We start from the raw sequence: 115,343 nt of genomic DNA on the forward strand, positions 1-115,343 counted from the left end.
TTATCAAGAGAGAGGGAATATTAAAAATACAGCACATTATTTTTTGAAAAAGAGGTGATGGAAGAGAATGGGGAAATTTCCCACATTCCTCTTAAGAGTATAGGTATTTAAATATACTAAATATCATTCTTATAGAGCGGTGTGGAAATGTTTATAACCCCTGTTTTTTCATAGGAAAAGCGGTGTGTTCATAACACTGTTCACACTCTGTTCATCTTGTTGATAAAACCCGTTATGATCAAATTGTCACCCATCTATCAAGAGGTTATGATCAAGATAAAACAGCCTATTATTTTTTGAAAAACCGGAATAAGCAACTTTCATTCAAGAAAAGTCTTTTTTTGTTAAGGGGTTATATTTCGAATTTTCCACACCCCTCTTAAAGTATATGTATTTAAGTATATTAAATATCATCCTTATAGAGCAGTGTGGAAATGTTCATAACTCGGGGGTTTCCATAGAGAAAAAAAGTTGTTCATAACTTTGTTCACAGTCCGTTCACACTGTTCATAAAGAGAGTTATGATCAATTTATCATGAACGTATGAAAGAGTTATGACCAACGAATCGGAGTTTTACCCACAGACTCAAGGAACGTGTTTGTTTTAGAAAAATGTTTGCATCCTAAGAACTGGGTGGCGGAATAAGGCGAGGGGTGAGCTGATTCAAAAACAGCGTGATGCAATCCTTTAGCTCTTTGCCCTTTTTCTTTGGCAGAAGCTCCCCACAGGATAAATACGAGGGGATCTTTTCTTTGAACAAGAACATCCACAACGGCATCGGTGAACTGTTCCCACCCTTTTCCATAATGCGATTTAGGCTCTCCCTCTCTGACAGTAAGTGTTGCATTAAGGAGTAAAACGCCTTGTTTAGCCAGATAGTCTAAGCAGCCGTTTGTTGGCGGTACAATGCCTAAATCTGACTCCATTTCCTTATAGATATTTTTAAGCGAGGGAGGTATTTTAACATCTGGCAAGACGCTAAAAGAAAGACCATGAGCTTGCCCCCTACCGTGGTAGGGATCTTGTCCAATGATCACCACTTTCACCTCAGAAAAAGGGGTTTGTAAAAAGGCGTTAAAGATCAGTTCTTGAGGCGGGTAAATGGTTTTTCCTTGATTAAATTCTTCTTGTAAAAAGGCTTTCAGCTGCTGGATATACGGCTTTTCAATTTCGTGTTGAAGCTGGGTAAACCAGCTTTTTTCAAGTTTCATCTGCATAAAAAAATCCTTTGTTTGCGCCATAAGAGTCATCGTTTGTTTCCTTAAGCATAAAAAAGTGAGATTTCTTAGCCTATATTTTTTTAAATGAAGGGTCTTTGGGATAGCGATCTTACCCTTTGTAAAAAACGGAAGGAAAAAGGGTTTTTTTCTATTAGACGTTAAATTACCCTTTCCTCATTACGGAGCTAAATTGCATGCAAGAATTATCTGCAAAATATTTCTTTAATCTTGATGGATTTGATCATCAAGATTTGATTGATCTTGAAAAGGTTGCATGGGATCCGCTTCTTCATCTGAAAGACTACTTTCAAACGCAGACACTTGGGAATATTGAAATAGATATCCCTTTAGGGGTGCATTTAGTTAACCCCTCTAAAATCTCTATTGCTAAAGGGTGCGTGATTGAGCCAGGCGCTTACATCGAAGGGCCTGTCATTTTAGGAGAAGGTACGACTATTCGGCACGGGGCTTACATTAGAGGGTACGTACTTACAGGAAAGGGGTGCGTAATTGGTCATGCAACAGAAGTTAAACACTCCATACTTCTTAATCATGCCCGTGCAGCTCATTTTAACTACGTTGGAGACTCTATTTTAGGGAACGACGTGAATTTAGGTGCCGGGGTTAAAATCGCCAATTCTAGGCTTGATAAAGAGGCTATCACCTTTTTGTATGAACAGAAAAAAATATCAACGCATTTACGTAAGTTTGGGGCCATCATTGGAGATCACACCCAAATTGGGTGTAATGCGGTGACAACTCCTGGAACATTGATTGGAAAACACTCCTTTTGTTACCCCTGTGAGGTGATCCAAGGCGTACTTAAAGAGAAAACGCGTTATCAAACACGTCAACCAAAAGACTAAGATATGCCCCTTCAAGACGATTTTGATACTTATACGCTCTTCATTGAATCAGCTATTGATGCAGCTATTTTAAAGATGGGCCCTAAAACACTCCTCCGGGATGCCTGTGAATACAGCTTAAAAAGCGGGGGTAAGCGGTTCCGGCCTCTTTTAGTCTGTTTAATTGCAGAGGCTTTAGGACAGAGCTTCTCCGTTCTTGAGGCAGCTCTTTCTGTAGAGTTTTTTCATACAGCCTCTCTCATTGTAGATGATCTTCCTTGCATGGATAATGATGATGAGAGAAGAGGTCAGCTCACATGTCATAAGATGTATAACGAATCAATTGCTCTTTTAGCCTCTTACTCTTTAATCACGTTAGCTTTTGAGAAAATTCATACAAGTAGTGTGATGATGAAAAAAGAGGGAGCTTTAGATGCAGAGGTAAGAGGGATGAGGGCGCTTCAAGAAGCCTCTTTGTGCGCGGGGATTTTAGGGGCGACAACAGGGCAATTTTATGATCTTTATCCTCCCGAGGTTTCTCTAGAAACCCTTTATTTAACTGCCTATCAAAAGACGGGAACGCTTTTTGATATTACCTTTGTTTTGGGGTGGATTTTTGGAGGGGGGGATTTAGCAAGGCTCTCTGAAGTTAAAGCGTGCGCGTACCATCTAGGGATCGCCTTTCAAATGGCAGATGATTTAACAGATCTCTCTACAGATAAGAAAAATTTACACGGTATGAATTTTGCAGTGATCTTAGGAAAAGATGCCTGCGTGAGCGCTTTTAAGGAAGAGCTTAGCAAAGCAAAAACTTATCTCATAGAGCTTAATCTAAACACCCCTTGCATGCAAAAGATGTATCATAAGCTCTATGATTTAGGATTAAAATAGAGGGAATTAACTCTCGAGATCAGGGCCCATCTCTTCAGCAACTGCAGTTGTCGGCTTTTTTTGCTCTACAGCTGCTAACACAGCTTTTTCAATTTCATTAGTGAGTTGAGGGTTTTTCTTCAGCTCTTCTCTCACAGCTTCTCTTCCTTGACCCAGTTTATTGCCCGCGTAGCTAAACCAAGACCCTTTCTTATCAATGATACCATACGCTGTTGCAGAATCGATGATACATCCAATGCGAGATATCCCTTCGTTAAAGAGAATATCAAACTCGGCAACTTGAAAAGGCGGTGCTAGTTTGTTTTTTACAACTTTCACTTTCACACGGTTTCCAATCTCTGCATTTTCTGCTCCTTTAATCGATCCTGTCCGTCTAATATCCATCCGGATGGAAGAGTAAAATTTGAGCGCTCTTCCCCCTGTTGTGGTCTCTGGATTGCCAAACATCACCCCGATTTTTTCACGGATTTGGTTGATGAAGATCGCGCAGGTGTTACTTTTGGAAAGAGTAGCTGTTAGTTTACGAAGTGCTTGTGACATCATTCTAGCTTGAAGTCCCATGAATTGATCTCCAATTTCTCCGTCTAGTTCGCTTTTAGGAACAAGGGCTGCAACAGAGTCGATCACAATCACATCCACAGCGTTAGATCTTGCAAGTGTTTCTGCGATGTTTAACGCCTCTTCTCCAGAACTTGGCTGAGATATGAGAAGTTCATCGATATTTACTCCAATTTTTGCTGCATAAGAAGGGTCAAGAGCGTGCTCTGCGTCAATGTAAGCAGCAAGTCCCCCGTTTCTTTGCGCGTTAGCCACAATATGGGTTGCAAGTGTGGATTTTCCTGACGATTCAGGTCCGTAGATTTCTACAATTCTTCCTCTTGGAACGCCGCCAATTCCAAGCGCAATATCAAGAGCTAAGGCATCTGTTTTAATGACACTAAATTCACGGGTAGCCGAGTGCTTACCCAGAGTCATCACAGACCCTTCTCCAAATTGTTTTTCAATTAAAGAAATTGCAGCTTCTAAAGCTTTTTTCTTTCCGGTATCGGGATTTTGAGACATAAACACGCTCCTTTTTACTAATAAGATTGAAATGAACGAGGTCTTCTCGTCAAGATAAGAAATCAGGATGCCATCTCCTGATGAAAAAAGGTATTTTTTTTTGCTGTAAATGGGTTCTAATTTCAAAAAGGCGCTCTTCTAAAGGTGAAATGACAACGCCCCTCCCTTCTCTACTTTCAATCAATTCATACGGGTTTAAAGCGATGAGAACATGTCCATTCCACACAATGAGATCAAGAGGCTTTAAGGCTCTTTGCACCTCTAATAAAGAAGAGGGGTCTTGAAGTATTTGAGCTCCGTAGTGAATTAAATCCCGTGTGTTACGAGGCGTTAGCCCTTGAGCGGCTTCATAAAGGAGCCCTGAGCAATCCACCCCTTTACATAAGAGATCATGTTCATGAACAGGGGATTCTGGGTAAAGCGCTATCATCTCAGGAATCCCTTGAGACACATTTCCTCCCCAAAAATACCTTGTCCCTTGCCTCTTTAACACCTGAGTGAGGAGTTCTTGAGAAGAGGGAAGCTGCGGAGAGGAAATTACATACGGCGCTCTTACTTCACGCACAAATCTTTTATCGATGTAAAGGGGGGCGGCACTTAAGTAGCTGGTTGTTGTGACCTCCATTAAATGAGAAGAGAGGTCTTTTACTTTTTCAAATACAGTTCCTGGAAATGCAATTGTTTCAATTTGTCTTAATAAATTGCATTTATCGTAATAGTTGTTTAATTCATTTTGGATAAATGGAATTAAATGAGTATTAAAAATGGGAGTGGGTAAAATAGATTGATAAGCAATTGACATTTTTATAACTCCTCTCTAAATTTGGATAAATAAAGGAGATCATCATGCGAATTTTAACGAAATTATGCAATATGATATTAATTGCAATTGCTTTCTCTTCTTGCTCTTCCCCAAATAATGAGTGCATACGGATTAACATCGGAGGGGATCCAGCCACTCTTGACCCCCGGATGGCAAGAGATTTACAGTCCATGACACTTGTAAAGTTTTTTTTCGATGGTCTCACACGGATTAATAAAGAAGGAAAGCCAGAACTTTCTCTTGCTGAGAAAGTAGATATCTCCTTAGACGGCCTCACCTATACATTTCATTTAAGAGACGCTTTATGGAACACAGGGGAAAAAGTGACAGCTCACCATTTTGCTTATGCTTGGTCAACTGTTCTAGGATCCCATTTTCCCTCTGATCAAGCGTTTCAACTCTATCCCATTAAAAATGCAAAAGAGTGTAAAGAAGGAAAGGTGTCTTTTGAAGAGGTGGGTGTTAAAGTGATCGATGATCAAACTTTGGAAGTGAGACTTATCCACCCCACTCCCTATTTTCTTGAACTCACAGCACTTCCTGTCTATTTTCCTCTCCTTAAAACAGTGGATGAAAAGCATCCCCATTGGTCAGTAGATACGCAATTTTTTATGTATAATGGCCCTTTTTTGATGAAAGAGTGGAAACATCACGACTGCTTATCTGTCGTTGCAAATCCTGAATATTGGGATGCAAAAAATGTGCATTTGAAAAAAATTGATCTTGTGATGGTGAGTGAAGAAGCTGAGCTTAGTCTTTATGAGAGAAAAGAGCTTGACTGGGCAGGATCTCCTCTTTCAACCCTTCCTGTAGGGTCCCTTGAAATGTTAAAAAAACAAGGGAAGATTCATGTGAAACCGATGCTTGGCACCTATTTTTTCCGAATCAATACAGAAGATCCCTTTCTTCAAAATCCTTTGGTTAGAAGAGCTCTTGCTCTTTGTGTCAAACGAGAAGAGATCATTGAGCATGTAACACAAGGGTATCAACTGCCAGCTTTTAGCCTCATTCCCCCTTCTTTGAAAGTGAGTGAAATGACACATAATGAAGAAGAAGATATTACCGAGGCTCAAGCCCTTTTTGAAAAGGCTTTACAGCAAGAGGGGCTCTCTCTCAAAGCGCTTCCCACCCTTTCTTTAATGTACATTGCAGGAGAAAGAAACCACCTGATATCCCAAGCTGTTCAATCTCAATGGAAAAAGCTCTTAGGCATTGATGTGCAGCTCCATGCTGTGGAGAGAAAAGTGTTTTATGACCGGACGTCTAAAAAACATTTCCAAATCGCTGCAAGTTCATGGGTTGCAGATTATAGTGATCCGCTTAACTTTTTAGAGATCTTCAAATTTAAAAATGGAGGCTCAAATAACACGGGATGGGAAAATAAGCGTTATAAAACACTTCTTGATCAAGCGCTCCATGCTGTGGATCTTAAACAAAGGCAGCACATTTTTCAAGAGTGTGAATCGATCCTAAGAGAAGAGATGCCTATCATTCCCATCTTTCACTACACCCTTATTTATCTTTGCAACCCCAAAATCCATCAAGTTGTTGTCTCTAACTTAGGAGGTATCGACTTTAAATGGGCATTTATGGAAGGATCAGAAGAAAAGAGTCCGTAGAGGTTTTACACCCTCTCCAGATTCATCAATAATCAGGAGAGGGTGCATGAATGCTTTTTGGATCCGTATGATCGGGATCACCTTTTGTTTAACATCATCTGCATTTGCCGGGTCCATTAGGCTCATTAATGATAGTAGTTATCCTTTGACTGCTCAAATTTATGCAGCAGATGGAACGTCTATTGGAAGTCAACCCGTTTTACAAAAGCAAGGGATTCAATGGATAAGTCAGAGCTTACCTGGGCATAATTTTACAGACTCTCAAACGCCCTACACAGTGATGTGGATATGTGCTGAAGGAAAAGAATTTTCTGTTTGCCGCCAGGTTTCTACAGGCTCTACCATTACAGCGATGGGAGGCTCAGGGGATTACAGATGTACAGCTGCTTTACAAGATGAAACACCGCCACCTGATCAAAAAAATGCATCCAAAGCTATTGGCCCTCCTGTAGGGATTTTAGACTAGAAAAAGATCAAGGATTTTAGCAACCGACTCTCTTGCTCATAGATTGACGAGGATAAGGATCGCATTTACTTATCTAGGGATGAGCAAACTATCTAATACAGCTATGTGATGCAGTGTCATATACAATACATGTTACAGTAATAAAATGTTATAATTGATGTTTATGTATTCTTAGGTAAGAATGATAGTTATCTATAAATGTATTATAAAATAAGGTAATTATGAAAATTATAAATTATTTGCAATTCATAGGGAAAAGCCAATCTAGAGGATTTTCACAAGCTCAAAATTTTTCTCAAAAACTCTTTTTTTGTCATAGTACAAGGGGTAAGATTCAAGCTCTTCAATCAACCTATTTAAGTGAGCCATCAGCTAGTCAAATTGCCTCCTCTCTTCTAAAGCAAGACCATTCACTCATCTCTCCAAAACAAAATTTATTCAAATCAAGAGAGGCTATTCAAGAGGCAGAAAGATTGATCAATCATCCAGATTATATTGTTAAAGCTGAAGAAATGATGCGGATGTATAAATTGATGCATTCTGATGAAATTGATCAGTTATTAAAAGAAAAATTGGAAGAACGATTTAATGAAAACGCAAAAAGAATAGATGCTAAATTTTATGCTGATCCCGAGCTTGATGCGTATATTGAAGCTCACCAAGGGAAAGTTGAAAATATTGAAGATTTTGATATTTGTAATCTTGCTCATAGGGCAAGATCAGGGCAATTGGATATTGAAACCTCAAAGAAAATTTTTCAGATACTCGATGATGAAATTGATGCACTCAACCAGCTCGTATTAGAAGAAAATAAGAGCGATTTAACAGGCTATGAAGGGGTCAGAAATTTTGTTAAAAAGACCGATATTTTAGATGATAATATACTCAAATAAGCCTAACATGAAGATTATACAGAGATAACAACTATAATTTATTTATAAAAATAGACGGGAAAGAAAGGCTCACGAGAGTGTTAGGCTGAGTAACACCATCGTTTACTACATCTTTTTTTAGAAAAATAATTATATTAAAAACAAGTTTTACTTAAGAACACATGGGGTTATCCTTAAGAGGATAGCCCCCCATTGTTCTTTAGTTACATCTTCTATACATTCTTAAAAAAATCAAATTAATAATATTTTTCACTCTTTTAATGTATCCATTACCACTGTTTGAACTTGCATAGATGATTTATCATCAGCCTTTCCTACAAGGCTCATTGTTTCTTGGGAATAAGAATTAATATCTCTAATATCTAGGGGGTGAGATTTTTTATATCCTGCTTGGTTATACCATTCTATAGAAAGAATATATGGTTTATTGGGATCTTCTATAGACAAGGTATCTGTTATTTTGACCCCTATATGAACTGGAGCGTTAGGCCCATAGTTTGAGATGACAAATATGTTGAAGCATTCATTTGTTGTTTTAACTTCATACATTAATCCTTGCAGCGAAGAATTTTTTTGAGATTTTTCTATTTGTTGAGTGGCTTTTGTAATAATTTTTGTGTGAATAAGAGGATTATCATTAAATCCCCATTTTTCTAATAGTTGTGTATTTGGATCAATGCTTATCCATTGATTAAATATAGGCTGAGAGTTCGAGATAAGGCCATTATTTTCATTTGGCGTAAGTTGAAGGCTATTTTTATCAATATTTTGAGATGTAAGAAATACGCCAATAAGCCTACCAAATAACTCTCCAATAATACAGATGGGTCTACCTTTACTATGAGTGAGATTCTCTCCATTAATAGGATTTCCTTTAGATAAGATTACAATATCCCCTTTCTTGAAAGAGGAGCTTTGATTGAGATTTTTTTGAAAATTTGATCCTGAGGGGATCTATAAGTTAAGGGGCTCTTTAAGATGCTCATTGAAGGACCCATGAAATGGGAAGTTATTCTAATAATATTCATAAAACACTCTCCTTACATCTTAATTATATATAATTTTAATTTGATATTTAATTATGAATAAATATTTTTATAATTTGATGATAGAGAAATATTATAATTACTTTAAAAGACAGAAATTATGACTAAAATACCACGCCTAAAGAAGGCTAATACGATAGAGCTTTATTGAGCAAGAAAGCGCTTAAGAGTAGGCAGGCAATAAAAGTTAAGGGTAGATCTTTTACCGGATGAGGAGCTACTTTTTACTAACACGTAAGCATTATGAAAATATTTGGTTCAACCTCATAGAATCCATCCAAGGGAAGTATTATCATCCAGAAGATTCTCCTAAACTTATCATCAAAACTATAAGTATGGATATGTTATTTTCTAATCCCCCTTTTCTGATCAATGGGCTTTTACAAATGTACAGCTGCTTTACAAAATGCAATGGGATCACCTTATCTTGTTTCAAAAAGCGCCCTTAGTAAAAACGAAATACTTTCTTCAATTCTTATAGCCATAAGCACTCACGTAGAAGTGTTTAAGCCTCTCTTTTCCTCCCCTGTTGTCATATTTTAAGCTAGCTGTTAACGTAGAGAGGTTAAGTGAATATAAAGACAAACGATTTTCTCTCCCTCTTTGAGAAGAAGGAGAGTAACTTGTATACCTCAACATCCATCTTAAGGTTGAAGAGGGGCTAAAAAAATCCATTTTTTTTAAAGCTCTTTCATCCTGAAAAATGAATACCTACTTGTCCAATGAACTAAAGAAGGAATAGACCTTTGTATGCGAGATGAAATCGAAGATTTAAATGACGAAGATGAAGATATCATCACCGAAACTGTTAGAGAAGCTCTTCACGCTAAACAAGAAGAGATTCTTCTCACGCCAGGACCGGATGAAGTGTTTATTATTCCTTTAACGAAAAGACCCTTTTTCCCGGGTATGGCAGCCCCTGTTGTGATTGAGCCAGGCCCTCTTTATGAAGTGCTTAAGCTTGTGGCTAAAACTAAACATAAATGCATGGGTCTTTTTCTCACCAAGCAAGAAGATGTTGAAATCACGGCTGTGGGGTTTAAAAATCTCTACCGTGTAGGGATTTTAGCTAGGATACTCCGCATTATCCCCATGGAGCAAGGGGGAGCGCAGGTTGTGCTGAATATGGAAAAGCGCATATCCATGAAAAGGCAGATACGAGGTAAGCATTTAAGAGCTTATGTCACCTACCATGAGGACCGGCAAGGTAAACTTACAAGAGAGCTTAAAGCGTATTCGATTAGCATCATTACAACCATTAAAGAGCTTTTAAAACTAAATCCCTTATTTAAAGAAGAGCTCCAGATTTTTCTTTCCCACTCTGACTTTACAGAGCCAGGAAAACTGGCTGACTTTGCCGTCGCTTTGACGACAGCTGGAAGAGAAGAGCTTCAAGAGGTGCTAGAGGCGTTTGATCTTAATGAAAGGATTGATAAGGCGCTTTTACTTCTTAAAAAAGAGCTGGATTTAAGCCGGTTACAAAGCTCCATCACCCAAAAGATGGAACAAACCATTAGTAAAGCGCAGCGTGACTTCTTCTTAAGAGAGCAGCTTAAAACGATCCGTAAAGAGCTGGGCATTGAAAGAGAAGACAGATCGATGGATACTGAAAAGTTTGAAGGGCGTCTTAAAAAACGAGTCGTTCCTTCTGATGTGATGAGTGTCATTAAAGAGGAGATGGAAAAGCTCTCTGTGCTTGATATGCAATCTGCTGAATACGGCGTTTGTAGAAACTACATCGATTGGCTTACAACCGTGCCTTGGGGTATTTATAGCGAAGAGATGCACCAGGTGAAAAAAGCAAAATCGATCTTAGAAGAAGATCACTACGGTTTAGAAGACATCAAAGAGAGAATATTAGAGTTTATTAGCGTAGGAAAGCTCTCTGGCGGTGTGAAGGGAAGTATTATCTGTTTAGTAGGCCCTCCAGGAGTGGGTAAGACAAGCATTGGAAAAAGTATTGCAAGAGCACTGAACCGTCAATTTTATAGATTTTCTGTCGGAGGGATGCGGGATGAGGCAGAAATTAAAGGGCATAGACGCACCTACATTGGATCGATGCCAGGAAAGCTGATCCAAGCGCTTAAGTTCACCCAAACGATGAACCCTGTCATCATGCTAGATGAAGTGGATAAGCTGGGTAACAGCTATCAAGGAGACCCTGCTTCTGCGCTTTTAGAGGTGTTAGATCCTGAGCAAAATAAAGACTTTTTAGATCACTACTTAGATGTGCGGTGTGATTTATCTAATATTTTATTCATTGTGACAGCTAACACGTTAGATACGATTCCAGAGCCTTTAAAAGATAGGATGGATATTTTAAGACTCTCTGGCTATGTGATGGAAGAAAAGGTCAAAATTGCAGAGCAATTTTTACTTCCCCGTAATCAAAAAGAAATGGGCCTTACCCAAAACCATGTGGACTTTACCCCAGAGGCTCTTCAGCAAATCATCAATGGATATGCAAGAGAATCAGGAGTGAGGAATTTTGAAAATAGCCTGAAAAAAATTTTACGAAAAATAGCTGTTGAAGTTGTTAAAGAGCAGGAAAAACAAGAGAAGAAAGGAGAAGATACACCATCTTCCACCCATCATATTACAGAAAGTAATATTGAGAAGTACCTAGGTAAACCCATCTTTACAACAGACAGGTTTTATCCTAAAACTCCCCCTGGCGTCTGCATGGGGCTTGCTTGGACCTCTATGGGAGGAGCGACTCTTTATGTGGAATCGATTCAGTTTTCTTCTGATAAAACCGAGATGAAGCTGACCGGGCAAGCAGGGGATGTGATGAAAGAGTCGTCTCAAATTGCATGGAGCGTATTACAGCAGTCTCATGCGAAGTATGCACCAGGTCAGGCTTTCTTTGAGAAAAAGCAAGTGCACATGCATATCCCAGAAGGCGCCACTCCTAAAGATGGCCCCTCTGCAGGAGTGACCATGCTCACCTCGCTCATTTCTCTATTAAGAGATGAGCCTATTTTACAAGATTTAGGGATGACAGGAGAGCTAACACTCACGGGTAAAGTACTCCCCATCGGCGGAGTAAAAGAGAAATTCATTGCAGCTAGAAGATCAGGTGTGAAAACACTCATATTCCCTAAAGAGAATAAACGGGATGTTGATGAACTAGCTCCTTATATTAAAAAGGGGATGAAGGTGCATTTTGCAGATCATTACGATGATGTGTTTAAGGTTGCCTTTCCAAAAAGCTCCTAGAAAAATAAAATAGGCCTATCTGAGATAGGCCTCTTAGTTGAGTGAGTTAACGTGTCTAATCTATCTTAACTCATAAAATAGAGGGGGTTTATTCGATTAATCCTGATAAGAAAAACGCTCCCCACTGTTCTATGTTATCACGGTTATTTCTCATTCCCATGAGTATAGCCTCTCTTAGAGCCTGTGCTTTATTGAGCTTAGGAACATCTATTCCGAGTAAATGTTTATAAAATGTCTCTACCATTTGTACTGTGACTCCTGAATCCGGAAGTGGCCAGTAACTCGCAATTGTGGATTTTGCACCTGCTCCTAAAAAAGACCAAATAGGCCCAATACTTCCTTCTCGTTTTAGGTTTCCTCTTCCTAGATGACAGGCACTCATGAAAACAAGGTCTGCTTTAAGTGACATAGATGCAATCTTTTCGGAGTGAAGAAGTCCAAAGGGGTGAGTTTCATCTGGAGCTAATTTAAAAAATCCTTTAAAAACTGAGTGAGGATCAAACTTGGAATCAAGTTTATCTTTGTATTGTTCTTCAATGACACCATGACATGCAATATGAATCCACTGAGCAAAGGGAGCTTCTTTCAACATATTTTCTACCGTTGCATTTTCTTGAATGAAAACTTGTTTGGAGGGAACCTTCATAAGAGGAACCAAAGTTTCTCTGATTTCTATCTCAGTGAACTTCAAATTATTGTCCTTTTCACAAGAGGTTGTCGGATTTCCTATTAAAAGTACTTTTTCAGAATATAAACTAGGTAATTTTTCAAGAAGATATAAAATTTTGATAGAAGGGGCAAATGAAATAGGATGTTTTTCAATAAGATATTTTTGATCGGATGCGCTATAAAAAGCTCCAAAGGGGAGGTGGGCTAAAAAACCATCAGAAATAAAGGTGAGGCCTTGGTCTGAATCTAATCCTAGAAGATATGGTTCTAAAGGAGCAATCAGGAGCTCATACCACTGAGAGAGATGCTTCTTAAAGGTATCAGTAGCTTTTTCGCCCTTTTTTACTCGAGGCCTTTTTCCATAGGGGAATGTTTTTAAAATAGCATCAATATCTTTAAATTCATCAAGGTTAGAAGACAAAGGGATTGAGATGGGATTTTTATGATTTTGCTGAGAGGTTATAATCCAAGCTTGAATGCTATTATTTTGATTTAAATTCACAAGGGAATAAATGACAAATGTTGTATTAAGTTTTTCAGATAACTCTTGCATTTCTTTAATGATTAAAGATGTTAGAGAATCAACATCAGAGCTTTCTAAAGGGTATTTTTCGGATATGAGTGAAGCTAGTGCCCGGGATTTTCTTGTATCGGAGATTTCTAAAGCTTTTGTGGCTTTACCCTGAAGAAGGAGTGTCTTTTCAAGTCCAATATAAGGTGTAGATAACTTTTCAAATAGAGTGATTTTCCATTGAGAGTGCTTGACGTTTTGTTGAAGGATTGCAGCAATCTCAATGCTTTTATCAAAACACTTTTCTGCTTCAGTGTAATCACCAAAATTACAGTAAGCATTTCCTAAATTACAATAAGCCCTATTTTCCCCTACTTGATCTTGAAGATGAGAAGCAATTACTAAATCTTTCTTGTGGTAATTGATTGCCTCCTGATACTCCATTAAATCATGGTAAGCGATTCCCAAACTGCAGTAAATATTGCTTTCAGTTATCTTATTTTGAAATTCAATAGCAATCGTTAAGCTCTTTTCATAATATTTGATTGCCTTAAAAGGATTTCTTAAAGCCTGGTAAGCGATTCCCAAATTAGTATAAGCACTCCCTTCTACTAATTTATCTTTAAGCTTAAGAGCAATTTTTAAATGCTTCTTATGGTATTCAATAGCCTTATAGTACTCTTCCAAGGCATCGTAATTATTTCCCAAATTACCATAAAATTTCCCTTCTTTTACGTGATCTTGAAGCTTAAGAGCAATTATTAGACCCTTCTGATGGTGCTCGATAGCCTTAAGGTGCTCTCCTAAATGATAGAAAGCAATTCCTAAGCCATTATAAGCATCCATTTCTCGTACACAATTTTGAAATTCAAGAGCTATTGTTAATCCTTTTTCATAGTGTTCTATTGCGTTTTGGTACTTTCCTAAAGAAGTGTAATCGTTTCCTAAATTGATATAACACCCTTGTTCCTCTAATGTATCTTGGAATTCAAGGGCAATTATTAAAGCCTTCTTATGAAATTCAAGAGCTTGCAGGTAATTTCCCGCAGAGTGAGAAACACTTCCTAAACTATCATAAGCTACTCTTTCTCCTGTGCGATCTTGAAGATCTAGAGTAATTTTTAAATATCTATTATGGTATTCTATCGACTCATGGTAATCGCCTAAGAAATTATAATTATATCCCAAATTGAGATAAGCTATTCCTTCTCGAGAAAGATCTTTAACCCTCCTAAAAATTTTTAAAGATTTTTCATGGTATTTGATAGCTTTATGGTAATACCCTAAAGAACGATAGGCAATTCCTAAATTGCAATAAGCCCTACCTTCACCTATACAGTCTTGAAGATCTAGAGCAATCTTTAAATGCTTTTCATGGTATTTAATTGCTTCGCGGTAATTTCCTAAAGAATCATAGACATTTCCCAAATTGAGATAAGCTATTCCTTCTCCTATGCGATTTTTAAGTGTAAGATTAATTTTCAAGTCTTGCTGGTGGTAATCGATCGCTGTATAATAATCTCCTAAAGACTCAGATTTCATTCCTAGTTTGTGATAAGTTTTTACTTCTTCTAACTGAAAAGCATCCTCTTTTGAAAGAAATTTAAAATCCTTTCCTTTTTTTAAAAGGAGTGGTTTATCTTGAATTTCTTGAAATATTTTGTTGGTATGCCCATTATATTTCTTTCCTTGAATTTCTAGCTCAAATACTGTTTGGACCTTTGCCACATCTTCTGGCGTCTGATCAGAAAAAAAATAGAGTCGAATTTTATGGCTTGATGAATGAGAGGGTGCTAAAGAAATTTTAGTCAATCCCAATTCAGTTAAGATTTTTGGAGAAATACTCAGTTATAATTCCTTTATTCCATAAATAAAAAAATAATATGAATTAAAAAACGATATTTAATCAATGTTTTTTTAAATTTTTTAATAAAATAGTTTGTAACTATTCAGATACCCCCCCTATACACATATTTGTGTATAGGGGGTATGATTTAGCTCTTAAAAATCTAAAGAGCTAACTGAGGAGGACCTGTTAGGTGATACGGATTTCCTTGGATAGCATCTGTAATTGCATCCAACATATTCCAGTTTTGCTTACGGGCTGTGGAAAGATAACTTCTAATTCGGCAAAAAATTTGCCCTCCAAGAAGTGTTCGGAAGCACCCTCCAATTTTTTGTTTGAGTTTAACCATCCGAATATCTTGTTCCCCTTGATTGTTACTAAAAGGGATTTTAGAGTCCCTGGTAAATGCTAGAACAGAAGAGACGTTTTGCTCTAGCCTATCTAAGAGGTTTTTTCCGGGCCTTTGCTTAGTTCTTCCTCTTTTTCCAGGAGTTAAGGATTCAAGTTTTGCGTGATGAGAGTATCCTTCTTGGATAGCCTTATTATAAGAGTGATGGATTTCTTTGATAATTTCTTCTGCTAGAGGCCCTTTTTTGAGAGCTTGATAAGCAAAAAGAAGAGTCTTTTTCATAGCTAAGGCACGTTCCTCTTTCTCTTCTTCATAGATAAAATTGAGCTCTCTTAAATGATGGACATTACACAGCACATGACTTGAGCCCGGATAATTAAAATAAGACTTCCAATGATCGTGAACAGCATAGTTTTTAAAAAGAGGTAAGATTCCGATTGTATCCATAGCTTCTTTTCCTCTCTTATGATGTATCATATAAAGAGTTGCCATCTGGAGATGCTGCACCATGGATCCACTTCAGCTTTTTCTCACATCTCATTCCTGTCTCATCAAAATGTAAGACTTTTGAACTTAAAAGATCCTTTTTTAATCCCTCTTCAAACGAGTGAAGTTCTGTAAAAAGCTGTGTATTGATGTTCATACAGCTCCCTGGAGATAGGGATATTCCAAGAAGATCTTTAAAAATTTGGTAGACTCTATTTATGGGGATAAAATGTAGAGAGCTCAGGTAGCTAGCTAAAGCTTTAACCCTGCTTCCAAATTGCACAGGACCCTTCACATGCTCTGGAAAAGAAGCCCTTGTTAATCGTCCACAGCGCAAACATGTTTTTTCTATAGCTTGATATTCAGTCGTTTCTATCTTAGGTTGAGGGAGCTCAAAAACTTGCCTTTTTTCTACGCATCTTCCTGTAATATTATGGAGATGGGCATGACAATGTTGACAGCGATCAGGGCTTAATAAAAACGTATGATCAGGATGACTCACTTGCGATCTTCCGGCACCTTTATGTCCCTCTTGTCCTCCAACTTTTTTACCTGAAGACTCTCTTAAGCTTTTAGGGATTTTCCTAAAACCATCACTACTTGGAGGCTTATGACTATTAGAGCTATTTTTAGATAGCTGAGCTTTTAGATCTTGAACCTCGGCTTTTAATTGTTGAATAGCAACCTCTGATTGTTGATTTACAATCAGTAAATGTCGTATCAAATGGCGAACATATAGTGGTGTCCGTTTAGGGAGCGTCTTTAAAAGTTCTTCATTAAAATCTGGTGTAAAATTTTCTGGCTTTATCGACATATTCCCAGGTTACTAACTATATTTGTAAAAAGGAATAAAAAATTTATCAGGAGGGGGTATCTGAATAGTTATAATAGTTTTTTATAAGAAACTAGCTTTATCCTAATCAATCTTAAAAATTATCAAAATTTCTCTAGAAAATAAATTACGCAATCAACCCAGATAAAAAAAATGATCCCCACTGCTCTATATTGTCGCGGTTTTTTTGCATTCCTAGGAGTATGGCCTTTTGCAGAGCCTCTGCTTTATTTAGTTTAGGAGCTCCTATCCCTAGTAAATACCTATAAAATACCTCTACCATTTGCACTGTGACGGCGGAATCAGGAAGGGGCCAGTAGCTTGCAATTGTGGATTTGGCTCCAGATCCTAGAAAAGACCATATGGGGCCAATACTCCCCTCTCGTTTTAGATTTCCTCTTCCAAGATGACAGGCGCTCATGAAGACAAGATCTGCTTTAAGGGACATAGATGCAATCTCTTCAGAACGGAAAATTCCAGAGGGGTGAGCCTCATCTGGCGTGAGTTTAAAGAGCCCTTTAAACACAGAGTGAGGATCAAAGTTAGAATCAGGATGATCCTGTGCATTTTCTTCTATCATGCCATGACAGGCAATATGAATGATCCTAGCTTGAGGGGCTTGTTTAAGGAAATTTTCTGTTGTGGCGTTTTCCTGTGTTAATACTTGAGTTAAAGGAACGTTCATAAGAGGAGCTAATATTTCCCTGACTTCTACTTCAGTAAATTTCAAATGATTATCTTGGGTATGAGGTGTTAAGGGATTTCCCATCAAGAGAATACCCTGAGATAACGAGGGAGAAAGCTCATCAAGAAGATGTAAAACTTGGATAGAAGGGGCGAGTGAAATAGGGTACTTTTCAATCAGATATTGATCTGTTGCTGCATGATAAAAAGCTCCAAAGGGAAGGTGCGCTAAAAACTTATCGGGAATAAAGGTGAGGCTTTGATTTTCCTTTACCTCAGATAAGTAAGGCTCTAAAGGAGTAATGAGGAGTTCATACCACCTGGAGAGGTGTTTTTGAAAGGCATCTGTTGCTTTTTCACCTCGTTTAACGCGGGGCCTTAGTCCATAGGGAAATGTTTTTAAAAGAGTGGAGATATTCTTAAATGTATTGGAGTCAAAAGAGAGAGAAAGAGAAATAGGTTCTCTAGAGTTTTGATGGGGGGAGATAATCCAAACCTTGATATAAGGCCCTTCTTGAGGGTATATAAAAGAATAGGTAATAAAAGCAGTATTGAATTTTTTAGAAAGCTTTTGCATGGTAGTAAATGAGACCTGTTCTAGAAAAGGAGCTTCCCTTTTTTGAGAAGATAATTTGTCCCTGATCAAGGAAGAAAGAGCTCTTGCTCTTCTCATATCCGTGATTTCTAAAGCGTCTAGAGTTTTATTTTGACGAAGAAGTGTTTCCTCTAAAATGAGATAAAGGTTTGACCACTCTTCAAATAAGGTCACCTGCCACTGAGCTCTTTTGACATCTTGCTGAAGAGGGCTCGTAATGTGAATACCTTTACGAAAATATTCTTCTGCTTGGGCATAGTTTCCTAAAAGGTAATCCATTCTTCCCAAATTGCAATACGCTCTCCACTCTCCTAACACATCTTTGAGCTCAAGGGCAATAGCTAACGCTTTTTCATGGAACTCTATAGCTTTATCATACGCTCCCAAAGAGTCATAAACCGTCCCTAAATTGATATAAGCCTTACCTACTTCTACAGTATTGTTTAGATTAAGAGCGATTGTTAAAGCTCTATGATAGCAGCTAGCTGCTTGATGAATATTTCCTAAAGAAGCATAGGTGCTTCCTAAACTGAGATGAATCATCCCTTCTCTTGCAGAGTCCTTAAGTTCTAGAGCGATATTTAGGGATTTTGTTTGGCAGTTAAAGGCTTGAGGGTAGTCTTTTAAAGAGAGGTAAGCCGCCCCTAAATTGCCATAAGCGTTACACTCTCCAATGCGGTCACTTAGCTCTAAAGCAATCAATAAATGCTTGTTATGAAACTCTATAGCTTTTAGATACTCTTTTAAACTATAGTAATCTAACCCCAAATTCGTATAAACCGTTCCCTCTCCAACGCGGTCTTTAAGCTCTAGAGCAATCTCTAAAGCCTTTTCATGCACTTCAACTGCCGCGTGGTACTTTCCTAAAAAACTATAGGCATTTCCTAAGTTTGTATAAGCCCCCCTCTCTCCTACACGGTCTTTAAGCTCTAAAGCGAGTTGTAAATTTTTATGATGCCACTCTAGGGCTTGATGAGCTTCTCCTAAAAAATGGTGAGCATTTCCTAAATTGGCATAAGCTGCCTTTTCTCCCACCTTATCCTTAAGTTCAAGAGCAATTCTTAAATGTTGATGATGAAACTCTAGGGCTTTTGCATGATTTCCTAAAGCATAGTAGTCCGTTCCTAAGTTTCCATAAACCATACCTTCTTCTACTTTGTTTTGTAGCTTGAGAGTAATGTTTAATTCTTTCTCATGAAATTCTATGGCTTTAAGATAGTTTCCTGAAGATCGGTAAGCATTTCCTAAATTGCAATACGCTCTTGCCTCTCCAACCAAATCTTTAAGATAAAGGGCAATTAATACATCCTTTTCATGAAATGTAATGGCTTTTGAGTAGTCTCCTAAAGAAGCGTAGTCAATTCCTAAATTTGCATAAGCTATACCTTCTCCAGTACGGTCATGAAGATCTCTTGCAATAGCTAAATGGTGATGATGAAATGTAAGAGCTTTGGTATAGTTTCCTAAAGCTTGATAAGCATTTCCCAACTGGCAATAAGCAGATCCCTCTTCTGATCTATTTTGAAGTTCTAACGCAATAGCTAAATGCTTCTCGTATAATTCAACAGCTCTATGGTGATGTCCTAAAGAGGCGTATGCCATTCCTAAGTTGGAATAAGCTCCTGCTTCTCCTAATTTGTCTTTAAGTTCTAGGGCGCTATTTAAATGTTTTTCATGTAACTTGAGTGCTTGATGATGATCTCCTAAAGAGCGGTAAGTAATACCTAAATTCGCATAAGCTTTACCTTCTCCTTGAGGGTCTTTTAACTCAAGAGCGCAACTTAAATGCTTATCATGTAATTTGCGTGCTAGATGGTGATCTCCTAACGCGCTATAAGTGATTCCTAAATAGCTGTAGGCATTTGCTTTCATTCTAAGGTTTTTCAAGAGAAGTGCAATTTTTAAAAATTTCTTGTGGTACTCTAAGGCTTGATGATGCTCTCCTAAAGAGTGATAGAGGTCTCCTAACTTCATGTAAACCCACCCTTCCATGAGGGAATTTTTTCTCTCTAATAAGCCTTTTAAAAAAACCAGGTAGAACTTGATTTGTTGATGAGCTTCTATAGAGTCAAAATGAGGATTTACTGAGTTGGATGTCTGGAGTGAGCTGGCTTCATTAAGAAGGCATTGATGGGTAAAGTCTTTTTTGCTTGTTTCTTGGAGGAGAGTTGCCCCTAGAAAAGCTAGATCATCGCAGTTTTTTTGGAGTTCATCAGCATGCTTTTCTGAGATGAGTTTTAAGACATGTCCTTCTCTAAGAAGATACGGTTTTGATTGAATATCTTCATGAAGTTGAGAAAGATTGCCTTCATAGCTTCTTCCCTGATGAAGGAGATCTTGAAGGGCAGATTTGATTTTACTGATATCACCCTTTGTTTGGTGCGAAAACGAGTAGAGCCGGATTTTATGAGAGTTAGCATCAGAGGGGGTAACTTGGATTTTAGTCAATCCTGCTTGAGTCAAGATATTTGAGGAAATACTCATAGGGTACTCACCATGATTTTCATGGAATAATCAGTGTAAAATAGGATGTTTTATCTGCGTGCCCTACACTTACATAGTGGACCTTGGACTAAAAATAACGTCTATTTTTAGTTCAAAAATTCCATTTTTTTAGAGGGTTTTTTTAAGGCAGCTTTATTCTTCCATACTGACTCAAATTGATCAATCCATTCTGCAATTTCTCTAGCATGAAGATGCCCAAGGATGTATTTTTCTTTAGGAGCTAGATAAAAGAATCTGTTAAAAATAGATTGAGAGTCAGGATTGTCAAGCAGCTTTACATCTACACTTCCATGAGATGCGATATGAATGACTCTAGCCTGAGAGGCTTCTTTGAAGAAGTTTTCTATTAGCGTCTTTCTGAAGGAATGGGACTTATTCAGTCGGATTGCCTAGAGGTACAGCTAGTTTGATAACTTTTTCTATTCTTAAAATTTTTTGCTTTGAATAAGGGATGTCACCTTTATTAGATGATATTATCACTATTTTTTTATGAAACTCCTCTTTAGAGCTTCTTAAAGGAGATGGATGGCCGCTTCTTTATCCATAAAAAACCATGGATTAGCTTGATGAAGCTTGAGCTCTTAAGAAAAATGGAATCAGAGTAGTGACTAGAAAAATAAGATAGAGGGTACATTTGTACCCTCTATCTTTGTTTGATAGGCATGCCTATAAAAAAATTGCCAGCACTGATCGGGGGAATTTCAGCAGGCAAAGAATCTGTCTCCTATGACTGTTTTTTACTCCCTCTAGGTTTTTCATTAAAGTCACAAGAAATTTTCTTTATGCAATTGTTGTATCTTGTTCAAAGAGAGGATCATGTTAAATAACTCTTTATCAAATGAAAAAAGATCCTCTAAGAGATCTGAGTAGCTATAGTTTCTTTGCTCTTTAAATTGTGAGTTTGATGTCATTTTACTCAGGAGTTTTTCAGGTAAATACCGATGACCCATATTCTCTAAGGGGAATTCAATGAGTTCTTTTAAAAGTTCAAAAAAACCGTAGGAAATCACCTTTCCGTCTTCTTGGATATGACTCATAATTTCTGGGAGACGCGGATGATCCATTAATGCCTCTGCTAGTTCTTTATTTTGCTTTGAAATGGTATAGAAGAGGAGGTGTCCAAGTCCGTGCTTCTGGTTAACTTTCATCAAATGAGGAATTTTCGAAAAGAGCAAGAGAAGAAATTCATTGAGATGGTTTCCTGAGTCATTGATATAAGGAATGCGATTTTCTAACTTCTCAAGATGCTCAAGCTTTTCAGAAGATGAAGTTGATATTGCAGCAGCAAAATCCGGAAACAAACAGATGAACTGGTTGAATAATTTATCTATTTTTTGATTAATAGCATTTTCATTGGCACCTTCTTGTTCACTAGCATCTTCTATACGGTCTAAAGCCTGAGGGAAATTAGAAAATATTTTCACTTGTTTGATTAACTGGAAACTTAAGGCCCCCAAGGTTTCTTGATCATTTGGAGTGAAGCTGATCCTTTCCACATCAAAAATTCGAACCATGGTCTCTATACTGTTTAAGCTAAATAACAAAGAACGCTCTTGGCTTGCATGAGTCATCAGTTGTTTAAAAAGAGATGTCACACGCTCTGCATTCTGATTGAGTGCATTTCTATGGATATTCATGAGTGATGTGACAGCAGGGTTATCTTGATTAATAAGAAGGGTAATTCCACTTTCGATTAGAGAAGGGGGAAATGCTTCAGTCTGATCTAAAATGGATTTAACTTGATCAGCATCTCCTCTTCTAATAGCTTGGTCCAGCTGTATACTCAAGTTTGAATACAAGTAATTATTGTTTATTGGCATAAACCTCTTGTTTAATTATTAATTACATGTATTACTTTATCATTACTATTATTATAAAAGCAATATTAGTAATTATCTAAAATGTTATATTTTTAAACAAAACTAATAAACAACGTTAATTTCATAGAGTGTTTTTCATTTATTAAAAACAGTATTGTTTTTTATTTTCTTGAGTGATGTAAAAACTCTTAAGAGCGTAAGGGGCAGAATACAACAGATATTTGGGGAAATACTTCTGCATGTTGATCTTGATCTAGGAAATGTCATCTATTTCCATGAAACCAAGCCTTGTGGTATCTTAAGAGAGATTTCCTATCATCTTTATCCATCCACGTGTGATCAGGAAATGTAATTGAACCGGAATCTATAAAACTACAAATGAAGAGAGGGTGCGCAGTGTACTTCTCCTTCTTGTTGGATATCCACCCTTCATCAAAAAGATTGTCATATGCGTTTACTCGGAGAATTTCAGCAAGAAAAAGAGGCTCTTCACTTCCAACTCTTTTTACAAAAAGAACAAATTGAAAGTGTGATTGATTCTGATGGAGTCTCTAACACGAGATTATGGGTGATTGAAGAAGAGAGTTTTGTAAAAGCTCTTTCCTATTATGAAAGGTGGCTAGCTGGGGATCTTACATTTACAGTGACACTTAAAAAAAGAGCTTCCTCACCTAGAAAAAATAGTAAAGGGGCTTTTAAAGCTCAGCTGCAAGAAGAGAACACACGCTTCAAGAACCCGGGCAATCAAATCGGAGCGCTCTCTTTTTTCAGCTTAAATCAATTCTCTTTAACAAAATTCTTCATTGCTCTTTGCGTAGCGCTTTTTGTGATCACTACCTTTCAAATGCGAGTGGTTGAAAAGGACATCGGCCCGATTGGATCGAAATATCCGTTTCTTCCCGTCCACAAAAAGCTCTTATTTGACTATCCTAAATATTTAGAAAATTTAGAGAGCTTTTTTAAAAAATATGAAATACGGGAGTCTACCGATTTAAATCACCTCTCTCATAAAGAAAAAACAGAGCTTCACCGCATTGAAGAGCAGCCTACATGGCAAGGTATTTTAAGCTTTCTTCCAGAAGGGAGCATTAAAGATGTCCTTCAATTCCCCAGAAGCGCTCTCATGACGCAAATCCAAGAAGGAGAGCTATGGCGTCTTATTACCCCTGTTTTTCTTCACGGAAGCTTTTTGCATATTTTCTTTAATATGACATGGCTTTTTATGTTAGGGACGCAAATTGAGATCAGAATTGGAGCTGCTAAATATCTCTTTCTCTCCTTCCTCTTAGCTGTTTTTTCTAATATTGCTCAATACGGAGTGAGCGGCCCTATTTTTATCGGGTATTCTGGCATCATTACCGGGATATTTGGGTTCATTTGGTCTCGTCAGAAAATCGCTCCTAAAGAGGGGTATCCCCTGCAGAAGAGAGTGATTAAAGTGATGGCAGGATTTGTGATGGTGATGTTTGCGCTTGAAGTAATTGCTCTTCTTTTACAGCTTGTCCTAGCAGATCCTATTGATATCTCTATTGCCAATACAGCTCATATGACAGGAGGGCTTTTTGGTATTGTCTTAGGAAGATGCTCTTTTTTTGCCAAAAAAACAGCGTAGTCCGTTTAAAAAAATAACAATCTAATTTTTAAGATAAAGGCCGTTAAAGAGTATGAGTTTAAGAGATGTCGTCATTTTAGGATGCTCAAGTCAGCAGCCCACGCGGCACCGTAACCACGGCGCTTATTTAGTGAGATGGAATGAAGAGGGACTTCTCTTTGATCCAGGAGAAGGAACGCAGCGGCAGTTTATCTTTGCAAATATTGCCCCCCCTTGTGTAACCAGAATCTTTGTGAGCCACTTTCATGGGGATCACTGCTTAGGGCTTGGCTCTATGCTCATGAGGCTCAACCTTGATAAAGTGAAACACCCTATTCATTGCTACTATCCAGCTAGCGGTAAAGTGTATTTTGATAGGCTGCGGTATGGAACAGCCTATCATGAAAATATCCATGTGATTGAGCATCCTGTTGAACATGATGGCATCATTCATGAAGATGACACATTTTGTATCGAGGCGTACAGATTAGAGCATGGCATTGAAAACTTTGCCTACCGCGTGATTGAAAAGGATGTCAGGCGGTTTGATCAAACACTTCTTAATCAAAAAGATATTAAAGGCCCTTTAGTCAAAGAACTGATCGCTAAAGGATCTCTTGATAGACACGGCCATAGGGTTTCTTTAGATGATGTGAGCTTTATGCAAAAAGGAGAGATCTTTGCCTCCGTGTTAGATACACTTCCCTGTGAAGGGGCTCTAAAAGCTGCTAACGGGGCTACAGTTCTTCTTTGTGAGAGCACCTACTTAAAAGAGCATGAGCATTTAGCTAAAGCGTATCTTCATATGACAGCTGAACAAGCAGCTTTGATTGCCAAACAAAGCGGTGTGAAGCTTTTAATCTTAACCCATTTTTCTGCGAGGTATCAAGAAGAGAGCGCCTTTGCTAAAGAAGCTAGGCAGATCTTTTCTGATGTCATTGCAGCAGAAGATTTAAAAGTGATCCCTTTTCCTAAGAAAATGGGATGAACCTGGTGTAATCTAGCTCGTTATAGAGTTATAACGAGCTAGATTCTTGTCTTTTTAAAAAATCAATAAGAGGTGTATTTTTTTGATTTTAAAGGGTTTCACCCGCTACGAAGCGCACTTCTTTTCTTTTATATTTTGAAAATAGAGTGCAATGTGCTTTAAGTAGTAAGACGATGTTTCATTCATGGAAAAGGCTCTAAAAAGAAGATCAATCTTCGATAAATAAGTAAAGTCATCAAAGAGAATAACCCCCTGATTTTTTTTCATGATTTTGGCTGCTTGAAAGTAAGCGTCAGGATCTTGGACTCCGAGTTGAATAGATCTTGTATACAGTTGCTCACACTTTAGTCTTGTTCCATCTAATAACGTAACATCTTCTTCTGAAGATACTGCGTTACCTAGCTGATGGTAACTCTCTGCATGATAGGGATCGATATCAAGAGCTGTTAAAAAAAGTTCTTTAGCTGAGTTAAACCGTTTTCCTTCAACCTCTATAGGCTTTTTAAATGCTTTTCCTAGATAAAAATAGGGCCAGGCAGAGTAATGGCCAACGGATAAAGCTTTTAAAAAAATATTTTTCTTTGTAAGGGGAGGGATATCTTCAAGGGAGAAAGATTTGTAGTTGTAGTGATCTTGTTTTTCTTTGCTATTTTCGTCTTCTAAAGTCATCGCATAGTGGCCTAAGATCTTAGCAGCTGTATCAAATGAATATTGATTATTACTTGTACAGGACACGTCATGATATACCCCATATGCAGCTTCTTTGTAGAGCTCTTCCTGAGTGAATTTTTTTCCCTGAATTTCAACCGTTTCATTGGGGGATATCAATGTTGCTAAAAAGTAATATATAATCTTGAAATTAGAATTTTGTGAACAGATTGCTTTTATACACAAAGGAATCAGTTCTTTTAAACGTTCTTGATCATAAGGAAAATGCGTTTTAAGAAAATCTATCCTTATGAAAAGCATTGCAATGGCAGTTTCCTCATCATCATAAGGGGGGGCAAAGTAATATTCAATTAATTTTTGATCTTTATCAGGATTTGCTAAAGGTGTTTTACTTAAAAAAAATAAAATATTTGCAAATTCATCTTCAAACTCTAGTCCATAACTATGGTCATAGAAATCCATGAGAGATTGTAACATGTTTCGTTTAATTTGTTTTTCAACAGAAGAGGAGGCGATAAATTTTCTAAAAATTACGGATGAGCAATCTTCCTCCAAATCTGTGGAGAGAAAGTCTCTCATACCATGCCAGTAAGGGACCCCGGCTAATTGGTGCGGAGCATATTCAAAGGCATTTTCTATCAGTGTGCGAATATTGATGATCTTACCATCTGCAAAAGTGACTGTTCTGGCCTCATCTAATACTACCTCTGATAACAAGATTGCAGCTTCTAGATTATGTGGATTGAGCTGAAGGGCTTTGAGGTAGAATTCTCTTGCTTTTTCTTTGCTTTTTTCGTGATTAAAAAGTCCAAGCCCTACATAAGCTTCATCGTTAAGAGGGTTAATTTCTAGCGCTTTAAGGCAAAGATCTTCTGCAGTGTTCATAGAGGGAGGAAATACGATCTCTTTATGCAGCGCTCTTCTGTTACAGTGATCCATTCTTTCAGAGATCATCAAAATATGATTGATGAGCTTTCCAAGTAAGGCATAATTTCTATCATCGTTAGGATAGAGTTCGATGAGCTTAAGAAAATTCTTTCTTGCAAAACTAGTATTCAGGGTTCCAGGATACCCGCCAGCTAGATATTCATATTTTCCAAGCGTTGTGTAGTCGGTGTATTGATATTCTTTAGCTAAACGTTGATAGATACACTTCCCTTGAAAATCTCTTTTTGCTGCCTCATGAAAAAGCTCCTCTTGATCCATACAGACATATTGATGGGAAAGATCAATATCTTCTAATAATTCACGAATACAGCCTCTTCCATTAAGTCCTTTCCCTCGAGCGTGATCTTCAGTTAAAAGAGGGTGCATTCTGCCGTAGTTAAAGAGCAATACCCCGTTATTAGGCTCCTGAGTTATGGCTTTGATCCACCGCTCTGTGATGATATGCCTAATTTTTCTTAAGGGGATATCTGGATTATTCATCAAAACATAATCACGGTCTTTTTTTAAAGACTCTTCTACATGAGGATCTTTTTGCAAGGCATGAAGTTCAATTGTCTCAAGAGCTTCTGTAGATGCAGTTTTAATTTTTTTTAAAAGTACTCTGTCTTGAGAAGCATCTAAGGGTTTCTCTAAGAAATCTTTTTCTTGTGCCATTTCTGGAGTGGATAAGTATGCATCACTTGGAGAGCGGGGACGAATCGTCATGATATTTTCCTTAAAATAAGGTTAATTATTGTTATCCATCAATTCCTCTGATAGCAGGATCATTAAGAGAGTAGGGGTATTTTGATCAACCCAGCTATTCTTAAGAGAGTGGATGTATGAGAGTATATAGTTAAAACAACCATAAAATTTAACTCGGTTTAATTCAAGTATTTAATGAATAAATATTTTTTTTATTCATCAAAAATAGACTTCTTTCAAGACTTTTTAAGAGGCTTTGATTTGTAAAAAAATTAATAAGATTAAATCATCATCTACGTTTTTAAATTTTTTTCATCTACTAAGAAATCCACCTTTCTCATTTTGTATTTTGAAAATAGAGAGCAATCTGTTTTAAGTAGTAAAACGATGTTTCATTCATGGAAAAGGCTCTAAAAAGCAGATCAATCTTAGATAAATAAGTAAAGTCATCAAAGAGAATAACTCCCTGATTTTTTTTCATGATTTTGGCTGCCTGAAAGTAAGCGTCAGGATCTTGGACTCCTAGTTGGATGGATCTTGTATACATTTGCTGACAGCTCAGTACTGTTCCATCTAATAAAGTGATATCTTCTTCTAAAGATAATAGATTACCTAGCTGATGGTAACTCTCTGCATGATAGGGATCGATATCAAGAGCTGTTAAAAAGAGTTCTTGGGAGGAGTTAAACCATTTTCCTTCAACCTCTAGAGGTTTTTTTAATGTTTTTCCTAAATAAAAATAAGGCCAGGCAGAGTAATGGCCAACAGATAGAGCTTTTAAGTAGACGTTTTGCTTTGTAAAAGAGGGGTTATCTTCAAGGGTAAAAGATTTGTAATTGTAGTGATCTTGTTTTTCTTCGCTATTTTCGTCTTCTAAAGTCATTGCATAGTGGCCTAAGATCTTAGCTGCTGTATCAAATGTATAGTGATCATTACTTGTATAGGACACGTCATGATATACCCCATATGCAGCTTCTTTGTAGAGCTCTTCCTGAGTGAATTTTTTTCCCTGAATTTCAACCGTTTCATTGGGGGATATCAATGTGGCTAAAAAGTAATATATAATCTTGAAATTAGAATTTTGTGAACAGATTGCTTTTATACACAAGGGAATTAGTTTTTTTAAACGTTCTTGATCATAAGGAAAATGCGTTTTAAGAGAATCTATCCTCATGAAAAGCATCTCAATGGCAGGTTCCCCATCATCAAAGGGGGGTGCAAAATAATATTCAATTAATTTTTGATCTTTATCACGATCTGCTAAAGGTGTTTTACTTAAAAAAAATAAAATATTTGCAAATGCATCTTCAAACTCTAGTCCATAACTATGGTCATAGGAATTCATAAGAGATTGTAATGTATTTCTTTTAATATGTTTTTCAACAGAAGAGGAGGCGATAAATTTTCTAAAAATTACGGGGGAGCAATCTTCATTGAGATCTGTGTAGAGAAAGTCTCTCATATCATACCAGTAAGGGACCCCGGCTAATTGGTGCGGAGCATATTCAAAGGCATTTTCTATCAGTGTACGAATCTTGATGCTCTTACCATCTGCAAAAGTGACTGTTCTTGCCTCATCTAATACTACTTCTGATAACAAGATTGCAGCTTCTAGATTATGTGGATTGAGCTGAAGGGCTTTGAGGTAGAACTCTTTTGCTTTTTCTTTGCTTTGTTCATGATTCAAAAGACCAAGTCCTAAATAAGCTTCATCATTAAGAGGATTAATTCCTACCGCTTTAAGGTAAAGATCTTCTACACGGTTCATATGAAGAGGAAATACGATCTCATTATACACCTCTCTTCTGTTACGATGATCCATTCTTTCAGAGATCATCAAAATATGATTGATGAGCTTTCCAAGTAAGGCATAATTTCTATCATCGTTAGGATAGAGTTCGATGAGCTTAAGAAAATTCTTTCTTGCAAAACTAGTATTCAGGGTTCCAGGATACCCGCCAGCTAGATATTCATATTTCCCCAGCGTTGTGTAGTTGGTGTATTGATATTCTTTAGCTAAACGTTGATAGATGCACTTTCCTTGAAAATCTCTTTTTGCTGCCTCATGAAAAAGATCTTCTTGATGCATACAGACATATTGTTGGGAAAGATCAATATCTTCTAATAATTCGTTAATACAGCCTCTTCCATTAAGACCTCTCCCTTTAGCGTGATCTTCAGTTAAAAGAGGGTGCATTCTGCCGTAGTTAAAGAGTAAAACGCCGTTATTAGGCTCTTGGTAAATGGATTTGATCCACCGCTCTGTGATGATGTGTCTAATCTTTCTTAAGGAAATATCAGAATTATTCATCAAGGTGTGATCCCGGTCTTTTTTTAGAGACTCTTCAATATGAGGACCGTGTTGCAAGGCGTTAAGCTCCCTTGTCTCAAGAGCCTCTGTAGATACAGATTTAATTTTTTTTAAAAGTGTACTGTCTTGAGAGGCATCTAGGCCTCTCTCTAAAGAATCTTTTCCTTGTGCGATTTCTGAGGGTGAGATGGATGCATCACTTGGAGAGCGGGGCCGAATTGTCATGATATTTTCCTTAAAATAAGGTTCATTGTTTTGTCAGCCCTTAATTCCTCTGATGGCAGGATCATTAAGGGAGTAGAGGATCAATCCGGCTATTCTTAAGAAACTCTATGTAATAGAGTATGGATTTGGAATAACCATAGAATTTAAATTTGTTTAATGCAAGCATTGAATGAATATTTTTTTTATTCATCAAAAATAAACTTCTTTCAAAACGTTTTAAACGGTTTTTATTTACGAATATTTTTTATTTATTCAGAAATACACCTCTCTCCTTTTGTATTTTGAAAATGGAGTGCAATCTGCTTTAAGTAGTAAGAAGATGTTTCATTCATAGAAAAGGCTCTAAAAAGCAGATCAATCTTAGATAAATAAGTAAAATCATCAAAAAGAATCACCCCCTGATTTTTTTTCATGATTTTGGCTGCTTGAAAGTAAGCATCAGGATCTTGGACTCCTAGTTGAATGGATCTTGTATACAGTTGCTGACACTTTAGTACCGTTCCATCTAATAACGTAACATCTTCTTCTGAAGATAATTGATTACCTAGTTGATAGTAACTCTCTGCATGATAGGGATCAATATCAAGAGCTGTTAGAAAAAGTTCTTTAGATGAGTTAAATGCCTTACCTTCAATCTCTAAAGGGTTTTTAAATGCTTTTCCTAGATAAAAATAGGGCCAGGCAGAGTAATGGCCAACGGATAAAGCTTTTAAAAAGATATTTTTCTTTGTAAGGGGAGGGTTATCTTCAAGGGTAAAAGATTTGTAATGGTATTGATCTTGGTTTTCTTCGTTATTTTCGTCTTCTAAAGTCATCGCATAGTGGCCTAAGATCTTAGCTGCTGTATCAAACGTATATTGCTCGTTATTTGTATCGTAAAATTGGTTGTATACACTGTATGCCGCCTCTTTATAGAGCTCTTGCTGAGCCAATGTTTTTTCCTGAATTTCAACCGTTTTATTAGGGGGTATCAACGTAGCTAAAGAGTAATATAAAATCTCACAATGTTCATTCCCCTCATCGATGACGTTTATACACAAGGGAATCAGTTGTTTTAGCCGTTTTTGATCATGAGGAAAATGGGCTTTAAGAAACTCTACCTTGAGAGAGAGCATATGAGCAGCAGTTATATCCTCATCAAAAGGAGGGCTAAAATAATATTCGATCAATTCTTGATCTTTATCAGGATCTGCTAAAGGTGTTTGACTTAAAAGAAATAAAATATTTGCAAATGCATCTCCAAACTCCAGTCCATAACTATGGTCATAGGAATTCATGATAGATTGTAACATATTTCGTTTGATTTGTTTTTCAATAGAGGGAGAAGCGATCAATTTTCTAAAAATTACGGATGAGCGATTTTGATTCAGGTCTGTGTAAAGAAGGTCTTCCATATGATACCAGTGAGGGATCCCGGCTAATTGGTGCGGAGCATATTCAAAGGCATTTTCTATCAGTGTGCGAATATTGATGATCTTACCATCTGCAAAAGTCACTGTTTTTGCGTCATCTAATACCGCCCCTGATAACAAGATTGCAGCTTCTAGATTATAGGGATTGAGATGTAGCGCTTTCATGTAGCACTCTTGATCGGATCTTGTGTCTCTTTTGCGAGTAGAGAGTCCAAGCCCTACATAAGCTTCATCATTAAGGGGGTTAATTTCTAGCGCTTTAAGGCAAAGATCTTCTGCAGTGTTCATAGAGGGAGGAAATACGATCTCTTTATGCAGCGCTTCTCTGTTACAACTATCCATTTTTTGAGAAATCATCAAAATATGATTGATGAGCTTTGCAAGTAGGGCATAATTCCTATCGTCGTTAGGATAGAGTTCGATAAGTTTGAGAAAATTCTTTATTGCAAAATCGGTATTAAGTGTTCCCAAATACCCCCCAGCTAAGTACTCATATTTCCCAAGCGTTGTGTAGTTAGTGTATTGATATTCTTTAGCTAAACGTTGATAGATGCATTTTCCTTGAAAATCTCTTTTTGCTGCCTCATGAAAAAGCTCTTCTTGATTCATGTAGGTATATTGATGAGAAGGGTCCATCTCGTTTAATAGCGTGCTAATAGAAGTTTTGCCATTTAGTCCTTTCCCTTTAGCGTGATCCTCAGTTAAAAGAGGATGCATTCTGCCGTAGTTAAAGAGTAAAACCCCGTTATTAGGCTCTTGATAGATTACGCGTAACCATCTTTCTGTGATGATGTGTCTTATCTTTCTTAAGGAAATATCCGGATTATTCATCAAGATATAATCTCTATCTTTTTTTAGAGGCTTTTCTAAGAGAGGATCTTGTTGCAAGGCGTTAAGCTCTCTTGTCTCAAGAGATTCTGTAAATACAGATTTAATTTTTTTTAACGGTACCGGATCTTGAGAAGTATTAAAGCCTCCTTGTAAGGAATCTTTTTCTTGTGCCATTTCCGAGGGTGATAAAAATGCATCACTTGGAGAACGAGGACGGATTGTCATGATATTTTCCTCAACATAAGGTTCATTGTTTTGTCATCCATCCATTCCTCTCAGGAAATAATAGTTAAGGAGATAGAACCTCTTTTGACCGATTAAGCTATTTTTAAGAGAGTGAATGTACGAGAGTACTTAGTTGAAAAAACCATAAAATTTAACTTGGTTTAATGCAACTATTGCATGGATAAAATATTTTTTTATTCATGAGAAAGGGATGGTTTTTTACATTCAATAAGAGCTAGTTAAGCGCTATGAATAGAGTGAGAGAGCAAAGAGAGCTCTTCACAGAAAAGCTTAAGTGCAAGTTGATGAGAAGAGATCTCTTGAATTAAAGCAGTCAGTTCTCCTTTTTCAGGATCTTTTAAATGGTTTTCTGCAGCTGTTAGAAGAGATAGAGGGATTTGTTCACGGCTAAGCGAAAGAGGGGCTTTTAATAGGCCTTCTAGATCGTTTGCTGTTTTTTTAAGAGTTAAGGAAGACTCTTCCATCAAAAGCTTAGCAAAATGACTAAGTTCTACAGCTGTTTTTGCAATCGCTGTAATGTTATTAGGGTCTAGCACATCAGGCTCTAAAAAGAGCCTGATGTAGGTATTTAGCGCATTTTCTAAAGGAAAGGAAGGGAATGATGAACCTTGTGAAAATGCCTCAATATGATTCATTACTTTCCTTTAAACGTGGGATAAGAACCTAGTTCTTGATTAAAAACTCTTTTCTTTACCATATCATTTTGCTAAGTATTCTTCTAGTGTTCCTTCAAATAAATGAATGCCATCTTCTTCAAAAGCGATGATTTTTGTGGCCACTTCTTTCAAAAGTTCCCTATCGTGAGATGACATAATCACTGTCCCTTTAAAGTCTTGTAATGCCCATCCTAAGGCAGAGACTGCTTCAAGATCAAGGTGGTTGTTCGGCTCATCCAAAATCAAAAAGTTAAAGTTCAGCATCATCATTTTAGCTAAAATCAGTCTTGCCGTCTCTCCTCCAGAGAGAATAGAGACAGATTTAAACGCATCATCTCCTGCAAAAAGAAGCTTTCCTAAGACACTTCGTACATCTTGATCATACACCCCATCTTTTTGATTTTTTAACCAGTCAAAGAGGTTCATGCCTTGTTTTTTATCAATGATATCTGAGTGATTTTGAGGGAAGTAGCCCATTTGCACTTGGTGACCATGTTCAATTTTTCCCTGATCTTGAGGCAAAACGCCAGCTAACATCTTAAGAAGGGTTGTTTTTCCCCGTCCGTTATTTCCAATCACGCCAATTTTATCACCGCGTAAGATTTCAAAAGAGGTGTTATTGATCACACGCTGGCTTCCAAACGCTTTAGAGATGTGCTCAGCTTTTAAAACAATCTCCCCAGAGGTTTTTTCAGGAGGGTAAAAACGGATATAGGGGCGCTGAATATTAGATTTTTTAAGATCCATCGGCTGAAGCCGGTTGATCTCTCGCTCTCTAGATTTCACCTGACTAGCCCTTGTTCCAGCTCCAAACCTTGAGACAAAATCTTGCAGCTGAGAAATTTTCTTCTCTTTAGATTTATTCTCCTCTTCAGTTCTTGCTCTTACAGCTGTTTTCATCTCAATCATCACATCGTAATTTCCTGGGTAGATGATCACGGTGTCATAGTCGATATCGGCAATATCTGTTGTCACGGTGTTAAGAAAGTGGCGGTCGTGGCTGATGACAATGAGAGTGCCGCGGTATTGCAAGAGAAATTGCTCTAGCCACTGAATGGAGCTTAAGTCAAGGTGGTTAGTAGGTTCATCTAAAAGAAGCGCTTCAGGCTCTCCAAAAAGAGCTTGGCAAAGGAGCGCTCTAAATTGGATATCTAAAGGGATTTGATCCATGGTTTTTAAATGGAAAGAAGCGTGTATTCCCATGCCTGAGAGAAGATCTTCTGCCTCAGATTCTGCGCTATAGCCATCTTCTTCTGCAATCACTTCTTCAAGTTCTCCTAGCCGGATGCCCACGCTATCTGTCATGTCTTGATCGTAAAGAGCATCTCTTTCTTGAAGTGCTGCCCATAAACGGCGGTTTCCCATGATAACCACGTCAAGCGCTCTAAAGTGTTTGAAGTCTTCGATATTTTGCTTAAGAAAGCCCACTTTTTTAGGGAGAACAACAGTTCCACTTCCAGGCTCTTCAAGCCCCATCATAATTTTCATTAAAGTGGATTTTCCCGAACCATTAGGGCCTGTTAATCCGTACCGATGTCCCACGTTAAAAGAGACATTCACTTGATCAAATAAAAGACGAGTGCCAACTTTTTTGGCAATATTTGCTAAAGTAATCATAAGAATGATAGTTTATCAAAAGAGCGAGTTTATGCAAGAGTGGAAAGAAAAGTTTTTAACCTATTTATATGCGATCAAGAATGCCTCCCCGCACACGATCCGCAATTACCAAATGGATCTTGAAGAATTTATCGCCTTTACCCCGGATATCCCTCCTAGGGAAGTGACGCAGTGGAGTATTAGGCATTACTTAGCACATCTTCATAAAAAAACGCTTGCAAAACGGTCGGTACTCCGTAAACTCTCATCCCTCAGGTCTTTTTTCCTGTTTCTTGTAAAAAATAAAGTCATTACAGTAACTCCTCTGGAAGAGATTGAGGGGCCTAAACGGGATAAAACACTGCCTCATCCGTTATCAGAAGAAGAGTTTGAAAGGCTGTTATCGCAGCCAGATATTTACTCCCTATTAGGGTTAAGAGACCGGGTGATTTTGGAGCTCTTTTACAGTTCAGGACTTAGAATTAGTGAGCTTGCAGGGCTTAACCGTTTGGATATTGATAGTAAAAATTTAACATTAAGAATTCGGGGTAAAGGGAAAAAAGAGCGCCTCATTCCCATGACAGAAAGAGCCTCTCAATGGATTCAAAGGTACCTGAGCTCTCCTGATCGGTACATGGACGGAGAAAAGCATCAACAAGAGCGTGATAAGCAAGCTGTTTTCTTAAATAAATGGGGAGAAAGAATCTCTGTACGCTCGGTTGATAGGGGCTTTAAAGACTACCTTTTGCAATCAGGGCTTGCTGCAAAAGCCACTCCTCATACGATACGGCACACGATTGCAACTCACTGGCTAGAAAAAGGGATGGATCTTAAAACCATTCAAACGCTTTTAGGGCATAGCTCTCTTGCAACGACAACGATTTATACCCATGTATCAAAGCGGATTAAAAAGGAAGTGTATGATAAAGCGCATCCGCTAGCAAAACAAGAAGAGAGTTAAATAGATTAGAGAGTTTTCTTCAACTTACCTACAACTCTTTAAAGGATTTACAAGAGTTGCAAGGATGAAGAGTAGTGTTTATTCAGTGAGTCCTGATAGGAAAAAAGCCCCCCACTGACGAGGAAAGTCTCTAATTTTTGATTTTCCCGGGGAGGCTTCTATGTCCATTACCATCAAGATGGCTTGCTGCAGTGCCCGAGCTTTATCGAGTTTAGAAGTGCCGATTCCAAATAAATGCTTGTAAAAAATTTCCACTATTTTCACTGTAACCTCTGAATCAGGAAGCGGCCAGTAGCTGGCAATTGTTGATCTTGCTCCAGCTCCTAAAAATGACCAAATAGGACCAATACTTCCCTCCTGTTTAAGGTTCCCTCTTCCTAAGTGACAGGCGCTCATAAAGACAAGGTCTGCTTTAAGTGTCATTGAGGCAACTTCTTCGGCATGAAGTTGATGAGGTGTGTTTTGATCAACAAAAGCTAATTTGAAGAATCCTTCAAAAATAGAATCAGGACTATTCGTAGGTTTTTCTCCTGCTATTCCGTGGCAGGCAATATGGATTAATCTAGCATCAGGAGCACGTTCTACAATTTTACTTACAGTTGCTTCTGTACCTATCATAGGTGCAAGGGGGCGGATTAAGGTTTGTTCTTTTAAAAGAGCACTGAGTTGCTTAATTTCTTCCTCAGCTTTTGGCAGTGAAGATACTTGATCATCTGGATGGGTTAGAGGATTGGCGACTAAAAGAGATTGATCAGGAAATTCTTTAGGATATTGATTAAGAAGAGAGAGAACTTGAATGGAAGGTGAAATTGAAATGGGATAGTGCTCAATTAAATGAGTTTTGTCTTTTTTATTATAAAAAGCTCCAAAGGGAAGATGAGCCAAAAATCCATCAGGAATAAAGGTGAGGGTATCACCAAACGTTTTAGGAGGAAGATATTCTTTTATAGGCGTAATAAAAATGTCGTACCATGCAGAAAGCCTTTCATTAAAGAACTGACTGGGTTGTTTTTGATTTTTTTGCGGACGTTGTATTTTAGCTTGATAGGGGAATTTTTTAAAAATGTTACTTTTCTTTAAAAATTCCTCATTAGGAAGAATAATGCCAAATTTGCAAGGTTCACCGGGAGCTGAATTTATGAGGTTAATGGATTGAAGCTTCTCTTCATGGGAAGAAACAACCCAAATTGTAAGTTTAATATTATCAGGGTTAGAATTCAAAAGAGAATATACGATAAAAGTGGTTTTCAGTGTTTGTGCAAGCGCTCGCATCTGTGGATAGGTTAAGGGCTGATTTTTTTCTAAAGATAACTTTTGAGAAATAAGAGAGGAAAGTGCACGACTTCGCCTTGCATCTGAAATTTCTAACGCTTCGATATCTCTTGCCTTATGGATAAGTAGGTCCTCTAGATTTAAGTAAGATCTTGACCAATCCTCAAAAAGAGAAACTTGCCATTGAGATTTTTTTGTACTACGCTCAAGAGAGGAAAAAATTTCAATTGCTTGTCGGTAATTGGTTTCAGCTTGAAAGGTGTCGCTTAAGCGTTGGTAGGTAATCCCTAAATTGTGATGAACTAGCCCCAGAGACATAGGATCTTGAACATTTTTAGCAATTGTTAAATAATTTTTAGTGTTCTCTAGCTGTTTATCCAAATAATTCAAAGCCCCGTACAGATTTCCTAAATTAACTCGTATTTTTCCTTCAACTAACCTATCTTTAAGATCCTTTGAAATTTCTAAAGCCGCCTCATATTGAGTTAACGCTTTTTGATAGTGATCTTCAGCGGTAGTATTAAAGGGTAGATTTTGTTCTTTAAGCTCTTGAGAAGAAAGTTGCTGATTTTTAGTTGTTGTTTTTAATGTCTTATTATTATTTTCTAACAGTTGCTGAATCTTCCGACCTAAGTTTTGATGTATAATCCCTAAGCTATTACGAGCGTACATTTCCCCTTGTCGATCATTACAAGCCTGAGCTTTTTCTAAAGCTTGCTGATTATAAGTTAAGGCCTTTGCAGAATCTCCTTGGGCCTGATATATAGTCCCCATATCATGAAAAAAAGTTCCTTCGTATTGTTTTTTTTGCTGAGGAGTTTGATGCATATCGAAAGCTTTTACAAAATATTTCGATGCTGTTTGATACTCACCTAAAGCATAATGTAAATGTCCTAAATTACCATAAATTGTGCTTTCTAGTTTTCTATTGTTAAGCTCTTGGGCAATCATTAGAGATTTGTTTTGATATTTTATAGCTTCATAAAACTCGTATGAATTTTTATAAATGATCGCTAAATTATGATAAATGAATCCTTCTCTAAAGCGATCTCCTAACTGTTTAGCTAGAGATAAAGCTTTTTCTTGTGACTCTAATCCACGCTGATCATGGAGGGGAATATAGGCAGCTCCCAAATTCATATAAGCGCTTAATTGCATTTTAAGATCTTGAGTATCCTGAGCCATTTTTAGATATTTTTCATAGTAATGAAGAGATGTGTTATAATTCCCCACATCAAAATAAGCAAGGGCTAGATTATCGTAGGCGGTGGCTTCTTCGCTTAAATTTTGAAGTTGTTTAGAAATGTTGAGATGCCTGTGATAAAACTCAATTGCATGAGGGTACTTATTTAAAGCTTGATAGGCCTTGCCTTGGTAAAGATAAGCTTTACCTTCTTGAGCGAGGTTTCCTAATCTTATAGCCATCATAGCATGTTTTTCATGAAATTCGATTGCTTGATCGTATTTTTCTAGAGCATGATAATTCTTCCCTAGATTACTGTAAGCTTTTCCTTCCCCTACGTAATTGTTAAGTTCCTGAGCAATGATTAAAGCTTGGTGATAAGAGTTGATCGCTTCCTCATGATTTTCTGAATCTTGATAGACCTTTCCCAAATGACGATAAGCGAGTCCTTCAGTAGCACGATCTCTATTTTCTTTAGCATATATTAAGCTATCTTGATAATACTTGATCAATTCAGGGTATTTACCTAAAGATCTATATAAATTATTTAAACTAAGCTGAGCCTTTATTCGCATTTGATTATCTGAAATGTCTTTGGCAATCTTTAAGCAGCTTTCATAGCAGTCTAAGGCAGTATTATGCTGCTTTAAATCTATGTAAAGTTTCCCTAGGCGGCCATAAGTCTTGCCTACAAGGGAATGATCCTTATACTCTATCGCAATATTAAGGCATTTTTTATAACATTCGATTGCTTGAGTGTGCTTTTTTAACCTCATATAAAGATCTCCCAAATACGCATGGGCACGTCCTTGAGAACAACGGTCTCCTCTCTTTTGAGCAAGAAGTAAATATTGTTTCAAACCGTCTTCTGTTTGAGAAAGTTCATCTAAAGGCTGATGTAGACCTTCCAACTTGCTTAACGCCATCTTTTCTAATGTCTTATTTTGAATAGTGTGACTAAGAGCTAAGCATCGATTGTAGCAGATAGCAGCTTGTTTGGGATTGTGCAAAGCTTGATAGGTTTTTCCTAAATTGAAATAAGCGGCTCCTTCTATTGAGTATTCTTGAATATCTTGAGCTAATTTTAGACAGATTTCATAGTGCATGAGGGCTTGATCAAACTCTTTTAAGTCAAAATAAGCACTTCCTAGGTTACCTGAACCCATGATTTTAGCACTTTGATCTCCTATATCTTCGGCAATATCTAACTGCTTTAAGTGATGAGTGATAGCTTGCTCCTGATCTCCTAGTTCATCATAAACACTTCCTAAAACACCATAGGCAATTCCTTCTTCTTTGCGATCTTTCGCTCCTCGGGCCTTCATTAATTTCTCTTCATGATATTGAATTGCAGAGTGTGAAGTTATTAAAACCTGAGTGGCTTGAGAAATCATAGTTTGAGAAAAGGGCTGTTCATGAAGCAAAGAATCATGAGATTGCATTATAGAGTGCGAAGCTATTAAAATGTGGATGGCTTGAGAGATAATATTTTGAGAAAAAGGTTGCTCATGAAGCAAAGAATCAGGCTGAGCGGGAATTTGAGTTACGGACTCTAGGTTGAGTAGTTGCTTAAACAGGGGGCTCCTCAAGAGTAAGATTGCATGATTAAGGTAGAGCTCCAATTTTTCTTGATGAGTTTTTTTATTTTGTTTGAGCTGATGGATTTGCTGTTGAATGCCTTTCCATGTGATCAAATAGCTCTTTTGTTGTTTCTCAGAAGAAAATTTTTGAAGAAAATCTTTTTGCAGAGAGGTTTGCATTTGATAACATCTTAGATGAGGAAAAGAAGAAATATTTTTTAATAATTGGAGATCAACCATCAGATCTAAAGCTTCAAGAAGCATGATTAGAGGGAGATTAGAGTATGAGAAGTGGAATAAATTTTTGAGCAATTCTTCAGGAATCACTTCTTCTCCTAAGACACAGATCCACTGTGTGAGATTTTCAATTAAGAATGAACTATCGATAAGGTCTAAAGGAAGACGTTGAGATAAATGTAAACCTAGTTGAGGTTCAATTAAAGGATTGATTAAAGACATAAGCTCAATTTTTTGAAGTGAAGTGAGCGCTTTTTGAAAAGATTCATGCTTTAAAAGAGAAAGTATGTAGGTGATATAGGATTTAATTTTTCTTTGATGCACGTTTTCATGTTGCTTTAGATGATTCAGCTGTAAGAAGATGCCTTTCCATATTATTTCGCAGATTTTTTTTTGTTCTTCATCACATAAATCTCTTATAAAATATTCTTGATGAGAAGGGTTGATTCGGTAGCATTTAAGACCTAATAACCAAGTTTGATCACAGATTAAAAGGGAGCTTTCAATAAAAGAGTCCAAAGCTTCAGCAAGATGAGCAAGAGATTCATGAGGATAGGTATCTTGAAAGAGGGTTTTGAGGATTTCTTCAGGAATCACCTCTTTTCTTAAAACTTCTACCCACTGAGTAAGATGATCATGGAATTGAGGAAGATTATTTTTTTGATCAGGACTTAAGGGAGAATAAATCCTTTGCATCTGAAGGGCCTCTGCTTTTGAAATTAATTTAAAAGTAGAGCCCTCTTTTAAAAGATAAGGTTTTATTTGAATATCTTGACCGAGGTTATCAAGGTCACCAGCATAGATTCTTCCTTGCTGAATTTGTTGTTGTAAAGCTTCATAAAATTTACAGAGGTCTGCTGAAATATGAGATGGGAAAGAGTAGAGCCGAATTTTTTGAGACAAGCTTTGAGAAGAAAGGGAAGCTATTTTCGTTAATCCTGCTTCCGTTAAAGTACGGTTAGAGATGACCATATTGAATCTCCTATGATGGCTTAATCATGTAAGATTATTCAATTGATCTATTTTATCAATAATTTTTATGTGAAAAGGATATTTTTTTGTGAATAGATATTTATTTTTTAAGCGAAAGAAGAGACAAATACATCCCTAAAAATCACGAAGAAGAAAAGAGATGTGAAAAAAAAGAGGGGGAAGCGATAAGCCGGATTCTGTCTTGGGCAATCATTCCTCTAGGGGCTTTGTCGCCAAAGCCCTCAAGCGATTTGTAAGCTTTTATGTGCGGAGAACACAAGAGTCTAAAAGCTTAATTTCTTGCTTCAGATAGGGTTTATCGCACCGGATTTTTCAATCCGTGTGAAAGGCTCTTAAAGCCTTTATTTTCAGCCTGTCAGTAGTTAAAGTCCCTACTGCGGAATGTTTTCTGTGATACTTTCCGTAGCCTTACGGCCCCCAGTCTTTCACTGGTATCTTCTCCTATGAAGTCCAGACTTTCCTCCAGTAGATTTCTCTACCAGCGATTGCCTACTTTCCCCTCAAAGTGCTTCTAGTTAAGACGCTTGCGTCTTCGTTTTGCAGTAGACCCTTCGTGTGTTTCTTCTTCAGATTTGAAGTAGTGAATACGTGAGCAGTGTTCACAAAACACAAGGTTATTGCCTTTACGCACCACATTTTCATGTTGAGCAGTGAGCGCAATATGGCACCCGCTACAGGTTCTATTTTCTAAAGGCACAACAACGCGGTCTTTTTTATTGGTAAAGAGCCTTTGATAGATTTTTAACACTTCAACATCTGCTGTTTTGGCTAAATCGTCACGCTCGGCTTTAAGATCGCGCCCTTCTTGATTAATCAATTGAATGGTTTCTTTAATCTCTTTTTCAAGAGCTAAGCTATTTTCTTCTGAAGCTAAGAGCCCTTCTTTAATTTTGCCAAGGATCTCTTCTTCACTCACTTTTTTATCTACAAGATCTGAAACTTTAAGCTCTGTTGAGGCACGCTCTTTTTCTAAAGCAGCCATCTCTTGCGTTACAGAGTTAAACTCTTCAACTTTTTTAACCGTTCCTTGATGAGCTTCAAGTTTTTTAATTTTATCAACAATTTCTTGAATTTTTTGCTCAAGCATTAAAATTTCTTGAGAGAGCTGAGCAATCTCTTTTTCTTTTTCCACAACTTGTTGGTGAAGGTCTTGGCGAAGAGCTTCGATTTGCTCGATTTCTTGGAGCCTTTCTTTTTTAACTCGAATCAGACGTAGCATCTTCATATCGAGTTCTTGGATGTCTAAAATCGTCTTTAGAGCTTCTTTCATCGCTTAAGTATCCTTATCTTTTCAATCTATTAGATTATAGCCAGATTTTGTTTCTCCTCAAGTAGAAATTCATAGAAGGGGGTATCTTTAAAATGAAAAGGGGGGTATAGCAGATATAAAGTCGCATAAAATAGCCCTTTTCTGTCAGAATCAACCTAACCTATTCAAGCGATTTGCTTGCAAAATCTTGTAAAAAGAGGTTTTATGACACCTTACCTTCAAAACTATTTCTCCAAAGTCCCTGAGTCCAAGAGGACATCAGAGGGCATTTCGTATGCAGCAGCCCTCGACACCATTCAAAAAACCTCGCCTGAAATTGCACAGCTGATTGTTCAAGAGCTAAAAGATCAAAGATCGCATCTTAAACTGATCGCCTCTGAAAACTTTTGTTCTCTTCCTGTTCAAATGGCCATGGGCAATCTTTTAACCGATAAATATGCCGAAGGGTTTCCTTTTCATAGGTTTTATGCAGGGTGTGATAATGTCGATTCGATTGAACAGATTGCAACCGATGAACTGAAAAAACTCTTTGGATGTGATCACGCCTATGTTCAGCCCCATTCAGGAGCAGATGCCAATCTTGTCGCTTTTTGGTCTATCCTTGTGCACCGTATTCAAACTCCTGAAATTGCAAGACTGGGGAAAAAAACAGTAGATGAAATGACCCCTGATGAGTATGAAAAGATGCGGCAGATCATGATGAGTCAAAAGGTGATGGGGATGTCGTTAAGATCAGGTGGACACCTAACCCACGGATTTCGGCACAATCTCTCTTCAAAAATGATGCAGTCTGTTTCTTACGATGTAGATCCTGTAACTGGCCTCATCGATTATAAAGCGCTTCAAAAGCTTGTGAAAGAGGAAAAGCCAGCGATTTTAATTGGAGGGTATTCTGCCTATCCAAGACTCATTGACTTTGCGATTTTAAGAGAAATTGCAGATTCTGTAGGATCAACTCTCATGGTCGATATGGCTCATTTTGCAGGGCTTGTTGCAGGTCATGTGTGCACAGGAAACTACAACCCCATCCCTTTTGCCCATGTGGTGACATCAACAACGCATAAAACGCTTAGAGGTCCAAGAGGCGGTTTGATCTTGTGTCAAAAAACCTATAAAGAAGTGATTGATAAAGGATGCCCTCTTGTTTTAGGAGGCCCTCTTCCTCATGTGATGGCAGCGAAAGCGCTTGCTTTCAAAGAGGCAAGTACTCCTGAATTTTCTCTCTATGCCAATCAAATTGTGAAGAATGCTAAAACCCTTGCCGAAGAGCTACTTAAAGAAAATATTACCGTAACAACGGGGGGAACCGATAATCACCTCCTCATTTTTGATGTGAAAAAAAGCTTTGGGCTGACAGGGAGACAAGCAGAGACCGCTTTAAGAGAGGGGCATGTGACCGTGAATAGGAACATGGTTCCCTTTGATGAAGCGGGGCCGTGGTACACTTCAGGGATCCGGATAGGGCCAGCTGCAATGACAACCCTTGGCATGAAAGAGCCTGAAATGAAGCAAATCGCTTCATGGATCGTGAAGATTTTAAAGCATGCCACCCCTGATAGGGATCCAAAAACAGGCTCTATGAGTCTTGCAAAAGTGACTGTGATGCCGCATGTGCTTCACACGGTTCAAAAAGAAATGCAGGAACTTTTAAAAAGTTTTCCTCTCTATCCTGAAGTGATCGTTGATTGAAAATTTAATCCACTTGATAATAAGAAAAAAAACGAGGCGATATGTACATATTAGAAGAAGATGATGATGAAACACCCCAAAAGCCTCTTGCTCCATCAGGGAGTATAGATGCAAAAATTGATGCAGCTCTTTTAAAAGAGAGAAGAATTTTTTTCTGTGATGCCGTAGACGGGGCAACTTCCAAAGATGTGATTCGTAAGCTGTGGTATTTAGAGATTTCTGATCCAGGTAAACCCATCCTTCTTGTGATCAACTCTCCCGGCGGATCGGTGGATTCTGGGTTTGCGATATGGGACCAGGTTCAAATGATCACATCTCCTGTCACAACGCTTATCACCGGGCTTGCAGCTTCGATGGGCTCTATTTTAAGCTTATGCGCAGCTCCTGGAAGACGGTTTGCAACACAGCATGCAAGGATTATGATTCACCAACCCAGAATCATGGGAGTGATCCAAGGGCAAGCAAGTGATCTTTCCATTCAAGCAGAAGAGATCTTAAAAACACGCAAGCAAATCATTGACATCTATGTAAAAGCCACAGGAAAAACGGTCGAAGAGGTGAGTCAAGCCATTGATAGAGACCGGTGGTTTTCTTCAGAAGATGCTCTCCAGTTTGGTTTAATTGATGGGATTATCACGTCGTTTAATGAGCTGTAATTAATGCTGCTCCCTTTTGATAAATATCACGCTTCTGGCAACGATTTTATCGTAATGGATGACCGAGAAGAGCGTATCGCTCTTCTTGGTCCCTCCTTTATTTTGCATCTTTGTGATCGAAGAGAAGGGATTGGAGCAGATGGTGTTCTCCTGCTTCAAAACTCCTCAAGAGCCAATTTCCGTATGCGTATTTTTAATGCGGATGGAAAAGAGGCCTCTATGTGCGGAAATGGACTCCGGTCGCTCACCCATTTTGCCTCACGGCATAAACTCATGAGCACGTCTTTATCCATTGAGATTGGAGACCATATTGCATATGGATCAATTCATGAATCCCTCCAGAAATCCCCTGATGGATCAATTAAGGAAGAGTCTTTAACGGTTGAGTGGGGCCCTTACCATTTGATCCATGAGGAGCCAGTGAGGATTGAAGGGTATGATTTTTATGGAATTAATACCGGCGTTCCTCATAGCGTGACATTTACCGATCATCATGACGATTTTTTACGCTTAGCTCCAAGAGTAAGACGCCACTTTTTCATGGGGGAAGAGGGATCAAATGTTTCATTTGTAGTGTTAAAAGAAGAGGGGCTTTATATCAGAACCTTTGAGAGAGGGGTTGAACAAGAGACACTCTCTTGCGGATCAGCAGCAGCAGCTGCTGCTGTTTTAGCAAGGAAGAAATACGACCTTAAAGGGAGCGTACAGGTGGTGCCTTTTTCAGGGGAAAAAATCGTTGTAGAGTGTGATGAAGACCATATGAAATTGCATGGCAAAGCAACATTTGTTTTTCATGGATCAATCATGTACAATGAGCTGTCTAAAAAAATGAGGAGCATCCCATGACAAAACATCAGATGACAATTGGCATTCCTAAAGAGATTAAAGATAAAGAGTACCGAGTAGGGGCCACCCCTGAGATGGTGCACGCTTTAGTGCAAGCTGGCCACCATTTGATGGTTGAGACAAAAGCTGGGGAAGCAATTGGTTTTTCTGATGAGATGTACATCACATCAGGCGCTCGGATTGTAAGTAGTAGAGAAGAAGTTTACTCTGCTGAAATGGTGATTAAAGTGAAAGAGCCTCAAGAAAGTGAATTTCCTCTTCTTAAAGAAGGACAAATTCTCTTTTGTTATTTCCACTTAGCTCCCGATCCTATTCAAACAAAAAATCTTATTGATAAAAAAGTGATCGCCATTGCTTATGAGACCGTGACAGACCGTCAAGGAAGACTTCCTCTTCTCATTCCTATGAGTGAAATTGCCGGAAGAATTGCCGTTCAAGCAGGGGCTAATGCCCTTCACATGATTAACGGAGGAAGAGGCACTCTTTTAGGCGGCGTTCCAGGTGTGCTTCCGGCTCAAGTGACTGTTTTAGGAGGCGGAGTGGTGGGAACACAAGCTGCTAGAATGGCGCTTGGGTTAGGAGCGGATGTGACGATTCTAGACAACAATTTATCAAGATTAAGAGAGCTAGATAATCTCTATGGCCCCAGGTTAAAGACGGTCTTTGCCTCCCCCTCTTCCATTGAACAACATGTCACAACATCCGATCTTGTGATTGGAGCTGTCCTCATCCCGGGAAAACTCGCTCCTCAGCTCATCACCCATGCGATGGTGAAAAAGATGCTAAAAGGGTCTGTCATTGTCGATGTGGCAATTGATCAAGGAGGGTGCTGTGAAACATCTAGGGCCACTACGCACTCCCATCCGATTTACCATGTAGAGGGTGTTGTTCACTACTGCGTTGCGAATATGCCAGGAGCGTGCGCTAGAACTTCAACGATTGCGTTAACTAATGCCACGATGCCGTACGCGCTCAAAATTGCTAATAAAGGGTATAAAGAGGCGCTTCAAGAAGACCCAGGACTTATGGCAGGGCTTAACCTCTTTAAAGGGCATGTGACAAATGAGCCTGTGGCAACTGACTTAGGCTATAGGTATGTCACCCCTGAAAGTGTGATTTAAGGAAGAGAGCTCTAGCTATTTTTTTATGATAAAAAATGCTGTATTACCTTATCGTATAAATCTAGAGAGCTTTTAATAGGCTGTGATCTTTGAAGATCTGATTGAAGGATAATAGCTTAAGGGTCCTTAAAGCCCCTATTGGATAGGGGCTTTTGAAGTTTTTTAAGTCTATGAATGAGCATCTACTTGAGTGCTTAACGAAGTGAGAGAGGAATGCCACACCGTTTTTTCTTAGAAGAGAATTTAAAAAAAGGGCAACAGCTTCTTGATGAGGGATGTGCCGGGGAAATTGTATTTTCTGGGGGCACTTATCAAGTAGAGGTGAAAGTGGGTAAAGACACCTTCTGGCCTTTTCTTCAAGTGTCAGATAGCTGTGAACTCAAGGACCACTTTTGCACCTGTGATCACACAGAAGATCAAACAGGCTGTATCCATGAGGCAGCAGCATGGATCCGGATTTTTAATCATCAGACTGAGCCTTTACATATCCGTTTTCAACACTCTTTATGGAGCGCGCTTTGCCGTCTTGCGATGAGGCGGCATGGAGAAGATCCTGAAGGGTTACAAAGGGTGTCAGATCACACCTTTTATGCGAATTCTCCAATAGGAAAAAAGCTTTTTTCAGTTGAGGCTAAAACCCCTACAGGAAAAAAACAATTAAAAACCCTCATTGCGGAAAGAAAGAAAGAAACAGAAGAAACCTCTCTGAAGTTTTCTAATTTAGACCCCGAAGAGCTCTCCCTTTGGAAGGCAGGGATGCCAACTCCTGAGCTCTCCTTTGAGCTCTCTTTTTGGTCAGATATTGCCAAGGGGTGCTTTCAAGAGCAAGAAGAAAATCAGCCGTATCAGATCCGTTTTGGAGGGGATTTAACGACACTTCCCAAAGAGATGGTGATTGAATTTACCCATCTCAAGTTTTTCTTCTATATCGCAGAGGCCAACTGGCCAGGCCTGATCCCCGCTCTTTTAACCGTTAACTCTCCTTTAGAGGTGCAAAAAACATCTGATCAACAAATTAAAAAAATTAATTACGATGAAAAAGAGCAAGCGTTTCATCTTGATCTTTGTCTAGATTCTGCAAGAAGAGATCAGAAGAGTTGTCAACTCATAGGAGAGTGGATTTACATTCCAGGACAAGGGTTTATCCCCTCTTATGTCGATCCTCTTTTGAAAGAAAAGGTGATTTCTTCAAATCATATCGGAGAGTTTTTACATAAGCACCATTTTTTACTGAAAAATCATCTGGAAGGGGCTCTGATTCATGAAGAGATGATACCTGTAAAATACCACCTTGCCTTTAATGAAGAAAATGCGCTTGTGATCACAGGATATCTCTTTGAAAAAGGGGATTTAGAAGAAGAGAGAGCTGGGCAATTTGGCTCTTGGGCCTATCTTCCAGAAAAAGGTTTTTTTCAGCTAGATCAGGTGCTTTTTCCTAAAGCACAAACCGTTATTTCTGCTGAAGAAGTGTCTTCTTTTGTTTCTCGCCATCGCCACTGGCTTCATGGATATGAAGGGTTTGAAACGCATATCACCTGCATTGATTCAGCTCTTGGGTATGAGCTGACTCAAGAGGGGCTTAAATTTCAATCCAAGCTTGATTTCATTGATCAAGGAGAGGCAGTCATTGATTTTCCTGAGTGGATTTACATTAAAGGAAGAGGGTTTTATGCCAAAGATCAGATGCGCGTATCTCCTTTTTTAAAACCGAATTTAATGATTAAAAAAGAATGCATCAATCAGTTCATCAAAGATCATAAAGAAGAACTTGAATCGGTTAACGGCTTTTTTACAGAGCACTCTCCTGTCCATTCGTCAGGACTTAAAATCGCATTAAATCAAAATAATAAGATTGAAGTGTCTCCTTTTTACCATTTTTATCCGGGCGTGAAAAGTGAAGAGGTGAGTTTATTTGCAGACTACTCATTTGTTAAAGGGCAAGGGTTTGCTCCTATACCTCCGCAGATGAAGCTCCCCTCTCCTTATTTTCAACCTCTTGAGATTGATGATCAAACAGAGCCGTATTTTGTCGCCTATGAAATCGATGCTTTAAGACCGTATATCATGGATTTTGATGTGAGGCTTCAAAAACCAGATACGCTTGAGCTTAAACTTGAGCTGCTCTCTCAAGAAAAAGAGGGGTATTGGTCAGTTAAGCTTCTTTATCAAACAGCTATTGGAGAGTTACTCCCTTATGATATTTGGAAAGCGTTAGGAGAAGGAAAACGGTATCTTTTCTCATCAGCTGGGCTCATTATTTTAAAATCTTCTCGGTTTAATTGGCTGAAAAATTTACCTAAAAAAAGGTGGCTAAAAAAAGGAGAGCTCATCTCACTAACTACCTTAGAGCTTTTGCATCTTTTAGCTTTAGATCCAACGCTACCTCCAGAAGATGAGGCAAGTTTGATATTGTGGAAAAGATTGCAGTTGATGGAGCCGTCAACACCTCCTTGTATCAACGGGCTTAAAAGTACCCTTCGTCCTTATCAGTTAGCAGGTCTCAAGTGGTTATGGTTTCTTCACTCCTACGGCCTCTCTGGCCTTCTCTGTGATGAAATGGGTCTTGGGAAAACGCACCAAGCGATGGCGCTTTTAGTGGCAGCTCTTCATGAAGATAAAGAGGGTAAATTTCTTGTCGTCTGTCCCACATCGGTGATTTTTCACTGGCAAGATCTTTTGGAGAGGTTTTTACCGCATTTAAGAATTTGTATTTATTACGGCGCTCAAAGAACATTAGAAGATTTTCAGGAAAAATTTGATCTTCTCCTCACATCTTATGGAACGCTTCGGTCTCAAAAAGAAGGACTTGGGGATCTTCCTTTTTCCATTGCGATCTTTGATGAAATTCAAACCGCTAAAAATCACCACTCTCAAACCCATAAAGCGCTAAAAAACATCCAAGTCAAAACCCGGATTGGGTTAACAGGAACTCCGATTGAAAACCATCTTCTTGAGCTTAAAGCGCTCTTTGATGTCGTGCTTCCAGGTTATATGCCTACAGAAACGGTCTATAAAGAACTGTTTGTCCATCCAATTGAAAAGCAGCAAGATCCTGAGAAAAAACAGATGCTGGCAAGACTCATCCAGCCGTTTGTTTTAAGACGAAAAAAAACAGAGGTGCTCTTAGAGCTTCCAGAAAAAGTGGAATCCATTGCTTACGCGCCGCTTTCAGAAGAGCAAAAAAAACTGTATCAAGAGGTGTATCTAGCTTCTAAAGATCAGCTTCTTCCTATGCTACATGATGTGAGTAAGCCAGCTCCTTATCTGCATGTATTTGCGCTTTTAACCAAGCTGAAACAGATTTGTAACCACCCAGCGCTCTATTTAAATCAAGAAAGTAGTTATCAAAAGCACGCTTCTGGAAAGTGGGATTTATTTGTAGATCTTTTACAACAAACGAGGATGAGCGGTCAAAAGCTTGTTGTGTTTTCTCAATATTTAGGAATGATTGATATCATTGAACACTATCTTAAACAAGAAAACATTCAATACGCCTCCATTAGGGGCTCTACACGGGACCGTAAAGAGCAAGTGGAGCGGTTTAAAAACGATCCTCAGTGTGAAATTTTTGTAGGGTCTTTACAAGCTGCAGGGGTGGGTATTGATCTCATTTCTGCCTCAGTGCTGATTCATTACGACAGATGGTGGAATCCTGCAAAAGAAAATCAAGCGACAGACCGTATTCACCGCATGGGGCAGTGTAGGGGCGTTCAGGTGTTTAAAATGATTACCCGGTCTACCTTAGAAGAAAAAATACACCACCTCATTGAAAGAAAGCTCACTCTTGTAGAAGATATTTTAGGGTATGATGATCAAGCGGTCATTAAAACCCTTAGCCGCGATGAGCTGATTCGTCTTTTACAACTGATTGAAACCCATCATGAAGAATAACACCGCTTTCTTTTGAAACAAATCAAGAGGGTTACTGACTGAATAAAAAACCTTACATTTATAACAAAATTTTTGTTTTTATTTTAAATTATCTGAAAAAGAGATACACTCTCTTTCCTTAAGAATGGATAAGATGTGAGACATAAAATTAAGTTAGCTTTGGTCGGTAGACCAAATGTGGGAAAGTCAGCGCTTTTTAATAGGCTTTGCCGCAAAAGAATCTCCATTGTGGATGATGAAGAAGGGACAACAAGAGATCGAATCTATGGAGAGACAGAGGTTTTTGGACATCTTATCGACGTGATTGATACGGGAGGGATTGCTTTAGACCCTAACCTACCTTTCCAAGAGGGAATTCAAAAACAAGTAGCCCTTGCTTTAGAAGAAGCAGACACTGTTGTAATGGTTGTAGATGGAAAAGCAGGCGTCACTCCTGCTGATGAATTTGTCGCAAGACTTCTCATGAAAAAAGGGAAAACACTCACTCTTGCGGTCAATAAAGTAGATGACTACTCCATGATGCAAGAAGCTTATGAGTTTTACGCTCTAGGGATTGAAAATGTGATCGGGGTATCTGCTCTTCACGGCCTGCATTTAGCAGAACTTTTAGAAACAGCGCTTCAAGGACTTGAGTTAGAAGAACTAGAAGAAATAGAGTCTTCCCGGATTAAAGTGGCAATTGTTGGAAGACCAAATGTTGGGAAATCCACCATCATTAACCATCTTCTTGCAGAAGAGAGATCGGTCGTCAGTCCTGTTGCAGGAACGACAAGAGATGCCATTGATGCAGATATTACCTTAAATGGCGTTGAGATGACGCTCATTGATACAGCAGGGATTCGGCGCAAAAAATCTGAACATGAAGTGGTGGATAAATTTGCAGCGATTCGCACAGCACAAGCGATTGAAAGAGCAGACATCTGTGTGCTTGTGATTGAAGGACCAGAAGGGCTCACTGCGCAAGATAAAAAGATTGCAAGTCTTATTGAAGAGAGCGGGAAAGGGTGCATTTTGATTTTCAATAAGTGGGATCTCATTCAAGGGTTTCGGATGGAGCACTGCTTAAAATCAGTGCAATATGAAGCTAGCTTCCTCATTCACTGCCCCATCATTTTTGCCTCAGCGCATACAGGAAGAAATTTAGATAAGCTTCCGCATCTCATTCAAGAGGTGAGAAAATATCAGACTGAGCGCATCACAACAGGTCAGCTGAATAAATTCATTGAAAGAACCATTCAGCTCTATCACCCTCCGATGATTCAAGGAAAGCGGCTCCGTATTTACTACATGACGCATGTGGAGACGCAGCCTCCGACATTTGTATTATTTGTAAACTATCCAACGCTGATGTTAGAGACGTATAAACGGTATTTAATTCGGTGCTTTAGAAAGCAGTATAAGTTTACAGGAAACCCGATTCTCTTTGTGTTAAAACATAGGTCAAGAGCGGGAAGTCAAACGATTAAAGATTCAGCTATAGAAGTGCCTCACTTGCAAGAAACAGAAACCTTTGAAGAAAGTGAAGAGTTTGAAGAGCCTTTAGAACACGGCGATTTCGAGTAACTCTTTTTCTCTATGAACCCCTTCCCTTACCGGGGAGGGTCTATTTTCCATATTTTTCTATGAATATATCTTGTTCTATAGACCCACGGGTCGCTATTTTCTCGTAATAACCTGTCACATCCCATAATATACCCTTTAAAAAAGCCATGTTTTTGAATGGCTTGGAGCATATAGGTGGAGCTTGACGGTCTAAAATGGCTTCTTGGACCATCAACAGGAGATATCACCTGTTGATGAAATACAATCACCCTTTTCATGCCATAAGCTAGGGGAGAAAGAGAACTAGCTGTCTGCTGAGAGGACTTTTTCCTAGGAAAGAAAGAGAGATCGCTATCTTTTCCCCAAGGCTCTTCATACCCAGGAAGCGAAAACAAAGAGAGCGGTAAGAAAAATAAAAACAGTTTAAAAACCATAGCTTAACATAAAAATAGGGAAATATTTGTATTCATTCATCATAGGGATGGCATACGCTTCATAAACCCTTTCATTATACAGCTTCACTTCATCTTTAACACCGTGAATACCTCCAAAGTACCATCCTGCTTCAAATCCGGCTAAGATGAGGCCAAGGGCTGTGTTATGGTGCTGAAAGCTATAGACTGAGCCCCAGGTAAATAAGGTATTGAGTAAGAAAGCGGTGATGGCAGATTGCTTTTGATTCAGATAAAGATAGCCAGATCCGGGAAGTATAGCGTTTAGAAGCTGCGCTTTTGAAGACGATTTTTTATGCTGAAAAAAACCTGTTAGCACCGTTTTGATTTCTGGATGATCTTCTTGAGTCTCTAATAAAAAGGGAAAGTCAGCTGTTCTTAGCGCCTCTATGATGAGGAGTTTATCAGCAACTAAAGGGCAGTAAGACTCCATGTATTTAATCAAGGTTTCTTTTTTTTCTTCTTTACCTAGCTGTAAGCTAGAGTCATACAGCATCACCAAAAGATCTTGATACGGCTTAAAAAGAGGGGTGGTAGTTTTTAGAGGAGATAGTTCAAATTGATTTAAGACACTTTGATATTTACCTCCTAGATAATAGCTAAGACACACCATGTAATTCAGTTCTAAAAGCCTTGTCGTCTCTTGAGAAGGGAGTAAAAATGCAGCTCTTTTAAAGGCTGTCATCGCTTGGTAAAGATCTAGCTCTTTGGCAAACCCTTTTCCGATCTTACATTCATTTGCCCACTCTTCTTTTTGCTCCATAGGAGATAGAGGCGTTAATGAAGAGGGAAGAGATTTAAGGTAGGTGTCTTGCACATGGATTTGAATCTGCGGCTCAAGTCTCTCTTCAGGGTGAAAACATCCGCTTAATATGAGAGAGGTAGCAGTAAGAGGCGTAAAAAGAGAGGAGAGTATAGTTTTACGGAGAAAAGAAAATAGCATCATCATACCCTCTAAAAAAGTTCTTAAGGAGTGTAGCATACAATATTTAGAAGAATTCGTCTAACTTCCATTGAAAACACAACAATTTGAGGGGTATTTTTGAGATAACCGTCATAAAATTTAAGCCTATTTTTCTTGATTTTTAAGAGAAGAGCTTACTAGGAAAATTTCAATGCCTAAAATTTGGACTTTTTCGTTCAATGAGGAGATGGAAAATAACTCACCCCCTGTTTTATGCTGATAAAATTAAAAGTCGTTAACCCATTTTATTCAAGGAGCTTTTTATGTTAGCTATTGCAAAGTACTTGATTCCAGCGGAGTTTCCAGCAGGGATTTCAGTGATAAAATATTGTTTAGGAAAAAGTTCTCACCTCTCTTTCATGGATAAAAAGATTGCAGCTGCTGCTTTTACCGCTTTTATTGGGATTCATGTATTAGACTATTTGGATGCAAAGCAAGATGAAAAAGGGGGAAAAGAAGGTATGTTTCTTGTGAGTGCAGCACTTGCTGCATTTCCTCTGACAGCTGCCTACAGCATTTCTTATATTTTGATCTCTTCTGAAATCCCTCACTTAACAAAAGAGCCTCTATTTTCACGTCAGTGGATGTTATCGATGGCTAAAGTGCTCATGATTGTCAGCTTACTTAGCGCTCCTATGGTTCAGCGAAGAGAAAATTTTATAGAGCAGATGGGCAAGATGCTTGGGTAAATGTCTCTTTGATCTAGAGAAGAGATCAAAGCACTTTCCCCACGAGTTACTTGTCATTTTTGATATCCATGGAGGCGTATTTCCCTTTTTTTTTGAAAAAAGTCCTTTTATTAAAAAAAATTAGCAGGTGTTTTTCAGGGCATTTCTGAAAGGTTCCCTGAATTTTATATGTATTGTATAATGGATACCGCTATATTTTTACATTTACTGTATGAAAAGGAGTTTTTCATGTTAGCTATTGCAAAATACTTGATCCCAGCTGAAATTCCAGCAGGGATTGCTGTAATAAAATATTGTTTAGGAAAAAGTGCTTACCTTTCTTCTACGGATAAAAAATTAGCAACAGTGGCTTTGATAGCTTTAGGAAGTTTTTCTTTATTTACCTATTTAGAAAAGCGGTATAAGGAAAAAGATAAAGATTGGCCAACAGAATGGATGAATTTTTCGGTTGTTACGGGATTTGCGATGTTTCCTGTTGTGGGATCTTACTTTGTCATTTACTCCATGCTGGCTTCTTATATTTCTAATATCACACAAGAGTCTCTATTTTCCCGTGAATGGACTTTTTCAGTAGCTAAAGTCATCACTTTAATGAGCCTCCTTAGCGCTCCTTCTATTCAACTAAGAAATCAAATTATAAATAAATATTTGCAATCGTGATGGATCTCTTTTTAGATCTCACGCATTTTGCACTGAGATTGAGTGATGAAGAAGGTTTTGTTCTCTTAAGGTTCATTATCAATATCTTTAATCATATCAATTCCTGAATCAAAATCTTCTTTTAGAAAGGTTTGAGAGGCAGCTTCTTTATACTTATTTTCTTGATTTTGTGTAATCAGTTTGTACTCTTCATAGGTATTAACAATATGCGGTCTCATAAAAATAATCACATTGTGCTTACTCATGATACGGTCATTTTCAGAGAAAAAGGCTCCAATCATAGGAAGACCGCCAAGGCAGGGAATCCCGGATTTAAATCTCGCTTTTGAGTCTCTAACCATTCCGCTTAACACAACAAAGTGTTTATCAGGAACATGCACCTTCGTATTCATTGTGGTATGACTTGTGGTAATCCCTGTGATTTGACTTGTAGAAGATCCTGTTGCATTCACCTGCCCAATGCTTGGCTGACTAATCACTTCGCTAATATCATTAGAGATATCAAGAGTGACGATGTCATTACTCCCAATGGTGGGTGTCACCGTGAGATTAAATCCAATATCGCGGTATTCGATATTAGAAGAAGAGGATAAGATATTAGAATCTGTTGTCACAAGCGATCCAATGAAGGGGATATTAGAGCCTACAAAAATGGAAGAGGTTTGGTTATCTTGTGTAATGATTTGAGGGTTAAGGACCACTGTGCTATCGGTATCTGTTTGAAGAGCGTTCACTAAGCTTCCTAAAGAGAGAAACGACTTTCCTTTATGAAAAATCAAATCTCCAATCACACCTAAATCAAACCCGTTGACAAACGGGATATTGGTAGGAGAGGGGGGCATCGCTTGCAGAGCTGTTTGTAAACTGGGTATTATTCCTGAAGAGGGCCCTTTGGTAAAAGAGTTAGGAGAAGAGAGGGGGAAATTTCCACTTGCTACAGAAAATTTGTTCAGGTATTGCAAGTTACCGCCCCACTGCAGCCCAAAATTTTGGGTGTTTGTGAGATCGGTTTCAATCACAAGCACTTCAATAAACACCTGTCTTAAAGGGACATCTAAACTTTGCATGAGCTCTTGAAGTTTATTTAAAGAGTTATCTTGACCTGAGGCAAGAAGAGAGTTTGTGACCTTAATCCACTGAAGAGAGTTAATGGCACTTAAAAGATTTTGCCCTCCAACTGAACTATTTTGAGCTAGATCTAACCCGATTTGTTTAAGCGCTGTTAAGATTTCACTGCCTTGATGATATTGCAGCTTATAGATGAGAAAAGAGCTATTATCAATGGTTTCAATGACTCCAGAAGACTCTTCAGGAAGTGAGGGAACATCAAATCTCCCGAGGAGCTCTTCGACACTTTTAATCGAGGTTAAACTCCCTGAAATGATGAGCGATCTTGTTCTTGGAATCCACTTTAAATGAGATATTGTGTCAAATAACTCCTTATTCACAATCCCTGTAGAGATAAGGCTTGTTTGAAACTCATCTAGCATTTGGATGAGATCAGAGCCGCTATGATGAAGCGGGGTATACACCACAAAATGGTTTTGTCTATCTGTTTCAGGGGCTTCAATGAGTATAGAGGTATCTAGGTCTTTAACCATGCTCTCTACTTTCTTTAAAATTTCAGGATCTCCTGTAAAAAGAAGGGAGTTAGTGGATTTAATGTATTTAAGATCGGTAATGACCTCAAGCTCTTCAGGAGCTAGTACGCCTTCTTGCCCAAGCTGACTTCCTAAATCTTTGAGCGCTGCAATGAGCTCTAAGGCAGGAGCGTTTTGAATCTTATAAATCAAAAAGGTGTCTTGTCCTAAATTTTGCACCACATTATTGGTAGGGACAGGAACATCAATTTGAGCAATCACTTCCTTAATTTTTTGCAAGGTCTCTTCATGACCTGTAAAGACGACCGTTTGAGTGGATTCAATGTATTGCGCTTTATCAATCGCGATAAGTAATGAAGACTCTATAAACTCTGAAGACCGAAGTGTTGTGCCAATGTCTTTGAGGGTCATTAAAAAGACAGGCGGCGTTAAAAAGAGCGGCTTATAAATAAAAAATGTATTTTTACGTAGAGCTGCAGGATCAGAACAGGGAAAATCAAATTCAGAGATTAATACTTTAGCTTGCTCAATGCTAGACGCTTTTCCTTTAAGTAAAATCGAATTATTCTCTGGAATCCATGTGGCTTCTTCTAACGTTTGAATCAGTTTGAGATGCGTCTGTCCTGAACTCTCTAGATTTTTGGCCACTTTCTTTAAGTTATTAAGAATAGAGCTGCCCTCTGCCTCTTTTAGCTTATAAATAAAAAAAGTGGTGGCTTCTTGTTCAGAAAAAGAGGCTTTTGCATGATCCAAAGAGGTGACAATCGCTTCTAACCGGCCAAGCGTTGAGGGCGCCCCTGAAAAGACCATGGCGTTAGCAAGGGGCATCCACTGCATGGTTTTCACAGCCTCTGCCATGAGAGGATCGCTATAGCCACTTGTGCTTAAGTGCCCCATCAGTTCATTAAACGCTTGATAGAGTTCCTCTCCGTTATGGTAGTTAGGGTGATAGATGAAAATTTGCTGAGCTCCATCAGACGTATCAAGAGAATCAAAAATTTTGAGAAATTCGGCAATTTTGGCTAAAGAGCCGTCCGTTCCTGTAAATATTAACGAGTTAGATTCTTTAATCAGTTGTAAAGAGCTGATCGCCTCAATTAACTTCTCATCAGGGAGGTGAGATTTTTTCAAATCCATCATCACCTGATGAAAAGAGTTTTTCAGCTGAAGAGGATCTGCAAATTTAATTTTATAAATGAATGCATGCGTTTGTAAAGAAACCGTGTCTGTTGGAGCCCCCCTGGTATCGATAAGAGGCATCATTTTTTTGAGCTTATCTAAGGTGTCTTCATCTCCTAAGAATAAAATCGAATTTGAGTCTTTAATCCATTTGGCTGTTGCAAGAGAATCGGTGAGCTTACGTGATCCTCCTTGCTTCTCAATTTGCGCTTCAAGGTCTTTCAAAGAAATGAGAAAGTCGTTTCCTTTTTTGTGTTGAAGGGTATAGAGAAAAACCGATAAATGGTGCTGGAGGCGGCTCTCTTCTTGTGACGCTTTAGAATCGAGATTTTTCAAAAGAAGAAGCGATTTTTCAATGAGGTGAGGAGCTGAGACAATGAAAATGGTTCCTGTATCTTCTCTTGGGATAAAAAGGAGCGTAGTGCCTTCTGCTAAGGGAGATAAAATTTGCGTAGCTGTTTTAATGATCTCGTCAATATCCCCATAGTGAATTTGATAAGAACTCACCTCATAAGGTGTATAGGGCGTATCAATGGAGCTTAAAAGAGAGGCAATTTTATCAAGATTTGTCACAATGTCTGTCACGATGATTTGTCTTGTCTCAGGAGATATTTCTAAAAGAGCTGAATCTGAAAGCATGGGCTTAATGACAGAGGCAATGGTATTTACACTAGCATTTTTAACCGGAAATATTTTTGTTGCAAGCGGGGAGGCGCAGTGATGTGGCGGCGTATCTTCGTTAATGACTGTCGCTAACTGAGAAACATTTCTCACAGATGTGATGAGTAAATTCCCCTCTTGTTCTAAGACGACAAGGTTATGAACTCTTAAGATTTGAATGAGTGTCGAGGTGATATTACGAGGAGATAGAGGCTCTTCAGAGACAATGGTCACATTAAAATTGAGCTCATCTTCATTAAAAATAAAATTCAAATGGGTAATTTTACTCACAAACCGAACATAAGCTGCTGCAGAAATGCTGTTAAAATTAATCGTATAAGTGTCTTCTCGGTGATCTAACTGCCCAAGAGGAGAAGAGGCTTTAGAGGTCAAAGAAACGAGAGTTGGATAATACTCCTCTTTTACAAATGAAGCGTCATGAGAGAGCAAGCTGTGGTGTAGCAGCAGCAGCCCAAAGGCAGCTGTTAGCTTCTGACTAAGTTTTGAAGACACCTGAAAAATGAGTTTGTCTAAGGAAAATTTTTTCTGCATAGGTATTAAAATGCCATCCTAAAAGAGATGGTTTTTATTGTAAAAGCAAACTTTAATTAAGATGTTAAGTCGTTATGAATGAGGTGCTTATATGATCATAAAATGGGTATTATTTCTAGAAATTTTTTAATCTAGAGAATCAAGATCCCCTTTTAGAGGAAGTTTTTCTTCACAGTCTTACTAGAGACGCATGCTCTTTATGAAATTTAAGTGTTGACTCATGCCCTTAAGTAGGTCATCCACGATGAACTTCCTTTTTTTACACCCTTTCTAGGGTCCATGAAGTTATTCTCTTTCTCAAAAATTCCATCTACTTAATTGTTAAATCAGAGCTGGCTATACATTTTGAGGAGAGGATATTTCAAAAGAAGTTTACTTTTGGCATTTATTGAAAAGAATATTATCATAAATTTTATTCACACTGCCATGCATTCCATAGGAGGCTATGATGACCATTCGATCCCGTTCTTCAAGTCATGAAAATTTACTTCTTTCAGAGGTTTCAAAAGAAAACCCTTCTTTAGAAAATGCTTTACATGCTTCATCTGTGAAGAAAATTAAAAGCGCTTCTATAGAGGCTTTTCAGACAGGAGAGGAGAATATTTCTCAAGGATCAGCTTTAGTCCAAAAAGACCGTGATTATGCTCTCATGAATGATCCTGATACCTTGATAATAAAGATCCGGCACATTACTACAGAAAGATGGATCAAGGCCATAGATGATGAGCCTAATAATGGGATTTTAGTCTTTAACTACGGAAGAATGCACCCTTTTTTAACTCGGGATTATGGTAAAGAAAGAGATCTGAATTACCAAGACTGTATTTATGAGCTATTGAATAGAAGTGATACTTTACATAGATACGTCTGCATGGAGCAAGAGGAAATTTTCAAGGAAGCAGCAAAGAGAGATTTTCAAGGGAAATGCATCTATAAACAGTTGGCTAAAGAATATCAGTTCATCAACTACACAGTTCTTGAAGAATTTACTTATCCTAATGGATATCAAGGAACACTTAGTGTCACTAAGGAAGTAGATAATTTCCTTAAATTGATTGAACTCTATCCAAATGATGACATGAACTACGCTTTATTAGGGAAAGTAGTAAGGTATTATTTGATGCTTAATGAGCGTCTAGAAGACCCGGGGGAAAAGGATTGGGTAGAAAAAAAAGTCTTCTCTCTCCCCGGTATTAACAAAGAAGAAGATCTTTATCTTAAAGCGCTTGAGCTCAATCCTTATAATGATGAAGCTTATGTAGGACTTGGACTTATTAAAATAGCAAGACATCATCGTGAGGTGACAGATCTTTTTCTCAAAGCGTTTCAAATGAATCCTAGTAACTTAGAAGCTGCGATATTACATTTAGATGAAGTGGAAAAATTTTCAATTCATAGAGATGAAAGGAATAGATTTTTAAGCCGTAGAGGAGGAGAGCAGAGCGTTCAAGATGAGACCATACAATTTTCAGACGACACTATTACAACGACTTGTATAGCGATTGAAAAAGCCATTTCCTCTGCTGCTCACTATTTAGTCACAGCTCCTCATTGGGATAGCTGGTACCGGCTTGAAACTATAGATAAATCCAAAAAATATCTTTCAATTATTTTAAAAAAGTTTATAGTTTCTTCTCTTGAAAAGCATATTAAACGGCAGGCTTTACAATGCTTTATGTATGCACAAGAGTGTAGCTATGATAGTCAAAATATAAAGAAAATTGCAAATATTTTACTATTGATAAGTAGAACGCATTTGGTTGATCCTGATGAGGATCTAAGGTGGATAAGATATTTTTGTTACGATTTTGCTGAATGCTATCCAGTTTCTATTCATATGGCTTCCGCATTTGCGGAGTTTCTTAAAGCACATTTCCCTCATGATGAAATCCATGTAAAAAAACTTATTTCCTCTTTTACCGAGATAATTAATGATAACAACAAACATTCCCCTTTTGCCTATTATCATTTAGCAACATTGATATCTTCTCATGAAACTCTTGAGATTAAGGGGCAAAAATTCACTCAGTTAGAGCTTTATAAGAAGGCAGCATGGGGTGTATACGACAAGATATATAATGCGCAGGGTAAACAATGGACTCTTGATACAGCTATTCAGGTATTAGGACACTACGCGCAAACTTTAGAAGAAGATGAGGCAGAGAGAGATCAACAAGATTTCTTGTCTTTGAAGGGGGAAAAGGCCTCTCCTATGACCAAGAAAAACATCTATTTAAAAATTTTATCCCTGGGACATCAATCAGCTTGGACCTATTTTTACTTAGGTACAATATTTAAAAATCCTCTAGAGATTGGAGGGAAGAGATTCAACTCACCAAAAGAGCTATTTTTAATGGCTCTTGATCTCGATGCCTATCATAAAGAGACCTACTACCATCTAGGTCATCTCGTATCTTTAGAAAAAAGTATCACTTTATTAAATGGGGCTACATTTACTCCTCAACAACTTTATACAAGAGCGATTCAACTAGGTATTCAAAAAGCTGATGCTTATTTCAAAGCAGCGAATTTGATGAAAGAAGGTCAGGCGATTCTTCTATTTGATAGAGTGACTTACTTATCCAAGATTGATTTACTTTTTAAAGCATTTTCTATTGATATGGAATCTTCTTACTACTTAAACCAAATCGCATTGCATCTTAAAAAACAAAAATCTGTTAGAAGTATGACGATTGAGTGAAAGGTGTGTATACGCTTGATCAGGTAAATTGCAAAATAATTAACCCTGCTCTCATTGAACCATTTAAGGGCTAAAATGCCGTTGTTGATTGTTTAGGCATCTCTTTGACTAGTTCTAAAGTGTAGGTAGTCATTGAATAAAAGCTTAAGGGCCTTAAGGTTAAAAATACCCCCTTTAATTAAAAGAGATATTTTTAACCTTCTACAAGAATATAGATTTCACTCAAAAATTTCCTATCGACAAGGTTGGCTCTTCTCATTTCCATGGGATAAGAGAGACTTATGAGTGAATAGAAAATAGGTCGTTACTTCTGTACTTAGAAGATGAGTTAAACTTTTTTTCTACCATCTCCACGTTAGGCCTACCTCTACATCATACGCATGACTTAAGCTAAAATCTGTGGTATATCCTGTACTTCCATAAAGAGATAGCGCCTCTCTTAAAACCGCATCTACCCCTACATTAAACTCTCCCCACGATTTAGGTTGTTTTAAGGAAAAGGGAGTAGAGCTTCCTTGAGGATCAAAAATAGCTTCTGAACCTCCAAGCCATTCATGATAGCTGCTTCCTCTTGCCCAAATCGAGATAGGTTTTTCTGATAGGGGCCAATCTTTACCAACTCTTACGCCTAGCCGTGTGACAAAGGAAGATATGTTTTTGAGTTTAACACGGCTATTCCCTTCAGAAAAGGAGTGTAAATGCATGAGCTGTGAAATCATTTGCACTTCTGGCTCAATGAAAAATCCTAGATTCATTTGAAAAGGAATGCCCCCTTCTAAAGACCCTGTCATGCTAAAGCCCGTTGTTTTAGCTTGGCTTTTTAAAGCAGCTGACTGAGTACGGTAATAGCTTCCTTGAATCACAGCATCTAGATACTCTCTTGAAGGGCCAAAGTGGGTCCAATAGGTAGCAGCTGACTGGATAACCATTTTATTTTTACCAGATGGAGCTCCTTCTGGTAAAATGTGACTTGCTGCTTCTCCTAAAGCTCCGTACACACCGACATCATCTTGATGTCCATTTTGATGCCTTTTAGATAAGAGAGTAGCTCCTACTTGAAAGGTTTGATTGGTATAGGAAGACCTGCCTTTTTGGATAGCAGTCCCGTGATACGTTTGATGCGCATCTCCTTTTTGATAGCTATACCGACTCCATAATGTAGAACTCTCTTCTCTTGGTAAAGCCCCCATTCTTTCATGAAATGTATCAATGAGTGATAAATTGTAGCTAAGTGCGTTAGAGGGAAGCGCTGCATAAAGAGATGTGTGATCGGTGTTTTCCTCTAGCTGAAGGCTCCAAATATGCCAAAAGGGGTCGTGAGGATCGTACTGAAAGGTGTAGTTATACCCCTCTGCGTTCATGAACTCATCCAAAACAAACGCTCCCTCATCTAAGGACTCAGATTTTGCTACTTTTATAAGAGGAATGGTGTGGCTTAAAACCATCCCTTGAGGAGCGCCTTGATTACGAAGGGTAAGCGTTGTAGGATTGGTTGCTGTATAGTGATTTACTGTCATTAAGTCAGAAGCGGAGTTGTTAAATCCAAGCGCTGTATTTAAAATGACATTCCCTCCCATTCCTTGATATTCCTCAATTTCAAGAAGAGTAGCTCCGGCATCTGTGATAGGAGCCATTTCAATCGTACCTCTTTGATGATTCACAAGATCTATGGAAGAGCTCCCTGTTACCTCCCATAAACTGTTTTGATGAATTTCTAATTGAACAATAGGTTTTAGTTCCTCTGATCTTTTTCCCTTCCAAGAGGTGTCATTTAAAAGAGAGATATGGATATTTCCTTCCCCTTCTAAATCTCCTGTTAAAGAAGCGTTATCAGATGCGTAGATATTCACTAAGCTATCTTTTGTTGCGTGACATAAAGGGGTTTTTAGATGGGGACTGATCACTGAACTTCTCTCAAAAGATGCCTCTAGCTGGGAATGATCGGCATAAATGAGATGGGTAAAATCCCCTTCGACTAAACCATCTGTCATCTTAAAAGAGTTACGTTCATTCTCTAATGTAGTGCCTGAGTAAATGGCCGGATAAATAGCTTCTTCAGAGAGTCTTAAGGCTCTTTGTTCATGCCCTCTTTTGCTTAAAGTTTGTGGGCCTTTTATCGTTGATGCATTCAGGTTAATGGAGGAGCTATGGCTTAGTCTCACACCTGTAGCATTAGGCTGTGAAAAATGCATATTCACGCTATTTAAGGTAATGGATGAGCCCCTATCTATTGCCTCCATTCCTAGTGAAAGAGGGGCACCAATGATCATATCCATATTACTCATCTCAATGCTTCCTTTAGAATCTGCATAAAGACCATAAGAAGAATCAGATGGCTCAAGACCATTAACCATCATGTTGAATACACTCTTAGGAGAAGAGCTTTCTATTTCCCCCATGAGGTTAACAACTCCTCCGTGACTTGCACAAACTCCTGTCCCGGCTCCCCCATTTAGTGAAATAGAAGTTCCCTGAAAATTAATGATGGAGGGTGTAGAGTCATTATCCATTCCCTTTGCATATAATCCATAAAAGTAATGACCACTTAGATCAATAGAAGCTGTGCTTAATTGAATATTTCCTCCATCTTCTGCAAAAGCTCCATGGGCTGTATTAGAGCTTTGATCTTTTATGGCAACATGGATATCTGTACATGTCATTGTTGATGGCTTATTATCCTCTACCCCGCTTGCAACGAGTCCATAACAATTATCTGTCTGCCCGCTCATCCAAATGCTAGAACTTGTTAAGTTAAGATTTCCTCCGCTTTTTGCAGCAGCTCCCGCGCCCCCGCCTGAAGAGTTTACCTGAATATCAGATTGACCCAATTGAATCTTCCCTCCATTTCCAGCAAAAGCTCCTATTCCTGCATTTCCATTTAGCGTAATAGAATCTGCCTGGAAGTCAATTGTGGATGGGGTAGAAGCATTTCCCTTCCCTCTCGCATATAATCCATAAAAGTTATTACCTTGTAGATCGATAGATGTTGTGCTTAATTGAACACATCCTCCAATTTCTGCAGCAGCTCCATATACCGTATTGATAGGATCTTCTGATGATTGGATATGAGTCCCTTGGCATATAATGGTTGAGGGATTTCCGTTATTATCTATTCCTCTTGCAGATAATCCATAGGATTGATTGAAACTGTCTTTTGCTACGAGATTGATCGTAGAGTTATTTAAACTCACATATGCTCCACTTGCTGAAGTAGCTCCTATTCCTATGGTTGAACTCTCTACATGAATATCAGCTGATTCATATGTAATTGCTGATGGAGTAGCATTTGTATATAGGCCTCTTGCATTTAATCCGTAGACATTTACTCCCTTTAAACTCATCGGGCAATTCAGGAGCCTAATGATCCCTCCACTAGCTGCAGCGACTCCTTGACTACTTATCGCTTTATCTTCTATATTGATTTTTGTTTTTTCAATGTCAATGCTAGCTCCGTTAGTGGCCTGAATAACTCCCCCGTCTGAGGAAGCATACCCTCCCTCAATGTTAGAAAAGATAGGGGCATTATTTTTAATAACCGTCATGCCCTTATTTGTTCCAACTATGGCAGATGAACGAAAATTACGCATTTTTAAAGAACCATCAGGGGGATTAATAGAGATGGTTAATTCGCCTCCATTATTATCAATACATGTATTACTTAATAAAATAGGCTGAATCTGTACTGGTCCCTCAACAAGTTTATCTATAGGGTCTCCTTGAAAAACCCATATTGTTCCCCAGATTTCTTCAGAGGGAGAAGCTGTCTCTATATCTCCCCAAAGAGAGTGAGGAGCGATTAAACAGATTCCAAATGCAAGGGATAGGACTGAATATTTTCTCTCTTTTGTCATGGGAGGCCTTTTTTAAGTTTAACCTTTATTCCATAACCTCTTTATGTAATAAAATAAATATTTTTTTATTTTTAATATATGTTTGAGTGATCACTTCCTCTTCTTTTCTATGAAGAAGAAGGCTTATGGAAGCCCTTTAGATCAAAAATCTAGGTTGCGATATTGGATGAATTTTTTGTGCTCTATCCAAAAAGCTGCGGTGAAGGGAATTAGAAAGGAGACTTAAGTGAGGATGTGATGGGCCCTATACCTCCCAGACAGGAGGAAATTGCTATTAATGCAGCTAAAAAGGGGGAGAGTTTTAAGAAAAAAGAAACAGTTTAAAGGGCTCAATAGAGTCTTCTTCATGCATCTCTAAACATTTTCCTAACAAATAATTTTTATTGTTGGATAAGAGATCAAGCATGAGTTTATCTTTTATGCTTTCTAAGGAAGAAGAGCATTCTCTTTCAAAAATTCCTTTTAACCAATCAAAAAGCTCCTCTTGCGAAGAACTCTTTTGAATCACGTTTCTTAAGACATTCAAGAATACAATTTTTTCTAAAATGGAATGAGAAAGTTCTGGCCAAGAAATTTGAATGGGAGAGGGGCTAAGTCTATTACTCAGCATCATCTTTGGAGTTAAAGTGTCTATTTGGTTTTGAATCGTAGCCACAGGGAGTTGATGAGGCGCAAAAGCTATCTGTTCATCCCACTCTGATTCAAATAGATGATGAAACGATTGATCAGAAGCTCTTTCTAGATACGGTAGAAGATACTCTTTGACTTTGTTTAAGAATAAAGCAATATCGTCTTCTTGAAGAGAGATTGAATCAGACTCAATAGGAGGCTGTTGATAGAGGGATGTGCTTGAAGAAGATGACCTATACCCTTGCATCGGAGGGGATTGAACAAAATTTTGGAAGTGAGGGAGGTCTTCCACGATGACAAGAGGCTCTTCAGGAGGCAGGTTTTTTTGAGTCTCTCCTAGATCAGAAGGGAAGAGAAATCCTACGATGAGGGCTCCTAAAAAAAGAAGAGCGCAATCTGTTACTTTTTGGATCAGAGTATTTAATCTAGGGTACGAGGGATTGGTGTAGATAAAGATATTTCCTAGTAAAAGTAGTCCTAGTAAAGGAAGAGGATTTTCAATAAGACCTTTAAAATTTTTCCATATCACATGAGTTTTATGTGTAGAAGAATCTGAATGCTCAGGCCTTATAGAAAAAGAGGGGGAAAGATTTTCAGAAGGAGAGGAAGAAAAAGATCTACTGTCTGATATAGATTCATAGTGATTATTTAAACAAGAGGGATTTTGCCCCTTGTTTTGAGATGCATGGATCTCTTTAACAGGGGGTTGAGGAGAATAAATACAGTAAGAAAAAAAATTATAAATTGCATTTGATGATAACATTTTTCATCCCTCGCTCTTTGTTACGCAAGTTTAATCTAATTTGGATTAAAATAAAATGAATAAAAATGAACTGTATTGTAGTCATTAACACTCTTTATTGATAAACAATAAGAAAAAAGAGAGTAAAAAAGATACGGCTTATTATTTATCCAATACGGTGGATAGAAATGGCTACATGAGGTTTTTTTTCCCCAAGAGAAGGCGTTATTTTTTTCATGAAATGATCCACTTGACTTTGAGGGGCGTGATAAGAGAGGTTTTGTAACGTGTTTTGGACTAAAGAATCTAGAGAAGAAGGAAAGGTGTGAAAAAGAAGCGTGTCCCCAACTTCCCACTTAACCCGTGTAATGTGCCACTCATTTTGATGATAAGCGCCAAGCGGTCCATTTTTGTTAGAAAGTTTACAAAGAGAATTTCTTCCACGGGTTAAATGCATAAGAGTTGCAAACTCATCACAGCAAACTAGCTTAAGCTCATCTTGCAAAGAATCTAAAAGTAAAAAAGAAAAGGCGTAGTGTTGATGCAAGAAGTCTGATTGGATGAGCTTTTGCAGCTCAAAGAGAAAAGAAGAGAGCTCAAACTTTTCTGAAGTAAGAAGTAACGCTCTAATACTTCCTCTTAGTGAACTTAAGTAAACAGCTGTTTCAAGACCTGCTACTTTAGGCTCTGCTAAGATAAAAGCATGCGTGTCATTCGAAAGCCGAATGACATCAAAATAAGGAGTTGTTTGTCCAAGAACCGTGAGCTTTGCAATCGCTCCTTCATAACATGAAGTAGGAGTTAGAAGCCGAGGAGAGAGTAAGAGGTTAGCGTGTTGAAGAGATTCCTGTATTTCTTTTACCTGATCTAGGCTAGGTTTATCTTTTTCAAGACCTCCTGATTTAAGATAATAAGACACATCAGAGAGTAATTCAAGCACAGTTGCATATCTTCCTTTCAGAGAAATAGCCAAAGCTTTTTCTAAAATGGGACGGAGGCCGCCGGGAATTTGAGAGAGATGGATCACTCCAAAACTGAGCTTCCCCATGAAAAGTTCATACCCAATGATTCCAAGCGCATAAATGTCAGAGGCAAAACTCATGGACAGGGGATTTTCTTTTTGCTCAGGACTCATATAGGTAGGGGTCCCCATTCGGTAAGATTGTTTTCCCTCTTTTTGAATCTCTTCCTGAAGTTTTGCAATGCCAAAATCAATGACTTTGACCTCTCCAGTTTCTGTTATTAAAATGTTTTCAGGTTTTAAATCGCCATGAATCACCCCGTGAGCATGGAAGTGCGCAAGAGCGTGAGCTGTCTGCATGAAAATATCTAGCGATTTTTTCATAGATAAGGAGTGTTGTGTAATGAACTGCCGAAGAGATATCCCCCGAATAAATTCCATGGCAATATAAACGCCCCCTTCCCACTTTCCTTCACCATAGAGTTTGACAATATTTGGATGATTGGTGAGTCCAATCATTTTGGCTTCATGGAGAAACTGATTGATGATTTCAGGGCTTTTGACATACTCTAAAGAGAGCACTTTAATCGCGATGACAGCTTTTGTTTCAGGGTGAGTGCCCAAATAAAGAAGACTCATCCCTCCTTTACTTAAGAAAGAGTCGATTTTATAAGGGCCAATTTGAGAAGGGATAGAAAGAGGGATTTTAGTGAATTTATACTCAACTAAAGTGGGTTGTTTATAAAACCTCTCCTCTTCCATACATTAGATAGAGAAGCGTTCTAAAATACGGACTCCTACCATCTCCCCAAGCTTTATGAGCTCTCCTTGAGCAATCTGTTTACCTTCATGAACTAACGTGACAACATCGCTCTTTGTAGGGCTCTCATCTAGGGTTTTTTCATGATGTAAATGTAAAAGAGTTTGCAGGGAGAGTGTAAGAGGGCTTATGTGACACTCTAAAGAGAGTAGCACCTCGGGAATGGGTAAGGAAGCTGGCACAGATTCTTCTAGCGGCTCTTCTTGAGAGGGCGCATCTTCTATATCTAAATCTAGTTCTAAATCTACTGCGTCAATATCAATGACATCTTCAGAGCTCACCTTTTCCTCAAAGAAGACCTGAGAGTCTATAAGGGGCTGATTGAGGGGGACAGCAGGTTCTAAAGTGGTGAAGATACACTTTGTTAAAGTGGACTGCTCCGTATTAACACCCCCTTCAAAAAGAGGGTGTTTTCCTAAACTTGCCACAAAGATCCCTTGCTTTTTTAGAGGATCAAAGGAGCACTCATCTAAAATCACAAAATCTCCCACTTCTAAAGTGTCTAGAGCTGAAGAGGTAAGTGCTGTTTTTCCAATGCTTCTAGAAAGAGAGAGCTCAAGAGGGGCCATTTTTTCTGAAAGAAGAAAATGCTCTTGTAAAGGAGCGTACTCTTTCGCAGCATTAACAAGCGGTCTAGAACAGATGACTCTTGCCTCTAAAACAGTTTCATTCACTTCAGAGAGGACATTGATACAAAGGCCCTCATCTTGTGGAAGAGATTCCGGTTGCAACATACGAAGAGAAGTTTTTGCTAAACAGGAGAGCTGATCAAGAGCGTGTAAAACCTTTAAGAGAAGAAATTGATAAAATCCTTGCCGAAGCTCAGGACTAGATAGTGTAATAGGAGAGTTTTCAGCAAAAAACGCTGTCGAGGTGAGTTTAAGAACATCTTCTTGAGAGAGCACAATAAAAATTTTTTCTTGAAGGGGGTACACTTCAAAGGTGTAGATGACAGGATTCTCTCCCATGCCCTTTAAAAAAGAGGAAGCCTTTTTCCACTTTTGTTTAGTAGGCTTAAGTTTTAAAGAAGAGAGCTGGAGGGCATCTTGAATACTTTCTGCAGCTTGATTCCAAGGAAATGAAAAGTAATTATCCTCTTCAGGAAGAAGAGAAGCGTCTTTAAGAGAGAGTTCAACTCTCTGAGTCCAGTTATAAGGAATTTGATTCATAAGCGCCTGTGAGCATATATAAAATTCAAAGATTTGTAAAGAGAGGACTCTAAGAATTGCAGATTAAAATGCACTTCATCCTAAATGTCCTTCTGAAGTTTAAGGGAAAATAGATACTCCTCTCTTAACATCTCACTCTACTTTCTATAGGGTAAAAAATGGAGAGAGCTTCAAGCTGGCGTGGGAGGGCAATCGTCTAAAATTTTAAAAAGAGGGGTGACACAAATCCCTCTAGGGATCAATGATCATGGGATAAGAATTAAGAAGAGCCTAAATGGCTTGAAAAAACTCTTTTTTGTAAAAAAGAATAGTTAGTTTTTTTGTGCAAGAGGAAGAAGAGACACTTCTAGACGGTTGATTTTATATTTCCGTTTGCCCTCTTTAAAACTGTTTTCCAGGGAAGATAGGTTTTTTTTGAAAAGCGTCACAGCTGCAGCGTTTCCTAAAAGCTCGATATTATACATCAAAGGAGCTGAGCTATATTCCCGGATGACAATTTGCGTCCCTTGAAAAGAGGAGTAAGAAAACTCTTCAGGATTGAGGTGAATGGTTGTTTCTGTAATCCCTGATGTATGCATCACAGTCATCACAGAGACCATCTTCTCAAAGAGAGCAAGCGCTTCAGGGCTTAAGAGGGTATAAGTGGGAGCTTTAACAGCCGGAGGAGAGAGGAAAAAAAGGAGAGGCTCTTGAGAAGGTGGGGGATTAAGAGCTGCGGGTGTTACAGGTTTTTTTCGCTCTTTTTGAAGAGGTGTTTCAGAATAAGCCTGCAAGGGGAGGGGTTGAGATAAGGGAGGAGTTTCTTGCATGACAACCGCTTCTTCTTGACGAAGAGATACCGTTTCAGAAAGAGTGACTTTTTCTTCTAAAATATTAGCTTGTGAGAGTTCTTTTTCTTGAGATTGAGAGAGTTCTCTTAACGCTCTCTCTTTTGCAGCAGCTTCTAAAAATGTGCTTTTTAACACTCTTTTATAACCCCTATTCTCTAGCGTGCTATCGCTTTGAGTTTTAAGGGATTTCACTTTTTTATTTTCAGCTGCTAGGCGCGTACGGGATGCGCTTTTTTGCTCTTCTTCAAACTCTTGAGGCCGCTTTTTTTTCTTTTTTTGTTTTTCTTCAGACTCTTTCACTTTCATGAGGTCTTGAAACTGGGTGGAATCAGGTTTCACAAATTCTTCTGCAGCTTGAGGATTTTGAGAAATCGTGGTTGTTGAAGGGTGTGTGATGTTACTCATGCGTTTGACTCTCTTGATGTTTTAAGTAGTGCATGGTGCTTCCCATTTCATCCTCTTCAAGAGTTTCAACTCTCATTTCCTCTTCAAGAGTCTTCTTATTCCATTCTTTCTGATGAAGGTTTAATTTTTCCACATCTTTTTGCTTTTTAAAAAGATCAAGTTTTGCGGTCTCTACAGCCTGCGCAGCTTTTTCAACCACTTTAATTTGCGCTTTCACCTTATTTTCTTCGACACTCAAATTTTCAGAGACCATTTTAAGGTATTGCTTCATTTGCGTGATTTTAACACTGGATGTTCCTTCATCAAGTTTAGCTCTTAGCTGAGTGAGTTTATCTTGATAGTGAGCTTTAACCGTGTCCCTTTGTTTTTCAAGCTCAAGCTGTTTAGCTTCTTCTTGAGAGAGGATCTGCTTTTTCGCCCGTAACACAGTTTCAGCTTCTTCAAGCCGTCTATTTTTGATATCAACGAGTTGATTAAGAGGATACTTTTGAGAGCTCATCGAAGAAGGATTTTCAGTTGATCCACTGTTTGGTTGTAGCTGGATTCTTCACTAACAGGCTGTTTTAAGAATTGATTTACTCTATCGACATATTTAATAGCAAAGTCAGCATTCTTATCAGAGCCGGCTTTATATTCCCCAATGCGGATGAGAAGCTCATTTTTCTTATAATTGGAAAGCACTTCTCTCACTCTTCCAATCAATTGAACATGGTCTTTCGGAACAATTTGAGTCAGCACCCGGCTAACAGAGCGAAGCACATCAATGGCGGGAAAATGGTACTGATTGGCAAGATCATTAGATAAAACAATGTGTCCATCTAAGATCGAGCGAACCTCATCAGCTACTGGCTCATTCATATCATCTCCTGCGACAAGGATGGTATAAAAAGCTGTGATGGTGCCTTTATCAGAGTTTCCCGATCTTTCTAAAAGACGAGGAAGTGTGGCAAAGACAGAAGGGGTAAAACCAGCTCTTGCAGGCGGCTCACCAGCTGCTAGCCCAACTTCTCTTAACGCTCTTGCAAAACGGGTGACAGAGTCCATCATCAAAATGACATTTTTCCCTTGATCTCTAAAATACTCGGCAATAGCAGTTCCAACGTAGGCTGCATTAAGACGGGCTTGAGCCGGTTGATCAGAGGTTGAAACCACAACCACAGAGCGGTTAAGTCCCTCTTCTCCAAGGTCATGCTCAATGAATTCTCTCACCTCTCGTCCCCTTTCCCCGATGAGTGCAATCACATTGACATCGGCTTTTGCATATCTTGCAATCATCCCTAAAAGCGTTGATTTTCCAACACCTGCACCTGCAAAGATCCCCACTCTTTGCCCTTTCCCGACCGTTAAAATCCCATCAATGCACCGCACCCCTGTCGAAAGAGGCTCTGTAATCATTTGCCGCTCTAATGGGTGAGGAGGGGTGTTAATCACGGGGTAACTCTCTTCTAAGTGAAGAGGCCCTTTGGTTTTTTCATCAAGTGGCTTACCCAGTCCATCCACAATTCTTCCCAAGAGTCCAGGGCCAACAGGAATTTTTAAAGCGATCTTCATCGGGATCACTTCAGAAGAGGGGCCAATTCCGTGCATTTCTCCTAGAGGAGATAAAATCACTTCATCTTTTGTAAACCCGACCACTTCTGCAAGAAGAGGCTCTTTTTCTCGTTTAATAAGGCACACTTCTCCCACTTTCACCTGAGGGATGATGGCCCGGATAAGCATGCCAACCACTTGGGTAATGCGTCCATGGACAGTTGTCAGTTCAACTTCATCAAGGTGGTTAATGAGGTTATCAAAATAGGGATTGTTTTCCATAGATGCCGTATTTATTACCTTTTATAATTGAATATTCATCATTGTTCTAAGGCCGTCAGTCAATTTAGAGACCATCATTGAAGTGTATTCAATTTCTTGCTGAGCGTGAGCGAGTTTGAGCTGAACAAGTAAAAAATCTGCAGGGTTTAGTGTATCCCCTTTCTTCATCAATTGCATGAGCTTTTTTTGAACGGAAGAGAGATTCGATTGCCCTTCATCAATGTAGTCGGCTAACTTCTCTAAAGGAAGAGGCTTTTGCAAAGACGCTTCTGAAGGAGCCTCTTTTTGCAATTTTGCATCAGCAGATTTTAAGTAGGAGCTTGCTGTTTTTAACTTCCGTTTAATCAGGTTTTGCTCAGATTTTTTGAATTTTAAATTTTTATTATTCAAATCGTTATTGAGATCGCCAAGAAGTGTTTGAGACGACTTAACTTGATTCATCAAAGAGTCCCAAGAAGGACTGCCAAGATTTTGCAGTATATTTTGAGCCGGATTTAACACAGAGTTAGAAGAGGAATTGACTTTAGGAGACTCTTCCATATACGACTTAAAAGGTCTTCCTACAGGATTTGAATTTTGCGTGTTTCCTTCTAAGCGCTGCGCTACTGTTTGGCCTACATCATAAGAGCGTGATGTCATTTTTTAGATCCTTTCTTCGAAGATTTTTTAGGCACGCCCTCTAAGGGAGTCGGCTGCTTTTTGACAAAGCGGTCAATAAAATCAAGGGTTGTGGCTGCCACTTTTGAGATAGAGGTATCTTCTGTCTCTTCCAGCACTTCTTCTAACAGCTTTTCCCCTTTAGCCACTTCTTTCGCGTGAAGAGAAAGGGCAAGGCCAAGAAGCGTTTTTGCCATTTGATTGTCAGGCTCTATCGTTAAAATTTCCTCAAAGCAGTAGGCCGCTTTTTTAAGTTCAAGCTTGAGGAGATGAATATATCCAAACCCCACTTTAGGGAGCATGTTTTGAGGATCTAAGAGCTGAGCTGATTTAAAGAGTTTTGAAGCCGAGTCTTCATCACTTTGCCCAGCTGCAATAAAACCTGTTTCTAGGAGAAGAACAAAATCATCTTTATAAAGCTGTAACTTTGACATACATCCTCTCAAGTTAAGGGGTTAAAAATTAGCTGGATTTTTGGTTACGGACAGAGTTATTGATCATCGATTGAACCTGCCCAATCAAGTTTGAAATCGAATCTCCAATTTGCGTCACTTGGCTCATCATGAATTGAATGAGTAAGAACTGTCCAGGAGTTGCGTTAGACATGTTGCTTGCAAGCCCTTTGACTCTTGAAGTCAGTCTGCTTTGAACCTGCTTATAGCCTGTAATGAGATCTGTAAATGATAATGTACACCAGTTTGAAGTTGACATGACCGTTCCTATTTTTTTAAAGAAATACGTTTAAGAATTTTATGTAATGCGAGATAGCCGTGGAGCAAAGTCCCTAAGTGATCCAGTTCTTGGCCAGAGGCTCCCTCTCTTAGCTGAGATTTTAGGGTTTGAATCTTCTCCTCTGCAAGCTTTAAAGTTTCCTGCAGTTTAGAGGGATTTTTTTTCAAATCTTGCTCAAGATCAAATGTAAAACCTTGACTGATTGTTTTCTCTAGGCCGAACATACCTGTTTCCTCACTCTTTATTGCAGATTGTAGTGAATTTTAAATTTTAATCCATCTTTTTCTAAGAAAATCATCGAAGGGGAAATAGCCGTGATGACCATTCCATCGAGAAAATCTCCTAAAGTGAGGATTTTTCCATTAATCACTACGAACTGATTTTCCCCATCTTTTTTGGAGAATCCCGTAATACGGTACTCAGCACTTAAGTCCACTAAAGAGCTGGATTCATTAGTAGAGACAACATAATTTTTTACATCTTTAATCCCAGACAGCTGCTTTAAATGGAGTGTTAGAAGATCAAATTCGGCACTATCTTTCGCATCAATTCTTCCTGAGAGAATGAGATCTCCATCCATGAGTTGATACGCGACGTTATTAAACCCTTTATCGAGAAGTAAACTTTGGATTTGCGTTAAGAGCGTACTTTCAATAATGACCTCATTTTCTAGTTTATCAAGATAAGGAAAGTTGATGTTTAAATAGTCAGTAAGATTTTGAGACTCTTCAGCTGTTTGCAAGTAGCCTCTAATGATAAATTTTCCGGGCTGTTTAGAAAAAATAGACACCCCTTGCCATTCAGGATTTGTCATGAGAAGAGCGTTCATATTTTCCCACACAAGTTCATCGATCACAACCGATTGATCATCAAGCGTGTTTAAGAAAGAAAGACCGCTTAGTTGATAGATGAGCTCTTGTTTTTCTACCGGTAAAAGAACATGTCCTGTAATGAAGAGTTTTCTTGATCCTTCATTATAAGAAAACTGAATCGCTGGGTAGTTAGCTGTGATCTCTTGGATCTGTTCACTTTCATGTTTAGGAGGCTTTTGAAGATGCTCTTCTTGAAAAAGAGAAATCATACCTGCAAACAAGGTGAGAAGGAGCGTGATTCCTAAAATTCCAAGCGCGATTTGTTTTTTCGATAAGATGATATCTCTCCATGTTTGAGGAGGAATTTCTTTGGGCTCTTCTCTAGGAGGAGGAGTGACTTCTTCTTCTTCTTTTATAGAAGGAGGAAGAGCTGATACCATTGTCTCTAAATCTTGCTCTTGATCAATCACCATGATGACAGTGGTTCCGAGTGTCACAAGATCTTGAGATTTAAGCTCTAAGATGTCTACAACAGGCTCACCTCTAACCACCGTTTTATTCCGGCTGTCTAAATCTTCAATGAAGAGTTTGCCTTGCTTATCGACATGGATTTTGGCGTGCTGTCTTGATACGCTTAAGTCTTGAAGTAAGATATCGCACATTTCAGCATCTTTTCCAATCACATAACTCTTGCCGTAGGCCATCTGAAATTCAGCTCCAGAGTTGGGTCCAGAAGCGACTTTAATCATCCATCTGGAATCGACAGAAGTAGGGTGAGATAAATGGGCTAAATCTTCTCCCTGCTCAAAGGAGAAAGAGTCATGAGACTCTGTCATCTCTTGATGCTCAGAAAATCGAAATAACGTGTTTCCGATTTGAATTAAATCGCCTTCAAAAAGAGAGATAGGATCTAACACTTCCACGCCGTTTCTCATGACAGGGTTAACATGACTCAAATTTTCTAAGGTAAACCCTTCAGGGGTTAAACGCAATACCGCATGTTTACGGGACACCATAGGGTCTTCGAGAACAATAGAAACCTCATCGGGGTCTCTTCCAACGATCCATTCTACACCCTCTTCTAAATTTAGGTTAAGACCTGCGAGGGGACCTTCTTCTGCAATTAAATATCCAGACATGTTGACTATTGTATCCTAATTTCCTGCTTCATGTTGAGTAATTTCATCTTTCCAATAGCTTGTGTAATTGGCTATTTGTTCCAAACCCTCTTTTAAGGTGGATAAATTGGTGTGCTCAGGGAGATAAAGAGAGAGAGTTAAGGTTGTTTCATCATCACTTAATCCCAGCACATTATTGCCTGTTCCTTGTCCTAGAAAATTGGCTTGGAGGAGTCTTAAGAGAAACGTTTCTTGATTCTTCTTGGGAAGGGGAGCAAGCTTAGATACAATATGAACTCCAAGAGATTGCTTCACAATGTGAATATCAAACCCTTCAAGGGGAAAAATAAGGACCCCATTTGGATCAAAAGAGGGAGTACTTCCGAGTCCTAGTTCTTCAAATAAATAAGCAATATGAGTTTCAAGCATTAGAGATTTCCTGGCTATCTTTGTAATCTTCCTATGATAAAAAATCAATCAAAACCTCTTTTTATCACGATAAAGTCAAGAGGTGAGGATAGAAGCCTACACACCTCAAGACGCCCCCTTGGGTGAAAAGAGGCGTCTTCTCAAGGTTAAACAGATCTTCGAATGAGAGGAAGGGCGTCCTTCGTGATGCACTCTTCTGTGATGGTAATCTCCTGGATGGATGGATCTGAGGGCACATCATACATGAGTTGAAGAAGAAGCTTTTCAACGGTCATGTGAAGCGCTCTAGCACCCGTTCCTGTCTCTTTTGCTTTTTCTGCCATAGCTCTTAGAGAGTCAGGGGTGAAATTCAGCAACACATCTTCTTCAGCAAAGAGCTGCTGATACTGCTTAACGATCGCATTTTTAGGCTCTGTTAAAATCTTAACCAGATCGTCCACTGTGAGCTCATTGCAGTTAGCAATGCTATTAAAACGGCCTACAAACTCAGGGATGAGTCCAAACTGTTTCAAATCATCAGCTTCTACTTTAGAAAGAAGATAATTGGTCTCTTCAGAATGCACCTCTTGGTTTTCCTCTGATCCAAATCCAATCACCCCTTTTCCTAACCGTTTTGCTACAATTTTATCAAGGTGAACAAACGCTCCTCCTACGATAAAGAGAATATTTTCTGTATTCACTTTGATGTACTCTTGGTTAGGATGCTTTCTTCCTCCTTTAGGAGGGACATTAGAAAGCGTGCCTTCCACAATTTTAAGAAGTGCTTGCTGAACACCTTCTCCAGAGACATCTCTTGTAATGGAGACATTGCTGGTTGTTTTCCTGAGTTTATCAATTTCATCGATGTAGATAATCCCGATTTCAGCCCGCTCAATATCGTAATCAGCTGATTGAACAAGACGGAGTATGATGTTTTCCACATCTTCTCCCACATATCCAGCCTCTGTTAAAGTCGTCGCATCAGCAATGGCAAAAGGAACATCTAAAATTTTTGCAAGTGTCTTTGCCATGAGCGTTTTTCCAGAACCTGTTGGCCCTAAAAGAAGCACATTAGACTTACTGTAAGGGATGCCGCTATCTTTACTGAGAGACCTGATTCTCTTATAGTGGTTATAAACAGCTACTGCAATGGTGATTTTGGCTCTTTCTTGCCCAATCACATACTCATCAAGTTTTTCTTTGATTTCTTTGGGTTTTAAAAGATTGAACTCATGAGAGAGCGGTTTTTTTTCTACAATATCCATGCACAGTCTTGCGCAACGATCGCAAATAAAAGCTTGAGGGCCTGAGATGAGTTTGTCAACGGCCTCTTCAGATCTTCCGCAGAAAGAACAGGTGGCAGGTTGTTGGCTTTGTTTAGGTTTAGTCATGAAATCTCTTAAGTAGTAAATAATTTATGCAGGTCCAGGCAGTACTTTAGGTGTGCTATAAAGCGCTTTATCGATGATACCGTAAGCAAGAGCTTGCTCAGGATTCATGTAAAAATCTCTGTCGGAATCTTTGGTGATTTGTTCAATTGTTTTTCCTGTACATTCACTTAAAATTTTCGTTGTGATTTTTTTCATTTCTAAAATTTCTTGCGCTTGTACAGCAATATCTGCAGATGTTCCTGTAATACCGCCAGCTGGCTGGTGAATCATCACACGGCTGTTAGGAAGAGCAAATCTTTTCCCCTTCGTCCCCGCTGCTAAAAGAAGAGATCCCATCGACGCTGCTTGACCGATGCAATAGGTGTTAATATCGCACCCTGCAAACTTCATGGTATCATAGATAGCCAGACCAGAAGAGATGTAGCCCCCAGGAGAGTTGATATAAATGCTGATATCTTTTTTGGGATCTTCAGCTTTAAGAAATAACAACTGCGCAATGACGTTATTGGCAACAGCGTCATTGATCTCCGTTCCAATAAAAATAATTCTATCTTTCAGAAGTCTTGAAAAAATGTCCATGGCTCTTTCGCCGCGGCCTGTGTCTTCGATGACATAAGGAACTTGGTACATACGGGTCCTTTTGAGTTGATCTATGTTATCTAGTTTAGAGTTCGGTATGATTTTGATGAAACCGTTTTTATACTTTTCCTATTTCTGCGTCTAGATTTATTTGCATGCTCCCTGGTTTTTAAGAGAAATGGAGTCTTAAGACTTAAAGCTAAGAGAAAAAAGAGGGGCTTAGAGCTTTAATCATGTGATGCCTTAAAGAGCCATCAAAGGAGAGGGTATATTTAGGTAAAGAAATAGCAAATATCTCTTGATCTCTTAAGCAAAGAAGGATGGGAAGAGAAGCTCTTTTTAAAGCCAAATGAAAGACAAGATGTCTTAAAGAGAGTCTCAGGACAAAAAAGAGTAACCCAAAAGAGCTGATGAGAGGAGTCAAAGGGAAAAGAGCGATCAATAGAGCAAAAATGGGGAGTTCATAGATTTTTTGGAAGAGGGGAGAGACCCATTTTTCTAAAGAGGAAGAGGAGAAGTGATAAGCTAGACGCTCTTCAAAAAAAGGTTCGTGAAATGTCTCTCTTGCTGCATGAACAGCTTCATGAGAGAGAATGGGTAGTAGCTGTTTTGTAAAGAGCTCATGCTGAGATAAAAAGGGACGGATTTGAACACAAGGAACCTCATCACCCCCGCTCCAAAAAGCTGCTCCTTCCCAGATAAAAAGGGATTTTTTACTGTAGATCACAGGGACCCAGTTGATAGAAAATCCCCACTGCTTTTGAAGATAAGGGGCGACTTTTTCCCACTCTGGAAGATGAAGAGGGGGGCGGCGCTGCACTCTTTTTTTAAACTCCTCTTCTGTTTCAAAAGGGCCTGGAATAAACCCTCTTTGAAAGAGTGCTTTTAGCTCACTGTTTTTTAACGTCACTCTCCAATCACCCTGAAGTTATTCCTGATGACGCCTTAAACTTCTATATTTAATCCAAAGGAGAGTCATCCCTGTAATATTAATGAAGGAAAAGGCCGCAAAAGCAAGGAGTACTTTATCTGCTTTTTTAGAGATCTTTTTAATTTTTTTATTGGTGAGCTTTTCAAACTCTGTCTCATTTTCAAACCATGTTCCGCGGTAGAGATGTCTAGAAAAAATAGAGAGGTGATCTTCTGGAGCGTTAAAATAAAAAGTTGGGAGTGCAATATCTCTATTGCTGTCTTGATTAGACGCTTGCTTAAACGCAAGTTCAAGAGCAAATAATGTGCGGTGTGTCACGCGGTTGATAATCGAATCCCGATCTTTCCCTGGAAACTCAAGCTCAATACGGTCCCACTCGTCACTTAGCCACTCCATGGCTTTTTTAAAAATCGGATGGCCAGGTCTTGCTCCCAAGATGTTATTAGCAGGGAGTACAGACGAGGCAAAAGAAGAAGAAGAGGGTATTTCCATCCCGCAGTAGAAATCAAACGCTTTACAAAGAGGCTCAAATGTTTGAAAGCACTTCACATCGTGATCTGCATAAATGCCTCCTTCTTGATAGAGTATCTCATATCTTAAAAGATCAGATTTTTCTGCATAATTGTCTGACTTTTTATAACAGTCTAAGAGCGCAATAAACTGCAAATCTTGGATTTTACATAGCTGCAGTTGTTTATGAGGAAGCGGCATATCCCTATCTGTCCAAAATTTGATCGTCCAGTCAGGGTGTTTTGCAATCCAAGACCGGATATTATCTAAAGACTCTCTTGGAAAGGGTCTAGGCCCCAGCCAAATAAAATGGATGATTTTAGGCACATAGAACATGGTCGATTTCATCTTGAGAAAAGGGATATTTTTCTCATAGATCTGTTTAAAGAAGTGAAGGTTATCAAAATCTTCTGGGGTTTGAATATGGTAATTCCATGTGGGAAGCTTATGCCCCATGAGCGTTTCAAAATCGAGATGAAGAGAGCTCTCTTCTTGAGAAGAGCAGCTTACGAGAAGAGTGAGCGCAACTTTCCACAGCCACTTCTTTGCTTTACACATCATGTCCTTCCTTACCATTTGCTGAAAAAAATAGCTGAATTATGATTAAAGTCAAAATTATAAAAAATAGAGAGCTGAAAAAAAGCAGATTCTCCCTAGAGAAAGTAAACGGTTTAGTGGGTATATATTTTTTTCAAAAGAGCCTCTCTTTGCATAATGATCTTCAGGTTTTTCAAAACAAAATAGAGTGGCAAATTTGTTGTTAACTTGCGCGAAATCGTGGTTTAATGATATTAACAATAAAATAATTTATTTTTAATCGATGAAAAAAGCACTTATTATTGTTGAATCCCCAGCCAAAATTAAAACGCTGCGGAAATTTTTAGGCTCTAATTACACATTTGAGTCATCTGTTGGCCACATTAGAGATCTTCCTAAACGGGGGTTTGGGATTGATATCCAAAATGATTTTGAGCCTGAATATGTTGTATTAGATGATAAAAAAGATGTGATTAGCCGGCTGAAAAAGGCCGCAAAAGCTGCAGATATTGTCTATCTATCTCCTGACCCGGATAGGGAGGGAGAGGCGATTGCGTGGCATATTTTATCCATACTTCCTCCTAAAACAGAAACAAAGCGAGTGACGTTTAACGCGATTACAAAAGAGGCTGTTTTAGAGGCGCTTAGTCATCCAAGAGATATTGATCAAGCCCTTGTAGATGCGCAGCAAACAAGAAGGCTTTTAGACCGTATTGTGGGATATAAAATTTCTCCGATTTTAACAAGAAGAGTTCAAGGTAAACGAGAAGGCGGCTTATCTGCTGGAAGGGTGCAATCTGTTGCTCTTAAACTCGTTGTTGACCGGGAAAAGGCAATTGAAGCGTTTAAACCTGTAGAATATTGGTCCATTGAGGGGCTCTTTAAAACCTTAAAGGATCAGCACGATCTTAAAGCGTCTGTCATCAGTGTGGATGGTAAAAAAGTTGAGAAGGAACTGATTGAGGGGAAAGATGTTTATCTCATCTCCAATGAAAAGATTGCAAAGCTAATAGAGGCGCGTCTAGAAAAGTCTCAATTTAAAGTCGATTCTTTAGATAAGAAAGAAAAAAGACGCAATCCTGTTGCCCCTTTTATCACCTCCACACTTCAGCAAGAAGCTAGCCGCCATTTTGGTTTTTCAGCAACTAGAACGATGAACATTGCGCAAACGCTTTATGAAGGGGTTGAACTTGGACAAGACGGCTCTGAGGGGTTAATTACCTATATGCGTACCGACTCTGTCCGGGTTGTTCCTGAAATGATTACAGCGGTGAGAAAGTATATTGTAAATACCTATGGTAAAGAGTATCTCCCTTCTGAAGGAAGGCAATTTTCCACTAAAAAAAGCGCGCAAGATGCCCACGAAGCCATTAGACCCTCAACGCTTCAGCACCCTCCTGAAAAAATCGAGCGGTATCTCACCTCAGATCAATTCAAGCTGTATCAACTCATTTGGCGCCGTTTTGTCGCCTCGCAAATGAACCCAGCTATTTATGACACCGTCTCATGTGATATCTTAGCAAGTGATCACATTATGCTAAGATCAACGGGCTCGCAGCTTAAATTTCCTGGCTTTTTAGCGGTCTATGAAGAGAGAGAAGATAAGCTTTTAGATGCGGAAAAAGAGTCTTCACTCCTTCCTCCTTTAACCATTGGAGAGCCTTTAAATCTTCAAAAAGTCAAAACAACTCAATCGTTTACCAAACCCCCTGCTAGATTTACAGAGGCATCTCTTGTAAAAGAACTTGAGCAGCTAGGGATTGGAAGGCCATCTACCTATGCTGCGATCATGCAAAAGATCCAAAGCCGCGATTATACTACAAAGGAAAAAGGGACGATTAAGCCTACAGAACTTGGCCGCGTGATTGCAAAAATGTTAGAGGATAACTTTAAGCAAATCATGGATGTAAGCTTTACAGCGAATATGGAAGACTCGCTTGAGCAGATTGCAGAGAATAAGGTGGAGTGGAAAGCGCTTCTTAAAGCGTTTTGGAACGACTTTATCCCCACAGTTGAAAGTGCTGAAAAAGAGGCGTTTGTTCCTAAAGAACTCACCGATTTAGACTGCCCTCAGTGTCAACATAAGCTGCAAAAAATTTGGTCGCGCAATAAATACTTCTACGGCTGCTCAAACTACCCTGAATGCGCTTATACAACAGCTGTTGAGGCGCTAGATTTTAATAAAGAAGAGTATGCCCCGGATTTTGATTGGGATCAAAAATGCCCTCAATGTCAGCAAGGGATGAAGCTTCGGTTTGGAAAATTTGGCCCCTTTTTAGGGTGTGAAAACTACCCTAAATGTAGAGGCATTGTGAATATCTTAAAGAAAGATGATCCTCAAATGACCTCTTCAACACCTTGTGTTGCAATTGGATGTGATGGGAAAATCGTTCAACGAAAATCTCGGTTTGGAAAACCGTTTTTCTCCTGCTCTAACTATCCAGCTTGTAATGTGATTGTTAATCACTTAGATGAACTCTCTACTAAGTATGTCAATCACCCGAAAACCCCTTATATCGTATCTCCTAAAAAAGGAAAAAAAGGAAAAGGGGCTTCTTCTTCTAAAGGTTTTGTCATTTCAGACGATCTGAAATCAGTTGTAGGTGATGTAAGCTCAAGAGGGGATGTAACGAAAAAGATCTGGAGCTATATCAAAGAACATAGCTTACAAGATCCTCAAAATAAGAGGAAAATTGTTCCAGATGAGCAACTTGCCAAAGTATTTGGCTCAAAAGAGCCGATTGATATGATGCAGCTTGCTAAAGTGCTTAAGCCGCATTTTGAGTAATATCTTTCCTATAAAAGAGTCTTGAAGAGAAATTCAAGGCTCTTTCATTTAAACAATGCCTCATTTCATTGGAGGTGCAAAAAAATCTTCTATCAGATATCTTCAATTCCAAGCATATATTTTAATCAATAAGAAATAGTGAGAATCCATTCCTTTCTTGTAGATGAGGGAGCGAAGTCACGATTTTTAATGAAAATATAGGATTTGCTTAAAACAGTCTGGAGTCATTGATGGTCATTCAACCCTTCTTCGGTTTAAATGGAACAGTTTCAGTTCCGATTTATTGCGAGCCAAACTTAATTTATGATGTGTCTTCAGCGCATTTAACAGAAGATTTAAATGGTAGTGTCACCCGTATTTTCAAAACACTTCCTGAAGTAGTTGGGGAAAAAATTCTTAAACCTTTGATAGATTCTGTGACTGTATTAGCAAAAGGTTGCTTTAATCAAGTCTCTATATTGTATCATGAAATTTCATCTCTAATCCCTGGGGTGGCAGCGTATGAAACCTGTGCTGCTCAAAATATTCTTCAGAGCTTAGAGATTCAAAATGATATGCAACCTTCTCTTAACCCTAGAGAGCATGCGAGGGAGAGTGAGGAATTCCTAGATCTTAGTCAGTGTGGTCCTCATGATCAAAAGATGAATGAGAATATTTTTCAGAAAATGATCTCTACTATTCAAATTTCAAAAGAATTGCTTCAAGACCCTTTTTGGCAAATTGCAAAGAGTTCAGAGGGGTTAAATTTACCTCAATATGTCGTTCAGTACGCCTCATTAGAAAAACTAAATGAAATATTTAAATTTAGAGCCTTTGATAAAGAGTTACTCTTAGAAAAAACAGCCGATCAAAAAAGCCTTTTCCATTTTGTTGCTTCTAGAGGTGCTTGGCAAATCTATTCCTATCTTCCTAGTACAGAGGTGTTTTCAAGAGATGCCAAAGGTCTAGCTCCTATCCACTATGCGATTGAGGGAGGGCACCTCCCTTTTCTTCAAAGGATGAAAAGGGAAAATCACTTAGCGCTCTTAGATTGGGAATCAGTATGGGGTAGAATTGAGTGTTACCATCTTGCTATCATGAAAGGACAAATTCCGGTTCTTGATTTTTTACTGAAGGAATTTAAACAAAATCATCCTTATAAAGACCCTTTTCCTCAAGATTTAATGCAAGAAGGGAGCCGCATTTTAGAGAGGAGGCGGCTTAATCCTAATACGCATTATAAATATCCTTTTTCTTTCTATCGGAAAAGTCGTTGGGGTAATCCACTTCATCTTGCTATTCAACATGGACAGTATGAAGTACTAGAGTATTTATTTCAGCACCATGCAGAGGAAGCGCATGGCATGATGAGTGAAGAGGTAAATGGTGATACTCCCTTAAAGTTAGCCTCTAGGCTGAGTGATCTAAAGGCAATGAAAATTCTTCTCCTGCAAGATGTTGTATTTGATTCAGGTGTGTATAAAGAATTATCAAATTATTTCTATCCAGATTCGGCAAAAGCAAGAGAGAAGATCAAATTTCTGGTTTTTTTAGGTGCAGATATTAATGCTAAAAATCCTGCAGGATTTTCAGTTTTTACTTCCTATGAGCGGTACCTAAATGATTCTTCTCAATATTCAGAGGCACGTCATGCAGATATTCTCAAAGAGTATGCATTTCTCAAAGATATAGAGGCAAAACAGAAAGAGAATCAAGGGCTCAGTACTCAATGTTTAAAGACCCTTCCTCAGCAGATCATTTGGCCAAGCTCTGGAGTTTCTGCAAGGGCAATGACTGAAGTGATCAAGCAGGGGACAGAATCGGGCTTTTTTCGTGAAGTGAGGCGTGTAGCTGGAGTCTCTACAGGAGCTCTTATAGCAACGCTTCAAGCAGTCGGGTACACGTCAGAAGAAATCATCACGATTTTAAACGATTTTAATCTCCTCAATTTTTTAGAATGTCCTTCAGGTGAAGCAAGTCAAAAATTTGCTAAAATGATTCAACCCTATACAGCTCAAATCTCTTCTTCAACCACCCTATTTCAAGATTTTATTGATCTCTATGGAGCTAAGGGAGATCTTTCACTGAATAAGATGACATTTTTTTCTAATGAAACATTACGTGAAGTGCATGATACACGCAATATTCAAACTTTAGAACAACTGGTTTCTAGGGTTTTTCAGGATAAAGTATCTGTAAGAGGGATGAGTAGAGGAGACCAGCTAACCCATTTTCTAGAATCATTAGTCGCTAAGGCAACAGGGATTTCCCATTGTACATTTGAAGAACTTGATGAAAAGCGTCAAAATCATCCTGAGAAATTTAAAGAACTATTTATTTCAGGGGCTTTGCTGAATGCAAAAAAACCTAAAACAGTGATTTTTGGATATCAAGATCTTCAGGAAGATGAAGGGACACATCAGTCATCTCTTTCATCCTCCTATAACCAAGCGATTATTTCAGATGCTCTAAGAGCAGCTCTTTCGATTCCTTTTCTTTTTGAACCGCACTCTCTTCGATTTAAAGAAAAAGGAAGCTCTATCATTACAACAGGTGTGAATGAAAGGTTTATCGATGGAAGCGTATTTCAAGATAAACCTTTAGAGACGGTAGATAAAGATACCCAAAAAAAGACTTCTCCTAAGGGATTTGTCTTAAATGCACAATCCTCTTTTTTACAAGAGGGATTTGATGTAACAAGCAGCTATTTTAAAGACCAAATAGCGCAGCTCTATCAAGATGCCAAACAGTTACAGCAAAAACTTCCTGTAGATTTTTCAGATCGAACAGTTGTAATCAATCTTCCTCTTCAATTGAACCCTTTTAATTTTAACTTTAAAGCCCATGAGAAGGAAGAAGAAATTCAGTTAGGAAAAGTTTTTATGAAAAAATTTCTTCAAGATGAATATAGTCAGATTCTTCAAAAAGAACGGGATTTTTAACCGTAATAAAAATAATTTATTATATAGAAAAAGGGTGTATAGATTTAAATACACTCTTTTTCTACTACAGGGTAGATTCCACCTGCTGAGAAGAGATCTTTTTGACCTTTTTCCTTAAAAGAAGAGCTGTAAAGAAGTTTAAATATTCAATAAGCTTTAAGGGGTTTTATGCCCTGATGCGTGATAGAATAAGAAGCTACGCTTACAGGTTTATTTTTCCCATCCAAAGAAATCAAAGAATTCATCCGGTATGATTTTCTCAATCCGTTTTTGTTGCTCTATAGAAAGAGCTGTTTTCCACTCATTTTTTGTCCCTTTCCTAAAATGGTAATACGAGGTTTTAGGGAGTTTACAAAGAGAAATCGCTTTTGGGGGAATAGAGTAAAAATGAAATATTTTATCAAAAAAAAGAGCGCCTGCATCAGAAAAGTCCTCATATGAGGTGATGAGTATGGGTATCTTCTGTTCTTTATGCACTTTTATCCAACCCTTCATGATCTCAACGGTTTCTGGAAGATAGGTGATGATCGCTTCGATAAAGTTTTGCAAAGTCCAAGAAGAGATATCACACCCTCTTTTTTGATAGAGTCTTACGATATCTGGATACGCTTTTCGATCAAGTTGGTGATGAGCCAAAGAAATCACATGCTGCCTTAAATCTCTTACATGAAAAAGCACTTTAATATTGTATTTTTTAAGAAGATCTAAATTATGAGAGCTCGCTTTGAGATGCTCTCTTGCTACCCCTTTTTCTTTCACAAGCAGCTTTAACCGGCTTTCAACAATATCTTGTCTGGGATACACATTTTCATCAGAAATAATGAATATCTTTCTTTTTAAAGAAGAGGCTAATGTTTTTGTGATATAGACACTGGCTGACTTCTCAAGAGGGATGAGTAAAATGGGCTCATGAGATTCAAACGAGCAAAAGCTAGCCCTTGCAGAGCATAGGAAGATGAAAAATATTATAGTTTGGATCCATCGTGTTTTCAAAAAAGACCCCTTTTTTTCATGATTAAGAGAAATAATTAAATTATGAATTTTAAGATGCTTTGTGTCAATGAGATCTCTGATTTTAAGGGAAAAGGTAAGGAGTATAATTGACTTGCTTAAGCCAGGAGCTTTACAATAAAAATATCTGAAACGATATAGTATTTTCTTTATCTTGGCCTAAAGCTTAATGGTTTAAAAGAGGGGTTTTATGAAGCCTAAAAGTATTAAGATGTAATTATAAAAAATATTTTATTTTCGTATGAAAGGAGTGGTGATCTACTTTAAGCTTAAACTAAGATGAGCTATTTGGATTTTTTCAAAATAAGGGGTAATGATCCCTTAGATGACCTAGCTTTAGGCTGTCTTTTTTTCTTAGGAGCATCCTTCACATCTTTTTGATCAATAGAAGTGAGCGGAGTACTATTTGGGGAATGGGGTGTGACTGTTCCTTCGAATTTGGCAATTTTTTTCTCAAGCCGTTTAATCATTTGATCTTGTTCAAATATCATTTTACTTTGATGCTTAAGTAAGGCAACTAGCTGATCATAAGTGAATTCAGGGAAGTTCATACATTCAAATTTTAGCAGAAAGGGGAGATTTTTTCAAAAAATTTTCAATGCCACTAGAACAAATATCCCTTCCTTACCTGATCTCTTATTTAGAGAGTTTTAATGTAGCCATTCAGATATCTCCTCATTTTCTTAAAAAAATATTTTCTCATAGCTTTTTTATAAAGCTTTCGATAAAAAAATGACGATTTAAATAAATTTATAGCTTGTTTTGCCCCTCTCAAGAAGGGTATTTAAACAATTACTTATTTTTGTTAAAAAGGCTATTCAATCAATTGAAGTTGCTCATATTGATGAAGGAGATCTCTCAGTTTTGCAGCATCTTCAAACCTGAGTTCTTTAGCAGCTATTTTCATTTCTTTTTTATAGAAATCAATTTTAGCATCAATTTCTTCTGGGGTGATAAGCCCTTTTTCAGGTTTTTCTTCTTGAGGAAGCTCATCAATCACCTCTCCAAAGGTTCTAGCTAAATCTTGAGCCTCCATCCGGTTTGTTGATCTTGGGGTGATGCCGTGCTCTTCATTATACCGCATTTGGATCTCTCTTCTCTCTTTCGTGATACGAAGAGTGGCTTCAATCGATTTAGTCATTTTATCAGCATACATGATGACTCTTCCCTCAGCATTTCTAGCTGCTCTTCCGCACGTTTGGATGAGCGCTGTCTCACTTCTTAAAAACCCTTCTTTATCAGCATCTAGAATCGTGACTAGGGATACCTCAGGAATATCAAGTCCTTCTCTTAAAAGATTAATACCGACTAGTACATCAATTGTACCTTTACGGAGCTCGTTAATGATCTGAACGCGCTCAAGTGTCACAATATCAGAGTGAAGGTATCTAGCCTTTAGTCCAATTTCTTTGAGATAGCCGGTTAAATCTTCGGCTAACTTTTTTGTGAGGGTAGTGACAAGGGTTTTTCCTCCTTGAGCTGTATTTTGACGAATTTGCTCAAGAGCGTCATCTACTTGATACGTAGCAGGTTTTACCTCAATGATGGGATCTAAGAGCCCTGTTGGCCGGATGATTTGCTGCGCTACAATCCCTTCTGCTTCACTCACTTCCCAGGCTCCGGGTGTTGCTGAAACATAGATCACCTGAGGTATTTTTTTATAAAACTCTTCAAATTTTAAAGGGCGGTTATCTAGTGCTGAGGGGAGTCTAAACCCAAAGTCAATGAGCGCCCGTTTTCTAGCTTGGTCTCCATTATACATTGCATGGATTTGAGGCATTGTTTGATGGGACTCATCTACAAAAATCATAAAATCGGGAGGGAAATAATCCAGGAGGCAAGCAGGAGGCTCTCCTGCTGCTTTTCCGCTAAAATGTCTTGAGTAGTTTTCAATCCCTTTACAAAAGCCCACATTTTTGATCATTTCAAGATCGTATTTCGTTCTTTCGGTAATCCGTTGATGCTCAATGAATTTATTGTTATCTTGGAAAAAAGCGGATCTTGATTCTAACTCTGCTGGAATCGTCTCTAACGCTTTAAGTCTCACTTCATCTGGAGTCACGTGGTGAGAGCCGGGATAGATAGAGAGCTCTTGCTGACGTCCTAACACTTGTCCTGTAAGAGGGTCAATGAGAGATATTCTTTCAATGTCATTACCAAAGAACTCAATACGGTAGGCAATGTCTTCTTCATAAGCTGGCATCACCTCAAGGACGTCCCCTCTTACGCGGAAAGTTCCCCGTGCAATTTCATAATCACTTCTTGTGTGGTGCATTTGCACAAGGTGAAGTAAGATATCATCACGTTCTCTAATGTCACCTACTTTTAAAGAGAGCTTCATCTCGCTAAAGTATTCAGGAAGACCAAGACCGTAAATGCAAGAGACAGAGGCGATGATAATCACATCAGGTCTTTCTAAAAGTGACCTAGTAGCAGAGAGCCTCATCCTGTCAATCTGATCGTTAATGGCCATATCTTTTTCGATGTAGGTGTCTGTTCTTGCGATGTACGCTTCTGGTTGATAGTAGTCGTAATACGAAACAAAGTACTCAACAGCATTTTCAGGGAAGAACGCTTTAAATTCTTGATAGAGCTGAGCTGCAAGGGTTTTATTATGCGCTAAGATAAGAGCTGGTCTTTGCACCTTTTGAATCACATTAGCCATGGTAAATGTTTTTCCAGAGCCTGTGATCCCTAGGAGCACTTGCGATTTTCTATTTTGTATAATACCATCAGAGAGCTCTCGAATGGCTTGAGGTTGATCGCCTTTTGGCTCAAATTGGGTGCGCAGCTTAAACATACATCCTCATCATTAAAAGATTAGCTAGAATAGCCAAGATCATGCAAAAATTCAAGAGAGCTTCCCTGTTCTTTTTAGGAAAAGGAAGCTGATACTTAAGGTATATTTTTTATTAAGCTGGGCTTAAAAAAAGAGTTAATTAGAATTGAGCTGCTCTTTTTTTTGATGGCTTCTAATCTCTTGGTTAAGTCTTCCTAGATCATACCCTTCATAGTCGACAAATTTGAAAAAGGTTTCAAAGAAGGGGCAGACAGAAGAGACTTGACTTGCTAGTTCTTGAGCAATACGGCGGTATCCAGGGTGACCAGCAGGTGATGACCTAAGCTCACAGAGCCACTGCAGTGACCGCAGATTCACATGAAAATACCAATGGATATTATAAGCCATGGGAACGACATACTGCGCTTCCTCAGGAAACTCTTGCACAATGGTATCAAACGCTTTTTTTGCCACTTCCATCGCTTCCATGTAGGTCTCTCCCATGGATGTTCCAATAAGTTCTTCAGGAAGATAGTAGCTAAAATCACAGGTGAGAAGCTGCCGATCTTGTGTGAGCATACGGTGTCTTTGTAGATCACGGTAGACGCCAAAATCAGCTAACATTTCAAAGGTGAAAGTCGCATGTTCTAACGCTCTTGGAGATTTATGTCTTCTGTTATCTCTTACCCCGCTTGCAGCTTCTAGAATTTCAGAGAGCGCTTCTTGAGAAAGTGTTTGGCAGTAAGCTTCTAGTTCTAAAAGACCTCTATCACTATGAGGAAATAACAGAGCTGCAGCTACTTTAGCTGGGCTTGTAGGGTCGTAATGCACCAGTCTCACACCTGGTTTTTGCATTTTTCCTAAAGAGCCTACATGATGCTTTGAGACGTTAGAGAGGTTTTGGTCTAGTTGCTGGGTAAACTGCTGAAAATTTTTATAAGAGTAGTGAGACGGTTCTGCTCTCCTGATGAAAGAAGGTATGACGCTTGAGAGCTCTTGGTAAGACTTTTTAGCCATATCTTGGAACTCTGTAAGAGATGACGCTTCAGATTTTTGCAGCCATTTTTCAAAAAAACGACCATTGCCGTAGACACCCATATTGGTAAGAGTGCTAGCTGGAAGAAGCCCTCTTAAGCAGTCGAGAACTTTAGCTCTCATCGCTGCTGTATAAGCTCCTTGAGAGATGGAAGGGTCTTTAGGGAATTTTTGCTCCATCACCTCTGTCAAAGGAGCGATCAGTTTTGAATAACAATCAAACAGGTAGTTACAGGTATTAACATAAAGCTCTCTATAAGCTGAGGTCATTAAGATAGGTTCCCTAAAAAAGAGATATTCTCCTTTCAGCTTTTGATCAAAGTAAATATAACGGGTTGATTTTTCAAGAGGAGACCCTCCAATCCTGCAATCTTCAACAGCTTTTGCAGCCAGCATCGAGATGTTTTCTAAAGCAAGATGCGCGCCTCCTAGCTCTCCGATGGAGTCATCGCCATAACCGTCTAAAATACGGTCATAGAAATTTTGCGCCTTTTTAATGGCAACTGATTGCTGCTGACTATCAAGGGTGTCTTCTTCAGAAGAGAGTCCTGAAATAGCTCCAAAGTTTGTCTCTTCATTGAGGATAAAATCTTTGAGAAGAAGTGATCTTAACCCAAGCGCTGATCTCGAATATCTAGAAAATAAAGCCCCTTTAATGACCTCAGGGAGATTTTTTAAGACAAAGACATTACTTGTGGTATTTGTTACATAGTGATTTAGAATTTTGAGTTGACCTTCTGAGAACTCTTCATAATCTTCAATCATAAGCATCCCTTTAAGACATTTGCCGGTTATTACAGGTTGAATTTGTACTCTTATCCCTTTAGAGTGACAGAATTACACTCCTCTTTCAAGTAAAAATACCACTAGGGGCACTTAAGATAGAACCTTTACCCCTTGATACTCTTTTGAAAACATGTAAATTCTCTAGAAGATTCCCATAGAGGGGCATAACTCTTGGTGAATAAGTTTTTTTTTGTTAGAAAGAAAACTACAGCCAAAAGGGGATGATCATGCTGACAATTAGGGCCCGCCGTAATCGTAAAACTGCCTCTATTCGGCAACTTATAGAGGAAACAACTCTACACATTTCTGATTTAGTGATGCCGTGTTTTATCATCGAAGGGGAGAAAAAAGAACAAGAAATTCCTCACATTCCAGGGAATTTTCTCATGACAGTTGATGTATTACTTAAAAGAGCTGCCTACTACCACAAGCTAGGAGTGATGGCGCTTGCTCTTTTTCCTGTGATTGAAGCGTCTTTAAAAGATTTAGAAGGGTCTTATGCGTTAAGTCCTCATAATGTGATTTTAAAAGCTGTAGAGCTTCTCAAAAAAGAACTCCCCTCTCTTTGTATCATCACAGATATTGCCTTAGACCCTTTTACCTCTCATGGACATGATGGAGTGATTAACCAGGACGGCTATGTTCTTAATGATCCAACGGTTGCAATTTTATGCAAGATGGCCTATCGCTATGCCTCTTCAGGATCGGATATTGTAGCTCCTAGTGATATGATGGATGGCCGTATCCTCTCCATTCGAAAGACGCTGGATCAAAACGGTTTGATTGATACCAGCATTTTAGCCTACTCTGCGAAGTATAGCTCTTCTCTATATGCGCCTTTTAGAGATACCGTAGGATCGAAGTTAACTCAGGGGGATAAAAAAAGCTATCAACTCAGTCCTGCGAACGCAAGAGAAGCGTTAAGGCAGGCACGGCTTGATATAGAAGAAGGGGCTGATATGGTGATGATTAAGCCAGCTACAAGTTATCTTGATATCATCTATAGGCTCCGTCAAGAGGTGTTACTTCCTATCTGTAGCTATCATGTCAGCGGTGAGTATGCAGCGGTTATGGCCGGGGCAAAAGAGGGGCTTTTAGATGCCTCATCTGTGCTTTATGAGCAGCTTCTTTGCATTAAAAGAGCAGGATCTGATTTTATCTTCACCTACGCGGTTGATCATATTCTTGCATTAAAAATGCATAAAGTCTGTTTTTAAAAAATATGTAAAAAAATTTCAATATAAGTGATAAATTTTACAAATATTGTTTTTTAAGCTCATCAATATTCATAAAAACAGCTTTTTTTGATGAAACAAGAGTTTAAGGCACGACTGATTTCTAGCAGAAATGTAACCAATTTAAATTTTATTGATCAAAATATATTGTCGGAGTAGAATTCTGAAAAAATTTTAACTCAAGAGATTTTATGAGCACAGCTTCTCCCCAAATAGCATCTAGTAGTACAAATGCAGTCAATGTTTATGAGCAAATTTCTCAACATTTTCCTATTCCAGAAGCTAATTTTACGAAGTGTTTTGAATATATTTGCGATGAAAATGCTTGGAGCTCTTTTGGAGAGGCAAGATCACAAGAACTTTTAAGTCAAGTTGTTGATTTAAAAGGACGTTCTCTTTTAATGATAGCCATTAACAAAGGAAATCTTTCTTTAGCTGAAAAACTCATCACCTATGACATAGGTACTAGACATCGTGATCATCACAATAATTCGGCACTCCATGTGGTAGCAAGACAAGGATATACTGAATTATTTCAAACTTTCTTAAGATATTTTGATATCGACACTCATAACGATAAAAATAAAACACCTCTTCATAAAGCGATTAAAACATATCAACTTCATATAGTTAAGTTATTTATATCTAAAAAATTAGACGTTGATTCTACAATTATCTATAGAGGGACTCAACACGCCTCTTCGCTAGCTCACAGGGAATTTACGATTACTCCTGCTGAATATGCAATGATTCATAACGACAATGAGTGTGTAGATGTTTTATTGAAGGCTATGAGAAGTAAAACGGTAAGTGGTCAGTCGTTTTCTCTCTTATCTCGATCCGCTTCCCAGGCATCTTTTCTTCACTTAGTTATTCATTTTCATAAAAATGCAATGCTCAAGCATCTTCTGAGTAAACATTCCGATTTATGTGATCAAGTCCTTGAAATGCAAGATTGTCATGGGAATACACCCTTTTCTTATGCTGTTGTAGCGGAAAATTTTGAAGCACTTTCTTTGTTAAAAATATATGAAGCAAATATTGAGCATAAAAATAAGTTAGGGCATCGCCCGATGCATTTAGCAGCTCTAAGTGGAAATCCTCGGTTAGTGGAAAAATTATATGCCTTAAATTGTCAGCTAAGTATACATGGCAGTATAGAAACCGGAGTACGGGAATTAGCTCATGCTAATACACAAGCTCTGATACGAAATTTATTCTCTGAAAGGGAAAGAGAGATTACATCTCCTCCTAATTTTTCCACTAAGAGTCCTCATAATCTGGTATTTAAAGGAGGAGGACCAAGAGGAGTAGCTTATGTAGGAGCCTTGAAAGCTTTAGAAGAAAGAAAAGCTTTATCGCAGGTGACCCGTGTTGCAGGAACTTCAGCTGGGGCAATTAATAGTACACTTCTTGCTTTGAATTTTACCCATGCGGAAATGGAGTCTATTCTGAAAGGGATGGATATGATGTCTTTCTTGGATTCCCCTGCAATCAAGACAAAAATTACAGATGTTGCTAAAAAAGTGCTTAATCCTCTTCAGTGGCCACAGTTGATTAAATATACCAATGATATTTTAAAGTGCTTTTTAAATCCTGTTCCCACGATGGTTAATCAAGTTAAGGGATTATTTCAGCAGTTGTGGTCGCTGACAGGAATTTGCGAAGGGGAAGTTTTTAGAATTTGGATTGAGAGTCAAATCCGAAAAAAGACGGGTATAGAGTATTGTACTTTTGGAGAGCTTCACCAACTGATTCGCATTTCTTACCCTTTTAAACATCTTCATATATTTGCCACTCAGATCAATGGCAAGGGAGCAATTGTTGATTTCAACTCGGAAGATGTACAGCATGCGAATATCATTATTTCTGATGCGGTTAGAGCTTCTATGTCAATCCCTGGAGCTTTTAAACCCCATACTATGCATATAAAAAAGAATGGCATTCGGAGTGAACATCTCGAATTAGGGAAATTTTTAGACGGAGGAATGATCTATAATCTCCCTATTGATACTTTTGATCGAGAAAAGTACCAGCAAGGGGGCGTCATTCAAAATGTACAAGATAGATCTAAGTTTAATAATCAAACACTGGGTTTTAGCTTTTTTCATTCTTCACCTGAATTACCTAAAGCAAATTCATTTGACACAGTAGGGGATTTATTAAAAGCTTTAGTTGATGTTTATTCAAATGCTGAAGATTTATTAAGAGAAACAAATTCTTTTGAGCACTACAGAATCATTAATATTGATGACCAAGGCGTAAATCTCACCAGCTTTAATTTAAGCCGAGAAAGGCAAAATAAACTGGTTCAATCAGGTGAAGCTGCAGTTGTTAATTTTTATAAAAAACATGAAGCAGAGGGATTTGAATCCTTAATTCAGTTGAAAACTTCTGAAAATCTCAATTCTCTTTCAGCAACATTAAAAGGAAAAGCGTCTAAGTTGAGTAGTATTCAATCAACGTTAGAAAAGCATCAATCGCTTCTTTTAAAGGGAGCTCAACGTGTTGAAACACATGAGCTTATCGCTGCATTCATCAATAAGTATAGAAATTCCTATTCATTTATAGAGACTCTCTCTTACTCTAATGAAGTTACAAAATTAGAGGCGTATAAAAATCTTGCACGTAAATTACGTATTTCTCTTCCAAAAGATGAATCTCAAGATAAAATGATCTCATTAATACATCAAGCTTTAGAGAATCATCAAGGAAAGCCTTGGATATTAATTTATGATAGTCATGAGGCTACTACGACTTTTACAATTCCCACAAGGGGAGGGAGAGTAGTCATCATTCCTAAAGTGACAATTGAACCAACCATAGATCCAGAAGCCCTTATTACAGTATTGGATTTAACAACTATTTCACAACAATTGATTGATCTTTCAGTACAAGACGATGAGAATCTAAAGACAAATGCTACGCTAATGATGAATGAACTTCCTCAAGGAATGTGTTCAAAATTGGATATTTCTGTTGGGGAATACATTTTTCCTATAGGTGGAAGTAAAACCACTTTTAGTCTTACTTTAACCCCTGAAGGCGGTTTTTCTGATGTAGTCTTTCAGTCACTTTATTCTTTGTTTCAAAAAGTGTTGCTAGCCATTCCTCATAATACAGATCAAGTGGAAGTCTACATTCAAGACAAACAAAATATGTCTGAACTCAGTAAATCAATTGAACAAGCATTTAATCAAAAACAGAATTTTTATGTTCATGTATCATCAGATGGAACGGAGATTGATTTTCAATTTATTACTGCAGTAAGAGGCTATTGTAGCATTCAGTAGTAACAAATATGATATTCATCAGTTCTCTATTCTAGAGAAATAATCTTGGTTTTTCTTGATTGAAAGAAAAACCAAGAGATGTACGGATATGAATCAAATATCTCAAGACACAGAATTAGGTGATTTTTTATCAAAGAAATAGGCTAAATGATTGTTTATCAATCATTGTTTGATTTTTCACCTCAAAAAATGACGATTTTTATTTAAAATCATATGAAAAAAAATAGAGTCGTCATAGAATCTTCAAGACAAGGAATGAGAGAGATCTCTTTGAAGAAGATGCTGTTTTTTTCTAAAAAATTCATCCAAGGATAAACATCGCTTTCTCAGGAGATAAGGAGTTTAAGACAAGCATGAAGACCCTGTGCAAGTAAAAGAAGTGACGAAGTACGCTTTAAAAAGACGTGCATTCTCCTTGCTGTGCAAAAAAGATGATGCGCCTCTCTTAGATATTTTGATGAGACCATTTCATCCACAAGAAGAGACTTACGCTTTTGTGTTACAAAATACACAAGACACCTATTTGGACAAAACATTCATGAGAAAGAGCGTAGAGCATGGATTAGATGCGCTGAAGAGTGATGGGCTCACACATGTTTAGATTCTCCCATTCTCCTTCTACCCAGTTAACAAAGCACTCTCTAGGCAGTCTTAAAGAGCTGTATACCGTCTCTTGGCCGCTGATCATCTCCCTTCTTTTTGTCTGTATCACCAACCTCATGGATAGGTTTTTCTTAGAAAAATATTCCCTAGAGGCTTTAGAGGCGTGCTCGATTGCTACCTATTTTATTTTGCTCTTTCAAATCCCTTGCATTCGGATCTCTTCGATGTCTCAAGTGTTTGTGGGGCAATATAAAGGCGCGCAAGATCACTGCTCAATTGGATCTGTTGTATGGCAAGCGATTTGGTTTTCTCTTCTTTCGATGTCTTTTACACTCCCTCTTGGACTCATCGCTGCAAAATTCTTTTTCCCAGAGAGCATTGAGCCGCTTGCTACCCCCTATTTTCATATCCTCATGGGAGCTAATTTCTTATTTCCCTTAGGATCTGCTCTATCGACATTTTTCACAGGGCAAGGGAGATCTTCCACAGTGTCCTGTGTGATGTTTATCAGCTCTATTTTGCATTTATTTCTCGATATCATTTTGATCTTTGGAATTCCTAACTATATCCCCTCTCAGGGGATTAGGGGAGCGGCTTACGCGACTGTAATCTCGCAATTCTTTTACTGCCTTGTGCTTTTTATCTTATTTATGCGAAGACAAGAACAAAAAGAGTATGGGACCAATCAGTGGAAAATTCATCCCAGTTTAATGAAGCAGTATATTTTACTTGGAGCGCCAACAGCTGTGAGTAAGCTGAGCATTTTATCGGCTTGGGTGGCTGCTGTTAAAATCATTACAGGAAGAGGGGGAGACTATCTTCTTGTGTTATCCATTACAGGGAATCTTTGTATTTTCTTCTCCTGTTTAACAGAAGGGATGGGGCAAGCGCTTCTTACCATCGCCTCTTATTTGATTGGAAGTGATAATAAAGATAAGGTCATCCGCTCTGCAAAGTCGGCTTTTCTCATGTTGTCAGGGATTATGGTGATCTTAGGGTTTTTCCTTTTAATTTTCCCTGGAAAATGCATTCATGCATTTTTCTTAACCCCGTTTTCTCCTGATCAAATGCATCTTCTCATTCAGTCGTGTTACGGACTGTGGTTCTTTTTCTTAGCAGAGGGGCTAGCTTGGATTGGATTAAGTATTTTAACTGCTTGCGGAGATACAAAGTTTTTAATGTATTATAATGCCATCACCTCTTGGCTATTTACCTTCTTACCTATTTACTTGGTATTTCATATTTTAAACGGTCCGCCGCATCTTCTTTGGGCGATTATGACTGTTCCTTGTATGGCTTCTTTAACAGCGTATTTAATGCGCATTAAAGCGTGTTTTACAACGTTTTCAAAAGTGATCTGCTAAAGTCTTAAGAGGTGTAGGAATACACAAAAGGGCCTCTGATAAAGATAAAATAGATCCCTCCCAGAGTAAGATCGGGGTAGTGTCTTAAATATCTTTGGAGCGCCTCTTCATAGATCTTCCCTTGTAAAAGATAGTCGTGAGACTGCATCACATCTTGTAAAGCATGAAAAGAGTTTTGAGGTATTTGATTACTTTTCCAATCAATAATATACACCTTTTGATTGTGCAGAAAGCAAAGGTCAATAAACCCTTTCATCCACCCTTTTCCTGAAGGGTATAAAAACTCCATTTCGGTTTGAAGGGTCTCTAAGTTAATATCTAGAAGGGTAAATCCATCTAAGTTAAGCCCGAGTGTCTTTTCTAAAAGAGCGTGTATTTTTTCTTCTTGAGACGCTAGAGAAGTGTGGATAATTTCTTGACGAATGAGGTTTAAGAGCGCATCTTCTTGGTTAAAATACCGCTCTAAAATACGGTGGATCACATGCCCTGTTTCAAGACCAGCTGTTAGCCCATCAGGGGTCACTTCTACATCTTGTTTTTCATAATGTGCAAGTGAAGAAAAGGAGTAGAGGGGTTTAACCGCAAGAGGCTCTGGCATAGGGTTTGGGGGAATAATGGGTATTTCTTCTAAAGAGGGGGGCGTTAAGGAAAACGATCCTTCTTTTAAATGCACGCAGGAAAACGCATTTAAAGAGAGCTCTCTTCTTGAGAGAAAGATTTCAACAGGAGATCCTTCTCCTAAACCGTAGGAGGGCGTGGGTATTTCATGCACAATAGGAATATAGACTCTTGTTTTTGCGCGGGTAAGCGCAACGTAGAATTGCCGCATCTTTTCTGCATCAAGTTCTTCAAGTTCTAAGGGAGAAAGATCTTGATAAGGGGTACGAGACGCTAGCCCTATAGCAAACACCGTGTCAAATTCTAGCCCTTTACTGGCATGCACGGTCATGATTTGCACCCCTTGTGAGGACGGCTTAAGCCTATCTTCTGAGCCTTCTTGCTTTAACTTACGTAAAGAGGTTTTAAAGTGGTGGGGTGTTGGAGAAAAAAAGAGGTGCGGAATGAGCTCTAACAGATCTTCATAAGGGAGGTGTTGACCGCTTGAGTAACAGCAAGATAGAGCAGTATCTTTACCTAGCCTTAACCTTAGAAAAAGCGCAAAGCAGGCGCCAAACCCTTTTTGCAGCCACACCTCTTTTAACTGTAAAATGTGCTGCTTGGCTTTAAAGAGAGCCTCCCCTGTGATTTCATGAGGTAAGAGCTGTGCAAAAGGGCCAAGGAGAAGTTTTGTCAGAGAAGAGGTGCTATGAGGATCAAGAAAAAGCTCTCCAAGCTCTTCTAACCATGTAAAAGCTAGTGATTCTTTAAGAGGCGCTTTTTTGCCAAGGGCTGATGGGATATTCCAAAGGGTTAAGAAGTTTTGTACCCGTCTTGCTTGATATCTGTCTTTCACTAAAATAGCTACCTGCTGAGGCTTTAGGGCAAGCTTTTGAAGGGTTTCTACAATAAAGGGAAATAATAAATCTTCTTCTGTCTTAAGAGAGGGCCATTTAGAAGACCTGGTTTTTTCTTCTTCCATGATCATAAAAATAAGCTCACCTTCTCCTTCAACAGCAGCTGTAGAAGGGTGGATTTCTAAATGGGTATTATGACGAGGAAGATGCATCCACCCAGGGTGGCAAAAGAGGTGATTGAGCTGAGAAATGAGAGAAGACCCGGATCTAAAGTTACGGTGAAGAATCGCTTTACTCTCTACAGCAAAATGATTAGACGCTTCAAGAAAGGTGTAAATATCTGCTTTTCTAAAGCCGTAGATCGATTGTTTGGGATCTCCAATGAAATAGGCTCTCTTAGAGGGGTCTTGAAGAAATAAGGTTTGAAAAATAGCCCATTGAAGAGGGTCTGTATCTTGAAACTCATCAATGATAATGCTTTGATAACACTTCCGAATCGATTCTATGAACTCCGAGGATTTAAGCGCTTCATACACTTTTTGTAAAAGGTCATCAGGGGTGATTTTTCCCTTTTCTTCTGCCACTTGTTGCTCATGCTCCCTCCAGCTCATTTGAAGTGTTTTTAAGATATTTAAGCGGTTTTGAGCAAGTTGAAGCCTGGGCACAATATGTTTTCTTAAGTGAAATAATGGGTGATCTTGAGGAGGAGATCCTTTTACTTTGATTTGATCCCTATGGAGGTTTTCTAAGAAAAAGTCAGGGGCTGTAATCCACTCTTCCCATAGATCGAGCGGTATTTTTTGCTCTTGAAGAGCCGTTTCTAGTTGCCTAGCTTGCGATGAAAACTGTTTAGAGTTCATTTTCTTATAGTGAACTTTAAGAGCCTCAAACTCTTTTTCCACAGGAAAGGGTGTGATCTCTAAGAGACACGTGTTCACCTCTTCTAGGAGCTCTTTCGAAGAGGGGCACTTTTGTTCTTGAGAAGAAGATGCCCCGAGTTTTTCCATGAGCGTAGTAATATCATTTGCTAAAGAGCGGAGTAACTTACGGAGCTGCCCAGAGGAGAGAGTGTTTTGTGTGCGTAAGAACTCTTTCATCTCCCACTCTTTTTCATGAGGCTCCCATTCACTGAGGTGAAAAGAGGTGTTTGTCTCTAACGCAAATTGCTGCAATAGGTGGTGACAAAAGCTATGAATCGTAAAGATTTGCGCGGTATCAAATTGATTAAGTGCCTCTTGAAGAGCACTTCTTTGCTGAGGAGATAGCTGCTCTAAATAAGGGTAGCTTTTTTTCCCTTCTACAATGAGGGCTAAATTACACCGTATACGTTCTTTTAGCTCCCTAGTCGCAGCTTTTGTAAAGGTGACAACCACAATTTCATGGATGGAAAATTTTTTTTCAAGCAGTAACCTGATGAAGAGATGCTCGATGGTAAAGGTTTTTCCTGTCCCTGCAGACGCTTCTAAGAAGAGGCGAGATGGTATAGGAGTTTCTTTAGCTAAAATATCAAAGAAGTTCATGAAACACCTCTTGTAAGTAAGAGCGCCACTTTTCACTCCATAAGGGGAAAGAGGGTATGAGGTTCCGGTTTATTCCCCATTCAATGAGAGGATCATCTTCAATTTTAAGAGGGGCGCACTCTTTTAATAACCGCTTACCCATGGAGGGAAGTAAAGGGGAGGGAGAAAGAAGAGCCTTATGAAAATAGTCCATGTATTTGGTTAAAGATTCTAACGGATTGCTCAGTGAAAACGGTTTTTGCTCCCGTTTTTTTGCAGAAAAAAGAGGAAGGGATGAGTCATTGAAGATCACAGAGGCAAGGCAATAAAGAGGCCATATTTTTAAGAGATCTTCTAAAGAAAAGTCTCCCTGAAAGAAAAACCCTTTAGAGGATAGTCCCTCTAGAGTCCCTTCAATCTGCACCTTTTCCCCTGTTTTTAAAGTGAGGGTAAGAGAGGGGATTACTTTTGTCTTTTCATCCATAAGATAAGGCGTTTTACAATAAGGACTTAATACAATAGTCATAAAAGAGGACGGAGTTAAACAAAACGCCTCAAGGGCCTCTTGATAGTCAGCAATCTCTTGTTTGATAGCTAAAAGAGCGGCGTCTTTAAAAGAGCCTATAGGAAGCTTGCCTTGCTGCTCAAGCTCCTTTGTTATTTCTTCTAAAGAAATAGGGTGACCTTTTTCTTTAAAGGGATAAAGGACATAAGGAGGGAGTACAAACTCTCTTCCCTCTTCTTCTTTAAAAAACCGTACTCCTAGTCTCTCGTGAAGGAAAAATTTAAAAGGGTGTCTTGCAAGCTTTTTAATCGCCTGGATGGAAACCACAGGTTTGAAAGAGGGAGGCAGCAAAACCAGCTCTTCTAAAGGAGATTGAGAGAGAGGGTGAGCCGTAAGCGTGTAATGTGTGTGTGATAAACTTTGAAGCTCACTTCCTTGAAAATACGACGAATCTTCAGAAGAATGGGGATGATGAAGAGTTAAAATATTTCCCCTATCTTTTTGAAGCTCTTCTACTAAAGGACATACGTTTAACACTTTACCATCACCCGGGTGGCATCTTGTATACGTGATGATTAATTGTTCTTGAGTCGAAGCTAAGGCTTTCATGAGAGCGTCTTGCGCCTCTTTTAGCTTAGAGGGAAGTGGCAGCTGTGCAAGAGAAGATGCAGGCTCTTTTCTAGGGAAAGACCCCTCTTCCATTCCCATGAGGATCACAGTTTTAGCAGAGGTTAAAGAGCCTGAAGTAAAAGAGGTAAAGGTGATAGCTTCAAGAGATTTTGAGGGAATCTTACCCGATCTTGCTTCAAATACAGACCTCATTAAAGGTTCAATAGCGCTGTAGGGAAAAAGGTGCTCACTCTCTATCGTTCTTAAGAGGCGAAGTATTTTTTGAAAATACGGCATAAGAACATCTTTATCAAAAAACGTATCTATCACAGCATAAAGCCACTTCTCCCACTCTAGAGCAGATTGCTTGATCTCTTGAGAGAGAGGATATAAATGCTTCAACATCTCTTCTTTTAACGTGATCCACTGGCTTAAAAGAGTAGTATCTGTCCATTCAAGGGAAGTATCAAAGCAAGAGACCGTGACTAAGCTCTCTACTGCCCGTTTTAAAGCCCCGTTCCACGATCCTGTATCTTTACAAAAGTCTTTACCCTGTCCTTCATCTAACTGGCTTCTTAGCTCAAAAGTGCGCATCCATTTCGTGAGCTCTTCTCCCTCTTTTAAGGTCATGTTAAGGCGGGTTAAGAAGGGGGTATTGACAAGGAGTTTTTCCATCACCTCTCTTGAAAAGCGGTACTCAGGTAGCGTCAGTAAAAGTTTAAGTCCTTCTAAAGAAGGAGATAAACTCTCTTCTTTCACCCCGTGGATGGTATAATCAAATGACCCTTCTCTTGTTAAAAAGACAAACTGAATGAGAGAGGCGTATTCATCGATATCAGGGGCTAGAACAAGGACATCTTTCCCTTGATTGCCACTTTGATGAATCACTTCCCACACGGCTTCCACTTCTCTAAGTTTTGTAGGAGCTGAGTGGATTTGTAATGAGGTATCAGGAGGGGTATGCGATCTTTCCAGGGTTAACCATTCCAGCTGCAAGGTATGGAGCATCGAGGAGGAGTCGGGCGCTTTAAAATCTTCTTTCCACTTTTCTTCTTCAAAAAGAGTGCATTGCTTTTGACACACCTCTTTCCAATTCGATAAGAGAGGAGGGTCTTGAGCAAAGTAAAAAAGAAGCTCTTGATGAAGAGAGGTATGGGCTTTTTTTAAGAGCTTTTGTTGCTGCTTTTTGGTTTTAAGATCTCCTAAAAACATTTCGCTTGGAGAAAAGAGAAACCACTCTGTATGCATCTTAGCAAAAAGAGCATATTCATCAGAAGAGACTGTAGCTATGTTATAGAAAAAGAAGTGTCCATTTAAAGGGATGCCTTTTTTGGTCGGGATTTCTTCTGGAAAAATCGCTCTCCAAAGAGATTGCTGCCACCCTTCTTTTTGAAGCCAAAGGGTAAGAGCGTCTTCTGGCATCTTGAGGTAATGTAAAAAAAGCGTGCTGATTTCTTGGATCAATCCTTGCCGCTTTTTATCCTTACCTGTAGAGAGATAGCTTGCGATAGCAGGAGGCAACAAGATCTCATCTAAGGCGATATGAAGACGAAGGGTAAGCTCTAAGCGAGAGGGAACCAAGGGAAAAAGAAGAGAGAGGAGCTCATGGTAAGTGATGACTTTAATCCCTGTAATGACATCTGTTTTTTCTAGCCACTTTAAATAGAGGTCTGTTTTTACATTTTCATGAGGGATGACAACCCATTTTTTCTGAAGAGGGGAATCCTTAATAAAAAGAGAGTGATAAAGAGACTCTGCTAGAGAAGAGAGGGAATTGGAAACAAAAACCTTCATGAATATCTTGTCAAATTAAGGGCGTTATGAAGAAGAAAAGGGCTTTTTCTTCTCCACCCACCTCTTTAAGACTACAGTAACAAACGTTTCTCTTCATCTTTAAAAAAAGATCAGAGGAAGAATGGATAAAAATCAGCCCCTCTAGCAGAAAGAAAAATCCAATTTTTAAAGAAAGTAGTTTGCCTTAGACATAAACCTGGGAAAAACTTTGGTGCGCTCTTCATTTTTTTATGCTACCATTTCTCCCATGGATCTTCTCTCTTTGAATAAAAAAAGTCTTTCTTTAACTCTTTTAAGCAAGGTGGTGATCTCTTTTGTTGGAATTTAAAAATTAACCCCCTTCTCTTGAGACCTTATTTATGATGTTCTATATAAATAAAATCATCCGCTGTTTAGAGGACATTTTCTTCAAAATTCCTGGCTTCTCTCCTTCTCATCAAAACTCCGTTCAGTTCCTTAACATTGCGCAATTTACAGGTGTTCTCAACGACAATATTTTTAAACTTGTCACCGCTTTCTTACTCATTGATATGATGGGAGAGGCGTATGCCAGTAAAATCATGTCAGTAGCTGGCGCTGTCTTTGTGATTCCATTTCTTGTTTTCTCCTCCGTTGCTGGAACACTTGCAGATAGACTGAGTAAACAGAGGCTTTTAATGGGCATGAAAGTTGTAGAAATGGGCATCATGCTAGTTGCCATGCTTGTTTTTGGATCTAAAAGCGTTTTAGGAAGTTATTTTCTTCTTTTTCTTTTAGCCACTCATAGCGCGATGTTTGGCCCTTCTAAATATGCCATTATTTCAGAGCTTGTTCCTCCGCATAAGGTGTCTTCTGCTAATGGCCTTATCACCTCTTTTACCTATCTTGGCGTGATTGTGGGAACCTTTTTAGCCTCTTTTTTAACAGAGATCACAGCGCACCATTTTGTGGCCATTGCGGGGATCTGTCTTCTCATTGCGTTAGCTGGATTTATCGCCACATTTGGAGTGAAGTACACCCCTCCTTGTCAAGGAGATCACCCTCCTAAGGGGCTTTTCATAAATGATATCTTAAAAACGCTGCAATTTTGTAAGACGAAAAAGTACCTCTTAATTGCCATGTATAGCTCTGCCTACTTTCTCTTTGTAGGAGCGTTTATTCAGCTAAATGTCATTCCTTTTGCCATGACTTCTTTAGGCTTAAGTGATGTGGCAGGGGGGTATCTTTTCTTAAGTACAGCGCTTGGTATTGCAGTAGGGTCCTACTTAAGCGGAAAAATCTCTCGTCAACGTGTAGAAATTGGGATGTCTTGCTTTGCAGGGGTTTTGATTGCTCTTTCTTTAGGACTCTTATTTCTCTTTAGCACCCATCTTATCGCAGTAATTTGCTTTCAAGTGTTTTTAGGGGTGTGCGGCGGCCTTTTCATTGTTCCTTTTGACACCTTTGTTCAGGTGTATAGTCCAGATGCTAAACGAGGACAAATTCTAGCAGCTAGTAACTTCTTAAGTTTTTGCGGAGTTTTAATCGCCTCATTACTTCTCTTTGTCTTTAGCGATATTTTACAACTCTCTCCTGCTGCAGGGTTTGGAATGATTAGCCTTTTAACCTTTGGGCTCTCCATCTTTTTACTCTCAAAGCTCTCTAGCTTAGCGCTTCCTTTTTTCTCCCAATATCTGTTAAAGCCGCTCTTTCGCCTAAGAGTACAAAATTTAGAGCTTCTTGAGAAATATCCAGGAGCCATATTAGTATTAACAGAGGCCACTTGGTTAAAAGCGTTTTTATTTCTCTCGCTTGCTCCTTATCCTGTCCATATTTTCTTTAAACAAGAAAAAAGACAGTTTCCTTGGATATCGCGTATTTGTCCCTCGATTCATTGGGTTGATCCTAAGAAAAGCTATATCCCCTCAATTAACAAAGTAAAAGATGAGCTTAAAGAGGTGTTTCATCCTTGTGTGATGATTAAACCAGCTAGGCTCTCTCACGCACTTAAACTCAAAACAACATCACCTCTTGTGTATATCGACTGCTGCTTTCCCTCTTTTGCAGTGGCTCATGTGACTCTTAGCTTAAGATAATGAAGCTTCTTTATAGAACATATTTAAGATAAAGCTGCCGCAAGCTCTAGAGGATTCAAGAGTAAAGGATCTTTTCCTTCATGTAAATGCACATGTGAGGGCGCCTCTTCTAAAAAGGGGCCGCTTTGATATTGAAACTTCTCTGGGCTATCTGTGACATAGAACGTAGGCTGCGTCATAGTTGTTTTAGGATTAAGAAGATTTAGACTTTCTAAAATCCTTTTCACCTCTTCTGCGCACGCAAAAGAGGGATCAATCACATGAGTAGAGGGGGGAAGGAGCGCTTCAATTTGCTGCTTTAAAAGAGGAAAGTGCGTGCATCCTAATATGACGGTGTCACTTTCTGCTTGAATGAGGGGCGCTAGATACTCTGCAAGGGCAAGATGGGTCATGGGGTGAGAGGCAAACCCCTCTTCTACTAAATGCACAAGAAGCGGCGCAGCTGTAGCTGTAATCTCTGCATGAGGTAAATGACGTTTTAATTTTGTTTGATAAGCCCCAGACTGAATCGTGGCAAGTGTGCCTAAAATCCCAATTCTTCCTTGATAAGATGCTTTAATCACTTGAGGAATCACAGGATCAATCACGCCAATTAAGGGAATAGAAAAATACGGCTGTATTTTTTCTAATGCAACAGCTGTTGCTGTATTACAAGCCATCACAATTAGCTTAACAGAGTGCTGGTGTAAAAAATCACAGATCTCTCTTGTGTAATGGATGATTTTAGCAGGACTTTTAGAGCCGTAAGGGAGGCGCGCTGTATCTGCAAGGTAGAGAAAATCTTCATAAGGAAGAAGAGATTGCAGAGCTTTTAGAACAGTAAGTCCTCCTAGTCCCGAATCAAAAACAGCAATTTTTTGACTCTTTTGATCCATAGAGCCTTAATTTTATGAGGAAGAGGGTATTTTAAGTTCTTGACCTGGCCGAATCACATCAGAAGAGAGGTGATTAGCTTTTTTAAGCTCTTCTAAAGAGACGTTGTGATCTTTTGCAATCTTTTGAAGAGAGTCTTTAGGTTTTACGCGGTAAGAAAGAGTGTTTTTAGGAGATAGCTTAGAAAGAGCTGTGCGTAGTTTGCCAATCTCTTCAAACTTTTGATCAAGAAGCGCCATTTTTTCTGCATGATGCGTTAAAGAGTGATGAGATTGCTTAGCATATTGCATGAGAGATTGCATCTCTTGATGCATTTTTTCTAAAGTTTTTTCCAGCTCACTGATCTTTTTTGCTGTTTGCGTAGTTGCTGTAGTTTCAAAAGACCGCACATGATGCTCTATTGTTTCAATGCGGTCTTCAAGAAGCCTTAAATCAAGCTCGGATTCTCCTACTCTTTGCCTTAAATCTGCCATTTCAAGACGTAAGTCGCTTACCACTCCGTTTGTTAAAGAGGAGTTTTGAAGGCGTGTACATCCAGAGATAAGAGAAGCTAAAAGAAGAAGAGTCCAAACTGAGCGCATTATTTTCCTTCGTGATGGATACGGAAGTGAGCCCGTCTATTTTGTGTCCAAGCATCAGGATTATGTCCTAAAGCAAACGGCCGCTCTTTTCCAAAAGATATCGTGTGGATTTGATCAGGTTTTGCTCCGTGTTGAATGAGAAGCCCTCTTACAAAGTTTGCTCTTCTTGTTCCTAAAGCAAGGTTATACGCCTCAGGGCCTCTTTCATCACAATACCCTTCAATGATCACATAGGTACTAGGGTGGGATTTGAGATAGCTTGCAGCTTTTTGAACTTGCTCAATATACACTTTTTTTCTCACGCTATGTTGATCTGTATCAAAGAAAATCGGCGAGAATAAGCTAGAGAGCGCGCCTTGAGGTTGATTAAACTGTTCAACAGTTGGCATCCCTTTAGATCCTAACTCTTTTTTAGGTTGAGGGATAGAGATATCTGTAAACTGATTTTTAAGATCGTCATCATTTAAAGGGAGAAACTCATTGGATGAAAAGCTTGCTTGATGAGACCTATCCCAAGGGTTTGCAGCTGTCATATGTTGTTTATAATGCGCCCCTGTTTGATTATCATCCCAAATATTGCCAGATTTACTTTGGCAACTGGTAAAGAGGAGTAAACAAAGGATGGAAGAGCTGATCTGCATGATGGTCTTCATAATAAAAGTTCCTTATTCAATAATATCGTTCGTTACAGTGTAAATGAGAAGCCCTCTTTTCGACTACTCTCTATTTTCCTACCCACGCAGGATAGTGTTTGACTCCTTCACCACTTGTAATCTTAATGGTCTCTGGTTGATTGAGATTCACAAGATATAGCTCAGAAGAGTGCCCATCTGTAGAATTAAATACAAGGTGAGTGCTGTTAGGTGCCCACGCAGGATTTTCTTTATGCGTTGGGCCATCTGTCAATTGCCACTCTTCTCTCGAGTTAAAATCGTAAATCCAAATTTGTCTTACTCCGTCTGTTTTTGAGCTATAGGCCAGTTTTGTTCCATCAGGAGACCAAGCAGGGCAAGAATTTTCCCGGTTTTTTTTGGATAAGAGAATAGGGGACTGCCGTTTTGTTTGATACGACGAGGGGATGAGGTAAATGCATGGCATCCCTTCTTTATCAGAAACAAACGCAATTTGGGTTCCATCAGGACTAAAGGTGGGAGAGGCTTGCGTTGATCTTGGATAAGAAAAAAGCTGAAGAGGTTTAGAAGTTTCTCTTCCTTCTTTAGAAATAGGAGCAATAAAAAGATCAGCTCTTCCTGAAGCGTCGGATATGAACGCAATCTGATCTTTTTGAGGAGAGACGGCAGGGAGGAGCTGATTGCCTTTAAGATCAAGTATCTTTTGTCCTTTTCCTCCTGAGAGGGGAGCGATACAAATTTTAGGGACTCCGTATTGATAAGAGACATAGAGAAATTGATTAGATCCAGAAGATAAAAAGACAGGGGTAATGCAGTAGTTATTTTCATGGGTCAGCTGAACCGCATTTCCTCCATCAAAATCACAGCACCAAATTTCTGAAATCACCTTTTGTTGCTTTTGTACCTTCATCGCATACAAAATCTTCGAGCTTGCAATCCCTGGCTTATCCCATAGCGCTTTAAAGAGATGATCTGAAAGTCTATGGAGGAGCTTACGATCTTGAGAGAGGACTCCTGAGAGTTTAACGGGGGTAAATTTCTTTAGAGAGGAATTATGAGAAGAGTAGCAAGACAGAAAAAGAGATTGCTCTTTCACTTCTACTTGTACAGCATAAGTGATTCCCCAAGCTCTCCACTTTGCTGCATGGAACGAGTCTGCAGCAGTTGCAAGAGCTTTTTCTTTATCAGGGTGGTAAGGGATGACTTCTGCCTCTCCATTATGGTGCATATCAAAGCGCAGTACTGAGCGTAACTGCGTTAAATAGCTATCTGAAAAAGAGCCATCTGAGCAGGTGATTTTACCCAAATAAAGAGGGTCTAACGAGTTTGACTTACTTAAACAAACCCGGATTTCCTCTAAGGGATGCAGGGTGATTAAAGGAGTAATGCAGCAGAGAATACAGGTTAAAAAGAGTTTAAACTTCATGACAAAAATTGAAAATCCATGTTTTTTCTTCAGGTTTTTTTACAGGGAATCGAAGCTTAGGGAGATTTTTTTCCAGATAAAGCCTATTTTTCCCACTTTCCGCATTTAAGATTTTTAATTCCTTCACCGTTCCATCAGCTCTTAATGTGAGAGACACTTTCACATCACCTGATTCTGGAAGATGAAGAGAGGTATATAAAAAACCCACCACTAAATCCTCTTCGCTTAAAGCCCCCTCATGAGAAAAGAGAGCGTGAGGTGAATAGGAGCTCTCTTCTTCATGATCCACATCATCAGGCACTACAGCTATAGAAGATCCCCATGAGGGAGTTTGTGTCTTAGGATAGCTTTTCTCTTCAATTTTAGCGAGCGCTTCCTCAATCTCTTTCCACGCTTCAAAAGATGAAAGAGAAGAGGGCTCTATCGTAGAGGGAGTTACTACAGGAGAGGAGGGAGAAGATTGAGGCACTCTTGGCTTTTGAGGAGCATCTACTACTTTAGGAGAAGAAGAGGTTTTAGGGAGCGGTTTAGCAGCAAGAGAAGAGGGCGGCTTTAAAGATTGAGAGGGGGCTTGCTGCTTTTTAAGCTCTACAGGAGAGGGCTTTATATTCGTTCCTGCCTGAGTTTTAACTGAAGAGGCTGACTTTGAGGAGACTGTTTTAGAAGAGACCGAGAGATTAGGCAGCTTTTTTTGAGAGCTTGGAGTAGAAGACGGCTCTACTTTTACTCTGGGGTTTACTCTAGGCTCTAATTGAGCGGGAGAAGAAGATTTTTTCTCTGAACTTATAGCGGAAGAAGATGCGCCTTTGATAGGAGCGGAAGAGCTTTTTTGCGAGAGGTTTTTCACAGCAAGAGAGGGGTTTCTTAAAGGAACCGTGGTTCGGATTTTCACAGAAGAAGAGAGCTTTTTACGTGAATGGGAGGGAGGTGTTACGAGAAAAAATATAAAGATGATGTGAAGTGTTATCACCAAAGATGTGAGCTTTTTTAACATCATAGGGTTATTTCACTTAATGCGGTTTTAAAATCACATCCATTTGGTCATATCCTGCAATTTCAATGGCATTTTTTACAGTTTGATAGGTTCCAAAATGGGCTCTTTTATCTTGAAAGAGTTGAGGAGCTTGATGAGGCGCTTCTTTAAAGCTTTGTTTAAGCATTTTTAAGAGCTCATCTGCTGAGACGCATTTGCTTTGAAACCAAATGGTATCGTCTTGCTTGACATGAATGGTAAGGGATGACTGCTTAGGGGGCTGTGTAGAGCCTCCTCTAGAGGCTCCTTGAGCTAGCTCTACATGGTCTAATTCAAGTAAGGGAGCAACTAAAATAAAAACAATCAAAAGAACAAAGACAACATCGATGAGGGGAGTGAGGTTGATTTCTGACTCAAGAGGAGCTGTCTCATGTCTAAGCGATCTTTTCATTCGACTTTTCTATATTGGATTTCAATTTGAGAGATGATGAGGGTGAGAAAATCATCCATTTCTGAAAGATATCTCTTTAAGTAGTTTTTTAGGTAGTTAGAGCCGATTAAGGCAGGGATTGCAATGATGAGCCCTAAAACAGTTGTGGCTAGCGCTGTAGAGATCCCTCCTAAAATAGCGCTACTTGATCCTAAGCTTCCTCCTCCTTGAAGCCCTGTAAAGGTCTCTAAAATCCCCCATACAGTCCCTAGGAGCCCAAGAAACGGAGCAAGTGTCACGATCGTGGGTAAGATGAAGAGATACCTTTCTAAGAGGTTATTTTGAGAGGAGATAATCATGAGGCCATACGCTTCAAGCACATTGAGATCATTAGCGGTGAGATACGCATTAGAAGAGGATCCTCCTTGAGAGAGGAAGTATTGATTCTTATTCAAGAGATCAATGGTTTTCCCTTTCACAGAGAAAAAGATGTGATGAAAAGGGTGGGGAGACCCTTGTGCTTTTAAAGCAGGAAAAGAAGAGGCATCAAGAGTGAGTAAAGGAGCTTTTTGCGCTTTAAGAGCTCCTTCAAAATAACGAGAGAGCCTACTCACTTGATAAACCATCCACAGCTTGTAGATAAGCGTCATCCAGCAAACCATAGAGAGAAGAACTAAGCTTAAAATCACGACTTTCCCAAAAGGGTCTGATTGAGAATAGGCTAAAGAAAATACGTTAGAGGCGGCTAGTATAAGCATAAATAATAGATTTCCTTCTAGAGAGAGGCCATGCCTCTTCCATCATACCAAAATAACTCCCAAATCCCAATACAAATTGTGCATGACTTTTGACTCTAGACAAGAGAGCGCATAGCACCTATGTGATCCCCCTAAAGAGTGCTTTTATAGATTGGGTAAGGGTTAAAAACAATTCAAAATTATTAAAACTATTCGTTAATTAAATTCCTTTTTATTTCAATAACAAATAAAAAATAAATAGTTTTATTAATTATTTTAAATTAACTCTATTTTTAATATTCAAATTAATTTAAAATAAAGTTTATAACAAGGAGTCTTTATGATCAATTCTTATGCGCTCCGTTTTACAAAAAACGTCTTCCCTTTACTGAAAATAAATACGAGTCAAACCTCTATCTCTATTCAGGCTATTCAAGCAATTGCTAAGCGGTCTTTTTCTACAACACCTCCCTTAATGTCTAAAGTGATTACTTCACCAGGCGATATTGGAACATCTCAAACACCCTCTGTGATAACAGGAAAATTTCTTACGCAAAAAGCAGGAAGACCTAGGGTGGTTCTTTTTGTGACTGCAAAAAAAATCATATGGATTGCCTTGAAATCTCTTAAAATAGCTCAGACAGATGAAACCATTATTATTCGTAAAGATGATGATAATCGTCTTCATAATGACTCTATTGTTGTGATAAACCAGGTGAGTACAACGGATCATGACGATCCTCTATTAAAAAAGATTGGAAGTTTAAAAAATTCATGGCTGTATCAAAGAATAATGGATAAATTTCTTAATCAGATTAAATTAGCAAGTAATCCTATGATATCTCATCAAGGAGATATTGTTGAGGTGAAGACAGCTGAAGGGATCTCTTTTCAAGCTATTGTCATTTCTAATGAGAAAAGGGGAGCTAATACAGCTTTGATAGCGAGGATGAGTGAGGGGAATAAAGCGAAAGAACCTTCTTCACTGCTTTATACTTCATTTAAAGAAGCTGAGGGATTACAAGAAAAAAATATCATTATCGATATGCTAGATCTTCATACAGTTTCTAAAGAAACTGTAACAGTTATAGGTAAAGCACGGAGTAAGGTCGTAAGTATGATCTATGATGCCATCGAAAAATTAGCAAAATAACCCATTTTTACAACAATACAAGCACTTTTTGAGATGCTCATAAAAGTGCTTGTATAGAAATTTAAAAAACCAGTTTATTTTTCTAGGGAATTAAGCTCACTCTCTAATTCTTCCTCAAAATAGGCAGAGTAGTCAGTTAGCTCTCCTTCATCAATCAAATCTTGTGACATCTTGTCATAATAAGCAAACAATCTCTCCTGAGATTTTCTTGCTGTCTCTTCATCGAGCAAGCCAAGGCTGGCTCGGTGCTCTAGTTCATATATATCAAAATCTTCAATATTTTCAATTCTACCGTGATTGAGCTCAATTAAACGATCAAGCTCTGGATTAGCATATTTTATAGCAAAATCTGCATTTCTTTTATCATCCAATATCTTGGTGATCTTTTCGTCTAGTTCAGGATCAATAACTTCCTTACTAATTACAGGAAAAAGATCAACTAAGTCACTATGAGTTGCTTTGTCTAAATCGATTTGAACAAAGTTTTTAGGCTCTGATACCCAACCAGGCTCAAATGATGCGAGGAATTTTTTTTCTGCTTCAGCATCGATAACGCCTCTTTCCATGAGAGGTCTTAGCCATGAGGCATCTCTGATAAAGGTGGGCTCTGTTTGATTTTCTTGAAAGGATTTAGGGTGAGGTGCTGTATATAGAATAGGCTCTTGCATTTGAGTAGAATGAGAAGTTGTAGATCCGAGTTTAGAAGAGGCAACCTCAGTTGCTTTGGTGACTGTTGTGCTGAAAAAAACAGTAGCAAACTTTCCATTAGTTTCTTTTGGGATTAAGAAAAGAGAGGTGTGTTTTCCCACCCGTTGAAGGATATTTCTTATTAGCATAGTGTACTCCTTAAAATAGATGAATTTCTCATTATTCATATCCATTAATAAAACAATCAATAAAAATGATTTTTATCATAATTAGTGGTGATTGTTTCAATAATATGCGATATGCACATTTTTTAATAAGAATAGTCTGTTTTAGCAGGCGTAGATTCTTTTATTTCTTTTCTGGAAGATCTTGCTCATTTTCTAATTCTTCCTCAAAATAGGCAGAGTAGTCAGTTAACTCTCCTTCATCGATAAGATCTTGTGACATCTTGTCATAATAAGCAAACAACCTCTCCTGAGATTTTCTTGCTGTTTCTTCATCGAGCAAGCCAAGGCTGGCTCGGTGCTCTAGTTCAAATATATCAAAATCTTCAATATTTTCAATTCTCCCATGATTGAGCTCAATTAAACGATCAAGCTCTGGATTAGCATATTCTATAGCAAAATCTGCATTCATTTGATCATCCAGCATCTTGGTGATCTTTTCATCCACCTCAGGATCAATAATATCTCTAACTGTTAAAGGGAGAATATCAATCAGGTCATCATAAGTGGCTTTGTTCAAATTGATTTGAACAAAGTCTTTAGGGTTTGATTCCCAGTCAGGTTCCAATGATGCAAGGAATTTTCTTTCTGCTTCAGCATCGATAACGCCTTTCTCAATAAGAGGCCTTAGCCATGGGGCTTCTCTGAGAAGAATGGGCTTAGATTGGTTTCCTTGAAGGGGTGGATCTTTGGATGGCTTATCTTCTAAAAGATCATTCTCTAAATCCGGCTCAAAATAGGCAGAGTAGTCGGTTAGTTCTCCTTCATCGATAAGATCTTGAGACATCTTTTCATAATAAGCATCCACCCTGTCATATGCCTTTCTTGTGGTTTCTGCATCAAGCATACCAAAATTAGCTCGGTGCCGTAGCTCGAGCATATCAAAATCTTCAATATTTTCAATTCTACCGTGATTGAGCTCAATTAAACGATCAAGCTCTGGATTAGCGTATTTTAAATCTAAATCTGCATTCCTTTTATCATCCAATATCTGGGTGATCTTTTCATCTACCTCAGGATCAATAACTTCCTTACTAATTACAGGAAAAAGGTCAACTAAGTCACTATGAGTTGCTTTGTCTAAATCGATTTGAACAAAGTTTTTAGTCTCTGATACCCAATCAGGCTCAAATGATGCGAGGAATTTTTTTTCTGCTTCAGCGTCGATAACGCCTTTTTCCATGAGAGGTCTTAGCCATGAGGCGTCTCTGATAAAGGGGGGCTCTGTTTGATTTTCTTGAAGGGATAAGTCTTTGGATGGCTTATCTTCTAAAAGATCATTCTCTAAATCCGGCTCAAAATAGGCAGAATAGTCAGTTAGCTCTCCCTCATCGATAAGGTCTTGAGATGTCTTTTCATAATAAGCATACACCCTGTCATGTGCCTTTCTTGTTGTTTCTGCATCAAGCACGCCAAGGGTAGCTCTGTGCCTCAGGTCAAACATGTCAAAATCTTCAATATTTTCAATTCTCCCATGATTGAGCTCAATTAAACGGTCAAGCTCTGGATTAGCATATTCTATAGCAAAATCTGCATTCATCTGATCATCCAATATCTGGGTGATCTTTTCGTCTACTTCAGGATCAATAACTCCTTTACTCATTACAGGAAAAAGAGCAATGAGATCGCTATGAGTTGCTTTGTCTAAATCGATTTGAACAAAGTTTTTAGGCTCTGATACCCAATGAGGCTCAAATGATGCGAGGAATTTTTTTTCTGCTTCAGCATCGATAACGCCTTTTTCCATCAGGGGTCTTAACCATGAGGCGTCTCTGATAAAGGGGGGCCTAGCCTCATGTTCTG

At 38.6% G+C, this 115,343-nt stretch carries 76 protein-coding genes and 1 other RNA gene (1 of these 77 running past the window's edge); 26 read left to right on the forward strand and 51 right to left on the reverse strand.

Translation table 11 applies throughout. The features are described from left to right. Positions 1 to 552: 552 nt before the first annotated feature. On the reverse strand, positions 553 to 1,218 hold the full coding sequence (ung, locus tag ACI7T6_RS00005) for a uracil-DNA glycosylase (protein WP_404665551.1): 666 nt from the start codon (positions 1,216 to 1,218) through the stop codon (positions 553 to 555). Positions 1,219 to 1,415: 197 nt separating this feature from the next. On the opposite strand from ung, the gene ACI7T6_RS00010 reads away from it, so the two are divergent. Further along, the gene (locus ACI7T6_RS00010) at positions 1,416 to 2,087 is read left to right on the forward strand and encodes a UDP-N-acetylglucosamine diphosphorylase (RefSeq protein WP_404665552.1); all 672 of its coding nucleotides are present in this window, start codon (positions 1,416 to 1,418) and stop codon (positions 2,085 to 2,087) included. Positions 2,088 to 2,090: 3 nt separating this feature from the next. Next, on the forward strand, positions 2,091 to 2,957 hold the full coding sequence (locus ACI7T6_RS00015; protein WP_404665553.1) for a polyprenyl synthetase family protein: 867 nt from the start codon (positions 2,091 to 2,093) through the stop codon (positions 2,955 to 2,957). A gap of 6 nt (positions 2,958 to 2,963) precedes the next feature. On the opposite strand, the gene recA is transcribed toward ACI7T6_RS00015, so the two are convergent. Together recA and ACI7T6_RS00025 are read right to left on the reverse strand one after the other, a co-directional pair. Next, on the reverse strand, positions 2,964 to 4,019 hold the full coding sequence (gene recA / locus ACI7T6_RS00020; RefSeq protein WP_404665554.1) for a recombinase RecA: 1,056 nt from the start codon (positions 4,017 to 4,019) through the stop codon (positions 2,964 to 2,966). A gap of 49 nt (positions 4,020 to 4,068) precedes the next feature. Beyond that, positions 4,069 to 4,821 carry a hypothetical protein gene (locus ACI7T6_RS00025; RefSeq protein WP_404665555.1) on the reverse strand — a complete coding sequence of 251 codons (753 nt, stop codon included), beginning with the start codon at positions 4,819 to 4,821 and terminating at the stop codon, positions 4,069 to 4,071. 44 nt (positions 4,822 to 4,865) lie between these two features. Here ACI7T6_RS00025 and ACI7T6_RS00030 point away from each other — a divergent pair, with 44 nt between their 5' ends. The 3 genes from ACI7T6_RS00030 (at position 4,866) to ACI7T6_RS00040 (ending at position 7,820) form a co-directional block, all read left to right on the forward strand. Beyond that, positions 4,866 to 6,461: a peptide ABC transporter substrate-binding protein gene (locus ACI7T6_RS00030; protein ID WP_404665556.1), complete on the forward strand. Its 1,596-nt coding sequence runs from the start codon at positions 4,866 to 4,868 to the stop codon at positions 6,459 to 6,461. A 46-nt stretch (positions 6,462 to 6,507) separates the two neighbouring features. Beyond that, the gene (locus ACI7T6_RS00035; protein WP_404665557.1) at positions 6,508 to 6,927 is read left to right on the forward strand and encodes a hypothetical protein; all 420 of its coding nucleotides are present in this window, start codon (positions 6,508 to 6,510) and stop codon (positions 6,925 to 6,927) included. Positions 6,928 to 7,148: 221 nt separating this feature from the next. Beyond that, on the forward strand, positions 7,149 to 7,820 hold the full coding sequence (locus ACI7T6_RS00040; RefSeq protein WP_404665558.1) for a hypothetical protein: 672 nt from the start codon (positions 7,149 to 7,151) through the stop codon (positions 7,818 to 7,820). A gap of 249 nt (positions 7,821 to 8,069) precedes the next feature. Here the strand turns inward: ACI7T6_RS00040 and ACI7T6_RS00045 are convergent, their stop codons facing one another. Both ACI7T6_RS00045 and ACI7T6_RS00050 read right to left on the reverse strand, forming a co-directional pair. Then, a complete protein-coding gene (locus ACI7T6_RS00045; protein ID WP_404665559.1) occupies positions 8,070 to 8,369 on the reverse strand; it encodes a hypothetical protein in 300 nt (99 codons plus the stop codon). Between the two features lie 965 nt (positions 8,370 to 9,334). Continuing rightward, the gene (locus ACI7T6_RS00050; protein ID WP_404665560.1) at positions 9,335 to 9,541 is read right to left on the reverse strand and encodes a hypothetical protein; all 207 of its coding nucleotides are present in this window, start codon (positions 9,539 to 9,541) and stop codon (positions 9,335 to 9,337) included. A gap of 75 nt (positions 9,542 to 9,616) precedes the next feature. On the opposite strand from ACI7T6_RS00050, the gene lon reads away from it, so the two are divergent. Continuing rightward, entirely contained in the window at positions 9,617 to 12,085 is a 2,469-nt protein-coding gene (gene lon / locus ACI7T6_RS00055) for an endopeptidase La (protein WP_404665561.1), read from the forward strand. Between the two features lie 3,838 nt (positions 12,086 to 15,923). On the opposite strand, the gene ACI7T6_RS00070 is transcribed toward lon, so the two are convergent. The 3 genes from ACI7T6_RS00070 to ACI7T6_RS00080 all read right to left on the reverse strand — a co-directional run bounded on the left by ACI7T6_RS00070 (position 15,924) and on the right by ACI7T6_RS00080 (position 22,382). Next, positions 15,924 to 16,760 carry a DUF6444 domain-containing protein gene (locus ACI7T6_RS00070; protein ID WP_404665562.1) on the reverse strand — a complete coding sequence of 279 codons (837 nt, stop codon included), beginning with the start codon at positions 16,758 to 16,760 and terminating at the stop codon, positions 15,924 to 15,926. Between the two features lie 145 nt (positions 16,761 to 16,905). Further along, positions 16,906 to 20,541, reverse strand: a complete 3,636-nt coding sequence (locus ACI7T6_RS00075) for a tetratricopeptide repeat protein (protein WP_404665563.1) — start codon at positions 20,539 to 20,541, stop codon at positions 16,906 to 16,908. 785 nt (positions 20,542 to 21,326) lie between these two features. Beyond that, on the reverse strand, positions 21,327 to 22,382 hold the full coding sequence (locus ACI7T6_RS00080) for a hypothetical protein (protein WP_404665564.1): 1,056 nt from the start codon (positions 22,380 to 22,382) through the stop codon (positions 21,327 to 21,329). A gap of 448 nt (positions 22,383 to 22,830) precedes the next feature. Here ACI7T6_RS00080 and ACI7T6_RS00085 point away from each other — a divergent pair, with 448 nt between their 5' ends. Then, the gene (locus ACI7T6_RS00085) at positions 22,831 to 23,994 is read left to right on the forward strand and encodes a rhomboid family intramembrane serine protease (RefSeq protein ID WP_404665565.1); all 1,164 of its coding nucleotides are present in this window, start codon (positions 22,831 to 22,833) and stop codon (positions 23,992 to 23,994) included. A 52-nt stretch (positions 23,995 to 24,046) separates the two neighbouring features. Beyond that, complete coding sequence (locus ACI7T6_RS00090) at positions 24,047 to 24,961, forward strand: ribonuclease Z (RefSeq protein WP_404665566.1); 915 nt, start codon at positions 24,047 to 24,049, stop codon at positions 24,959 to 24,961. 105 nt (positions 24,962 to 25,066) lie between these two features. Here ACI7T6_RS00090 and ACI7T6_RS00095 read toward each other — a convergent pair whose 3' ends face one another. The 5 genes from ACI7T6_RS00095 to ACI7T6_RS00115 all read right to left on the reverse strand — a co-directional run bounded on the left by ACI7T6_RS00095 (position 25,067) and on the right by ACI7T6_RS00115 (position 34,560). Beyond that, positions 25,067 to 27,283 carry a hypothetical protein gene (locus ACI7T6_RS00095; protein ID WP_404665567.1) on the reverse strand — a complete coding sequence of 739 codons (2,217 nt, stop codon included), beginning with the start codon at positions 27,281 to 27,283 and terminating at the stop codon, positions 25,067 to 25,069. A 316-nt stretch (positions 27,284 to 27,599) separates the two neighbouring features. Beyond that, on the reverse strand, positions 27,600 to 29,798 hold the full coding sequence (locus ACI7T6_RS00100; RefSeq protein ID WP_404665568.1) for a tetratricopeptide repeat protein: 2,199 nt from the start codon (positions 29,796 to 29,798) through the stop codon (positions 27,600 to 27,602). Positions 29,799 to 30,046: 248 nt separating this feature from the next. Further along, positions 30,047 to 32,266, reverse strand: coding sequence for a hypothetical protein (locus tag ACI7T6_RS00105; protein WP_404665569.1), 2,220 nt, complete (start codon positions 32,264 to 32,266; stop codon positions 30,047 to 30,049). A 239-nt stretch (positions 32,267 to 32,505) separates the two neighbouring features. Then, the gene (locus tag ACI7T6_RS00110) at positions 32,506 to 32,922 is read right to left on the reverse strand and encodes a hypothetical protein (protein WP_404665570.1); all 417 of its coding nucleotides are present in this window, start codon (positions 32,920 to 32,922) and stop codon (positions 32,506 to 32,508) included. Positions 32,923 to 32,985: 63 nt separating this feature from the next. After that, entirely contained in the window at positions 32,986 to 34,560 is a 1,575-nt protein-coding gene (locus tag ACI7T6_RS00115) for an ABC-F family ATP-binding cassette domain-containing protein (protein ID WP_404665571.1), read from the reverse strand. A gap of 31 nt (positions 34,561 to 34,591) precedes the next feature. Between ACI7T6_RS00115 and xerA the strand changes: the two genes are divergently transcribed. Beyond that, on the forward strand, positions 34,592 to 35,500 hold the full coding sequence (gene xerA, locus ACI7T6_RS00120) for a site-specific tyrosine recombinase/integron integrase (protein ID WP_404665572.1): 909 nt from the start codon (positions 34,592 to 34,594) through the stop codon (positions 35,498 to 35,500). Between the two features lie 78 nt (positions 35,501 to 35,578). Here xerA and ACI7T6_RS00125 read toward each other — a convergent pair whose 3' ends face one another. From ACI7T6_RS00125 to cdsZ, 3 genes are all read right to left on the reverse strand, one after another. Then, positions 35,579 to 40,744 carry a tetratricopeptide repeat protein gene (locus ACI7T6_RS00125; protein ID WP_404665573.1) on the reverse strand — a complete coding sequence of 1,722 codons (5,166 nt, stop codon included), beginning with the start codon at positions 40,742 to 40,744 and terminating at the stop codon, positions 35,579 to 35,581. A gap of 170 nt (positions 40,745 to 40,914) precedes the next feature. Next, positions 40,915 to 41,266: RNase P RNA component class A (gene rnpB, locus ACI7T6_RS00130), an RNA gene on the reverse strand. 10 nt (positions 41,267 to 41,276) lie between these two features. Further along, entirely contained in the window at positions 41,277 to 42,035 is a 759-nt protein-coding gene (gene cdsZ / locus ACI7T6_RS00135) for a zinc ribbon domain regulatory protein CdsZ (protein ID WP_404665574.1), read from the reverse strand. A 204-nt stretch (positions 42,036 to 42,239) separates the two neighbouring features. Between cdsZ and ACI7T6_RS00140 the strand changes: the two genes are divergently transcribed. The 6 genes from ACI7T6_RS00140 (at position 42,240) to der (ending at position 51,801) form a co-directional block, all read left to right on the forward strand. Continuing rightward, positions 42,240 to 43,724 (forward strand): glycine hydroxymethyltransferase, encoded by a 1,485-nt coding sequence (locus ACI7T6_RS00140; RefSeq protein WP_404665575.1) that lies wholly within the window; start codon positions 42,240 to 42,242, stop codon positions 43,722 to 43,724. Positions 43,725 to 43,765: 41 nt separating this feature from the next. Then, entirely contained in the window at positions 43,766 to 44,380 is a 615-nt protein-coding gene (locus ACI7T6_RS00145) for an ATP-dependent Clp protease proteolytic subunit (protein ID WP_404665576.1), read from the forward strand. 3 nt (positions 44,381 to 44,383) lie between these two features. Further along, on the forward strand, positions 44,384 to 45,226 hold the full coding sequence (dapF, locus tag ACI7T6_RS00150; protein ID WP_404665577.1) for a diaminopimelate epimerase: 843 nt from the start codon (positions 44,384 to 44,386) through the stop codon (positions 45,224 to 45,226). 11 nt (positions 45,227 to 45,237) lie between these two features. Then, the gene (gene ald / locus ACI7T6_RS00155) at positions 45,238 to 46,347 is read left to right on the forward strand and encodes an alanine dehydrogenase (RefSeq protein ID WP_404666115.1); all 1,110 of its coding nucleotides are present in this window, start codon (positions 45,238 to 45,240) and stop codon (positions 46,345 to 46,347) included. Positions 46,348 to 46,560: 213 nt separating this feature from the next. Then, positions 46,561 to 50,238, forward strand: a complete 3,678-nt coding sequence (locus ACI7T6_RS00160) for a DEAD/DEAH box helicase (RefSeq protein ID WP_404665578.1) — start codon at positions 46,561 to 46,563, stop codon at positions 50,236 to 50,238. A 135-nt stretch (positions 50,239 to 50,373) separates the two neighbouring features. Beyond that, a complete protein-coding gene (der, locus tag ACI7T6_RS00165) occupies positions 50,374 to 51,801 on the forward strand; it encodes a ribosome biogenesis GTPase Der (RefSeq protein ID WP_404665579.1) in 1,428 nt (475 codons plus the stop codon). A gap of 26 nt (positions 51,802 to 51,827) precedes the next feature. On the opposite strand, the gene yidD is transcribed toward der, so the two are convergent. Both yidD and ACI7T6_RS00175 read right to left on the reverse strand, forming a co-directional pair. Further along, a complete protein-coding gene (gene yidD, locus ACI7T6_RS00170) occupies positions 51,828 to 52,214 on the reverse strand; it encodes a membrane protein insertion efficiency factor YidD (protein WP_404665580.1) in 387 nt (128 codons plus the stop codon). Then, positions 52,204 to 53,175, reverse strand: a complete 972-nt coding sequence (locus ACI7T6_RS00175) for a hypothetical protein (protein WP_404665581.1) — start codon at positions 53,173 to 53,175, stop codon at positions 52,204 to 52,206. The genes yidD and ACI7T6_RS00175 overlap by 11 nt, the downstream gene beginning before the upstream one ends. Positions 53,176 to 53,459: 284 nt before the next feature. On the opposite strand from ACI7T6_RS00175, the gene ACI7T6_RS00180 reads away from it, so the two are divergent. Together ACI7T6_RS00180 and ACI7T6_RS00185 are read left to right on the forward strand one after the other, a co-directional pair. Beyond that, a complete protein-coding gene (locus ACI7T6_RS00180; RefSeq protein WP_404665582.1) occupies positions 53,460 to 53,885 on the forward strand; it encodes a hypothetical protein in 426 nt (141 codons plus the stop codon). A 228-nt stretch (positions 53,886 to 54,113) separates the two neighbouring features. After that, the gene (locus ACI7T6_RS00185) at positions 54,114 to 54,545 is read left to right on the forward strand and encodes a hypothetical protein (protein WP_404665583.1); all 432 of its coding nucleotides are present in this window, start codon (positions 54,114 to 54,116) and stop codon (positions 54,543 to 54,545) included. Positions 54,546 to 54,610: 65 nt separating this feature from the next. Here the strand turns inward: ACI7T6_RS00185 and ACI7T6_RS00190 are convergent, their stop codons facing one another. Next, the gene (locus tag ACI7T6_RS00190; RefSeq protein WP_404665584.1) at positions 54,611 to 58,537 is read right to left on the reverse strand and encodes a secretin N-terminal domain-containing protein; all 3,927 of its coding nucleotides are present in this window, start codon (positions 58,535 to 58,537) and stop codon (positions 54,611 to 54,613) included. A gap of 448 nt (positions 58,538 to 58,985) precedes the next feature. Here ACI7T6_RS00190 and ACI7T6_RS00195 point away from each other — a divergent pair, with 448 nt between their 5' ends. Further along, positions 58,986 to 61,238: a hypothetical protein gene (locus ACI7T6_RS00195; RefSeq protein WP_404665585.1), complete on the forward strand. Its 2,253-nt coding sequence runs from the start codon at positions 58,986 to 58,988 to the stop codon at positions 61,236 to 61,238. A 341-nt stretch (positions 61,239 to 61,579) separates the two neighbouring features. Here ACI7T6_RS00195 and ACI7T6_RS00200 read toward each other — a convergent pair whose 3' ends face one another. From ACI7T6_RS00200 to ACI7T6_RS00280, 17 genes are all read right to left on the reverse strand, one after another. Next, the gene (locus ACI7T6_RS00200) at positions 61,580 to 65,089 is read right to left on the reverse strand and encodes an autotransporter outer membrane beta-barrel domain-containing protein (protein ID WP_404665586.1); all 3,510 of its coding nucleotides are present in this window, start codon (positions 65,087 to 65,089) and stop codon (positions 61,580 to 61,582) included. Between the two features lie 301 nt (positions 65,090 to 65,390). Next, a complete protein-coding gene (locus tag ACI7T6_RS00205) occupies positions 65,391 to 66,482 on the reverse strand; it encodes a hypothetical protein (RefSeq protein ID WP_404665587.1) in 1,092 nt (363 codons plus the stop codon). 145 nt (positions 66,483 to 66,627) lie between these two features. Continuing rightward, positions 66,628 to 68,184 (reverse strand): protein kinase domain-containing protein, encoded by a 1,557-nt coding sequence (locus ACI7T6_RS00210; RefSeq protein WP_404665588.1) that lies wholly within the window; start codon positions 68,182 to 68,184, stop codon positions 66,628 to 66,630. Positions 68,185 to 68,187: 3 nt separating this feature from the next. Beyond that, positions 68,188 to 69,411, reverse strand: a complete 1,224-nt coding sequence (locus ACI7T6_RS00215) for a hypothetical protein (protein ID WP_404665589.1) — start codon at positions 69,409 to 69,411, stop codon at positions 68,188 to 68,190. 311 nt (positions 69,412 to 69,722) lie between these two features. After that, positions 69,723 to 70,646, reverse strand: a complete 924-nt coding sequence (locus ACI7T6_RS00220; RefSeq protein ID WP_404665590.1) for a hypothetical protein — start codon at positions 70,644 to 70,646, stop codon at positions 69,723 to 69,725. Next, positions 70,639 to 71,145, reverse strand: a complete 507-nt coding sequence (locus ACI7T6_RS00225) for a type III secretion T3S chaperone (RefSeq protein ID WP_404665591.1) — start codon at positions 71,143 to 71,145, stop codon at positions 70,639 to 70,641. The genes ACI7T6_RS00220 and ACI7T6_RS00225 overlap by 8 nt, the downstream gene beginning before the upstream one ends. Next, the gene (gene sctN / locus ACI7T6_RS00230; protein ID WP_404665592.1) at positions 71,142 to 72,458 is read right to left on the reverse strand and encodes a type III secretion system ATPase SctN; all 1,317 of its coding nucleotides are present in this window, start codon (positions 72,456 to 72,458) and stop codon (positions 71,142 to 71,144) included. The genes ACI7T6_RS00225 and sctN overlap by 4 nt, the downstream gene beginning before the upstream one ends. Before the next feature lie 21 nt (positions 72,459 to 72,479). Then, positions 72,480 to 73,097: a hypothetical protein gene (locus ACI7T6_RS00235; RefSeq protein WP_404665593.1), complete on the reverse strand. Its 618-nt coding sequence runs from the start codon at positions 73,095 to 73,097 to the stop codon at positions 72,480 to 72,482. Beyond that, positions 73,094 to 73,549, reverse strand: a complete 456-nt coding sequence (locus tag ACI7T6_RS00240) for a tetratricopeptide repeat protein (RefSeq protein WP_404665594.1) — start codon at positions 73,547 to 73,549, stop codon at positions 73,094 to 73,096. Before ACI7T6_RS00240 ends, ACI7T6_RS00235 begins: the two co-directional genes overlap by 4 nt. Positions 73,550 to 73,577: 28 nt before the next feature. After that, entirely contained in the window at positions 73,578 to 73,826 is a 249-nt protein-coding gene (locus ACI7T6_RS00245; RefSeq protein ID WP_404665595.1) for a hypothetical protein, read from the reverse strand. An 8-nt stretch (positions 73,827 to 73,834) separates the two neighbouring features. After that, entirely contained in the window at positions 73,835 to 74,071 is a 237-nt protein-coding gene (locus ACI7T6_RS00250; protein ID WP_404665596.1) for a DUF5398 family protein, read from the reverse strand. A gap of 17 nt (positions 74,072 to 74,088) precedes the next feature. Then, positions 74,089 to 75,798: a type III secretion system inner membrane ring subunit SctD gene (gene sctD / locus ACI7T6_RS00255; RefSeq protein WP_404665597.1), complete on the reverse strand. Its 1,710-nt coding sequence runs from the start codon at positions 75,796 to 75,798 to the stop codon at positions 74,089 to 74,091. A 15-nt stretch (positions 75,799 to 75,813) separates the two neighbouring features. After that, complete coding sequence (locus ACI7T6_RS00260; RefSeq protein WP_404665598.1) at positions 75,814 to 76,206, reverse strand: type III secretion system chaperone; 393 nt, start codon at positions 76,204 to 76,206, stop codon at positions 75,814 to 75,816. A gap of 146 nt (positions 76,207 to 76,352) precedes the next feature. Continuing rightward, entirely contained in the window at positions 76,353 to 77,576 is a 1,224-nt protein-coding gene (clpX, locus tag ACI7T6_RS00265) for an ATP-dependent Clp protease ATP-binding subunit ClpX (protein WP_404665599.1), read from the reverse strand. A gap of 24 nt (positions 77,577 to 77,600) precedes the next feature. Then, entirely contained in the window at positions 77,601 to 78,206 is a 606-nt protein-coding gene (locus ACI7T6_RS00270; protein WP_404665600.1) for an ATP-dependent Clp protease proteolytic subunit, read from the reverse strand. Positions 78,207 to 78,354: 148 nt separating this feature from the next. Further along, on the reverse strand, positions 78,355 to 79,065 hold the full coding sequence (locus tag ACI7T6_RS00275) for a hypothetical protein (RefSeq protein WP_404665601.1): 711 nt from the start codon (positions 79,063 to 79,065) through the stop codon (positions 78,355 to 78,357). Between the two features lie 18 nt (positions 79,066 to 79,083). Beyond that, positions 79,084 to 80,157: a glycosyltransferase family 32 protein gene (locus ACI7T6_RS00280; RefSeq protein ID WP_404665602.1), complete on the reverse strand. Its 1,074-nt coding sequence runs from the start codon at positions 80,155 to 80,157 to the stop codon at positions 79,084 to 79,086. Positions 80,158 to 80,416: 259 nt separating this feature from the next. On the opposite strand from ACI7T6_RS00280, the gene topA reads away from it, so the two are divergent. Beyond that, the gene (gene topA, locus ACI7T6_RS00285) at positions 80,417 to 82,921 is read left to right on the forward strand and encodes a type I DNA topoisomerase (protein WP_404665603.1); all 2,505 of its coding nucleotides are present in this window, start codon (positions 80,417 to 80,419) and stop codon (positions 82,919 to 82,921) included. A gap of 230 nt (positions 82,922 to 83,151) precedes the next feature. Then, positions 83,152 to 85,842 carry a patatin-like phospholipase family protein gene (locus tag ACI7T6_RS00290; RefSeq protein ID WP_404665604.1) on the forward strand — a complete coding sequence of 897 codons (2,691 nt, stop codon included), beginning with the start codon at positions 83,152 to 83,154 and terminating at the stop codon, positions 85,840 to 85,842. 210 nt (positions 85,843 to 86,052) lie between these two features. Here the strand turns inward: ACI7T6_RS00290 and ACI7T6_RS00295 are convergent, their stop codons facing one another. The 4 genes from ACI7T6_RS00295 to ACI7T6_RS00310 all read right to left on the reverse strand — a co-directional run bounded on the left by ACI7T6_RS00295 (position 86,053) and on the right by ACI7T6_RS00310 (position 91,432). Then, positions 86,053 to 86,835, reverse strand: a complete 783-nt coding sequence (locus ACI7T6_RS00295) for a sulfotransferase domain-containing protein (RefSeq protein WP_404665605.1) — start codon at positions 86,833 to 86,835, stop codon at positions 86,053 to 86,055. 302 nt (positions 86,836 to 87,137) lie between these two features. After that, positions 87,138 to 87,404, reverse strand: coding sequence for a hypothetical protein (locus ACI7T6_RS00300; protein WP_404665606.1), 267 nt, complete (start codon positions 87,402 to 87,404; stop codon positions 87,138 to 87,140). A gap of 263 nt (positions 87,405 to 87,667) precedes the next feature. Continuing rightward, entirely contained in the window at positions 87,668 to 89,653 is a 1,986-nt protein-coding gene (gene uvrB / locus ACI7T6_RS00305; RefSeq protein WP_404665607.1) for an excinuclease ABC subunit UvrB, read from the reverse strand. 135 nt (positions 89,654 to 89,788) lie between these two features. Continuing rightward, positions 89,789 to 91,432 (reverse strand): FAD-dependent thymidylate synthase, encoded by a 1,644-nt coding sequence (locus ACI7T6_RS00310; protein WP_404665608.1) that lies wholly within the window; start codon positions 91,430 to 91,432, stop codon positions 89,789 to 89,791. A gap of 248 nt (positions 91,433 to 91,680) precedes the next feature. Between ACI7T6_RS00310 and hemB the strand changes: the two genes are divergently transcribed. The 4 genes from hemB to ACI7T6_RS00330 all read left to right on the forward strand — a co-directional run bounded on the left by hemB (position 91,681) and on the right by ACI7T6_RS00330 (position 97,948). Next, positions 91,681 to 92,670, forward strand: coding sequence for a porphobilinogen synthase (hemB, locus tag ACI7T6_RS00315; RefSeq protein WP_404665609.1), 990 nt, complete (start codon positions 91,681 to 91,683; stop codon positions 92,668 to 92,670). A gap of 209 nt (positions 92,671 to 92,879) precedes the next feature. After that, positions 92,880 to 95,981 (forward strand): patatin-like phospholipase family protein, encoded by a 3,102-nt coding sequence (locus ACI7T6_RS00320; protein ID WP_404665610.1) that lies wholly within the window; start codon positions 92,880 to 92,882, stop codon positions 95,979 to 95,981. A 364-nt stretch (positions 95,982 to 96,345) separates the two neighbouring features. Then, entirely contained in the window at positions 96,346 to 96,582 is a 237-nt protein-coding gene (locus ACI7T6_RS00325; protein WP_404665611.1) for a hypothetical protein, read from the forward strand. Further along, complete coding sequence (locus ACI7T6_RS00330; RefSeq protein WP_404665612.1) at positions 96,575 to 97,948, forward strand: MATE family efflux transporter; 1,374 nt, start codon at positions 96,575 to 96,577, stop codon at positions 97,946 to 97,948. The genes ACI7T6_RS00325 and ACI7T6_RS00330 overlap by 8 nt, the downstream gene beginning before the upstream one ends. A 4-nt stretch (positions 97,949 to 97,952) precedes the next feature. Here the strand turns inward: ACI7T6_RS00330 and ACI7T6_RS00335 are convergent, their stop codons facing one another. Together ACI7T6_RS00335 and ACI7T6_RS00340 are read right to left on the reverse strand one after the other, a co-directional pair. Further along, complete coding sequence (locus ACI7T6_RS00335; protein WP_404665613.1) at positions 97,953 to 100,922, reverse strand: UvrD-helicase domain-containing protein; 2,970 nt, start codon at positions 100,920 to 100,922, stop codon at positions 97,953 to 97,955. Continuing rightward, positions 100,909 to 103,809: an exodeoxyribonuclease V subunit gamma gene (locus tag ACI7T6_RS00340; protein ID WP_404665614.1), complete on the reverse strand. Its 2,901-nt coding sequence runs from the start codon at positions 103,807 to 103,809 to the stop codon at positions 100,909 to 100,911. The genes ACI7T6_RS00335 and ACI7T6_RS00340 overlap by 14 nt, the downstream gene beginning before the upstream one ends. 359 nt (positions 103,810 to 104,168) lie before the next feature. On the opposite strand from ACI7T6_RS00340, the gene ACI7T6_RS00345 reads away from it, so the two are divergent. Further along, positions 104,169 to 105,863 carry an MFS transporter gene (locus ACI7T6_RS00345; RefSeq protein WP_404665615.1) on the forward strand — a complete coding sequence of 565 codons (1,695 nt, stop codon included), beginning with the start codon at positions 104,169 to 104,171 and terminating at the stop codon, positions 105,861 to 105,863. 23 nt (positions 105,864 to 105,886) lie between these two features. Here the strand turns inward: ACI7T6_RS00345 and murI are convergent, their stop codons facing one another. The 7 genes from murI to ACI7T6_RS00380 form a co-directional block, all read right to left on the reverse strand. Next, positions 105,887 to 106,738, reverse strand: coding sequence for a glutamate racemase (gene murI / locus ACI7T6_RS00350; RefSeq protein ID WP_404665616.1), 852 nt, complete (start codon positions 106,736 to 106,738; stop codon positions 105,887 to 105,889). 12 nt (positions 106,739 to 106,750) lie between these two features. After that, positions 106,751 to 107,317 carry a LysM peptidoglycan-binding domain-containing protein gene (locus ACI7T6_RS00355; RefSeq protein WP_404665617.1) on the reverse strand — a complete coding sequence of 189 codons (567 nt, stop codon included), beginning with the start codon at positions 107,315 to 107,317 and terminating at the stop codon, positions 106,751 to 106,753. Next, entirely contained in the window at positions 107,317 to 107,970 is a 654-nt protein-coding gene (locus ACI7T6_RS00360; protein ID WP_404665618.1) for an OmpA family protein, read from the reverse strand. Before ACI7T6_RS00360 ends, ACI7T6_RS00355 begins: the two co-directional genes overlap by 1 nt. A 70-nt stretch (positions 107,971 to 108,040) precedes the next feature. Continuing rightward, positions 108,041 to 109,375, reverse strand: coding sequence for a Tol-Pal system protein TolB (gene tolB, locus ACI7T6_RS00365; RefSeq protein ID WP_404665619.1), 1,335 nt, complete (start codon positions 109,373 to 109,375; stop codon positions 108,041 to 108,043). Further along, positions 109,365 to 110,372, reverse strand: coding sequence for a hypothetical protein (locus tag ACI7T6_RS00370; RefSeq protein ID WP_404665620.1), 1,008 nt, complete (start codon positions 110,370 to 110,372; stop codon positions 109,365 to 109,367). The genes tolB and ACI7T6_RS00370 overlap by 11 nt, the downstream gene beginning before the upstream one ends. Before the next feature lie 13 nt (positions 110,373 to 110,385). Then, positions 110,386 to 110,799: an ExbD/TolR family protein gene (locus ACI7T6_RS00375; RefSeq protein WP_404665621.1), complete on the reverse strand. Its 414-nt coding sequence runs from the start codon at positions 110,797 to 110,799 to the stop codon at positions 110,386 to 110,388. Further along, complete coding sequence (locus tag ACI7T6_RS00380) at positions 110,796 to 111,536, reverse strand: MotA/TolQ/ExbB proton channel family protein (protein ID WP_404665622.1); 741 nt, start codon at positions 111,534 to 111,536, stop codon at positions 110,796 to 110,798. The genes ACI7T6_RS00375 and ACI7T6_RS00380 overlap by 4 nt, the downstream gene beginning before the upstream one ends. A gap of 319 nt (positions 111,537 to 111,855) precedes the next feature. On the opposite strand from ACI7T6_RS00380, the gene ACI7T6_RS00385 reads away from it, so the two are divergent. Beyond that, positions 111,856 to 112,668, forward strand: a complete 813-nt coding sequence (locus ACI7T6_RS00385; RefSeq protein ID WP_404665623.1) for a hypothetical protein — start codon at positions 111,856 to 111,858, stop codon at positions 112,666 to 112,668. 74 nt (positions 112,669 to 112,742) lie between these two features. On the opposite strand, the gene ACI7T6_RS00390 is transcribed toward ACI7T6_RS00385, so the two are convergent. Further along, a complete protein-coding gene (locus ACI7T6_RS00390) occupies positions 112,743 to 113,504 on the reverse strand; it encodes a hypothetical protein (RefSeq protein WP_404665624.1) in 762 nt (253 codons plus the stop codon). Positions 113,505 to 113,664: 160 nt separating this feature from the next. Next, on the reverse strand, positions 113,665 to 115,343 hold the 3' portion of the coding sequence (locus ACI7T6_RS00395; RefSeq protein WP_404665625.1) for a hypothetical protein. Its footprint extends 211 nt past the window's final position; 1,679 of the gene's 1,890 nt are visible here — the last part of the coding sequence; the start codon falls outside the window, past its right edge — the gene reads right to left on this strand; its stop codon occupies positions 113,665 to 113,667.

It is taken from the genome of Rhabdochlamydiaceae symbiont of Dictyostelium giganteum (genome assembly GCF_964291045.1).
Lineage (GTDB): Bacteria > Chlamydiota > Chlamydiia > Chlamydiales > Rhabdochlamydiaceae > PALSA-1444.

What these genes read in the sequence shown, in the direction of transcription:
- tolB (WP_404665619.1), bottom strand. Translation starts at nt 109,375, where the DNA reads ATGAAGTTTAAACTCTTTTTAACCTGTATTCTCTGCTGCATTACTCCT.
- ACI7T6_RS00320 (WP_404665610.1), top strand. Translation starts at nt 92,880, where the DNA reads ATGAGCACAGCTTCTCCCCAAATAGCATCTAGTAGTACAAATGCAGTC.
- murI (WP_404665616.1), bottom strand. Translation starts at nt 106,738, where the DNA reads ATGGATCAAAAGAGTCAAAAAATTGCTGTTTTTGATTCGGGACTAGGA.
- ACI7T6_RS00340 (WP_404665614.1), bottom strand. Translation starts at nt 103,809, where the DNA reads ATGAAGGTTTTTGTTTCCAATTCCCTCTCTTCTCTAGCAGAGTCTCTT.
- ACI7T6_RS00010 (WP_404665552.1), top strand. Translation starts at nt 1,416, where the DNA reads ATGCAAGAATTATCTGCAAAATATTTCTTTAATCTTGATGGATTTGAT.
- ACI7T6_RS00090 (WP_404665566.1), top strand. Translation starts at nt 24,047, where the DNA reads ATGAGTTTAAGAGATGTCGTCATTTTAGGATGCTCAAGTCAGCAGCCC.
- recA (WP_404665554.1), bottom strand. Translation starts at nt 4,019, where the DNA reads ATGTCTCAAAATCCCGATACCGGAAAGAAAAAAGCTTTAGAAGCTGCA.
- ACI7T6_RS00270 (WP_404665600.1), bottom strand. Translation starts at nt 78,206, where the DNA reads ATGTACCAAGTTCCTTATGTCATCGAAGACACAGGCCGCGGCGAAAGA.
- ACI7T6_RS00185 (WP_404665583.1), top strand. Translation starts at nt 54,114, where the DNA reads ATGTTAGCTATTGCAAAATACTTGATCCCAGCTGAAATTCCAGCAGGG.
- ACI7T6_RS00025 (WP_404665555.1), bottom strand. Translation starts at nt 4,821, where the DNA reads ATGTCAATTGCTTATCAATCTATTTTACCCACTCCCATTTTTAATACT.
- ACI7T6_RS00180 (WP_404665582.1), top strand. Translation starts at nt 53,460, where the DNA reads ATGTTAGCTATTGCAAAGTACTTGATTCCAGCGGAGTTTCCAGCAGGG.
- ACI7T6_RS00245 (WP_404665595.1), bottom strand. Translation starts at nt 73,826, where the DNA reads ATGTCAACTTCAAACTGGTGTACATTATCATTTACAGATCTCATTACA.
- ACI7T6_RS00140 (WP_404665575.1), top strand. Translation starts at nt 42,240, where the DNA reads ATGACACCTTACCTTCAAAACTATTTCTCCAAAGTCCCTGAGTCCAAG.
- ACI7T6_RS00220 (WP_404665590.1), bottom strand. Translation starts at nt 70,646, where the DNA reads ATGAGTAACATCACACACCCTTCAACAACCACGATTTCTCAAAATCCT.
- ACI7T6_RS00125 (WP_404665573.1), bottom strand. Translation starts at nt 40,744, where the DNA reads ATGGTCATCTCTAACCGTACTTTAACGGAAGCAGGATTAACGAAAATA.
- sctD (WP_404665597.1), bottom strand. Translation starts at nt 75,798, where the DNA reads ATGTCTGGATATTTAATTGCAGAAGAAGGTCCCCTCGCAGGTCTTAAC.
- xerA (WP_404665572.1), top strand. Translation starts at nt 34,592, where the DNA reads ATGCAAGAGTGGAAAGAAAAGTTTTTAACCTATTTATATGCGATCAAG.
- ACI7T6_RS00080 (WP_404665564.1), bottom strand. Translation starts at nt 22,382, where the DNA reads ATGCCAATAAACAATAATTACTTGTATTCAAACTTGAGTATACAGCTG.
- ACI7T6_RS00215 (WP_404665589.1), bottom strand. Translation starts at nt 69,411, where the DNA reads ATGAATCAAATTCCTTATAACTGGACTCAGAGAGTTGAACTCTCTCTT.
- ACI7T6_RS00050 (WP_404665560.1), bottom strand. Translation starts at nt 9,541, where the DNA reads ATGGATTTTTTTAGCCCCTCTTCAACCTTAAGATGGATGTTGAGGTAT.
- ACI7T6_RS00345 (WP_404665615.1), top strand. Translation starts at nt 104,169, where the DNA reads ATGATGTTCTATATAAATAAAATCATCCGCTGTTTAGAGGACATTTTC.
- yidD (WP_404665580.1), bottom strand. Translation starts at nt 52,214, where the DNA reads ATGGTTTTTAAACTGTTTTTATTTTTCTTACCGCTCTCTTTGTTTTCG.
- ACI7T6_RS00360 (WP_404665618.1), bottom strand. Translation starts at nt 107,970, where the DNA reads ATGAAGACCATCATGCAGATCAGCTCTTCCATCCTTTGTTTACTCCTC.
- ACI7T6_RS00030 (WP_404665556.1), top strand. Translation starts at nt 4,866, where the DNA reads ATGCGAATTTTAACGAAATTATGCAATATGATATTAATTGCAATTGCT.
- ald (WP_404666115.1), top strand. Translation starts at nt 45,238, where the DNA reads ATGACAATTGGCATTCCTAAAGAGATTAAAGATAAAGAGTACCGAGTA.
- ACI7T6_RS00390 (WP_404665624.1), bottom strand. Translation starts at nt 113,504, where the DNA reads ATGCTAATAAGAAATATCCTTCAACGGGTGGGAAAACACACCTCTCTT.
- ACI7T6_RS00070 (WP_404665562.1), bottom strand. Translation starts at nt 16,760, where the DNA reads ATGTCGATAAAGCCAGAAAATTTTACACCAGATTTTAATGAAGAACTT.
- ACI7T6_RS00355 (WP_404665617.1), bottom strand. Translation starts at nt 107,317, where the DNA reads ATGCGCTCAGTTTGGACTCTTCTTCTTTTAGCTTCTCTTATCTCTGGA.
- ACI7T6_RS00330 (WP_404665612.1), top strand. Translation starts at nt 96,575, where the DNA reads ATGTTTAGATTCTCCCATTCTCCTTCTACCCAGTTAACAAAGCACTCT.
- ACI7T6_RS00145 (WP_404665576.1), top strand. Translation starts at nt 43,766, where the DNA reads ATGTACATATTAGAAGAAGATGATGATGAAACACCCCAAAAGCCTCTT.
- ung (WP_404665551.1), bottom strand. Translation starts at nt 1,218, where the DNA reads ATGCAGATGAAACTTGAAAAAAGCTGGTTTACCCAGCTTCAACACGAA.
- ACI7T6_RS00210 (WP_404665588.1), bottom strand. Translation starts at nt 68,184, where the DNA reads ATGGAAGAGGAGAGGTTTTATAAACAACCCACTTTAGTTGAGTATAAA.
- topA (WP_404665603.1), top strand. Translation starts at nt 80,417, where the DNA reads ATGAAAAAAGCACTTATTATTGTTGAATCCCCAGCCAAAATTAAAACG.
- ACI7T6_RS00175 (WP_404665581.1), bottom strand. Translation starts at nt 53,175, where the DNA reads ATGCTATTTTCTTTTCTCCGTAAAACTATACTCTCCTCTCTTTTTACG.
- ACI7T6_RS00200 (WP_404665586.1), bottom strand. Translation starts at nt 65,089, where the DNA reads ATGACAAAAGAGAGAAAATATTCAGTCCTATCCCTTGCATTTGGAATC.
- ACI7T6_RS00075 (WP_404665563.1), bottom strand. Translation starts at nt 20,541, where the DNA reads ATGAGTATTTCCTCAAATATCTTGACTCAAGCAGGATTGACTAAAATC.
- clpX (WP_404665599.1), bottom strand. Translation starts at nt 77,576, where the DNA reads ATGACTAAACCTAAACAAAGCCAACAACCTGCCACCTGTTCTTTCTGC.
- ACI7T6_RS00095 (WP_404665567.1), bottom strand. Translation starts at nt 27,283, where the DNA reads ATGACGATTCGTCCCCGCTCTCCAAGTGATGCATACTTATCCACTCCA.
- ACI7T6_RS00235 (WP_404665593.1), bottom strand. Translation starts at nt 73,097, where the DNA reads ATGACATCACGCTCTTATGATGTAGGCCAAACAGTAGCGCAGCGCTTA.
- sctN (WP_404665592.1), bottom strand. Translation starts at nt 72,458, where the DNA reads ATGGAAAACAATCCCTATTTTGATAACCTCATTAACCACCTTGATGAA.
- ACI7T6_RS00225 (WP_404665591.1), bottom strand. Translation starts at nt 71,145, where the DNA reads ATGAGCTCTCAAAAGTATCCTCTTAATCAACTCGTTGATATCAAAAAT.
- ACI7T6_RS00105 (WP_404665569.1), bottom strand. Translation starts at nt 32,266, where the DNA reads ATGACAATCCGTCCTCGTTCTCCAAGTGATGCATTTTTATCACCCTCG.
- cdsZ (WP_404665574.1), bottom strand. Translation starts at nt 42,035, where the DNA reads ATGAAAGAAGCTCTAAAGACGATTTTAGACATCCAAGAACTCGATATG.
- ACI7T6_RS00370 (WP_404665620.1), bottom strand. Translation starts at nt 110,372, where the DNA reads ATGATGTTAAAAAAGCTCACATCTTTGGTGATAACACTTCACATCATC.
- ACI7T6_RS00385 (WP_404665623.1), top strand. Translation starts at nt 111,856, where the DNA reads ATGATCAATTCTTATGCGCTCCGTTTTACAAAAAACGTCTTCCCTTTA.
- ACI7T6_RS00375 (WP_404665621.1), bottom strand. Translation starts at nt 110,799, where the DNA reads ATGAAAAGATCGCTTAGACATGAGACAGCTCCTCTTGAGTCAGAAATC.
- ACI7T6_RS00040 (WP_404665558.1), top strand. Translation starts at nt 7,149, where the DNA reads ATGAAAATTATAAATTATTTGCAATTCATAGGGAAAAGCCAATCTAGA.
- ACI7T6_RS00045 (WP_404665559.1), bottom strand. Translation starts at nt 8,369, where the DNA reads ATGTATGAAGTTAAAACAACAAATGAATGCTTCAACATATTTGTCATC.
- ACI7T6_RS00190 (WP_404665584.1), bottom strand. Translation starts at nt 58,537, where the DNA reads ATGCAGAAAAAATTTTCCTTAGACAAACTCATTTTTCAGGTGTCTTCA.
- uvrB (WP_404665607.1), bottom strand. Translation starts at nt 89,653, where the DNA reads ATGTTTAAGCTGCGCACCCAATTTGAGCCAAAAGGCGATCAACCTCAA.
- ACI7T6_RS00240 (WP_404665594.1), bottom strand. Translation starts at nt 73,549, where the DNA reads ATGTCAAAGTTACAGCTTTATAAAGATGATTTTGTTCTTCTCCTAGAA.
- ACI7T6_RS00110 (WP_404665570.1), bottom strand. Translation starts at nt 32,922, where the DNA reads ATGAATCATATTGAGGCATTTTCACAAGGTTCATCATTCCCTTCCTTT.
- ACI7T6_RS00160 (WP_404665578.1), top strand. Translation starts at nt 46,561, where the DNA reads ATGCCACACCGTTTTTTCTTAGAAGAGAATTTAAAAAAAGGGCAACAG.
- ACI7T6_RS00115 (WP_404665571.1), bottom strand. Translation starts at nt 34,560, where the DNA reads ATGATTACTTTAGCAAATATTGCCAAAAAAGTTGGCACTCGTCTTTTA.
- lon (WP_404665561.1), top strand. Translation starts at nt 9,617, where the DNA reads ATGCGAGATGAAATCGAAGATTTAAATGACGAAGATGAAGATATCATC.
- ACI7T6_RS00335 (WP_404665613.1), bottom strand. Translation starts at nt 100,922, where the DNA reads ATGAACTTCTTTGATATTTTAGCTAAAGAAACTCCTATACCATCTCGC.
- ACI7T6_RS00015 (WP_404665553.1), top strand. Translation starts at nt 2,091, where the DNA reads ATGCCCCTTCAAGACGATTTTGATACTTATACGCTCTTCATTGAATCA.
- ACI7T6_RS00300 (WP_404665606.1), bottom strand. Translation starts at nt 87,404, where the DNA reads ATGAACTTCCCTGAATTCACTTATGATCAGCTAGTTGCCTTACTTAAG.
- ACI7T6_RS00260 (WP_404665598.1), bottom strand. Translation starts at nt 76,206, where the DNA reads ATGCTTGAAACTCATATTGCTTATTTATTTGAAGAACTAGGACTCGGA.
- ACI7T6_RS00310 (WP_404665608.1), bottom strand. Translation starts at nt 91,432, where the DNA reads ATGATTGAAGATTATGAAGAGTTCTCAGAAGGTCAACTCAAAATTCTA.
- ACI7T6_RS00035 (WP_404665557.1), top strand. Translation starts at nt 6,508, where the DNA reads ATGAATGCTTTTTGGATCCGTATGATCGGGATCACCTTTTGTTTAACA.
- ACI7T6_RS00195 (WP_404665585.1), top strand. Translation starts at nt 58,986, where the DNA reads ATGACCATTCGATCCCGTTCTTCAAGTCATGAAAATTTACTTCTTTCA.
- ACI7T6_RS00280 (WP_404665602.1), bottom strand. Translation starts at nt 80,157, where the DNA reads ATGATGTGTAAAGCAAAGAAGTGGCTGTGGAAAGTTGCGCTCACTCTT.
- ACI7T6_RS00380 (WP_404665622.1), bottom strand. Translation starts at nt 111,536, where the DNA reads ATGCTTATACTAGCCGCCTCTAACGTATTTTCTTTAGCCTATTCTCAA.
- dapF (WP_404665577.1), top strand. Translation starts at nt 44,384, where the DNA reads ATGCTGCTCCCTTTTGATAAATATCACGCTTCTGGCAACGATTTTATC.
- ACI7T6_RS00205 (WP_404665587.1), bottom strand. Translation starts at nt 66,482, where the DNA reads ATGTTATCATCAAATGCAATTTATAATTTTTTTTCTTACTGTATTTAT.
- ACI7T6_RS00250 (WP_404665596.1), bottom strand. Translation starts at nt 74,071, where the DNA reads ATGTTCGGCCTAGAGAAAACAATCAGTCAAGGTTTTACATTTGATCTT.
- ACI7T6_RS00085 (WP_404665565.1), top strand. Translation starts at nt 22,831, where the DNA reads ATGCGTTTACTCGGAGAATTTCAGCAAGAAAAAGAGGCTCTTCACTTC.
- hemB (WP_404665609.1), top strand. Translation starts at nt 91,681, where the DNA reads ATGCTGACAATTAGGGCCCGCCGTAATCGTAAAACTGCCTCTATTCGG.
- ACI7T6_RS00290 (WP_404665604.1), top strand. Translation starts at nt 83,152, where the DNA reads ATGGTCATTCAACCCTTCTTCGGTTTAAATGGAACAGTTTCAGTTCCG.
- ACI7T6_RS00100 (WP_404665568.1), bottom strand. Translation starts at nt 29,798, where the DNA reads ATGACAATTCGGCCCCGCTCTCCAAGTGATGCATCCATCTCACCCTCA.